Origin of the sequence: Nocardia sp. GCM10030253, assembly GCF_042675075.1 — a bacterium.
Taxonomy (GTDB): Bacteria; Actinomycetota; Actinomycetes; order Mycobacteriales; family Mycobacteriaceae; genus Nocardia.
The window spans coordinates 1-114,953 of record NZ_JBHTDL010000009.1 but is presented as its reverse complement, the minus strand read 5'-3'; the positions used below and the strand labels follow the sequence as shown (position 1 = coordinate 114,953).

General features: G+C 66.8%; 99 protein-coding genes and 3 tRNA genes (1 of these 102 running past the window's edge). 59 read left to right on the top strand and 43 right to left on the bottom strand.

Going from position 1 to position 114,953, the window contains the following annotated elements:
* Positions 1-1,130, top strand: partial view of a helicase HerA-like domain-containing protein gene (locus ACFQZZ_RS21325; protein ID WP_378683455.1) — the 3' portion only. The gene continues 661 nt to the left of window position 1, outside the view; only the last 1,130 of its 1,791 coding nucleotides appear in the window; its start codon lies off the left edge, out of view; the stop codon is at positions 1,128-1,130.
* Positions 1,131-1,241: 111 nt separating this feature from the next.
* Here ACFQZZ_RS21325 and lysA read toward each other — a convergent pair whose 3' ends face one another.
* From lysA to ACFQZZ_RS21305, 4 genes are all read right to left on the bottom strand, one after another.
* Complete coding sequence (gene lysA / locus ACFQZZ_RS21320) at positions 1,242-2,588, bottom strand: diaminopimelate decarboxylase (RefSeq protein ID WP_378683453.1); 1,347 nt, start codon at positions 2,586-2,588, stop codon at positions 1,242-1,244.
* Positions 2,589-2,912: 324 nt separating this feature from the next.
* Positions 2,913-3,716 carry a mycolate reductase gene (gene cmrA / locus ACFQZZ_RS21315; protein ID WP_378683450.1) on the bottom strand — a complete coding sequence of 268 codons (804 nt, stop codon included), beginning with the start codon at positions 3,714-3,716 and terminating at the stop codon, positions 2,913-2,915.
* Between the two features lie 104 nt (positions 3,717-3,820).
* Positions 3,821-5,851, bottom strand: a complete 2,031-nt coding sequence (locus ACFQZZ_RS21310) for an FAD-dependent oxidoreductase (protein ID WP_378683447.1) — start codon at positions 5,849-5,851, stop codon at positions 3,821-3,823.
* 9 nt (positions 5,852-5,860) lie between these two features.
* Positions 5,861-6,430, bottom strand: a complete 570-nt coding sequence (locus ACFQZZ_RS21305; RefSeq protein ID WP_378683444.1) for a PadR family transcriptional regulator — start codon at positions 6,428-6,430, stop codon at positions 5,861-5,863.
* Between the two features lie 113 nt (positions 6,431-6,543).
* Here ACFQZZ_RS21305 and ACFQZZ_RS21300 point away from each other — a divergent pair, with 113 nt between their 5' ends.
* A complete protein-coding gene (locus ACFQZZ_RS21300) occupies positions 6,544-7,896 on the top strand; it encodes an MFS transporter (protein WP_378683441.1) in 1,353 nt (450 codons plus the stop codon).
* A gap of 7 nt (positions 7,897-7,903) precedes the next feature.
* Here ACFQZZ_RS21300 and ACFQZZ_RS21295 read toward each other — a convergent pair whose 3' ends face one another.
* Positions 7,904-8,521, bottom strand: coding sequence for a TetR family transcriptional regulator (locus ACFQZZ_RS21295; protein WP_378683438.1), 618 nt, complete (start codon positions 8,519-8,521; stop codon positions 7,904-7,906).
* A gap of 196 nt (positions 8,522-8,717) precedes the next feature.
* Between ACFQZZ_RS21295 and ACFQZZ_RS21290 the strand changes: the two genes are divergently transcribed.
* The 3 genes from ACFQZZ_RS21290 to ACFQZZ_RS21280 are packed head-to-tail and all read left to right on the top strand — an operon-like array spanning position 8,718 to position 11,287.
* A complete protein-coding gene (locus tag ACFQZZ_RS21290) occupies positions 8,718-9,776 on the top strand; it encodes a ferredoxin reductase (protein ID WP_378683435.1) in 1,059 nt (352 codons plus the stop codon).
* Between the two features lie 35 nt (positions 9,777-9,811).
* Positions 9,812-10,960: a fatty acid desaturase family protein gene (locus ACFQZZ_RS21285; protein ID WP_378683432.1), complete on the top strand. Its 1,149-nt coding sequence runs from the start codon at positions 9,812-9,814 to the stop codon at positions 10,958-10,960.
* Complete coding sequence (locus ACFQZZ_RS21280) at positions 10,961-11,287, top strand: hypothetical protein (protein WP_378683430.1); 327 nt, start codon at positions 10,961-10,963, stop codon at positions 11,285-11,287. It abuts the gene before it with no gap.
* Here ACFQZZ_RS21280 and ACFQZZ_RS21275 read toward each other — a convergent pair whose 3' ends face one another.
* Entirely contained in the window at positions 11,288-11,824 is a 537-nt protein-coding gene (locus ACFQZZ_RS21275) for a DUF4254 domain-containing protein (protein ID WP_378683427.1), read from the bottom strand.
* Positions 11,825-12,151: 327 nt separating this feature from the next.
* Here ACFQZZ_RS21275 and ACFQZZ_RS21270 point away from each other — a divergent pair, with 327 nt between their 5' ends.
* Positions 12,152-12,538 carry a hypothetical protein gene (locus ACFQZZ_RS21270; protein WP_378683424.1) on the top strand — a complete coding sequence of 129 codons (387 nt, stop codon included), beginning with the start codon at positions 12,152-12,154 and terminating at the stop codon, positions 12,536-12,538.
* Between the two features lie 213 nt (positions 12,539-12,751).
* On the opposite strand, the gene ACFQZZ_RS21265 is transcribed toward ACFQZZ_RS21270, so the two are convergent.
* The 4 genes from ACFQZZ_RS21265 to ACFQZZ_RS21250 all read right to left on the bottom strand — a co-directional run bounded on the left by ACFQZZ_RS21265 (position 12,752) and on the right by ACFQZZ_RS21250 (position 16,100).
* Positions 12,752-13,993 carry an MFS transporter gene (locus ACFQZZ_RS21265; RefSeq protein ID WP_378683422.1) on the bottom strand — a complete coding sequence of 414 codons (1,242 nt, stop codon included), beginning with the start codon at positions 13,991-13,993 and terminating at the stop codon, positions 12,752-12,754.
* On the bottom strand, positions 13,990-15,126 hold the full coding sequence (locus ACFQZZ_RS21260; RefSeq protein WP_378684092.1) for a PLP-dependent cysteine synthase family protein: 1,137 nt from the start codon (positions 15,124-15,126) through the stop codon (positions 13,990-13,992). The genes ACFQZZ_RS21265 and ACFQZZ_RS21260 overlap by 4 nt, the downstream gene beginning before the upstream one ends.
* A gap of 231 nt (positions 15,127-15,357) precedes the next feature.
* Positions 15,358-15,774 carry a hypothetical protein gene (locus ACFQZZ_RS21255; RefSeq protein ID WP_378683419.1) on the bottom strand — a complete coding sequence of 139 codons (417 nt, stop codon included), beginning with the start codon at positions 15,772-15,774 and terminating at the stop codon, positions 15,358-15,360.
* A gap of 53 nt (positions 15,775-15,827) precedes the next feature.
* Entirely contained in the window at positions 15,828-16,100 is a 273-nt protein-coding gene (locus ACFQZZ_RS21250) for an excalibur calcium-binding domain-containing protein (RefSeq protein ID WP_378683416.1), read from the bottom strand.
* A 270-nt stretch (positions 16,101-16,370) separates the two neighbouring features.
* Between ACFQZZ_RS21250 and ACFQZZ_RS21245 the strand changes: the two genes are divergently transcribed.
* Positions 16,371-17,054, top strand: a complete 684-nt coding sequence (locus ACFQZZ_RS21245) for a DUF4389 domain-containing protein (RefSeq protein WP_378683413.1) — start codon at positions 16,371-16,373, stop codon at positions 17,052-17,054.
* A 27-nt stretch (positions 17,055-17,081) separates the two neighbouring features.
* Here ACFQZZ_RS21245 and ACFQZZ_RS21240 read toward each other — a convergent pair whose 3' ends face one another.
* From ACFQZZ_RS21240 to ACFQZZ_RS21230, 3 genes are all read right to left on the bottom strand, one after another.
* On the bottom strand, positions 17,082-17,948 hold the full coding sequence (locus ACFQZZ_RS21240) for an ATP-binding cassette domain-containing protein (protein ID WP_378684089.1): 867 nt from the start codon (positions 17,946-17,948) through the stop codon (positions 17,082-17,084).
* Between the two features lie 128 nt (positions 17,949-18,076).
* Positions 18,077-18,910 carry an ABC transporter permease gene (locus tag ACFQZZ_RS21235; RefSeq protein ID WP_378683411.1) on the bottom strand — a complete coding sequence of 278 codons (834 nt, stop codon included), beginning with the start codon at positions 18,908-18,910 and terminating at the stop codon, positions 18,077-18,079.
* The gene (locus ACFQZZ_RS21230) at positions 18,903-19,694 is read right to left on the bottom strand and encodes an ABC transporter permease (RefSeq protein ID WP_378683409.1); all 792 of its coding nucleotides are present in this window, start codon (positions 19,692-19,694) and stop codon (positions 18,903-18,905) included. The genes ACFQZZ_RS21235 and ACFQZZ_RS21230 overlap by 8 nt, the downstream gene beginning before the upstream one ends.
* 228 nt (positions 19,695-19,922) lie before the next feature.
* Between ACFQZZ_RS21230 and ectB the strand changes: the two genes are divergently transcribed.
* On the top strand, positions 19,923-21,197 hold the full coding sequence (ectB, locus tag ACFQZZ_RS21225) for a diaminobutyrate--2-oxoglutarate transaminase (RefSeq protein ID WP_378683406.1): 1,275 nt from the start codon (positions 19,923-19,925) through the stop codon (positions 21,195-21,197).
* Positions 21,198-21,459: 262 nt separating this feature from the next.
* Here the strand turns inward: ectB and ACFQZZ_RS21220 are convergent.
* Positions 21,460-21,533, bottom strand: a tRNA-Arg gene (locus tag ACFQZZ_RS21220).
* Between the two features lie 103 nt (positions 21,534-21,636).
* Positions 21,637-22,011: a DUF4345 family protein gene (locus ACFQZZ_RS21215; protein ID WP_378683403.1), complete on the bottom strand. Its 375-nt coding sequence runs from the start codon at positions 22,009-22,011 to the stop codon at positions 21,637-21,639.
* An 81-nt stretch (positions 22,012-22,092) separates the two neighbouring features.
* On the opposite strand from ACFQZZ_RS21215, the gene ACFQZZ_RS21210 reads away from it, so the two are divergent.
* From ACFQZZ_RS21210 to ACFQZZ_RS21180, 7 genes are all read left to right on the top strand, one after another.
* Positions 22,093-24,135, top strand: a complete 2,043-nt coding sequence (locus ACFQZZ_RS21210) for a cytochrome c oxidase assembly protein (protein ID WP_378683400.1) — start codon at positions 22,093-22,095, stop codon at positions 24,133-24,135.
* The gene (locus tag ACFQZZ_RS21205; RefSeq protein ID WP_378683397.1) at positions 24,132-25,100 is read left to right on the top strand and encodes a threonine/serine dehydratase; all 969 of its coding nucleotides are present in this window, start codon (positions 24,132-24,134) and stop codon (positions 25,098-25,100) included. Before ACFQZZ_RS21210 ends, ACFQZZ_RS21205 begins: the two co-directional genes overlap by 4 nt.
* A 209-nt stretch (positions 25,101-25,309) precedes the next feature.
* Positions 25,310-25,834 carry a single-stranded DNA-binding protein gene (locus ACFQZZ_RS21200; protein ID WP_378683395.1) on the top strand — a complete coding sequence of 175 codons (525 nt, stop codon included), beginning with the start codon at positions 25,310-25,312 and terminating at the stop codon, positions 25,832-25,834.
* Positions 25,835-25,913: 79 nt separating this feature from the next.
* The gene (gene ettA, locus ACFQZZ_RS21195) at positions 25,914-27,590 is read left to right on the top strand and encodes an energy-dependent translational throttle protein EttA (protein ID WP_378683393.1); all 1,677 of its coding nucleotides are present in this window, start codon (positions 25,914-25,916) and stop codon (positions 27,588-27,590) included.
* Between the two features lie 420 nt (positions 27,591-28,010).
* Complete coding sequence (locus tag ACFQZZ_RS21190) at positions 28,011-32,951, top strand: NAD-glutamate dehydrogenase (RefSeq protein ID WP_378683391.1); 4,941 nt, start codon at positions 28,011-28,013, stop codon at positions 32,949-32,951.
* Between the two features lie 50 nt (positions 32,952-33,001).
* Positions 33,002-33,451 carry an acyl-CoA thioesterase gene (locus tag ACFQZZ_RS21185; RefSeq protein ID WP_378684086.1) on the top strand — a complete coding sequence of 150 codons (450 nt, stop codon included), beginning with the start codon at positions 33,002-33,004 and terminating at the stop codon, positions 33,449-33,451.
* A 40-nt stretch (positions 33,452-33,491) separates the two neighbouring features.
* Complete coding sequence (locus tag ACFQZZ_RS21180; RefSeq protein WP_378683388.1) at positions 33,492-34,157, top strand: hypothetical protein; 666 nt, start codon at positions 33,492-33,494, stop codon at positions 34,155-34,157.
* A gap of 32 nt (positions 34,158-34,189) precedes the next feature.
* Here the strand turns inward: ACFQZZ_RS21180 and ACFQZZ_RS21175 are convergent, their stop codons facing one another.
* Positions 34,190-34,510 (bottom strand): AzlD domain-containing protein, encoded by a 321-nt coding sequence (locus tag ACFQZZ_RS21175; protein WP_378683385.1) that lies wholly within the window; start codon positions 34,508-34,510, stop codon positions 34,190-34,192.
* 121 nt (positions 34,511-34,631) lie between these two features.
* On the bottom strand, positions 34,632-35,408 hold the full coding sequence (locus tag ACFQZZ_RS21170) for an AzlC family ABC transporter permease (protein WP_378683382.1): 777 nt from the start codon (positions 35,406-35,408) through the stop codon (positions 34,632-34,634).
* Between the two features lie 80 nt (positions 35,409-35,488).
* On the opposite strand from ACFQZZ_RS21170, the gene ACFQZZ_RS21165 reads away from it, so the two are divergent.
* A complete protein-coding gene (locus tag ACFQZZ_RS21165; protein WP_378683379.1) occupies positions 35,489-36,058 on the top strand; it encodes a helix-turn-helix domain-containing protein in 570 nt (189 codons plus the stop codon).
* Between the two features lie 11 nt (positions 36,059-36,069).
* Here ACFQZZ_RS21165 and ACFQZZ_RS21160 read toward each other — a convergent pair whose 3' ends face one another.
* On the bottom strand, positions 36,070-36,804 hold the full coding sequence (locus ACFQZZ_RS21160) for an HNH endonuclease (protein WP_378684083.1): 735 nt from the start codon (positions 36,802-36,804) through the stop codon (positions 36,070-36,072).
* A 263-nt stretch (positions 36,805-37,067) separates the two neighbouring features.
* On the opposite strand from ACFQZZ_RS21160, the gene ACFQZZ_RS21155 reads away from it, so the two are divergent.
* The 7 genes from ACFQZZ_RS21155 to ACFQZZ_RS21125 all read left to right on the top strand — a co-directional run bounded on the left by ACFQZZ_RS21155 (position 37,068) and on the right by ACFQZZ_RS21125 (position 43,259).
* On the top strand, positions 37,068-37,490 hold the full coding sequence (locus tag ACFQZZ_RS21155) for a globin (protein WP_378683376.1): 423 nt from the start codon (positions 37,068-37,070) through the stop codon (positions 37,488-37,490).
* A gap of 137 nt (positions 37,491-37,627) precedes the next feature.
* Positions 37,628-39,229 (top strand): glycoside hydrolase family 13 protein, encoded by a 1,602-nt coding sequence (locus ACFQZZ_RS21150; RefSeq protein ID WP_378684080.1) that lies wholly within the window; start codon positions 37,628-37,630, stop codon positions 39,227-39,229.
* Positions 39,230-39,297: 68 nt separating this feature from the next.
* Positions 39,298-39,573 carry a hypothetical protein gene (locus tag ACFQZZ_RS21145; RefSeq protein WP_378683374.1) on the top strand — a complete coding sequence of 92 codons (276 nt, stop codon included), beginning with the start codon at positions 39,298-39,300 and terminating at the stop codon, positions 39,571-39,573.
* Positions 39,560-40,024, top strand: coding sequence for a DUF5130 domain-containing protein (locus ACFQZZ_RS21140; RefSeq protein ID WP_378683372.1), 465 nt, complete (start codon positions 39,560-39,562; stop codon positions 40,022-40,024). Before ACFQZZ_RS21145 ends, ACFQZZ_RS21140 begins: the two co-directional genes overlap by 14 nt.
* A 199-nt stretch (positions 40,025-40,223) precedes the next feature.
* The gene (locus ACFQZZ_RS21135; protein WP_378683369.1) at positions 40,224-41,381 is read left to right on the top strand and encodes an MFS transporter; all 1,158 of its coding nucleotides are present in this window, start codon (positions 40,224-40,226) and stop codon (positions 41,379-41,381) included.
* 54 nt (positions 41,382-41,435) lie between these two features.
* The gene (locus tag ACFQZZ_RS21130) at positions 41,436-42,302 is read left to right on the top strand and encodes an alpha/beta fold hydrolase (RefSeq protein ID WP_378683366.1); all 867 of its coding nucleotides are present in this window, start codon (positions 41,436-41,438) and stop codon (positions 42,300-42,302) included.
* 153 nt (positions 42,303-42,455) lie between these two features.
* Positions 42,456-43,259 carry an NAD(P)H-binding protein gene (locus ACFQZZ_RS21125; RefSeq protein ID WP_378683363.1) on the top strand — a complete coding sequence of 268 codons (804 nt, stop codon included), beginning with the start codon at positions 42,456-42,458 and terminating at the stop codon, positions 43,257-43,259.
* On the opposite strand, the gene ACFQZZ_RS21120 is transcribed toward ACFQZZ_RS21125, so the two are convergent.
* Together ACFQZZ_RS21120 and pepN are read right to left on the bottom strand one after the other, a co-directional pair.
* Positions 43,219-44,175, bottom strand: coding sequence for a LysR family transcriptional regulator (locus ACFQZZ_RS21120; RefSeq protein WP_378683360.1), 957 nt, complete (start codon positions 44,173-44,175; stop codon positions 43,219-43,221). The two genes, ACFQZZ_RS21125 and ACFQZZ_RS21120, sit on opposite strands and share 41 nt — an antisense overlap.
* A gap of 80 nt (positions 44,176-44,255) precedes the next feature.
* On the bottom strand, positions 44,256-46,838 hold the full coding sequence (gene pepN / locus ACFQZZ_RS21115; protein WP_378683357.1) for an aminopeptidase N: 2,583 nt from the start codon (positions 46,836-46,838) through the stop codon (positions 44,256-44,258).
* Between the two features lie 126 nt (positions 46,839-46,964).
* Here pepN and ACFQZZ_RS21110 point away from each other — a divergent pair, with 126 nt between their 5' ends.
* Positions 46,965-47,795 (top strand): phosphoribosylaminoimidazolesuccinocarboxamide synthase, encoded by an 831-nt coding sequence (locus tag ACFQZZ_RS21110; protein WP_378683354.1) that lies wholly within the window; start codon positions 46,965-46,967, stop codon positions 47,793-47,795.
* Positions 47,796-47,800: 5 nt separating this feature from the next.
* Here ACFQZZ_RS21110 and ACFQZZ_RS21105 read toward each other — a convergent pair whose 3' ends face one another.
* The 4 genes from ACFQZZ_RS21105 to ACFQZZ_RS21090 form a co-directional block, all read right to left on the bottom strand.
* Positions 47,801-48,349, bottom strand: coding sequence for an NUDIX domain-containing protein (locus ACFQZZ_RS21105; protein WP_378683351.1), 549 nt, complete (start codon positions 48,347-48,349; stop codon positions 47,801-47,803).
* A gap of 55 nt (positions 48,350-48,404) precedes the next feature.
* Positions 48,405-49,625, bottom strand: a complete 1,221-nt coding sequence (locus ACFQZZ_RS21100; protein WP_378684077.1) for an RNA polymerase sigma factor — start codon at positions 49,623-49,625, stop codon at positions 48,405-48,407.
* A gap of 22 nt (positions 49,626-49,647) precedes the next feature.
* Positions 49,648-50,046, bottom strand: a complete 399-nt coding sequence (locus tag ACFQZZ_RS21095; RefSeq protein WP_378683349.1) for a YciI family protein — start codon at positions 50,044-50,046, stop codon at positions 49,648-49,650.
* Positions 50,047-50,165: 119 nt separating this feature from the next.
* The gene (locus ACFQZZ_RS21090) at positions 50,166-51,380 is read right to left on the bottom strand and encodes an NAD(P)/FAD-dependent oxidoreductase (protein WP_378683347.1); all 1,215 of its coding nucleotides are present in this window, start codon (positions 51,378-51,380) and stop codon (positions 50,166-50,168) included.
* Positions 51,381-51,575: 195 nt separating this feature from the next.
* Between ACFQZZ_RS21090 and ACFQZZ_RS21085 the strand changes: the two genes are divergently transcribed.
* Positions 51,576-52,214 (top strand): DsbA family protein, encoded by a 639-nt coding sequence (locus ACFQZZ_RS21085; RefSeq protein WP_378683344.1) that lies wholly within the window; start codon positions 51,576-51,578, stop codon positions 52,212-52,214.
* A gap of 63 nt (positions 52,215-52,277) precedes the next feature.
* Here ACFQZZ_RS21085 and ACFQZZ_RS21080 read toward each other — a convergent pair whose 3' ends face one another.
* The gene (locus ACFQZZ_RS21080) at positions 52,278-53,384 is read right to left on the bottom strand and encodes a M48 family metallopeptidase (protein ID WP_378683341.1); all 1,107 of its coding nucleotides are present in this window, start codon (positions 53,382-53,384) and stop codon (positions 52,278-52,280) included.
* A 144-nt stretch (positions 53,385-53,528) separates the two neighbouring features.
* Here ACFQZZ_RS21080 and ACFQZZ_RS21075 point away from each other — a divergent pair, with 144 nt between their 5' ends.
* Together ACFQZZ_RS21075 and ACFQZZ_RS21070 are read left to right on the top strand one after the other, a co-directional pair.
* Positions 53,529-54,002 (top strand): ribose-5-phosphate isomerase, encoded by a 474-nt coding sequence (locus tag ACFQZZ_RS21075; RefSeq protein ID WP_378683339.1) that lies wholly within the window; start codon positions 53,529-53,531, stop codon positions 54,000-54,002.
* A 23-nt stretch (positions 54,003-54,025) separates the two neighbouring features.
* On the top strand, positions 54,026-54,841 hold the full coding sequence (locus ACFQZZ_RS21070) for an Fpg/Nei family DNA glycosylase (RefSeq protein ID WP_378683336.1): 816 nt from the start codon (positions 54,026-54,028) through the stop codon (positions 54,839-54,841).
* Between the two features lie 56 nt (positions 54,842-54,897).
* Here ACFQZZ_RS21070 and ACFQZZ_RS21065 read toward each other — a convergent pair whose 3' ends face one another.
* Positions 54,898-55,896 (bottom strand): diguanylate cyclase domain-containing protein, encoded by a 999-nt coding sequence (locus tag ACFQZZ_RS21065; RefSeq protein ID WP_378683333.1) that lies wholly within the window; start codon positions 55,894-55,896, stop codon positions 54,898-54,900.
* A 474-nt stretch (positions 55,897-56,370) separates the two neighbouring features.
* Between ACFQZZ_RS21065 and ACFQZZ_RS21060 the strand changes: the two genes are divergently transcribed.
* The 4 genes from ACFQZZ_RS21060 (at position 56,371) to ACFQZZ_RS21045 (ending at position 57,754) form a co-directional block, all read left to right on the top strand.
* Positions 56,371-56,444, top strand: a tRNA-Gly gene (locus ACFQZZ_RS21060).
* A 47-nt stretch (positions 56,445-56,491) separates the two neighbouring features.
* Positions 56,492-56,565, top strand: a tRNA-Pro gene (locus tag ACFQZZ_RS21055).
* Positions 56,566-56,862: 297 nt separating this feature from the next.
* The gene (locus tag ACFQZZ_RS21050) at positions 56,863-57,279 is read left to right on the top strand and encodes a hemophore-related protein (RefSeq protein WP_378683330.1); all 417 of its coding nucleotides are present in this window, start codon (positions 56,863-56,865) and stop codon (positions 57,277-57,279) included.
* Between the two features lie 70 nt (positions 57,280-57,349).
* On the top strand, positions 57,350-57,754 hold the full coding sequence (locus ACFQZZ_RS21045) for a DUF1801 domain-containing protein (protein WP_378683327.1): 405 nt from the start codon (positions 57,350-57,352) through the stop codon (positions 57,752-57,754).
* On the opposite strand, the gene ACFQZZ_RS21040 is transcribed toward ACFQZZ_RS21045, so the two are convergent.
* Positions 57,748-58,449, bottom strand: a complete 702-nt coding sequence (locus tag ACFQZZ_RS21040; protein WP_378683324.1) for an NAD(P)-dependent oxidoreductase — start codon at positions 58,447-58,449, stop codon at positions 57,748-57,750. The genes ACFQZZ_RS21045 and ACFQZZ_RS21040 overlap by 7 nt on opposite strands.
* 97 nt (positions 58,450-58,546) lie before the next feature.
* On the opposite strand from ACFQZZ_RS21040, the gene ACFQZZ_RS21035 reads away from it, so the two are divergent.
* Positions 58,547-59,269 (top strand): TetR/AcrR family transcriptional regulator, encoded by a 723-nt coding sequence (locus ACFQZZ_RS21035; protein WP_378683321.1) that lies wholly within the window; start codon positions 58,547-58,549, stop codon positions 59,267-59,269.
* 73 nt (positions 59,270-59,342) lie between these two features.
* Here ACFQZZ_RS21035 and ACFQZZ_RS21030 read toward each other — a convergent pair whose 3' ends face one another.
* Positions 59,343-60,581 carry a serine hydrolase domain-containing protein gene (locus tag ACFQZZ_RS21030; RefSeq protein WP_378683318.1) on the bottom strand — a complete coding sequence of 413 codons (1,239 nt, stop codon included), beginning with the start codon at positions 60,579-60,581 and terminating at the stop codon, positions 59,343-59,345.
* A gap of 305 nt (positions 60,582-60,886) precedes the next feature.
* Here ACFQZZ_RS21030 and ACFQZZ_RS21025 point away from each other — a divergent pair, with 305 nt between their 5' ends.
* A complete protein-coding gene (locus tag ACFQZZ_RS21025) occupies positions 60,887-61,798 on the top strand; it encodes a cupin-like domain-containing protein (RefSeq protein ID WP_378683314.1) in 912 nt (303 codons plus the stop codon).
* A gap of 88 nt (positions 61,799-61,886) precedes the next feature.
* Here ACFQZZ_RS21025 and ACFQZZ_RS21020 read toward each other — a convergent pair whose 3' ends face one another.
* The 3 genes from ACFQZZ_RS21020 to ACFQZZ_RS21010 are packed head-to-tail and all read right to left on the bottom strand — an operon-like array spanning position 61,887 to position 68,608.
* The gene (locus ACFQZZ_RS21020) at positions 61,887-64,457 is read right to left on the bottom strand and encodes a polynucleotide kinase-phosphatase (protein WP_378683311.1); all 2,571 of its coding nucleotides are present in this window, start codon (positions 64,455-64,457) and stop codon (positions 61,887-61,889) included.
* Positions 64,457-66,079, bottom strand: coding sequence for a 3' terminal RNA ribose 2'-O-methyltransferase Hen1 (locus ACFQZZ_RS21015; RefSeq protein ID WP_378683308.1), 1,623 nt, complete (start codon positions 66,077-66,079; stop codon positions 64,457-64,459). The genes ACFQZZ_RS21020 and ACFQZZ_RS21015 overlap by 1 nt, the downstream gene beginning before the upstream one ends.
* A gap of 60 nt (positions 66,080-66,139) precedes the next feature.
* Positions 66,140-68,608 (bottom strand): phosphoketolase, encoded by a 2,469-nt coding sequence (locus ACFQZZ_RS21010; RefSeq protein WP_378683305.1) that lies wholly within the window; start codon positions 68,606-68,608, stop codon positions 66,140-66,142.
* A 225-nt stretch (positions 68,609-68,833) separates the two neighbouring features.
* On the opposite strand from ACFQZZ_RS21010, the gene ACFQZZ_RS21005 reads away from it, so the two are divergent.
* From ACFQZZ_RS21005 to ACFQZZ_RS20975, 7 genes are all read left to right on the top strand, one after another.
* Complete coding sequence (locus tag ACFQZZ_RS21005; RefSeq protein WP_378683302.1) at positions 68,834-69,409, top strand: FKBP-type peptidyl-prolyl cis-trans isomerase; 576 nt, start codon at positions 68,834-68,836, stop codon at positions 69,407-69,409.
* A gap of 159 nt (positions 69,410-69,568) precedes the next feature.
* A complete protein-coding gene (gene tig, locus ACFQZZ_RS21000) occupies positions 69,569-70,945 on the top strand; it encodes a trigger factor (RefSeq protein WP_378683299.1) in 1,377 nt (458 codons plus the stop codon).
* A 295-nt stretch (positions 70,946-71,240) separates the two neighbouring features.
* Positions 71,241-71,828: an ATP-dependent Clp protease proteolytic subunit gene (locus ACFQZZ_RS20995; RefSeq protein ID WP_378684074.1), complete on the top strand. Its 588-nt coding sequence runs from the start codon at positions 71,241-71,243 to the stop codon at positions 71,826-71,828.
* A 43-nt stretch (positions 71,829-71,871) separates the two neighbouring features.
* A complete protein-coding gene (locus tag ACFQZZ_RS20990; protein ID WP_378683296.1) occupies positions 71,872-72,540 on the top strand; it encodes an ATP-dependent Clp protease proteolytic subunit in 669 nt (222 codons plus the stop codon).
* A gap of 464 nt (positions 72,541-73,004) precedes the next feature.
* Positions 73,005-74,285 (top strand): ATP-dependent Clp protease ATP-binding subunit ClpX, encoded by a 1,281-nt coding sequence (gene clpX / locus ACFQZZ_RS20985; protein WP_378683293.1) that lies wholly within the window; start codon positions 73,005-73,007, stop codon positions 74,283-74,285.
* A 27-nt stretch (positions 74,286-74,312) separates the two neighbouring features.
* Positions 74,313-74,615 (top strand): hypothetical protein, encoded by a 303-nt coding sequence (locus ACFQZZ_RS20980; RefSeq protein WP_378683291.1) that lies wholly within the window; start codon positions 74,313-74,315, stop codon positions 74,613-74,615.
* A gap of 278 nt (positions 74,616-74,893) precedes the next feature.
* Positions 74,894-75,229 (top strand): STAS domain-containing protein, encoded by a 336-nt coding sequence (locus ACFQZZ_RS20975; RefSeq protein WP_378683288.1) that lies wholly within the window; start codon positions 74,894-74,896, stop codon positions 75,227-75,229.
* A 61-nt stretch (positions 75,230-75,290) separates the two neighbouring features.
* On the opposite strand, the gene ACFQZZ_RS20970 is transcribed toward ACFQZZ_RS20975, so the two are convergent.
* The 3 genes from ACFQZZ_RS20970 to ACFQZZ_RS20960 all read right to left on the bottom strand — a co-directional run bounded on the left by ACFQZZ_RS20970 (position 75,291) and on the right by ACFQZZ_RS20960 (position 77,273).
* Positions 75,291-75,866, bottom strand: coding sequence for a carboxymuconolactone decarboxylase family protein (locus ACFQZZ_RS20970; protein WP_378683286.1), 576 nt, complete (start codon positions 75,864-75,866; stop codon positions 75,291-75,293).
* A gap of 109 nt (positions 75,867-75,975) precedes the next feature.
* Positions 75,976-76,353, bottom strand: coding sequence for a nuclear transport factor 2 family protein (locus ACFQZZ_RS20965; protein WP_378683283.1), 378 nt, complete (start codon positions 76,351-76,353; stop codon positions 75,976-75,978).
* Between the two features lie 311 nt (positions 76,354-76,664).
* Complete coding sequence (locus tag ACFQZZ_RS20960) at positions 76,665-77,273, bottom strand: dihydrofolate reductase family protein (protein WP_378683280.1); 609 nt, start codon at positions 77,271-77,273, stop codon at positions 76,665-76,667.
* A gap of 193 nt (positions 77,274-77,466) precedes the next feature.
* On the opposite strand from ACFQZZ_RS20960, the gene mihF reads away from it, so the two are divergent.
* Both mihF and ACFQZZ_RS20950 read left to right on the top strand, forming a co-directional pair.
* Positions 77,467-77,781, top strand: coding sequence for an integration host factor, actinobacterial type (gene mihF, locus ACFQZZ_RS20955; RefSeq protein WP_328410432.1), 315 nt, complete (start codon positions 77,467-77,469; stop codon positions 77,779-77,781).
* A 22-nt stretch (positions 77,782-77,803) separates the two neighbouring features.
* Complete coding sequence (locus ACFQZZ_RS20950; protein WP_378683278.1) at positions 77,804-78,214, top strand: NUDIX domain-containing protein; 411 nt, start codon at positions 77,804-77,806, stop codon at positions 78,212-78,214.
* A gap of 52 nt (positions 78,215-78,266) precedes the next feature.
* On the opposite strand, the gene ACFQZZ_RS20945 is transcribed toward ACFQZZ_RS20950, so the two are convergent.
* From ACFQZZ_RS20945 to ACFQZZ_RS20935, 3 genes are all read right to left on the bottom strand, one after another.
* The gene (locus ACFQZZ_RS20945; RefSeq protein WP_378683276.1) at positions 78,267-78,800 is read right to left on the bottom strand and encodes a hypothetical protein; all 534 of its coding nucleotides are present in this window, start codon (positions 78,798-78,800) and stop codon (positions 78,267-78,269) included.
* A gap of 82 nt (positions 78,801-78,882) precedes the next feature.
* On the bottom strand, positions 78,883-79,746 hold the full coding sequence (fdhD, locus tag ACFQZZ_RS20940; protein WP_378683273.1) for a formate dehydrogenase accessory sulfurtransferase FdhD: 864 nt from the start codon (positions 79,744-79,746) through the stop codon (positions 78,883-78,885).
* 51 nt (positions 79,747-79,797) lie between these two features.
* On the bottom strand, positions 79,798-82,107 hold the full coding sequence (locus ACFQZZ_RS20935) for an FdhF/YdeP family oxidoreductase (protein WP_378684071.1): 2,310 nt from the start codon (positions 82,105-82,107) through the stop codon (positions 79,798-79,800).
* A 1,414-nt stretch (positions 82,108-83,521) separates the two neighbouring features.
* Between ACFQZZ_RS20935 and ACFQZZ_RS20930 the strand changes: the two genes are divergently transcribed.
* From ACFQZZ_RS20930 to ACFQZZ_RS20915, 4 genes are all read left to right on the top strand, one after another.
* Positions 83,522-83,959 carry a hypothetical protein gene (locus tag ACFQZZ_RS20930; protein WP_378683271.1) on the top strand — a complete coding sequence of 146 codons (438 nt, stop codon included), beginning with the start codon at positions 83,522-83,524 and terminating at the stop codon, positions 83,957-83,959.
* A 140-nt stretch (positions 83,960-84,099) separates the two neighbouring features.
* Positions 84,100-84,954 (top strand): hypothetical protein, encoded by an 855-nt coding sequence (locus ACFQZZ_RS20925; protein ID WP_378683269.1) that lies wholly within the window; start codon positions 84,100-84,102, stop codon positions 84,952-84,954.
* A complete protein-coding gene (locus tag ACFQZZ_RS20920) occupies positions 84,951-87,569 on the top strand; it encodes a serine/threonine-protein kinase (protein WP_378683266.1) in 2,619 nt (872 codons plus the stop codon). Before ACFQZZ_RS20925 ends, ACFQZZ_RS20920 begins: the two co-directional genes overlap by 4 nt.
* Positions 87,570-87,579: 10 nt before the next feature.
* Positions 87,580-90,666, top strand: coding sequence for an FAD-dependent oxidoreductase (locus tag ACFQZZ_RS20915; RefSeq protein WP_378683263.1), 3,087 nt, complete (start codon positions 87,580-87,582; stop codon positions 90,664-90,666).
* A 4-nt stretch (positions 90,667-90,670) separates the two neighbouring features.
* Here the strand turns inward: ACFQZZ_RS20915 and ACFQZZ_RS20910 are convergent, their stop codons facing one another.
* A complete protein-coding gene (locus tag ACFQZZ_RS20910; RefSeq protein ID WP_378683260.1) occupies positions 90,671-91,846 on the bottom strand; it encodes an FHA domain-containing protein in 1,176 nt (391 codons plus the stop codon).
* 166 nt (positions 91,847-92,012) lie between these two features.
* Positions 92,013-92,849: an NAD(P)H-binding protein gene (locus tag ACFQZZ_RS20905; protein WP_378683257.1), complete on the bottom strand. Its 837-nt coding sequence runs from the start codon at positions 92,847-92,849 to the stop codon at positions 92,013-92,015.
* Positions 92,850-92,993: 144 nt separating this feature from the next.
* On the opposite strand from ACFQZZ_RS20905, the gene ACFQZZ_RS20900 reads away from it, so the two are divergent.
* Both ACFQZZ_RS20900 and ACFQZZ_RS20895 read left to right on the top strand, forming a co-directional pair.
* Positions 92,994-93,665 (top strand): TetR/AcrR family transcriptional regulator, encoded by a 672-nt coding sequence (locus ACFQZZ_RS20900; protein WP_378683254.1) that lies wholly within the window; start codon positions 92,994-92,996, stop codon positions 93,663-93,665.
* Positions 93,666-93,685: 20 nt separating this feature from the next.
* Entirely contained in the window at positions 93,686-94,213 is a 528-nt protein-coding gene (locus tag ACFQZZ_RS20895) for a GNAT family N-acetyltransferase (protein WP_378683252.1), read from the top strand.
* Here ACFQZZ_RS20895 and ACFQZZ_RS20890 read toward each other — a convergent pair.
* Both ACFQZZ_RS20890 and ACFQZZ_RS20885 read right to left on the bottom strand, forming a co-directional pair.
* Positions 94,210-95,763 (bottom strand): glycerol-3-phosphate dehydrogenase/oxidase, encoded by a 1,554-nt coding sequence (locus ACFQZZ_RS20890; protein WP_378683249.1) that lies wholly within the window; start codon positions 95,761-95,763, stop codon positions 94,210-94,212. The genes ACFQZZ_RS20895 and ACFQZZ_RS20890 overlap by 4 nt on opposite strands.
* Positions 95,764-95,890: 127 nt before the next feature.
* The gene (locus ACFQZZ_RS20885) at positions 95,891-96,547 is read right to left on the bottom strand and encodes a TetR/AcrR family transcriptional regulator (RefSeq protein WP_378683247.1); all 657 of its coding nucleotides are present in this window, start codon (positions 96,545-96,547) and stop codon (positions 95,891-95,893) included.
* A 166-nt stretch (positions 96,548-96,713) separates the two neighbouring features.
* On the opposite strand from ACFQZZ_RS20885, the gene ACFQZZ_RS20880 reads away from it, so the two are divergent.
* A complete protein-coding gene (locus tag ACFQZZ_RS20880) occupies positions 96,714-98,291 on the top strand; it encodes an FAD-binding oxidoreductase (RefSeq protein ID WP_378684068.1) in 1,578 nt (525 codons plus the stop codon).
* Complete coding sequence (locus ACFQZZ_RS20875) at positions 98,288-99,247, top strand: diacylglycerol kinase (protein WP_378683244.1); 960 nt, start codon at positions 98,288-98,290, stop codon at positions 99,245-99,247. Before ACFQZZ_RS20880 ends, ACFQZZ_RS20875 begins: the two co-directional genes overlap by 4 nt.
* A gap of 8 nt (positions 99,248-99,255) precedes the next feature.
* On the opposite strand, the gene ACFQZZ_RS20870 is transcribed toward ACFQZZ_RS20875, so the two are convergent.
* Both ACFQZZ_RS20870 and ACFQZZ_RS20865 read right to left on the bottom strand, forming a co-directional pair.
* Entirely contained in the window at positions 99,256-99,963 is a 708-nt protein-coding gene (locus ACFQZZ_RS20870) for a hypothetical protein (protein WP_378683242.1), read from the bottom strand.
* Between the two features lie 77 nt (positions 99,964-100,040).
* Positions 100,041-100,634, bottom strand: coding sequence for a helix-turn-helix domain-containing protein (locus tag ACFQZZ_RS20865; RefSeq protein ID WP_378683239.1), 594 nt, complete (start codon positions 100,632-100,634; stop codon positions 100,041-100,043).
* Positions 100,635-100,898: 264 nt separating this feature from the next.
* Between ACFQZZ_RS20865 and ACFQZZ_RS20860 the strand changes: the two genes are divergently transcribed.
* The 9 genes from ACFQZZ_RS20860 to proB all read left to right on the top strand — a co-directional run bounded on the left by ACFQZZ_RS20860 (position 100,899) and on the right by proB (position 113,575).
* A complete protein-coding gene (locus tag ACFQZZ_RS20860; protein ID WP_378683236.1) occupies positions 100,899-103,577 on the top strand; it encodes a valine--tRNA ligase in 2,679 nt (892 codons plus the stop codon).
* Positions 103,578-103,669: 92 nt separating this feature from the next.
* Positions 103,670-105,040 (top strand): bifunctional folylpolyglutamate synthase/dihydrofolate synthase, encoded by a 1,371-nt coding sequence (locus tag ACFQZZ_RS20855; RefSeq protein WP_378684066.1) that lies wholly within the window; start codon positions 103,670-103,672, stop codon positions 105,038-105,040.
* Positions 105,041-105,108: 68 nt separating this feature from the next.
* Complete coding sequence (locus tag ACFQZZ_RS20850) at positions 105,109-105,549, top strand: DUF4233 domain-containing protein (RefSeq protein WP_378683233.1); 441 nt, start codon at positions 105,109-105,111, stop codon at positions 105,547-105,549.
* Positions 105,550-105,705: 156 nt separating this feature from the next.
* Positions 105,706-106,122, top strand: coding sequence for a nucleoside-diphosphate kinase (gene ndk / locus ACFQZZ_RS20845; RefSeq protein ID WP_378683230.1), 417 nt, complete (start codon positions 105,706-105,708; stop codon positions 106,120-106,122).
* Between the two features lie 483 nt (positions 106,123-106,605).
* Entirely contained in the window at positions 106,606-109,683 is a 3,078-nt protein-coding gene (locus tag ACFQZZ_RS20840) for a translation initiation factor IF-2 N-terminal domain-containing protein (RefSeq protein WP_378683227.1), read from the top strand.
* A gap of 334 nt (positions 109,684-110,017) precedes the next feature.
* Positions 110,018-110,329: a 50S ribosomal protein L21 gene (rplU, locus tag ACFQZZ_RS20835; protein WP_378683224.1), complete on the top strand. Its 312-nt coding sequence runs from the start codon at positions 110,018-110,020 to the stop codon at positions 110,327-110,329.
* 38 nt (positions 110,330-110,367) lie between these two features.
* On the top strand, positions 110,368-110,634 hold the full coding sequence (gene rpmA, locus ACFQZZ_RS20830; protein WP_378683221.1) for a 50S ribosomal protein L27: 267 nt from the start codon (positions 110,368-110,370) through the stop codon (positions 110,632-110,634).
* Between the two features lie 120 nt (positions 110,635-110,754).
* On the top strand, positions 110,755-112,215 hold the full coding sequence (obgE, locus tag ACFQZZ_RS20825) for a GTPase ObgE (protein WP_378683218.1): 1,461 nt from the start codon (positions 110,755-110,757) through the stop codon (positions 112,213-112,215).
* Between the two features lie 244 nt (positions 112,216-112,459).
* Entirely contained in the window at positions 112,460-113,575 is a 1,116-nt protein-coding gene (gene proB / locus ACFQZZ_RS20820; RefSeq protein ID WP_378684064.1) for a glutamate 5-kinase, read from the top strand.
* The last annotated feature ends 1,378 nt before the right edge of the window (positions 113,576-114,953 follow it).

The following is a 114,953-nucleotide window of genomic DNA, read 5'->3' as shown; positions in this document are numbered from 1 at the left end:
CGACCATCACCGCGTTCGGGCCGGTGTTGCTCAGTAAAGTGCTCGGACTCAACGAGACTCAGGAATCAACGCTCGGGCTCATCTTCCACTGGACGGACAAGCAAGGGCTCGGCCTGCTGGATCTGAAGGATCTGCGTGCGGTCATCACCCATCTGACCAGTCCGGAGGGCAAGGAAGACCTCAAGGGCATCGGCGGAGTTTCGGCGGCGACCGCGGGTGTCATCCTGCGTGCGCTGGTGAACCTCGAGGCCGACGGTGGCGACACGTTCTTCGGTGAGCCGGAACTGGATCCGGCGGATCTGCTGCGCCTCGCGGGCGGGCAGGGTGTGATCACCCTGTTCGAGCTGGGCGCCCAGGCGGCGCGGCCGGTGATGTTCTCCACCTTCCTGATGTGGGTGCTCGCCGATCTGTTCCAGACCCTGCCCGAGGTGGGCGATGTCGAAAAGCCCAAGCTGGTCTTTATTTTCGACGAGGCACACCTGTTGTTCGCGGACGCGTCGAAGGCGTTCCTCGAGCAGGTGGAGCAGACGGTCAAACTGATCCGCTCCAAGGGGGTCGGCGTGTTCTTCTGTACCCAGCTGCCGACCGACATCCCGAATTCCGTGCTCTCCCAACTCGGTGCGCGCATTCAGCACGCGCTGCGCGCCTTCACCCCCGACGATCAGAAGGCGCTGTCCAAGACGGTGCGCACCTATCCCAAGACCGGAACCTACGATCTGGAAAAGGCGCTTACCTCGCTCGGCACCGGCGAGGCGATCGTCACGGTGCTTTCGGAGAAGGGCGCGCCGACGCCGGTGGCGTGGACCAGGATTCAGCCGCCGCGTTCACTGATGGACACCATCGGTGACGAGGCGATCAAGTCGCGTGCCCTGTCCAGTTCGTTGTTCGGGAAGTACGGCCAGACCATCGACCGGGAATCGGCCTACGAGATCCTCGCGGCGAAAGTCGCGGCGGCGCAGGAGACCCCGGAGCCGACCTCGGCGCCGGGACGGTCCCCGAAGGCCGCCGAGCCGGACTCGGCCGCCGAACGCATCATGAAGAACCCGGCCGTGAAGAGCTTCCTGCGTTCGGCTGCCACCGCGGCGGGCCGCGAGATCAGCCGCAGTATCTTCGGCACCCGCAAGCGCTAGCCCGCGTCGCGATTGGACGGGTCGAGCAGCGTCACGGTGTTCTCCTGATTGCGCAACCTCGACCGATCGGCGATCTCGACGAGTCACCGACATACCCCGGCCGACGGAGGCTCAGCGGCCGATATCGCGGCTGAGCAGGTCGGACATGGTCTCTCGGCGCACCAATTCACGAGACACGCCTTTGCGCACCGCGATGATCGGCGGGCGGCCGACGCAGTTGTAGGACGACGCGAGACTGTGGTGGTAGGCGCCGGTGCACGGCATGGCGAGCACCTCGCCCGGCCTCAGGTTCGCGGGCAGTTGCACGTCGGTGGCGAGGATGTCGCCTGCCTCGCAGAACCGGCCCACGACCGTGGCGGTCATGTGCGGGCCGGTCGGGTGCCGGTTGGCCACGACCACGCTGTACTGCGCGCCGTACAGTGCGACACGTGGATTGTCACTCATGCCGCCGTCGACCGTGACATAGGTGTGGCCGCCGTCGATGTGCTTGACCGACCGCACGCGGTACAGGGTCACCCCGGCGTGGGCGACGATGGCGCGGCCCGGTTCGATGGCGATGACGGGGCGCGGGAAACCGCGGCGCGCGCAGGCGGCATCGAGGGCGTCCTCGACGATCGCGGCGAGCTCGATCAGATTCATTTCGGCGTCGCCACAGCGGTAGGCGACGCCGTGTCCGCCGCCGATGTCCAGGTGGGTGAGCAGGTGATCGTGGTCGTCGCGGACCCGCGACATCTCGGCGACCATCCGGCGGATGGCCTCGCCGTAGTGGTCCGGTTCGCAGATCTGCGAACCGAGGTGGCAGTGGAAGCCGACCAGCCGCAACTTCGGCTGGCGCAGGATGCGAGCAACGGCTTCGGCGGCCGAGTCGCTGCCGAGCGGGAAACCGAACTTCTGATCGGTCACCCCGGTGACGACGGCGGGATGGCCGTGTACGTCGATGCCAGGGGAAAGCCGCAGCATGACCTGCTGCGAGCCGGTGGCAAGGGCGGAAAGCAGGTTGATCTCGGCGAGTGAGTCGACGACGATCCTGCCGACGCCGACCTGGACCGCCGCTTCCAGCTCGTCGAAGGATTTCCCGTTGCCGTGCAGGATGATTCGTTTCGGATCGACGCCCGCGGCGAGCGCGACGGCAAGTTCGCCCGCCGAGCAGACATCCACCGAAAGCCCCTCCTCGGTGACCCAGTCGGCGACCGCCTTGATCATCAGTGCCTTGCCGGCGTAGTAGATCTCAGCCTCCGGGAATGCCGCCCGATACGCCCGGCAGCGCTCCCTGACCTCACGCTCGGCGAGCACGTAGGTGGGGGTGCCGTACTGGTCGGCGATATCGGCGAGCGCGACACCTCCGACAGTTATTCGGCCCGCGTCGTCGTAATGCGTGTCCCGTGGCCAGATCGCGGAGTCGAGCCGCGGGGGCATTCCCCCCGACCGCAGCGAGGGGAAGATTTCGAGCAGCGTCACGATGTCTCCTGTGTCGCCCCCGCTTTCTCCACATGCGGGGCCATCGTCAGGACTACGCCGCTTTCAGCTGCTCGAACCAATGCCTTATGCGAACTTGACGCATCGGCCCCCGATCTTGACGCGATCACAACAGACCGTCGACCTGCGAAGACGCTGGTTCAGCTGTGGGAAACGGCCAAGAGCCCGGCGTGGTCATCTGGCTGTGGTCACGTTTCGAGCGGTATTCGCAGGGCGGACACCCCTAGTTGTTAGTGCACACCCCTTGTAGTGGGTGTTTGGCTGGTGCGGGGGGTGTTGGGAACCTGGCGGGTCGCGCGCTGAGACTCAGCCGCCGAGTTTCCGATAGAAGGCGCCCGCGATCGGTGCGGTGAATGAGCGGGGGCCGTATTGGCCCGCCACGCTCATGCCCTTGCTGATCAGGCCGGGGACCACCCGCATTTTGTTGCGGGCCAAGGCATCGATGGACACCTTGGCGGTGTGTTCCGAGGTGACCCACATGAAGTCGGGGACCATGCGGTCCACGATCGATGCGTCGGACGGGTCCGGAGTTTCGGTGCGCACCGGGCCGGGCGCCAATAGCGTGACATGCACCCCGGAGCCCTTCAGCTCGCCGCGCAGAGATTCGGAGAAGGTATTGGCGAAGGCTTTGCTCGCCGCGTAGGTGGCGTTGTTCGGGATCGGCATATTGCCCGCCGCCGAGCCGCTGATCAGGATGCCGCCGCCGCCACGTGCGATCATGCCGGGCAGCACGGCGAGGGTGAGGTCGTGCACCGCAACGGCATTCAGTTCCATCTGCGCGCGCTCGTAGTCCAGATCCAGTTCGGCGACGGCGCCGAATGTGGCGATCCCCGCGTTATTGCACAGGATCGCGATATTGCGCGCGGCCAGCTCCTCGACCAGGGGGGCACGCTGGGTGCGGTCGGCCAGATCGACCGCGCGTACCTCGGCGCTGATGCCGTGCGCCAGCGTCAGTCGTTCGGCGAGTTCGGTGAGCAGCTCACCGCGCCTGGCGACGAGGATCAGGGAATAGCCGCGGGCGGCGAGGTCGGCGGCCAGTGCGGTGCCGATGCCGGAGGAGGCGCCGGTGACAACCGCGCGGTTCTCGGAGGTAGGGGAGGGCAGGCTCACGAGTGGAGCCTATCCCCACCGGGGTGTTCCACTCGCAGGTCGACCGGTCGCGGAACGTGTCGGCCCGGCATCGATGTGATGCCGGGCCGAGTGGGTGGTGGTGGCTAGAGGCGGGCTGCGAGGCGGGTGCCCTGGTCGATGGCGCGCTTGGCGTCCAGTTCGGCAGCCAGATCCGCGCCGCCGATCAGGTGCGGGTTGATGCCCGCGTCGCGCAGCGGCTCTTCCAGTTCGCGTACCGATTCCTGGCCTGCGCAGATGACGACGTTGTCGACCGGGATCAGTTGCGGGCGTTGGCGTTTCTCGCCGAAGCTGATGTGCAGGCCGTTGTCGTCGATGCGCTCGTAGTTCACGCCGCCGACGTGCTCGACGCCCTTGGCTTCGAGCGCGGCGCGGTGCACCCAACCGGAAGTCTTGCCGAGATCCTTGCCGAACGGGGTCGACTTGCGTTGCAGCAGTACGACTTCGCGAGCGGCGGGCGCGGGCTTGGGCGTGCTCAGCTGGCCGCGGACCTGTTCGTCCTCGGAGTCGACACCCCACTCTTCCTTCCACTCGTCGAGCTTCAGTGTGGGATGGCCCTCGACGGTGAGGAATTCGCTCACGTCGTAGCCGATGCCGCCCGCGCCGATGACGGCGACGCGCTTGCCGACCGGCCGTTCTTCGCGAACCAACTCGGCGTAGGACAGCACCATCGGGTGGTCGACACCGGGGATGTTCGGAATGCGCGGGCGCACACCGGTGGCCAGCACCACCTCGTCATAGCGGGCGGTGATGAGCTCGTCCGCGGTGACCCGCTTGTTCAGGTGCACGGTCACACCGGTGACTTCGAGCATCCTGGTGTAGTAGCGGATGGACTCGTCGAACTCTTCCTTGCCTGGGATGCGGCGGGCGATGTCGAACTGACCGCCGATCTTGTCGTCGGCTTCGAAAAGGTCTACCCGATGGCCCCGCTCGGCGAGACTGACCGCGGCCGAGAGCCCGGCCGGGCCTGCGCCGACGACGGCGACGCGCTTGGTGCGCCGGGTCGGCAGCAGCTTCAGCTCGGTCTCGTGGCCTGCGCGCGGGTTCAGCAGGCAGGACACGGTTTTGTGCTGGAAGGCGTGATCCAGGCAGGCCTGGTTGCACGCGATGCAGGTGTTGATCTCGTCGACTCGGTTCCCCTTGGCCTTGTTCACCCACTCGGGATCGGTGAGGAACGGTCTGGCCAGCGAAACCAGTTGGGCGTCACCGCGAGTGAGGATCTCCTCGGCGATCTCGGGCATGTTGATCCGGTTGGACGCGCAGACCGGAATGTTCACCTGCTTGGTGATCTTCGCGGTGAACTCGACGAATGCCGCACGCGGCACCGAAGTCACGATGGTCGGGACGCGCGCCTCGTGCCAGCCGATGTCGGTGTTGAGGATGTCGGCGCCCGCGGCTTCGAGGTCCTTTGCCAGGGCGATGATCTCGTCGAAGGTCTGCCCCTTCTCGACCAGCTCGGCCATCGACAGCCGGAACACGATGATGAAGTTCGGGCCGACCGCGGCGCGGGTGCGGCGCACGATCTCCACCGCGATGCGGCGGCGGTTCTCCGCGGAGCCACCCCATTTGTCGGTGCGCTTGTTGGTGCGCGGCGCGAGGAACTGGTTGATGAAATAGCCTTCGCCACCCATGATTTCGCAGCCGTCATAACCGGCGAACTGGGCCAGCTTCGCGCAGCGGGCATAGTCGTCGATGGTCTGCTCGATGCCCTTTGCCGAGAGCTTGCGCGGCCGGAACGGGTTGATCGGGGCCTTGATCGAGGATGCCGACACGCTTCCTGGCATATAGGAGTAGCGGCCCGCGTGCAGGATCTGGATGGCGATCTTGCCACCCTCTTTGTGCACGGCCTTGGTGATCGCCCGGTGCCGGTAGGCCTCGGACTTGTTGGTCAGTTTCGCGCCGAAGGGCAGCAGCCAGCCGGTGCGGTTCGGGGCGTAGCCGCCGGTGATGATCAGACCGACTCCGCCACGGGCGCGTTCGGCGAAGTAGGCCGCCAGTTTGTTGGTATCCCAGGCACGATCCTCCAGGCCGGTGTGCATCGACCCCATGATCACGCGATTACGCAGCGTGGTGAAGCCGAGGTCGAGCGGCTCGAATAAGTGGGGGAAGGAGCTCATCTGCGAGTCTCACCTTTCTCCGGGCTCCGGGTGCGGGGCTGTCGCACGCGGTTGTAGGGCTTGCAGAACTTCGTCGCACCATTCGACGAACCCCGCCTCCACGCGGATGCCCGCGCGCAGGACGAGGTACTGATGCAGGGGTGTACCGGAGAGCTGGTCCGGTGCGGGAAAGTCACGTTTCTCGATGAGCAGAAACAGCTCGAGGCGCTGGTTGTGCTGCTCACGGTGCCGGGCGACCTCGTCGCAGAGCGCGCCGATGTCGCCGTGCGCGGCGGCGCGGATCTTCACGCCGAGTTCGTTGCGCGGCATGCCGGTATCGCTCGGCTCGGCGATCCATCTGGCCAATTCGGCCCGACCGGCGTCACTGACCGAGTAGACCTTCTTGTCGGGCCTACCCTCCTGCGTCACCGATTCGCCGGTCAACCAGCCGGATTCCTCCATGCGCTTGAGCACCCGGTAGATCTGCTGGTGGGTGGCACTCCAGAAGAACCCGATGGACTTGTCGAACCGGCGTGCCAGCTCATACCCCGAGCCGGCCCGCTCGGTCAGCGATACCAACAGGGCATGTTCGAGGGCCATGACGCAAGAATAATCGTTACACGCGGTACTATGCAACTGAGTGCATAGCGCGGTGGCGGCGGGTGTCGAGTGTTGCCCCGACAGGACGCCGGATCGGCATTAGGCTGCGCGACATGACCGAGGTGGACGCGCGGGCGACTGTCGGGCAGGCTGCCGGGCGCGGGCAAGTGGTGGCGTGGGGGTTGTGGGATTGGGGGTCGTCGGCTTTCAATGCGGTGATCCTCACCTTCGTCTTCTCGGTGTATCTCACCGACAAGGTGGGTGATGATCTGCCGGGCGGGATCTCGGCGAGCGCGTGGCTCGGCTGGGCGCTCGGCATCGCGGGCCTCATCGTGGCGGTGACCGCGCCGATCAGTGGGCAGCGGTTCGACGCGACCGCGAAACGGAAACGCTCCCTTGCGGTTCTGACGGCGCTGACGATCCTGGCGATGGCGTTGATGTTCTTCGTGCACGACGACTATCACGATCTGTGGATCGGGCTGGTGTTGCTCGGGATCGGCTCTGCCTTCTTCGAGTTGGCCAATGTGCCCTACAACGCCATGCTGCGCCAGGTGTCCACTCCGGCGACCGTCGGCCGGGTCTCCGGATTCGGCTGGGCGATGGGCTATTTCGGCGGCATCCTGCTGCTGTTGATCTGCTACTTCGGTTTCATCTCCGGCGACGGTGACAGTCGCGGTCTGCTCGGCGTGCCCACCGATGACGGACTGAACATTCGGCTGGTCGCGATGTTGGCCGCGGTGTGGTTCGCCGCCTTCTCCCTTCCGGTGCTCTTCGCCGTGCCGGAACTGCCGAGCACCGGCGCCGATCCGGGTGCGGCAAAGGCGGGTTTCTTCGGTTCCTACCGGGTGCTGTGGCGTGACTTGCGCGAGCTGTGGTCCGTCGACCGCCGCACGGTCCGCTTCCTGGTGGCCAGCGCGATTTTCCGAGACGGGCTTGCCGGTGTCTTCACCTTCGGTGCGGTGCTCGCCGTCCGCGTCTACGGCATCGCCGATTCCGACGTGCTGCTGTTCGGGATCGCCGCGAATGTCGTTGCGGCCCTCGGCGCGATCGTCGCGGGTCGATTCGACGACCGCGTCGGCCCGAAGATCGTCATCGTCGCCTCCCTGGCCGCCATGCTCGTCTGCGGACTCGCGCTGGTCATTGTCTCCGGCCCGCTCATGTTCTGGATCTTCGGTCTACTGCTCACCGTCTTCGTCGGCCCCGCGCAGGCCTCGGCGCGCTCCTTCCTTACCCGGTTGGCCCCACCCGGCCGCGAGGGCCAGATGTTCGGCCTCTACACCACCACCGGTCGAGCCGTCTCCTTCTTGGCCCCAAGCCTTTTCGGCCTCTTCGTCTGGATCTTCGACGCCGACCGTGCGGGCATAGCCGGTCTGCTTGTCGTGCTCGCCCTCGGCTTGGCAGCGCTGCTGATGGTGCCGGGACCGGACCGGGCGCCCCAGCCCGAGCGAATACCTTCCGGCGAGTGAGCCCTCGCTAGTCCTTGGCCGGCCACCAAGCGCCCATGCCGAGGGCGATGAGGCGGACCTGTTGGACAGTGCGGTCGACAATGAAACGTTGGTCGCGGGGGGATGCGGCGACGTAGGCGGCGATGCCGTCGGTGACAGTGGCGACCAGGAGGTCGGCGGCGATTTCGAGATCGTTGGGGGGCCAGGAGTCCAGGGCGCGTAGGCGCGAGAGGTCGGCGACGAGTTCACGGACGATCAGTTGCAGTTCCATGGCGATGGCCTGGCGCAGCACCGCCGAGCCGCCGTGGCGCTCCCGGGTGAGGAAGCCGAAGATCTCGCGTTTGCCCGCGACCTGTTCGAAGACGAAGCGCACCGTGTCCGACAGGCTGGCGTCGGGAGTGCGGCGCACCTCGCGCAGTGCGAGGCGCAGTGCCTTGACGCCCTCGTCGACCAGCGCCGCGCCGAGATCCTCCATTGAGGAGAAGTGACGGTAGAACGCGGTCGGAACAATGCCTGCCGAGCGGGCGATCTCACGCAGGCTGAGCGCGGCGAAGCCACGTTCGGAGGCCAGGACGAGGGTGCCGTCCAATAGGGCTTGGCGGGTGCGCTCCTTGCGTTCGCCTCGGGTTGTTGCCTGCTCGCTCATCACGGTGAGCATACATCCGTTCACCATTCGCCCCATCCAAAGATGTTGTTCGGGTCACACGTTTCGCCGGTTGACATCGGACCCCGGTCATCAGTCACACTAGTTGAGTGTACAGACGTGCACTGAAATTTGACGCACGTCCCGAGCCCTGACAAGCAGGGCCCCGGCTCCCGACAAGCAAGGCACGGAGAACCGAATGGTGGATCTCATCAACCTGGTGCAGACCCTGACCACGCCGCACCCTCTCGATCGGTACCTGGAACTCATCCGCCCGACGCTGACAACTCGGGTGATGCGGGCCGAGATCATCCACGTGCGCCGCTCGGTGCTGGGGTCGGTCACGCTGACCCTGCGCCCGACCAGGCAGTGGACCGGTCACACCCCCGGGCAGTACGTCCAGATCGGTGTGGTAATCGACGGTGTCAGGCACACCCGCTGCTATTCGCCGGTGAACGCGCCGTCCCGCCGTGACCGGCACATCCAGCTCACCATCAAGGCGCACCCTGGCGGCCTGGTGTCGCAATACCTCTACCGCAGCGCGCTGCCCGGAATGGTGGTCGACCTCGGGCCGGCCGCGGGCGTATTCCGGCTGCCAGAGCCGCGCCCGGACCGGATATTGCTGATCAGCGGCGGCAGCGGCATCACGCCGGTGCTTTCGATGCTTCGCACCCTCGCCGACGAGGGATATCCGGGCGAGGTGACCTTCCTGCACTACGCGAAATCACCTGAGGTACAGCCGCATCGCACGGAGTTGGCGGAGATCGAGCGGGTGCACGAGAACTTCCGCATCGAATCGCGCTATACGAGTTACGGTTCGGGCTACTTCGACTACGACGAGTTGGAGCGGGTCGCGCCGTGGTTCGCCGACGCGCAAACCTATGTGTGCGGCCCACCCGGGCTGATGGACTCGGTGCGCAAGATCTTCGAGGCGGAGCAGCTGGCCGACCGGCTGCACACCGAGGAGTTCACCCTGTCGGTGGCGCCCGTCGAGGTGGGCGAGGCGTTCGGCACCGTGAGCTTCGCGGCCAGCGGGGTAAGCGCGGAGAACGATGGCGCCGTCCTGCTCGAGCAGGCCGAAGCGGCCGGTCTGAGGCCGGAATACGGCTGCCGGATGGGTATCTGCTTCTCCTGCACCGCGGTTCGGCGTACCGGCTGCACCCGCAACGTGCGTACCGGCGAAACCGACAGCGATCCCGATCAGCCCATCCAGCTGTGCATCAACGCGCCTGTCGGCGACGTCGAGATCGACATCTGAGCAATCGATTTTCAACATCGAAGGGGAGTAGCGAAATGACTATTCTGACCGAAACGAAAGACGGCCCGCTCGTTCTGACTCCAGATCAAGTCGAGGAGCTCGGCCGCCGACTCGACGAGCTGCGTGCCAGGATCGTCGCCGACCTCGGCGACCGCGACCGCGAGTACATCTATTCGATCATCAAGGCGCAGCGCGGTTTCGAGGTCGCCGGCCGTGGCCTGATGTATCTCGGCTTCCTACCGCCGTTCTGGCTGGCGGCCGTCGCCGCGCTGAGCGTGTCGAAGATCTTGGACAACATGGAGATCGGCCACAACGTCATGCACGGCCAGTACGACTGGATGCGTGAGCCCGACCTGAACTCCCGCGAGTTCGAGTGGGACAACGTCTGCCCTGGCGATCAGTGGCGGCACTCGCACAACTACATGCACCACACCTACACCAACATCCACAACAAGGACCGGGACATCGGATACGGCATCCTGCGCGTCGACGAGGGGCAGAAGTGGAACCCGCTGCGGCTCGGCAATCCGCTGTACGCCTTCGGCCTGATGATGCTGTTCGAGTGGGGCGTGATGGGTCACGACCTGGAGGTCGAGAACATCGTGCGGGGTCGGCGCAAGTGGGCCGATGTCAAGAAGCTGCTGAGCGGCCAGTGGCGCAAGGCCGGCCGGCAGGTGCTCAAGGATTATGTGGTCTTCCCGGCACTGTCGGGCCCGCTGTTCCTCAGCACGCTGGCCGGGAACGTCACCGCGAACCTGGTACGCAACGTCTGGGCCTTCTCCATCATCTTCTGTGGCCACTTCCCGACCGGCGTACAGACGTTCACCGAAGAGGAGACGGAATTCGAGACGCGCGGTGAGTGGTACGTCCGGCAGATGCTCGGCTCGGCCAACATCACCGGCAGCCAGCTGTTCCACATCATGTCCGGCAATCTGTCGCACCAGATCGAACACCATCTGTTCCCGGACCTGCCCGCGAATCGGTATCCGGAGCTGGCGCCGGAGGTGCGGGCGCTGTGCGAAAAGTACGGTTTGCCGTACAACACCGGCTCGTTCGGCAAGCAGATCGGTTCGGTGTGGGGAAAGCTTTTCAAGCTCGCACTTCCGCCGTTCTTGGTCGGGAAGGAGAGCACGCCCGGTGTTATCGTGATGCGACAACGGCAGCCAACCGAAGTGGGCGTGTGAATGATCGGGAAATTCGAGAGCAACAAGGATTTAATTCAAGAATTAACGACGTCCGGTGCGCGGCATGTCGGTAATATCGCGTCGATCATCACCGGCACCGTGCAGGAAGTCACTCGGGAGATCGGTGAGTGGATCACCGATGCCATCGAGATGAACGAAGCCGCCGCGGCGGCGCGGCGTGATGCCGAGACGCCGCAGGAGAACGGGTTCGCCGACGATCTGCTCGACGACGCCGACATTTCGTATGACGCGGAGGTAGAGCCCTCCGCGGCCGCGGCGTTCGTCGAAGCCGAGGTGGTCGAGCCGGGAGCCGAAGACTCCAGGTGATCACCACACCGGCAGTCGGCGTCGGTGCTCGTTCACGTCGGTGATCAGATCCTTGTACCCGTCGGCCAGTTCGGCCAAGCGGCACCACTGCAGGTGGGCTTCCCCGTCCAGCTGCAGTGGGTGCGGCGGGTCGACTGACGCCTTCATTCCCAAAGCTTGTTGTGCTGCAATCCATTTCGCGGCCATGCGGTCGATAACGGCGCCGAGGGTCTCGGTGTGCAGTGAGGCGCCGGTGCGGTGCTGGATATTGGCCGCCACCCAATTGTCGATGCGACCAACCAGTTCCGCGCGGTGTCCGTCGATGTCCTCGACCAGCTGGTTGCACGCCGCGACCCGCCCGCTGGACGCTCCGGGTGCGTGCGCGGCCTGCTGGGCGCTGCGCCTGCGTTCATGGCATTCGACGAGTTCGCGTGCCGTGTCGAGTACCCGGTGTTGTCGGCGGTTCGGATTGTCGGGCTCGCGGAATGCGCGCAGTAGCGCCGACGGTGGTGGCAGCTCTCCGGTTCCGATACGGCCTTCTGCGTATTCGGTAGGCATGATGCGTACCCCTGCGGTAACGATGCGATTTTGGATACGCCAGGGCCGAGGGGGATTTCGGGGAGGGGCACCCCTCGGCTCCGGCGCAGACCCGCGCCCGGAGCGCCACCCCACAGTCCACCAACACGGCAAAGAAACCGGGAAATCCGCGACGATGCGATGAGGAAGACGGCCCGAGAAATCGGGACTCTTTCAGGAAAGCGCGATAGTCGGATCGGCGCAACAGTATGGTGTAAAAATACAGAAGCTGCCTGGAAATCGTTATGGTCCGTTACGGATCGGTCACATGAATGGCACCATCGATGCCGCGACGAAATCCGTGAGCGTATGGGCAGCAACCTGTTCTGGCGAGGCGGCTGCGGAGTGTCCTTCCATCCGCTAGCCTCGATGTTCGTGCCCGCGTATGTGTCCTCGCCCGAGTTGACATTCGGCTTCATGTTCGCCCTGGAAGACCCCGAGCGAATCGCGGAGGTCGTGCGCAACCTCATCGTCCGCAAAACGGTGTCTGTGTTCCGACTCGCGCGACTGTCCGACGACGACGGCCCGCCCGAACGCTATGTCGTGAACTGGGCTGTCATTCCGCAGATTTCGATTACCACCAGTGCTCCCGAGCCGGACGAGATGGCGGCCAACCGCACCATGCTGGTGAATGCCTTCCTCAGCGAGGAGGGTGAAGTGAGCCTGTACTCGGCGACAGGTCAGGCGCCGAGCTGACCGGGATCGACCTCCATGTTTGAAACACTCACCCTTCAAAGGCTGCTCTCAGCTAATGATCAGTGATCTATCAGAGCGGCTCGGCAGGGTGGCTGTCGTCGGTAACCCCAGAAGGGAGCCTGGCGATTTCGGCGGATAAGGCTTTCCGCGGACATTTCATCCCGCCCCGGGCACGTTGTGCCCGGGGCGGTTTTGCGTTTGCGATGTGAATGCTCAGCCGACGGACAGTGGTGCGTTCAGCCGCCCTCTCCGTGCGAGCGCATACAGACCGGTCGCCGACGCCGCGCCGATCGCGATCAGCGCGGCCCACGCGAGCGAACTCATGCCTGCGGCACGAGCGGTGTCCAGAATCGTGCCGGTGCCGAGATTGCCGAGCAGGATTCCGATTCCGACGATGGTGTTGTAGCAGCCGTAGTGGGTGGCGACCAGCCGATCACCGCACAGCGCGACCACGGTGTCCATCTCGAACGGGAACACCGCCGCCGCACCGACACCCAGCACCGCCGCCGTGACCAGCAGCGCACCGACGGCAGTCCAGACGCCGAGCCCGGTACCCGGCACCAGCGACAGCGGGACGAACGCGACCGCCAGAATCGCCATACCGAAGACCAGGCTGTGCGGGCGGCCCCAGCGTTCGGTGAACCAGCGGGTGATGCGCAGCTGCCCGGCGATCGCGATCACGCCGGACACCACGAACACCGCCGTCATCAACGTGGCGGCCGAATCCGCACCGACGATCCGGGCGGCCTGCATCGGCAGCGCGAGATAGACCTGGAACGACAGCACATAGCAGCCGATCATCGCCACCGCGAAGAGCAGGAACGGACGATTGGCGAGCACCACCCGCCAGTCGTCGAGCACCGACGCGGATTTCGGTTCGGCTCGATGCTGCGGCAGTGCGCCGAGTTGGGCGAGGGTAAGCAATCCGAACACCACCGCCGCGCCCATCGCGGTCGCCCGGAAATCGAAGGTCATCAAGGCCAGACCGACGATCGGGCCGAACAGAATGCCTGCTTGGTAGAAGATATTGAACACCGCGAACGCCTCGACCCTGCGCTCGGCCGAATCCACCGCCAGATAGGCCCGCACCGCGGGATTGAACAGTGCACCCGCGAAACCGGTTGCCGCCGAGGCGATCAGCAGCGCGGGCAGCGAATCGGCGAAGGCGAGCAATGCGAAACCGCCGGTACGCAGCAGACACCCGGCCACGATGAGTGGTTTGTAGCCGAGCCGGTCGGCCAGGGTGCCGCCTACCAGGAACATGCCTTGCTGGGAGAAGTTCCTGATGCCGAGCACCAGTCCGATCGCCCAGGCGGCCAGGCCGAGCGGACCGGCCATATATCCGGCCAGGTATGGCATCAGCATGTAGAAGCCGGTGTTGATGGCGAACTGGTTGACCATCAGCATCCGGCTCGGCCGGTTGAAGGATCGGTAGGTGGCGTACACGCCGGTCACCGGGTGACCTCCGGTGCTGTTTCGGTGTGCGACGGTGCTGCCGGATCGGTCTGCCGGTTCGGCTGCTGTGCGGTCGCATCGCCGCCCCTGTCGCGATTGCGGGGATCGACGACGGTGGTGCAACGGGTCCACGAGTCGACGACGGCGGCTGCCGGATGGGCAATGGTGGCTGGTTCATTCGGCGGATCGATGCCTAGCAGCCCGTGTTCACGGCAGTATTCGTCGCTGTAGACGGTGTCGAAGTAGCGCAGCGGACCATCCGGGAAGACGGCGGCTATTCGCACGTCCGGGTCGCTGGTGCGGGCCAGCCAGCCTGCGACGAGCGCGACCGCGCCGACGCTCCATCCGCCACTCGCGTGATGCGTCGCGGCCAGTGTCCGGCATGTCGACACCGCCTCGGCCGGTGCGACCCAATGGATTTCGTCGAACGCCGGATAGTCGACATTGTCCGGATAGATGCTGGAGCCGAGCCCGCGCATCAACCGCTGTCCCGCGGGCTGCCCGAAGATGGTGGACGCGACGGTGTCGACGCCGATCAGCCGCAGCCGCGGGAAGTATCGGCGCAGCACACGGGCGATGCCCGCGGAATGACCCCCGGTGCCCACCGAGCACACCAGTGCGTCCACCCGGCCGAGTTGCGCGACCAGTTCCATGGCAAGGGGCTCATAGGCATCCCGGTTGTCGGGGTTGCGGTATTGGTCGGGGCACCAGGCGTGCGGATCATCGGCGAGCAGTTCCGCGACACGGTCGCGCCGGGCCTGTTGCCAGCCGCCGGTCGGATGCGGCTCGGCGACCATCTCCACGCTCGCGCCGTAAGCGGCCAGCATGTGCCGCATGAGCGGTTCCAGGCCGGGATCGGTGACAAGAGTGACCGGATGTCGATACACCATGCCCGCCAGCGCCAACCCCAAACCGAGGGTGCCGCTGGTCGATTCGATAATCCGGGCGCCCGGCGTCAGCTCACCGCGCGCGGTGGCGCGCGCCACCATGTGCAGGGCGGTGCGGTCCTTCATGCCGCCAGGGTTGGCGCCCTCCAACTTGGCCCAGAACCCGCGTCCGTCGGACGTATGCGCCGAATCGGGTGCGGGAGTGAGTGGTTCGGTGATCCAGAGGACCGGGGTATTGCCGACCATGGTGGCCGGGCGTTGGCAGCGATTCGCCGTCGTCAACAGGCTCGCCGGACTCGGCAGTGGGGCCGGGTCGGTCGGAATAGCGGGCTCGGGCAGGGCTTGTGTGCGCACAGCCAGGTGCTGCATGGGAATCGTCGATTCTGTTCGGTCGCTGGTGAACAGCGAGCGGGTGTGAGTGCGGGAACGCACGAACACCGGCCGGGCCCCGGCAAGCTCCGGCCTGACGCTGGCCGATCAGATCCTGGCGATACCGATTCGAACGAGAATGTCCCTGCCTCGACAGGCAGACAGCCGAGATGGTGGTGCGCGTAGCCCGCCGCCGAGCGCGGCGGGCAACGGCAGCACGAATACCAGTGCGGTGGCGAGGATCAACAGGCCGAGCATCGACGACGCGCCACGAGGCAGCGTGACCATGATGGCGTCGTTCGGCAGATGTTGGTCCGGCACCGCGGCGTGCTGATGACGATCGATCTCGAACGGGTCCGTCACTGGTGAAGCGACCGACGGACCAGACGATTCGATATGTGCGTGGTCGGCACCGGCCGGCGGGAAGAGGTGACATTCCGGCAGCGCCAGCGTCAGCGCCCAGAGGGTGACCGCGAAGGCGGCCACCACCCGGATTCCCCGGAAACGCACCGCGCTGAACGTCACGTTTCCCGATGGTACAAGCCACGCCGTGGATGTCACGGGCTGATCGGTCGGTCTCAGCGGGTCGGACGCACTGCGCAAGCGACGCCGTCCTCCGCGCCGTCGAGCTTGTCCAGCGTGATCGAGTAGCCCTTGTCGGTCCGCCGCAGCGGCGGTTTCCCGAGTGCCCACGCTTCGTTGCAGTCCTTGAACGGACGCTGCGGGGTACTGGTGACCGTCGACGTCGCGGCCGGTCGGGACGACGTCGAGTTGCGACGCTTTTTGCTCTTGCCGCAGCCGCTCATGGACAAAACCAGCACGGCGACCAGCAGCGCACCGATTATGAGCACGACAGGACGAGACTTACGCATTCGGATTACCCCCGAGGTAATTAGGTTGGACAAACGCCGCCCAGTGTTTCGTGCCAGGGCGTCGAGGCGCAACACGGCGTTGCCACCGGCGGGGAGTACGCGGCTCGACCAGAGAGCATTCTTCGGTGGGGGATTCGTTGGCGTGTCGGTACCTGAACGTGGCTCCGGCGCTTCTTCGGTACGGGACAATCGGGACATTCCGCAACCCGATCCGTTGCGTGTGTCGAAGCACCCGAAGGAGCGTCGATCATGGAACCCGAAAACCCTGTCGATCTGGGAAAGTCCGTCAATCCGGTTCGTATCAGAGGAGATCTCGACCCCGCGTTGTCGCGGTGGATGTGGTTGGTCAAGTGGCTCTTGGCCATACCGCATTACATTGTTCTATTCTTCCTGCACATCGCGTGGTTCGTTGTCACGGTGATCGCGTTCTTCGCAATCCTGTTCACCGGGAAATATCCGCGTGGGCTGTTCGATTTCACCGTGGGCGTTATCCGCTGGGGCTGGCGGGTGGGGTTCTACGCTTGGTCCCCGCTTGGCACCGACAAGTACCCGCCGTTCAGCCTCCAGTCGAACGCGGAATACGCGGCCGATGTCGAGGTGGACTATCCGGAGAATCTGCATCGCGGCCTAGTCCTGGTGAAGTGGTGGTTGCTGGCCATCCCGCACTACCTGGTGGTTTCGGCATTCGTCGGTGGTGGATACATGGCCTTCGGCGACGACTACGGCGTCTCCTGGGTGCCATTGCTGCCGATCCTCACACTGATCGCGGTGGTGGCGCTGCTGTTCACCGCGGTCTATCCGAGCGGCCTGTTCGATTTCGCGATGGGAATCAGCAGGTGGGTGCTGCGGGTGCAGGTGTACACCTCGCTGCTGCGTGACGAATACCCGCCGTTCCGGCTCGACCAAGGCGCGCGGGAGTCCGAGAACAACTGAAAACACCGCGATAGAGCCGGGCATCGATCACCAGGTGGCGGATTCATAGATCCGCCGGACCACATCCTCGATGTCCGGCTCTTCGATGGAAAGGTCACGGACTTCGGCGCGGTCCGACACCGCCGCGAGAAGCTGTGCGGCCGTGGTCCTTTCGGCATCGAAGGCGAGCCGCTGTCGTACCCCGTCGCCCTCGCTTGTCAAGAGCTCGGCGCCGGGCAGATTGTCGAGGTCGCAGGTCGGTTCGGCCAGGTAGACGGTCAGCACGCGACGGGCGCCGACCCGGACCGCGAGTCCGTTCACCGAACCGTCGTAGACCAGGCTGCCGCGGTCGACGACGAGCACCCGATCGCATAGTCGTTCGATATCGCCCATGTCATGGGTGGTGAGCAGCAGTGTGGTGCCGCGGTCGACGCGTTCGGCGCGCAGGAACTCCCGGAGTCGTTGCTTGGACAGCACATCGAGGCCGATGGTCGGCTCGTCGAGGATCACGAGTTCGGGGGAGTGCAGCAGCGCCGCGGCGACCTCGGCCCGCATCCGCTGCCCGAGGGACAACTGACGCACCGGAGTGTCCAGCGTTTCGGCCATCTCCAACTGTTCGACCAGTTCGTGCGTGCGCTTGCGCGCGACGTCGGGCTCCAGCCGGTGGATGGCGGCCAGGATCGAAAACGATTCGCGCAGTGGGAGATCCCACCAGAGTTGGGAACGCTGCCCGAACACCACCCCGATGCGGCCGGCCAGTTCGCGCCGCTGCCGGACCGGTTCCAGGCCGCAGGTGCGCACGGTGCCCGTGGTGGGGACCAGGATGCCGGTCAGCATCTTGATGGTGGTGGATTTGCCCGCCCCGTTTGCCCCGATATAGCCGACTGCGGCGCCACGCTCGATACGGAAGGTCATCTTGTCGACCGCCGTCAGTGTTTCGCGGCGTCTTCGCCAGCGGTGGCCGTTCTTACGATGCAGGATGAATTCCCTTGTCAGGTCCTTGATATCGATGATCGCTTCCGGTAATTCGGTGTCCGCCACGCTTATCCGCCGCCTCCCTGATAGTGCCGAGTACCGATCCGCCACAAGCCGAGCGCGAGCAGCCAAACCCATATCGCCGCCACCGGGGCCAGCCATGCCAGCCAGGAAGGCAGCAGTGGCGGTCCCGGCAGGTCGAGCAGCGCGATGGTGGGTAGATAAGCCGTGAACGAAACCGGGATGGCGAATCCGAACAGCAGCTTCAGCGGCGTCGGGAACACCGAGGCGGGTTGCATGGCGGCGAACGACCCGCCATAGGTGAAGCTGTTGGTCAGTTCGGATCCGTCGATCAGGAAGAACTGTGCGCCCGCGGCGCACACGAACAAGCCGCCGAAGACGGCGATCCCACTTGCCAGCGTAGTCCACAATAGCGCGAATGTGTCAGGGCCCCAGCAGATATCGTTGCGGATCAGGCCGAGGCCGAGCACGATTATGGCGACCGACGCACGAGCGAGGCGGCGCAGCGAAATGTCGCTCGTGATGAGCTGCAGCAGCAGCGGCTGTGGTCGCAGGTAGTAGGCGTCGATCGTGCCCATCCGGATCAGGATCGGCAGCGAATCCAGGTGGCCGAACAAGACCTGGGCCAATGCGAAACTTGTGTTGCTGAGCCCGAACAAGAGCAGCGCCCCGTCGAGGTCGAGGCCGCCGAGCACCCGGACATTGTGGAAGATGACCCATACCTCGGCGAACTCCACGAGCCCGATCAGGAAGGCGCTGAATATCTCGCTGGCAAAGGACAATCGGTATGTTTGCTGCGCTCGGATCCGGGACGCGAGCACGGCCGCATAGGGAGTGCGCCAGGTGCCTGCCGGCGCGGGCACGAACGGCGGCTCAGCCACCTTGCACCTCCAGCCTGCGGCGCCCTGCCGCCAGCAACACCCGGCCGACCGCACCGATCACGAGCACCCAGAACACCTGCGCGGCAACAACCGTCACCGCCTCGGTGCCGATAACCCGGCCCGACAGGATGTCGATCGGGGCCTGCAGGATCGACGGGAACGGGGTGGCATGCGCGATCGTGCGCAGCCAGTCCGGGAACATGTGCACCGGCACGAACAGCCCGGCCAAAAACGTGCCGCTAATCTGGTATAGCACTCGCAGCCCACGTGTTTCCACCACCCAGAATCCGATCAGCCCGACGGCGAACAGGCACAGGAATGACAACGCCACCGCGAGGAGCACACTGAGCAGCCCGAGCAGGTAGGGGGTGGGTGTGTTCGGCATGGTCAGCCCGAAGGTGAGCACTCCGATCAGCACGCTCGGCACGCCGCGTGGCAGGATGGTGGCCGCCGCGCGGCCGAGATCGGCGGCAAGATAACCGAATTGGATATCGACAGGTCGCAAGAAGTCGATCGCGATATCGCCATTCTTGACTCGGTCGACGAGTTCCAGTGGTGGACCCATGAATTGGGTCGCGCCGAGCAGTCCCTGTGACAGCCAGACATAGGCGCCGATCGATCCCTCGTCGTAACCGCCGAAGCCGTCCGAGGCGCGGACCGCGGCCATCATCACCGCGGCACGGACGAAACCGAACACGCAGTTCGTGAACAGCCCGGCGAACATCGCAAGCTTGTACTGCGACTGCCGTCGGAAACCTGCTCCGGCAAGGTGAATGTAAACCATGGTCGCTCGCCTAAAGGGCACTGCCGCGGCGAGCCAACCGTCCCCCTCCGCTCTTGCGCGCACAAACAGTCAACTCTAGAGGGGGCCAGCGGACGCGCGGTAGGCCTCCGCGCGATTTTTGGAAAAGTGCTACGAACTCGGTGCACCAGTGTTAGAAACACAGTCACTTCAGATTTGCCGTGAGGTCAACCCGGCGGAGCTGCTCGCGCACGACAGGAAGGATGGTCGATGACTGTCACTGCGCAGGTCGGTCGAAATAGCACCGTTTTCGAGGAACTCGAATCGAATGTCCGCGGGTACTGCCGGTCCTGGCCGACGGTGTTCGAGACCGCGAGCGGAGCCTGGCTGCGCGACGAGAACGGCAAGGACTACCTGGACTTCTTCGCGGGCGCGGGCGCACTGAACTACGGCCACAACAATCCGGTTCTGAAGAAGGCGCTGATCGACTACCTCGCGGGCGACGGCATCACCCACGGGCTCGACATGTCCACGGTCGCCAAACGTGGACTGCTGGAAACCCTGCGCGACACCGTCTTCGCGCCGCGCGGGCTGGAGTACAAGGTGCAGTTCCCCGGACCCACCGGTGCCAATGCAGTGGAGGCCGCGCTGAAACTGGCCCGCAAGGTCACCGGCCGCCAGGGCATCCTCAACTTCACCAACGCTTTCCACGGTATGTCGCTCGGCGCGCTGTCGGTCACCGGGAATGCCGCGAAGCGCGCCGGGGCCGGGGTGCCGCTGGTGCACGTGACACCGATGCCCTACGACGGGTACCTCGACGACGCCGACAATCTGTGCTGGATGCGTCGCGCCCTCGACGACTCCGGGTCCGGACTGGACAAGCCCGCGGCGGTCATCGTGGAGACAGTCCAGGGTGAGGGCGGGGTCAATGTGGCTCGCGTGGAATGGCTTCAGCAGCTGGCCGACCTGTGCGCGGCGCGCGGAATCATGCTGATCGTCGACGACGTGCAGATGGGCTGCGGCCGAACGGGACCGTTCTTTTCCTTCGAGCTCGCCGGCATCACCCCCGATATCGTGACGCTGTCGAAGTCGATCGGCGGCTACGGGTTGCCGATGGCGCTGGTGCTGTTCAAGCCGGAACTCGACCGATGGGCGCCCGGTGAACACAACGGCACCTTCCGCGGCAACAACCCGGCCTTCGTCACCGCGCGAGTGGCGTTGGAGCACTACTGGTCCGACGGCACCCTGGAAGCGGCGACGCTGACGAAGGGGCGGCGGATCGGCCGAGCGCTGAGCGACTTGTCCACGGGTGTCCCCGGCATCGCGACCCGAGGCCGCGGACTGGTCCAAGGCGTGGTCTTCGAGGACGCGTCGCAGGCAGGCAAGGTCTGTCAGCTCGCCTTCGACCGCGGCCTACTCGTAGAGACATCCGGCGCGGACGGCGAGGTCGTGAAGCTCTTGCCGCCGTTGACGATCACCGACGAGGAGATCGACCACGGCCTCGTCATCCTGTCGGGCGCGGTCGGCGCGATCTGTGCCGGCTGAACGTGCTCGGATGAATCCGTGGGCGGGCCAGGCTGTCTCGGCGGCAAATCGGTGGTTTCCCGACAATCGTTCGGAATCGACCTAGGGGATCGTCTCGATGGGAAGGCTGTCGAGATAGTCCCTGGCTCTTCGATCGGACTGTAGAACGGTGCCGATCGTGGCCGGCCACTACCGCGCATCGTCGCGCGCGGCATGTCCGAAGAAAAAGCCGAGCTCCCAGGGTTTAGGTGGGAGCCCGGCGGGTAAATACTCTGCGAGCTTGCGCCCCCGGCAGGAATCGAACCTGCGACCTAGGGATTAGAAGGCCCTTGCTCTATCCAACTGAGCTACGGAGGCAGTGGCATCCACCATGGCCGACATTGGCCGCGCTGTCCAGCGAGGCAAGTATAGCGACCGTCCAGATTGCTAGATTCTTAGCATTAGCAACATTCCAGTCACCTCAGTCGAGCAGTGCGGCGAGTACCAGCATTCCGGCCATGATCAACTCCAGGATCAGGAAGAACCAGACCGGATAGAAGGCGGAGGGGCTTTCCACGAAGGCCGACCACACCCGGCCGAACGCCATTCCGCCGAGCGCGGCCGCGACGGCGAGGCACGCTCCGTATCTCAGGTCACCGACGTCGGCGGCGGCGAGCCCGAGGACCACGGCTATGGCGATGCCGAAGCCGCCGTAGACGGCCCGCACCTCGGCACGAGCGTCAGGGCGATCGGCGAGCAGGCCGAGCGGATCGACCAGCTGGCTGGGCCGCAACAGCCCATAAATTCCCATGCCGGCGAAGAACAACGCCACCACGGCAATCAACACGATCGACATCGCACCTCCGGGTCCGCGGCCCACAATATCGGCCCAAACCCAACCGGGCCACGCAATACCGGCCGAACTACGCTCGGTTGTATGTCGTCATCGCAGGACCCGTCACCAGAACTCGACGTCGAGACGCTTAAGTCGGGTTCCGGGTCCACCTTCGCGATGTTGAGCGCGCTGGCCGGCGCCACGGCGGCGGTGGTGGCCGCGCTGGTGGTCGGACTATCCGCGGCGCAGGCGCTGAGCCTGCTCGGCATTCCCGATCCCGGTCCGCTGACCACCTATGGTCTGCCCGCGCTCCGCGCGCTCGCCGACCTCGCCGCGGCGTTGACGGTCGGTTCGCTGCTGTTCGCGGCGTTCCTGGTGCCGCCGCAGGCCAACGGGTTGCTGGACGTCGGCGGATATCGAGCCGTGCGGCGCGCGTCGAATTTCGCCGTCGCCTGGGCCTGTTGCGCGGCGCTGCTGATCCCGTTGACCGTCTCGGATACGACCGGCCAGCCGGTCGGCGATGTCTGGCGTCCTGAACAGCTGTGGCGGGCGATCGGTCAGATCGACCTCGCAGAGGCCTGGCGAACCACGGTGGTATTCGCGCTGATCGTCGCGGTCGGCTGCCGGCTCGCGCTGCGCTGGGGCTGGACCCCGGTGCTGTTCGGCGGCGCGATGGTGACCATGATGCCGCTGGCGCTGACCGGACATTCGTCTTCGGGCGGTGCGCACGACCTCGCGACCAACAGCCTGATCCTGCACCTGGTTTCCGCCGCCGTGTGGGTCGGCGGGTTGTTCGCGGTGCTCGCGCACGCCATGCGCGGTGGCGCCCACAGCGATGTCGCCACCCGGCGGTTCTCCGTGACCGCCACGATCGCGTTCATCGTGATCGGGCTCAGCGGCGTGATCAACTCGTGGGTCCGAGTGCCGAGCTGGGACGAACTGTTCAGCACCACCTACGGGCGACTGGTACTCGCCAAGGTCGCCGCGCTGGCCGTGCTCGGTGTGTTCGGTTACCTGCAGCGCCGTGCCACGCTGCCCGCGTTCGCCGCGAACCCGCGTGATCGGGCCGCGCTGATCCGGTTCGGCGGGGTCGAGGCGCTGGTGTTCGCCGCGACCATGGGCCTGGCCGTCGGTCTCGGGCGCACCCCGCCGCCACCGCCCACCTCGGTGCCGACGCCTGCCGAAGTGGAGCTCGGCTACAACCTGGCCGGGCCGCCGACGGCCGCGCGATTGCTGTTCGACTGGCGCTTCGACCTGATGTTCGGCACGCTGGCCATCGTGCTCGCGGTGCTGTACCTGCTCGGGGTGCGACGGCTGCGCGCCCGAGGGGATGCCTGGCCGGTCGGCCGAACCATTGCCTGGATGTCCGGGTGTGCGGTGCTGCTGTTCGCCACGTCGTCCGGGATCGGGCGCTATTCGCCCGCGGTATTCAGTGTGCATATGGGCCAGCACATGGCGTTGTCGATGCTGGCGCCCATCCTGTTCGCACTCGGCGGTGTCGTCACGCTGGCGTTGCGTGCGCTGCCGCCCGCGGGGCGCGCCGGTATCCCGGGACCGCGAGAATGGATCCAGGCCGCGGTGCACAACCCGGTGTCGCGCTTCCTGACCCACCCGATCGTGGCCTCGGTGATCTTCGTCGGTGGTTTCTATGCGCTGTACCTGGGTGGCGTCTACGACTCGTTCGTCGACTCGCATGCCGCGCACCTGTTGATGAATGCGCACTTCCTGCTCAGCGGCTATCTGTTCTATTGGGTGGTCATCGGCATCGATCCCAAGCCGCGCCAGGTCGAACCGCTGACCAAGCTGGGCATGGTGTTCGGCTCGCTGCCCTTCCACGCCTTCTTCGGTATCGCGCTGATGAGCATGACCACGGTCATGGGCGGGTGGTTCTTCCGCAGCCTCGGCCTCGGCTGGAATAGCGATTTGCTCGGAGATCAGCGCACCGGCGGTAGCCTGGCATGGGCCAGCGGTGAGGTGCCGCTGGTTGTGGTAATGCTCGCGCTGCTCATCCAATGGTCGCGCAGCGATGCGAAACTCGCGAAGCGGACCGACCGGGCCGCTGAGCGGGACAATGATGCGGACCTCGGCGCGCACAACGCGATGTTCGCCGAGCTGGCAAAACGTGACCGAGAGGTGCGCAAGTGATTGAGCGGGCTTTAGTTGAGCCGCAGCACCGAACGTCTCGGCGGGTGTACCGATCGGATGTTCGTGTGGCGCGTAAACGGCTGGCCGGGCAGACCCGCAAGACGCCGGTCTTCCACACCACCGTGTCGGGACCGCACGGACCGGTGCCGGTGACATTGAAACTCGAGTACCTCCAGCACGGTGGCACATTCAAGGTGCGAGGCAGCCTCAATGCGCTGCTCGAGTCGGGCGCCGACGCCGAACAGGTGGTCATTGCCTCCGGCGGCAACGCGGGCATCGCCGCCGCGCTCGCTTCGGCGCGCCTCGGCAAAGCGTGCACCGTGGTCGTCCCGGAGTCGGCGCCGCACACCAAGGTGGCCGCGATGTGGTCCTACGGCGCGGAAGTGCTGTGGCACGGAACCACTTACGCCGAGGCATACCTGTACGCGACCGAGTTGGCCGCAGAGCGTGCCGCCTTGCAGTTGCATGCCTACGACCTGCCCGCCGTGGTCGCGGGCGCGGGCGTGGTCGGCCTGGAGCTGGAGGAACAGGTGCGCGGACGGCCGCCGGTGCTGGTCGCGGTCGGCGGCGGCGGGCTCGTCGCCGGGATCGCCACCGCGCTCGGTCGACGCCAGCAGGTGATCGGCATCGAGCCGGAGGGCATCCCCACGCTGCACGCGGCGCTGGTCGCGAACCGGCCGGTGGATATCGACGTGTCGAGTATCGCGGCGGATTCGCTCGGCGCCACCAGGATCGGTGACATCGCCTTCGACATCGCGCGCCGCTACGACGTGCGATCGGTGCTGGTCACCGACGACGCCATCGCGACCGCCCGCGAGTACCTGTGGCGGGAATTCCGGATCGTCGTCGAACTCGCGGGAGCGACCGCCTTGGCCGCGGTGCAGAGCGGGGCATACCTTCCCGCGGAAGGTGAGCGCCCGGTGGTGGTCCTGTGCGGGGCCAACACCGACCTCGCCGTTCTGTAGGGCCCGGTCGCTCCTGACACTCTCGAACCCGGCTGCTTCGCCGTTCATGCGGGAAATAGGCGATGTCCACATTCGAGAAAGTTGTCCACAGCTTCGGAATCAGGGGGTCCGCTCAGGCTGGGGATCGGTCAGGCTGGAGGTGCCCTCCTGGTGGGGGAGGACGCACCCGAGGCCGATCGCCGAGGGGCGAAACATGAAGGGGCGGAACCATGTACGAGGCAATGGCAACGGTGGTCGGCACAGTGGTCACCCACCCGGTCAAGCGGGATCTGACGAACGGGGAGCAGGTGGTCACCTTCCGGATGGCCAGCAATTCCCGCAGGCTCGACCCGGCAACCGGGGAGTGGGTCGACAGCGGGACGCTGTACCTGACGATCAGCTGCTGGCGCAGGCTGGTGGCCGGGGTGGATGCGTCGATCCGCCGCGGTGATCCGGTCATCGTGTACGGCCAGCTGCGGTCGCACGAATACCGAACCAAGGAAGGTGTCGAAAGGCGCGACCTCGAAATGCGGGCAAGTGCGCTCGGTCCCGACCTGTCGCGCTGCGGCGCACAGCTCATCCGTCGGACCGAAGCAGGCCGTTCATTCGGTCCGAGTAATCTAACCCGCAATACCTGTGACCGATCGAGCGCAGAAGACCGTGCACGCGTCGACGGCGAGGGGCTGGGGGAGGGCGCGACGACCATGCCTGCCGTACCAGCCCGGATCAACGAATCCGCGCCGGCAGACGCCTGACCGCACGGCTGGTTTTGCGCTCGCGGCAGTGGTAGCTCTGCTTCGTTCCACCAAACCTCACACCGATAGGCTTTCCTCCATGGCTGAGTTCATTTACCAAATGAAGAAAGTTCGCAAGGCGCACGGCGACAAGGTCGTGCTCGACGATGTCACCTTGAACTTCCTTCCAGGCGCCAAGATCGGCGTCGTCGGCCCCAACGGCGCCGGTAAATCCAGCGTGCTGAAGATCATGGCCGGCCTGGACCAGCCGAACAACGGCGACGCCTTCCTCGCACCAGGCGCCACGGTCGGCATCCTCATGCAGGAGCCGTCGCTGAACGAGGAGAAGACCGTTCGCGGCAATGTCGAGGAGGGTCTCGGCGAGGTCAAGGTGAAGCTGGATCGCTTCAACGAGATCGCCGAGCTCATGGCCACCGATTACTCCGACGAGCTCATGGACGAGATGGGCAAGCTCCAGGAGTACCTGGACCACGCCGACGCGTGGGACGTCGACTCCCAGCTGGAGCAGGCCATGGACGCGCTGCGCTGCCCGCCGCCGGAGGAGCCGGTCACCAACCTCTCCGGTGGTGAGCGCCGCCGCGTCGCGCTGTGCAAGCTGCTGCTGAGCAAGCCGGACCTACTGCTGCTCGACGAGCCGACCAACCACCTCGACGCCGAGAGCGTGCTCTGGCTCGAGCAGCACCTGGCCGCGTACGCGGGCGCCGTGCTCGCCGTCACCCACGACCGGTACTTCCTCGACAACGTCGCCGAGTGGATCCTCGAACTCGACCGCGGTCGCGCCTACCCCTACGAGGGCAACTACTCCACCTACCTGGAGAAGAAGGCCCAGCGGCTCGAGGTTCAGGGTAAGAAGGACCAGAAGCTGCAGAAGCGGCTCAAGGACGAACTGGCCTGGGTGCGCTCGGGCGCCAAGGCCCGCCAGGCCAAGAACAAGGCCCGTCTCGGCCGGTACGAGGAGATGGCGGCCGAGGCCGACAAGCACAGGAAGTTGGATTTCGAGGAGATCCAGATCCCGGCCGGTCCGCGCCTGGGCAGTGTGGTGGTCGAGGTCGGGAACCTGGACAAGGGCTTCGGTGACCGTCAACTCATCAAGGATCTGTCGTTCACGTTGCCGCGCAACGGCATTGTCGGTGTCATCGGCCCGAACGGTGTCGGTAAGACCACGCTGTTCAAGACCATCGTCGGGCTCGAGGATCCGGACAGCGGCATCGTGCGGGTCGGTGAGACGGTCAAGCTGAGCTACGTCGACCAGAACCGCGCGGGCATCGACCCGAAGAAGAACGTCTGGCAGGTCGTCTCCGAAGGCCTCGACTTCATCCAGGTCGGTAACCAGGAAATGCCGTCGCGCGCGTACGTCAGCGCGTTCGGCTTCAAGGGCCCGGATCAGCAGAAGCCCGCCGGTGTGCTCTCCGGCGGTGAGCGCAACCGCTTGAACCTGGCGCTCACCCTCAAGCAGGGCGGCAACCTGATCCTGCTCGACGAGCCGACCAACGACCTCGATGTGGAAACCCTGAGTTCGCTGGAGAACGCGCTCGAGCAGTTCCCCGGCTGCGCCGTGGTCATCTCCCACGACCGCTGGTTCCTCGACCGCACCTGCACCCACATCCTGGCGTGGGAGGGCGACTCCGACAACGACGCCAAGTGGTTCTGGTTCGAGGGCAACTTCGAGGCGTACGAGGCCAACAAGATCGAACGCCTCGGCCTGGAAGCGGCTCGCCCGCACCGGGTCACGCACCGCAAGCTCACCCGCGACTGAGCGCGGAGGCTCGACGGGCCGCACTCGTGGGTGCGGCCTGTCGCAGCGGTCGAGCAGAGTGGTGTGTTGCGGCCACTCTGCCGAAGGAAATGCGGACAACCCCGCCAGAACGGACTCGCTGCCGAAGGAAATACGGTCGGCCCGCGCCGCGGATCGGATCTGGTTAGGGTGGGATCTGTGCATGCGAAGGCGCAGTCCGATCACTGGGTAGGTCTTATCGCCGACGCGGCAACATAACTTCGTCGGTCCGATCGGTTGCCCTGCCAGGATCGTCGACTGCGGCAATCGAGCGGCGAACCTCGCGATAGTGGTGAACACCCTGGGATTGAAAGGGATTCCACCCCTACGTCGACGAGGCGCAGCTACTCTCGGACCGGCGTCACTTTGGTGCGGAACCGAATCCGAGGGAGTTGGCGAAAAATGACGGTCTCGTCCGAATTGTCCAGCGCGGCGTGGGCCGCGAGTTTGCCGCAGGCGTTGCGCGGCGATCTCGCTACCCTCGAGGAGGCGTATTTCCGCCACGTCGACGCGGGCGATGTGGACTGCGCGATCACCGGTATCACCCAGATCTTCCGACGGCACACAGAGTTGGCGATGACCCGCCAGGCCGAGCGGGCGCTGGTTCGGGTGTATCACCCGGACGACGGGTCCGGGCTCGGCGCCGCGGTGCAACTGGTCACCGATGACATGGCGCTGCTGGTGGAGTCGATCACCTCGTCGTTGAGCCGGATGGGCGTCAGCGTGAGCGAGGTGATCCACCCGATCTTCGAGGTCGAGCGTGACGCGGACGGGCGGCTGCTCAGGGCGGCCCCACATGAGGTGGACGGCAACGGCAGCACCGGGCTGCGCGAATCGTGGATGCACGTCCAACTGCACCCCTCGACGAGCCGGGCGCTGCTGGACCGGATCGAGGGAGCGCTGCCGGATGTTCTTGCGGATGTGCGCCAGGTAACCGGCGACACCGAGGCCATCCGCGACGTACAGGGCAAGCTGGCCGACGACCTCGAACTCGCGGCCAAGGCGGGTACGGCGCCCTTCTCCGACACCGACCTGGTGGACTGCGCGAACCTGCTGCGGTGGTTGGCCAGTGGCAATTTCACCGTCCTGGGCTACGCCCGTTACCAGCACACCACCACGGAGGGGCAGACCGAATCGGCCCCACTGCCCGGCACCAGCCTCGGCGTGCTGCGACCCGATGTCGGCACCGACTTCCGGGTGCCGGTCAACGCCGGCGAGCGGCCGCTGCTGATGTTGACCCAGGGCTTGGTGCCCGCCACGGTGCATCGCTCGGTGTACCCGTACTTCGTCGGCGTCGCGGACTTCGACGAGGCCGGAACCATCATCGGTGAGCATCTGTTCATCGGTGTCTTCACCGTCACGGCGGTGCACGAGAACGTACTGGACATCCCGGTCATCGCGCGCCGGGTGCGCTCGGTCATCGAGGCGAGTGGGTTCGATCTGGAGTCGTTCTCCGGGCAGGCGATGCTCGAGGTCATCCAGTCGTTCCCGCGCACCGAGCTGTTCTCCTCGGACGTCGAGACGATGCGTCGGACCGCGGTCGCGGTGCTCAATGTCGGCCTGCGCAGGCAGGTTCGGCTGTTCCTGCGCTCGGACGGCTACGGCCGGTTCGTCGCCTGCCTGGTCTACCTGCCCCGGGACCGCTACACCACGCGGGTGCGGTTGGAGATGCAGGAAATCCTGGTGCGCGAACTGGGTGGCGTCTCCATCGACTATTCGGCACGGGTCAGCGAAAGCGAGCTTGCCAGCGTCTATTTCACGGTGCGGATGCCAGAGGCGGAGTTCGGGGTGCCGCGCACCTCGGAGGCGGTCGCCGACACTTCCGAGGCCAACCGGCTGCGCATCCAGAACCTGCTCGCCGAGGCGAGCCGAACCTGGGGCGATCACCTCAACGACGAGGTGAGCACCTCGACGGTGCTGGATCCGGGTCTGGTCCAGCGCTATGCAGAGGCGTTCCCCGAGGGGTACAAGCAGGACTTCGCACCGGACCGGGCGTTGTACGACATCGTCCGGTTGGAGCGGCTCTCCGAGGGCTCGATCGACCAACACCTGTATCGCCGTGCGGATTCGGACCCGGGCTCCTGGCGATTCACGCTGTTCATCGGCGGTACCGGCGTGTCACTGAGTCAGGTGCTTCCGGTGTTGCAGAGCCTCGGGGTCGAGGTGGTCGACGAGCGGCCGTACCAGGTCCAGCTCGACGCGCCGCCCGGCGGCGATCAGGCTGTCGAGCGGTGGATCTACGACTTCGGCCTGGTCGCACGGCCCGAATTGCTGCGCAGTTCACTGGATCGGGATCTGGACGCGGAACTGTTGGAGTCCTCGGCTCGCATGGCCGTATTGGAGTCGGAGGTGCGTGGACTGCGCGAGCGGTTCACCGAGGCCTTCGAAGCGGTCTGGTACGGCCGCGCCGAAGCGGACGCGCTCAATGAACTCGTGCTGCGTGCCCGGCTGCCATGGCGTGCGGTGTCGATCCTGCGCACGTACTCGAAGTACTTGCAGCAGGCGGACTTTCCATACAGTCAGGCGAATATCGCCAGAGTGCTGCTCACCTATCCGGATATCGCGCGGTTGTTCGTCGACTTGTTCGCGGCGCGGTTCGAACCGGACAACCAGTCGTCCCTGCACGCCGCCGATCTGGAGACCCAGGTGCACGGCCGGATCGACGAGGTGGTGAGCCTCGACGCCGACCGCATCCTGCGCGCCATCCTCTCGCTGATCAAGGCGACGCTACGGACCAACTACTACGTGACCGACGCCGAGGGCATGTCGCGGTCGTTTGTGTCGGTAAAGTTCGAGCCGCGCGAGATCGCCGAATTGCCCAAGCCGAGGCCGCAGTTCGAGATCTTCGTGTACTCGCCTCGGGTCGAGGGCGTGCATCTGCGTTTCGGTCCGGTGGCGCGCGGCGGGTTGCGCTGGTCGGACCGCCTGGAGGATTTCCGCACCGAGATCCTCGGCCTGGTGAAGGCGCAGGCGGTTAAGAACGCTGTCATCGTCCCGGTCGGCGCGAAGGGTGGTTTCGTGGTGAAGCAGTCGCCCGCGGCAACCGGTGATCCCGGTGTGGACCGCCAGGCGATGCTTGCCGAGGGCGTGGCCTGCTATCGCACCTTCATCTCGGGTCTGCTCGACGTCACCGACAACGTCGATCTTGCGACCGGCGCTGTGCTGCCGCCCGCGCGGGTGGTCCGGCGCGACGGCGACGATACCTATCTGGTGGTTGCCGCGGATAAGGGCACCGCGACGTTCTCCGATATCGCCAATGGTGTTGCCCAGCAGTACGGTTTCTGGTTGGGCGATGCCTTCGCGTCCGGTGGTTCGGCGGGTTATGACCACAAGGCGATGGGCATCACCGCGAAGGGCGCATGGGAGAGCGTGAAGCGCCACTTCCAAGAGATGGACCTCGATACACAGACCCAGGACTTCACCGTGGTCGGTGTCGGTGACATGAGCGGCGACGTGTTCGGTAACGGCATGCTGCTCTCCGAGCACATCCGCCTGGTCGCCGCGTTCGACCACCGGCACATCTTCCTCGACCCGAACCCGGACGCCGCCCGCTCCTTCGTCGAGCGGCAGCGGATGTTCGCGCTGCCACGTTCCTCGTGGGCCGATTACGATGTCGCGCTGATCAGCGAGGGCGGCGGCGTGTGGGATCGCACGGTGAAGTCCGTCCCGATCAGCCCGCAGACACGCAAGGCGCTCGGTCTGGCCGACGGGGTGGAGGCACTGTCGCCGCCGGAGCTGGTGCGCGCGATCCTGCTCGCCCCGGTGGGCCTGCTGTGGAACGGGGGCATCGGCACCTACATCAAGGCGAGCACCGAAACCAATGCCGAGGTCGGCGACAAGTCCAATGATCCGGTGCGTGTCAATGGAAACCAGTTGCGGGTCAAGGTGATCGGCGAGGGCGGCAACCTCGGTGCGACCGCGCTCGGCCGAATCGAGTTCTGCCGCAGCGGCGGCAAGATGAACACCGACGCCCTGGACAACTCGGCGGGTGTCGACTGCTCCGACCACGAGGTCAATATCAAGGTGCTGCTCGACGGCGTGGTCAGCGCGGGCCAGCTGACCGAGGACGAACGCAACCCGCTGCTCGCCTCGATGACCGACGAGGTCGCGCAGATGGTGTTGCAGGACAACGTGTCCCAGAACTTCCTGATGGGCATCTCGCGTGCCGAGGCGCCGCGCATGCTGAATGTGCACCAGCGGCTCATCGAGGATCTGCAGCAGCGCCGCGGCCTGGACCGGGAGCTGGAGGCGCTGCCGTCGGATGTCGAGATCAAGCGCAGGATGGAGGAGGGTTCCGGCCTCGAGTCTCCCGAGCTCGCCAATCTCATGGCGCACGTGAAGCTTTCGCTCAAGGCCGATCTGCTCGACACCGATCTGCCTGACAGCACCTACTTCGCGACCCGGCTGCCGGACTACTTCCCGACGCCGCTGCGTGGCCGATTCGGTACCGCGATCAAGAAGCACCGGCTGCGCCGGGAGATCGTCACCACGGTGCTGGTGAACGAGATGGTCGACTACGGCGGGATCAGCTACCCGCACCGGCTGAGCGAGGAGATCGGCGCCACCACCACCGATGCGGTGCGTGCGTTCGCGGCGACCACCGAAATCTTCGACCTGCACGACATGTGGGCCCGCATCCGGGCTGCCGACGCCTCGGTCTCCGTCCGCGACGAACTGGAGCTGGAAACCAAGCGCGCCCTCGACCGTGCCTCACGCTGGCTGCTGAGCAACCGGCCGCAGCCGATCGCGGTCGGTGCGGAGGTCAACAGGTACAGCAGGGGCGTGCGGGAGCTGGCTCCGCAGGTCCCCGGTTGGCTGCGTGGCCACCACGTCGCGACGCTGACCGACCAGTCGGCGGAACTGATCGCCCTCGGCGCGCCGACCGACCTGGCCACCGAGGTGTTCGGACTGCTGAATCTTTTCCCGCTGCTGGATGTGTTGGATATCGCAGACATCACCGATCGCAGCGGCGACGAGGTCGGCTCGCTCTACTACGCGCTGAACGACCATTTGAAGATCGACTGGCTGTTGCAGGCCGTCAGCCACCTGGAACGCGGCGATCGCTGGCACGCCCTCGCCCGGCTCGCGCTGCGCGACGACATGTACGGCTCGCTGCGCTCGCTGACCCTCGACGTGCTCTCCGGCGGTGACCCGGAAGAGACCGCCGATGAAAAGATTGCATACTGGGAGTCGAAGAATCAGTCTCGGCTCGGGCGTGCTCGGGCCGCACTGTCGGAATTGTTCGAGTCCGGAACCCACGATCTCGCCACGTTGTCGGTTGCAGCGCGGCAAGTGCGAAGCATGGTGAGCGGGGTGGGCGCCCAATCGGAGGTACCACGTTGACGAGTTCGTTGAACGGTAACGGGCAGGCGCACAGTGTTGTTTCGAGCGACCTGCAAGCAGTCGCTCGCGGCAGCAGTCTTGTGCTGCCGAAGCGCTTCCACGCCAAGGTGGACGTCAGGTGGTCGGACATGGACGTGTTCCAGCACGTCAACCATGCCCGGATGGTGACACTGCTGGAAGAGGCGCGGATCCCGTGGCTGTTCGAGGACGGCCGCCCGACCGCGCCGCTGCGGGAGGGCTGCGTGCTTGCCGACCTGCGGGTGCGATACCGCGGCCAGCTGCGCCACGAGGACACCCCGCTCGATATCGCCATGTGGATCGAGCAGCTGCGCGCGGTCGACTTCACCATCGGCTACGAGGTGCGGGCGGCCGCTGCCGCGCCGGACTCGCCGGCCGCGGTGATCGCCTCCACGCAGATCGCCGCGTTCGATATCCAGCAGCAGCGGCTGCGCCGGATCACCGAGGCCGAGCGCGACTATCTCGCCGAGTGGATGGAGTGACCCGCTCACACGGTGACAACCGCGCGGTGACAACAGCGTGATGACCGGGCAACGCGTGCTGGAGGTTTCCGATCCAGCCGAGCGAGAGAATCTCGCGACCTTTCTCACCCGGGCCGTGCGTCTGGACCCCGCGGCGGTGGTGCGGTTGCGCCGTCGCGGGGATCGTTTCGTGTCCGGCTGGGTAGCAACAGGTTTCGAAGCGCTGGCCGTGCGGACCGTGGTCGCCGAGATCGGCGTCGACGATGTCACCGTCGGCGCCGACCTGGTGCTGGCGGGCCTCGCGACCGGAAGCCCGATCGACCTCGGTTACTCGATGGACTCCGCCTGGCGCGGCGCGCTGCCGCCCACCGACGGCTTTATCCACGTCGACGACGTCCCCGCCCGCACTCTGGTCGAGCTCGCCGAACAGGGCGCGCAATTGGCCAAGGAGCATGGCAGCAGCCACGGCCCGCCCGCCTCGCTGCTCGATCAAACGGTGTTGACCGTATCTGCCACGAACGCACAGGTGGAAGTACCCATGCGAGTCGTCTTCGCGCTCACCGCAATGGATTTCATCCCGCATTCCGGCGATAAAGCCGACTCCCGCCGCATCCTCCCCACCGAAATAGTCCGAGTCCGCGCCACCAAAACCTGGCTACGCATCGACGCCCGCTACGGCTCCGTCGCCCGCCGGATGGCCGGGCCCATCCCGCTGACCCCCACCTGACCCGCCACCCGAATTCCCGCACCCTTCTGCCGTCAGGACACGCCTAGCAGACGCAGCCCGGCCGTGGTCGCGGCGGCCGCGACGATGACGACAAGCAGCGGTTGGTTGCGCCAAGCCAGCAGACCGCCGACTATCACTCCGGCGGGCAGCGCGAAACCGATATGACCGGATCCGATGGGGAAGGTGGTCACCGCCACCAGCGCAGTCAGCAGCACCACCGCGCCCACGTCCAGCAATTGTGTTGCCCGAGCGGGGAATCGGATCCGTGTCCGCAGTGCGGGCCCGGCCCACCGGAAGGCATACGTGCCCACCGCGAGTACGAGTGCGGCGGCCATCAACAACGGCGAAACCATCAGCGCACCAACCCATCGTCAGCGAGTAGATCGAGTGTTGGCCGGTCGAGCGTCAGCCCGGTGCAGGCTATTGCGTCCGAAACGGACAGAGCCGATTCCGACCCGAACGCCAGGTGTGCGCTCATCCATCGCACCGTTCCGCCGCAGCGTCCCCGCAGCGTTCCGCCGCACCGTCCCCACCCCGTTTCGGTGTAGCGTCAGCGTCCCCGCGCATGGGTGCGGCGTCCTCACCCCGTTCCCGCGCGGCGAACACCACCCCGGTCAGCGCGACGAGCACCGGCATCCCAGCAGGCAGAAACGGCGCACTCGCCACGGCCGCCACAGCACCGAACAGGGCCGCGCGCAGCGTCGTCGCCCGCGCGCGCAGCGCGGGCACCACCAACGCCAACAGCACAGCGGGGAACACCGCATCGAGTCCGAGCACCGAAGTATCGGGCACCACGGTTCCGATCAGCGCGCCGATCGCCGCGCCACCCGGCCACGCGAGCAGCACGCCGAGGCCGCTGATCCAATACGCGGCCTGTCTGCGCGCGACATCGGGCTGGGCCAGGGCCAGCGCGACGGATTCGTCGTTCATCACGTGCACGCCGATGGGTCGCCGCCAGCCGGTGCCGACCACATCGGGAATCGACAGCCCGTACGGCACATGCCTGGCATTGACCAGCAGCCCGGCCAGTGCCGCCGCGATGGGGCTGCCGCCTGCGGCGATGATGCCGATGAATAGAAACTCCGACCCGCCGGCCAGAATCAGCACGCCGAGGACAATGGGCAACCAGAGCGGAAAACCCGAGGTGACGGCGGTGGCGCCGTAGGAAACACCGATCAGCGCGACCGCGAAGCATACCGCCGCGATGCCGGAGTGCGTGCCCCGATCGAGTGTTCGCCATATCGAACGCATGTTTCTTATACTGAACATGGTTGGGCGGTTCGTCAATATGGTTTTCTGTTGGGCGGTCTTCTACTCGACGAGAGCGGGGCATGGTGCAGGAAGAATCGACGGTGACGACGCCGCAGGCGGTGATCGCCGCGTCGTTGCGTCGGGAACGTACGCGGGCCGGCCTGTCGCTCACCGAGGTGGCGAGCCGCGCGGGCATCGCGAAATCCACTCTGTCCCAACTGGAATCGGGCACCGGAAATCCGAGCCTCGAGACGCTCTGGGCGCTGTGCGTAGCGCTGGATATGCCCTTCTCCCGCCTGCTCGGCCCGCCCCGCCCCAATGTGCAGGTGATTCGTGCGGGGGAGGGGCCGGTGGTGGTCGCCGAACAATCCGACTACCGCGCCACCTTGCTGGCGGCAGCACCGAACAGTTCGCGGCGCGATCTCTTCCGGATCACCGCCGAGCCAGGACATGCGCGCAGGTCGGACCCGCATATCCCCGGTGTCGTCGAGCACGTGTTGCTTGCCACCGGGCGGGCGTTCGTCGGTCTCACCGACGCACCCGTCGAACTACATCCCGGCGACTACATCTCGTACCCGGGCGATGTCCCGCACGTTTTCGAGGCACTCGAACCGGGCACCTGGGCGATTCTGGTGATCGAGTACACCTGACCAGGAGCTGCTCAGGCGGCGCCCTCACCGAGATACGGCAACCACACCGGGTCGAGATCGGCGGTGGTCGACAACAGTCGCCAGTGCGGTCCCTTCGGCGAGACCAACGGCGAGCGCAGTGTCCAGCCCAGCTCGCTGAGCATTTTGTCGGCCTTGCGGTGATTGCACGGCGCGCAGCTGGCGACGCAGTTCTCCCACGAGTGTTCGCCGCCGCGGCTGCGCGGGATGACGTGGTCGATGGTGTCTGCCTTGCCGCCGCAGTAACCGCAGCGATAGCGGTCTCGATGCATGAGGGCGGCACGGGTCATCGGGACGCGGGCTCGGTAGGGCACGTGCACGTAGCTGCGCAGCCGGATCACCGACGGAATGCTGACCGCGGCCTCGGCGGAGTGGACCACCGAACCCTCTGGATCGTGGTGGACGGTGTCTGCCTTGTCGCAGATGAGTAGGACGACGGCGCGGCGCGCGGACAGGGCGGTGAGCGGCTCGTAGGTGGCATTCAGAAGCAGCACCCGGCGCTTCAACCAGTTGGTGCCCTCGCTGGGGACGGACGCGAGGTAGTGACCATGTTCACTGTGACGGGAGGGGTCACCGTGATGGGGAATCTCATCGGTGCGATGTGCACCCGGATAGTGATCGGACAAGATGTGCAGCGGAGTAGCCCCCGACCCACGATTGTGGACGTCGGCGGGCTGGAGTTGTCGGTGCGTCCTGGCCTCGTGTGATCGGCCGTGCCGCTGCTTCATGGGGACCCCGATTTCGTCGATTTCAAGATCATGTGGTATCTCGGCAGACACTGCCACCCAGTTGACCATGGAACGCCGGCTATTGCACGGTGATTTCGCACAATGTCGGATGAACTGTGGTTGAAGGGCCGCGCGTTCGTGACACGGGCACAATGGACTGCGGCCACTGGCGATCGCTTGCGGGTCGCTCGCAAAGAACCCGCTGGCGATCTCTTGCGGGTCGCTCGAAACAACCAGTATTCGGCCCCGATCGAGAGGACCTGATGACTTCCGGCGAGCAAGCGGTGGGTCAGAAAACGGCGCAGCAGTCGTTCTACGAGGCGGTCGGTGGTGCGGCGACGTTCCAGCGGATCCTCGCCTCGTTCTACCGCGAAGTGGCGGCCGATGAGGTGCTGCGCCCGCTGTACCCGGAGGAGGACCTCGGTCCCGCCGAGCGGCGACTGCGGATGTTTCTCGAGCAGTACTGGGGCGGTCCACGTACCTACTCCGAGGAGCGCGGGCACCCACGGCTTCGGATGCGGCACATGCCGTTCACCATCGGTCCGGTGGAGCGGGACGCGTGGCTGCGCTGCATGCGCATCGGCGTGGCGGAGATCGAGCCCGCGGTGCTCGACGACGAGCATCGCAAGGCGCTGCTCGACTACCTGGAGATGGCGGCGAATTCGCTGATGAACGCCAACTTCTGAGGTCGTCGCGTTCGAGTATCGAGATGGCGCCAGGGTTTTCGGCACACATCATCGAATGCTGATGATTTGCCCGATGTTGAGAACGTTGGTCAGCCTGAGCGATTTTGCCGCATAGTTTTGGCACTATTACGGGTGTGATTGATACACCAGCCGTTCCGGCGTCGGTGGATCGCACCACGCAACCATGGTGGCGGTCGGCCGTGTTCTACCAGGTTTATCCAAGATCCTTCGCGGACTCCGACGCTGATGGCATCGGCGATCTCGGCGGTGTCCGCGAGCGGCTCGGCTACCTGGAACTACTCGGTGTCGACGCACTATGGATATGTCCGGTGATGCGCTCGCCGATGGCCGACGGCGGTTACGACGTGGCCGATCCACGCGATATCGACCCGCTGTTCGGCGGCGTGGCGGCGATGGACGAACTGATCGCCGAGGCGCACGGCCGCCACATCAAGGTCACGATGGACCTGGTGCCGAACCACACCAGCAGTGAGCATCCCTGGTTCGCCGCGGCACTGTCCGCGGCACCGGGCAGCCGAGAACGCGCCCGCTACATCTTCCGTCCCGGCCGGGGTCCCGATGGCGCACAGCCGCCGAACAATTGGCCGAGCATCTTCGGCGGACCTGCCTGGACTCGCGTCACCGAGGCCGACGGCACGCCGGGCGAGTGGTATCTGCACATCTTCGCGGCCGAACAGCCGGACTTGAACTGGGAAAACCCGGAGGTGGCCGCCGATTTCGAGGAGACCCTGCGGTTCTGGCTCGACCGGGGCGTCGACGGGTTTCGGCTCGACGTGGCGCACGGGATGGCGAAGCCGGACGGACTGCCCGATATGGAGGTCGTCCAGACCAGGCTGCTGGTGAACGACGACAGTGACCCCCGATTCAACAATCCGGCCGTGCACGAAATCCACCGCCGCATCCGCAAGGTGCTCGACGAGTACCCGGACGCGGTCGCTATCGGCGAGGTGTGGGTGGACGACAACATCCGATTCGGCGAGTACCTGCGTGCGGACGAACTGCATCTCGCCTTCAATTTCCGGCTGGCTCAGACCCTCTTCACGGCCGATGCCGTGCGTACGGCGATCGACAACTCCCTGGCCGCGGTCGCGCCGGTCGGCGCATCGCCCACCTGGACCCTGTCCAATCACGACATCGCCCGCGAGGTCACCCGCTACGGCGGCGGTGTCGACGGCGTGGCACGGGCGCGAGCGATGTTCATGGTCGAACTGGCCCTGCCAGGCGCGGTGTTCATCTACAACGGCTCCGAGCTCGGCCTGCCCAACGTGGACGATCTGCCGGAGGAGGTGCTGCAGGACCCGGTCTGGGAACGCTCCGGGCACACCGAACGCGGTCGCGACGGCTGCCGGGTGCCGCTGCCATGGGAGGGGAGCGCGCCGCCGTTCGGTTTCACCGCCGCCGCGACATCCTGGCTGCCGGTTCCACCGGAATGGACGGGGCTGACGGTGGAGGCGCAGCTGGAGGAGCTCGGTTCCACCCTGTCGCTCTACCGGATGGCGATCGAATTGCGCCGCCTACGACCGGAATTCTCAGGTCCACGGATCGAGTGGTACGGCAGCCCCGCGGGTTGCCTCGCCTTCCGGCGACCGGGTGGGCTGGTCTGCGTGCTGAACGCCTCGGCCGTCCCGATCTCGTTGCCGCCGGGTGAGGTAGTGCTGGCGAGCGCGCCACCGGAGAACGGACAGCTGCCCGCGAACGCCGCGGCCTGGCTGGTCTGACTCGACACGAACGGTGGACGGCTCGACCAGAAAACGATCTACTACACGCGATCGTCTACCGTTGGTCCGTGAGCATTCTCGAGACAGTGTTGATCTTCGTCGGCATCCCGCTGGTGATCTACGGCGCGATCGCCGGATTGTCGTATCTCGGTAAGCCACTGGCCGGTGAGAAGCCGGTCCACTACGACCTCGGTCAGAAGTGGACACAGCCGCCGGTGCTGTGGAGTGCTACCGACGAGGTGACCATCCAGGGTCACCACGCTGAGACCCCGCATGGCACCCATGCGGCTATCGAATCCGCCGAGGCGGAGCTGATCGGAGGCCGGGCAAGTGGCAAGTTCTAATTGGCCCGCGGTGGTCGAGGCCGATCTACCGCACGGATACGTCGTCACCACCAGCGGACGGGTGTCCGGCGTGCACGAGGCCGGCGATGTGTTCAAGGAAGCGCCGTTCAGTGATGAAGAGCGGCTGGCGATGGACAACGTGCTCACCGAGGCGACCAGGGCGACCAAGGTTCGCTTCAACATCTACATCGGCGATCTCGGTGGCGACCCGGCCGCAGGCGCGGACGCGATCTTCCCCGGGACCCCCGAGGCGGCGCACTCGGTGCTCATCGCCGTGTCGCCCAACGATCGCGCGATCGAGGTCCGTTCCGGCAGCGAGGTCGCCGACCGTGCCAACGATCGGGTCTGCCAGCTCGGCGTCACCGCCGCGCTCAGCTCCTTCCGTCAGGGCGAGCTCATCGACGGTCTGGTCTCCGCGGTCCGCGTCATGGCCGCAGCCATCGGCCGCTGATTCGCGGCCGCACACCAACGTGCACCGGCGCGTTCACCCCACTCGGGTGAACGCGCCGGTTGCGTTTCGCCCCAACGTGGTATCGCCGACAGCCGGAATTATTCCCGCATTCTAACCATTTAAGTCACATTGACAGGTTAGCGTCTTGGGTTCAAAGTTAACCCTTGAAAGTGATTTAGACGGTTAGAAGGTGGTGAGTATGCGACGCGCACAGGTCGCTTGGGCCGGGCTTGCGGCAATGACCGTGTCGTTCGGCCTGAACTTCTCGATGGGAGTGTTCTTCGCGCCGACCGCCGCCTCCTACGGTGTGAGCGCGACGGCTTTGGCCGTCGCGGCGGCATTGGGGACCACGGTGACCGGGTTCGCCCAGCCCTTCGTCGGCAGGCTGCTCGACAGCATCGGATCCAAGGCGGTATTGATCGGCGGGCTGACGCTCATCTCCGGCAGCTACCTCGCGCTCGCGGTGGCGCGGGAGACCTGGGAATTCGTCGGGGCCTACATGCTGCTCGGCGGGCTCGGCTTCGCGGCCTCGTCCACGCTGACGGTCACCACGTTGATCGGGCGATCCCTCGGGAACCAGGTGGGCCCGGCGCTGACGAGAGCGGCGGTCGGCATCAACCTGGGGCAGCTGATCGGGCCGTGGGCGGCGACCGCGCTGTTCGAACCGGTCGGCGTCCGAGCCACCTACGCCATGCTCGGCGCGGTGGGGCTGGCGGTCACCGGCATTCTGTGGGCCATCCTGCCTACTGACCGTGTGGCCAATGCCGTTGCCGGGCAAGCGGAGTCGCTGTCGGGGCGGGGCAAGGTCCTGATCTCGTTCGGCCTGCACTCGGCGACCTTGTACGCGGTGATCCTGCTGCTGCCCAAGCATGCCGTCGAGGTGGGCTGGTCGGTGGTCGCGGCGGGGCGCCTGGTGGCTCTCGCGGCGTTGGCCGCCGGACTCACCTCTGCCGCCCTGGTTCGGTTGCAGCACCGGTATCGACCAGAGGCCCTGCTTCGCGTCCTGTACCTGGCGCGGATCATCGCGCTGGCACTGGCCGTTTCGGCGACCGGTCCCGTCGCGCTCATCGCGGTTGCGGTGTTGTTCGGAGCGGCTTCCTTCCCGATCGTCCCGCTGACAATGGCGGTCGTCTCACGCGGTCTCGACCCCGCCCGGATGGGTCGGACCTTGGCACCCGCCTGGGTGATCCACCAGCTCGCCGCCGCGGCGGGTCTTGCCGTCGCAGGCCTGATTCATGCCCGAACAGACAGTTACCAAGGCTATTTCGCGCTCGGCCTCGCCTTCAGCATCGCCGCAGCTCTACTGCTCACCCCCGTTCGGCATCCCGAATCCGAACTCGCCACCAGCGCGGCCTGAATGCCGCTCGACCCGAATAACCCCACCCAACAAGGAAACAGGAGAAAAACCGAAATGACCGAGGTACGCCACAACACCGTCGAAATCCAGGGCCTGCCGGTCTTCTACCGCGAGGCGGGCGACCCATCCAAGCCGACACTCGTACTGCTGCACGGCTTTCCGACCAGCTCGGCGATGTTCCGCAACCTGCTGCCCGAGCTGGCCGCGGACTATCACCTGATCGCGCCCGACCACATCGGGTTCGGCCAGTCGGCGATGCCGTCGGTGCTCGCATTCGACTACAGCTTCGAGAAGCTCACCGAGATCACCCTGGAACTGCTGGACACCGTGGGTGTCGAGCAGTTCGCCCTCTACATCCAGGACTACGGCGCACCGATCGGGCTGCGCATCGCCTCGCGAAATCCCGACCGTGTCACCGCGATCATCACCCAGAGCGGCAACGCCTACCTGGAGGGCTTCACGCCGTTCTGGGAGGTGTTGTTCGCACACGCCAACGATCGGGCCGCGCATGAGCCCGCCGTGCGCAAGCTGCTCGACCTCGACGCGACGAAGTGGCAGTACACACATGGCGTTCCGGCCGACCGGCTGGCGCTGGTCAGCCCCGACACCTGGACCCTGGATCAGCATTACCTGGATCGCCCCGGCAACAAGGAGATTCAGCTCCAGCTGTTCGCGGACTACAAGCTCAACCTCGACGGCTACCCAGATTTCCAGAAGTATTTCGCCGAACACCGGCCGCCGGTCCTGATCACCTGGGGTGAGCACGACGAGATCTTCGGCCCGGACGGTGCCCGCGCCTTCCTGCGTGACCTGCCCGACGCCGAACTGCACCTCCTCGACGCGGGCCATTTCGCACTGGAGACCCACGGCACCGAGATCGCCGCGCTGATCCGCGACTTCCTCGGGCGCAAGCTCGGCTGAAGGCAACCGAAATACGAAGGCGTGCGCATCACCATGGATGCGCACGCTTCGTTTCGACGAGGCACCAGCTGTCACGTGAGGTCGGCGAAGCACACTGGGCACTCGTAGAATTGCCCCTTGCGCGATCCCCGAAAGCTTGCAAACAGTAGTGGGATGAAGATTCTTGTCACTGGTGCCACCGGGAACATCGGCCGGATGGTCGTCGACCACCTGCTGGCTGCGGGAGCCGACGATGTGCGCGCGCTGACCAACAACCCGGAGCGGGCCGCACTACCCGCCGGTGTCGAGGTCGCCGAGGGCTACCTGCGCCGAGTCGCCTCGCTACCAGCGGCCTTGGACGGCGTGGACCGGATGTACCTGGCTCCGGTACTGGAAACCGTCGACGAGGTTGTTCAATTGGCGAAAGACGCTGGTATCCGGCAGATTGTCGACCTCTCCGGCGACGCGAACACCGAATGGCAGCCGATCGCGCACGCCGTCGAGAAGTCGGGTGCCGACTGGACCCACCTGTACGCGGGCGAGTTCACCGAGAACACCGCGATGTGGGCGGATCAAGTGCGCTCGACCGGTCAGGTCCGCGAACCCTATCCCGATTCCGCGAACGCCCCGATCACGATGGACGACATCGCGCGAGTCGCCGCGACCGTCCTGCTGTCCGACGGACACGAGGGCCGAACCTACAACCTCACCGGCCCGGAAACACTGACCCGAGCCGCCCGGGTCCAGCAGCTCGCCGAAGTCATCGGCAGCCCGGTCGAGTTCGTGAAAGTCTCACGCGCCGAACTGATCCAGTTGCTGACACCAACCATGGGGGAGTACGCCGAGTGGTACGCAGACGGCCTCGCGATGATGGTCGACCACCCCATACCGGCCAACACGACAGTCGCCGACATCACCGGCGCTCCCGGCACGACCTTCAAACAGTGGGCAGCCGCACACGCCGACCTGTTTCGCTGACGCTGCGCCGGTCGGAGGCGACCGTGCCGGGGAAGTCCTCGGCGACCTCCAGGATGGTCTGGACGAAGGTTCGGATCTTGACGCTCTCGGCCGCGGTCAGCCAGGTGAGTCCGAAGTCCATGGTCGGAGCGTCCCGGAAGGGAACGTAGGCGAGATCGGGGCGGGCGTAGTACTCGGCCGAGCGAATGGACGTGGGGCAGACCGCTTTTCCCGCGCTGACGAGCGAGAGTATTTCCTGCCACGCGGTCGTCGCCGGGCCCCGTGGAATGGGTTGGCCCAACGGCGTGTGGCGCGGAAGGTGGAAGTCGAGAAAGTACTGCGGTGGCCCGATGATCGTGATCAATGGGTAGTCCGCAAGATCCTCGAGCGACACCGACTCGCGACCGGCCAGGGGATGGGCCGCGGGAACGGTGAGCGCACGGGGATGAGAGAAGATGATGGGGCCCGTCGTGATATCGGGCTCTTCGGCGGGAAATTCGGCGAGCTGAAGGTCGAGTTCGCGGGTGCGCAATGGCCCGAAGCGGTTGTTGAGCACCTGCTCTTGGATCTGAATTTCGCATTCGGGGTAGCGCGTTCGGAACAGATCGCCCGCCGCGACGATGAGATTGCCGGACCACGCGCCGGAGAAGCCGACTCGCAGTATCCCGGTGATGCCGCGCCCGTTGGCGGTCGCCCTGGCGATCGCCTGCTTGATCTGCTGGTAGCCGGGAGCCAGATCGTCGCGCAGTTGGCTACCGATGGGGGTGAGCGTCACCTGACGGCTGGTGCGCACGAACAGCGGTGCGCCGATACGGCTTTCCTGCTGTTTGATCACTTGGCTGATGCGTCCCGAGGACACACCCAACCGCTCCGCTGTCCTTCCGAAGTGCAGTTCATCGGCAAGGACCAAGAAAATCTCGATATCTCGAAGTTCCACGCTGCTCCCGCTGAGGCGTGCTCGTCCCACCGTTGTGGTGGACGAGCACGCCTCGTATCAGGTGTCCGGCCCGCCGGTCTCTAGGACTCGGCGTCGAAGGCGCGGGCGCGCAGCGAGCGCTCGATGCCTGCCTTGCCCTCGACGACCAGGCGGCGCAGTGCGGGCGGGTGATCGCCCGCGAGGAACTTATCGGCCGTCGCGACGGCCTCCTCGTTGATCGCCCACGCCGGGTAGAGGCCGATCACCACGGTCTGGGCCACCTCGCTGGAGCGCCGCTCCCAGACACCGGGGACATCGGCGAAGTACCGGTCCACATAGGGCGACAGCAGGTCATCCTGGCCGGCCGGGGCGAAACCGCCGACGATCGAGCGGGCGGTGATGTTGGGGACCGAATCGTCGCCCATCACCGTCGCCCAGGCCTGCTCCTTCACCTCGGCGATCGGACGCGCCGTCGCGGCGGCGGCGGCGTACCGCTTGCCTGCCGCGGTCGGGTCGCCCGCCAGTTCCTGGTCGATCACCGGGGTGTCGGTGCCGTCGGCATCGATCTCGCCCGCCGCCGCGAGCGCGGTGATGATCCGCCAGCGCAGGTCGGCATCGACGGCAAGGCCTGGCAGGCCGACCTTGGCCGGATCACCATCCAGCAGTTCGCGCAGCACCTCGGTGTGCCAGGCGGACAGCCTGGCGCCGGTGAGTGCGTTGACGAAGGCGAGCTGGTGGTCTGAGGCCGGCTCTGCCTCGCGGGCCAGCTCGAGCAGGCGGTTGGCGAACTCGGGCCAGCCGGTGGTCGCGGCCCACGCGGGATCGGCGTAGCTGCCGATGGCGGTGTTGGCCTGCATCAGCAGGCGTTGCACCACACCGATTTCGGTCTCCGCGCCGATGCCGCGCTGGACGAGTGCGACGAAGTCGCGCGCCCGCATTTCGGCCTGCCTGGTCATCTCCCACGCGGCCGACCAGGCCAGGGTGCGTGGCAGCGGTTCGGCGATGTCGCCGATGCGGTTCACCAGGACGTCGAGCGAATCGGGGTCGAGACGCACCGAGCAGTAGGTGAGGTCGTCGTCGTTGACAAGCACCAGCTTGCCGCGCGGAACTCCGACGAGTTCGGGGACCTCGGTGCGTTCGGCCGCCTCCAGATCGAGTTCGATCCGCTTGGTGCGGACCAGCTTTCCGTCCTGGTCGTCGTAGACGCCGATGGCGAGCCGGTGCACGCGCCGTTCGCCCGCACCGGGCGCCGCGCCCTCCTGCACGACGGCGAACGAGGTGAACGTGCCGTCGGCGGCCACCTCGAAGTCCGGGCGCAGGATGTTCAGGCCGGTGGTCTTGAGCCACTGCGCGCCCCAGGTCGACAGGTCGCGGCCGGAGGACTTCTCCAGCGCCGTCAGCAGATCGTCGAAAGTGGCGTTGTCGTAGGCGTGTTCGGCGAAGTAGGCGCGCAGCCCGGCCAGGAACGGCTCCAGCCCGACGTAGGCGACCAGCTGCTTGAGCACGCTGGCGCCCTTGGCGTAGGTGATGCCGTCGAAGTTGACCTCGACCGCGGCAAGGTCGGGGATGTCCGCCGCGATCGGGTGGGTGGAGGGCAACTGGTCCTGGCGGTAGGCCCAGGACTTCTCCGCATTCGCGAAAGTAGTCCAGGCACTGGTGTATTCGGTGGCATCGGACTGGCACAGTACCGAGGCGAAGGTCGCGAACGACTCGTTCAGCCACAGGTCGTCCCACCACTTCATGGTGACCAGGTCGCCGAACCACATGTGCGCCATTTCGTGCAGCACTGTCTCCGCGCGCCGCTCGTAGGAGGCGCGGGTCACTTTGGACCGGAAGACGTAGTCCTCCAGGAATGTCACCGCGCCCGCGTTCTCCATGGCGCCCGCGTTGAACTCGGGCACGAACAGCTGGTCGTACTTGCCGAAGGCATAAGGCACGCCGAAGTTCTTGTGGTAGAAGCCGAATCCCTGCTTGGTCTCGGTGAAGAGCCGGTCGGCGTCCATGTGCTCGGCCAGCGAGGAGCGGCAGTAGATGCCGAGCGGGATGGTGCCGTGGTCGTCGGTGTAGGAGTCGGTCCACACGGAGTACGGGCCCGCGATGAGCGCGACCAGGTAGGTGCTCATCTTCGGGGTGGTACGGAAGATGTGCTTACCAGGGTCGGCCGCAAGGGTTTGCACGACAGCGCTGTTGGAAATGACCTTCCAGTCATCGGGCGCGCTGACCGAGATGTCGAAGGTGGCCTTGAGATCAGGCTGGTCGAAGCAGGCGAACATGCGCTTGGCGTCGGCGGTCTCGAACTGCGAGTACAGGTAGACCGCGTCGTCGGTCGGATCGACGAACCGATGCAGACCCTCGCCGGTGTTCGAGTACTCACAGTCGGCCTCGACAACGAGCTTGTTGCGCTCGGCAAGCCCGGTCAGCGTTAGCCCGGTGGACTCGTCGTAGTCGGCGACGTCGATCGGAGCGCCGTTGAGCTCCGCCGAGCGGACACCGCGCGCCATGATGTCGATGAACGTGCTCGAGCCGGGGGTGGCGGTGAAGGTGACGGTGGTGCGGGAGGAGAACGTCTGCTCGCCCGGTTTACCCGCCCCGTCGGTCAGGTCGAGTTCGATGCGGTAGTTCTCGACCGACACTGTCGAGGCGCGTTCGATCGCCTGGTCACGAGTCAGGTTGGGTGCAGACATGAGTCTCCTTCGTGGTCGAAGAACTGTGCCCGGGCAGGCACGACATTGACCACAATGCCACCTCGGTAAGGTTGCCCGCGCGGAACTTTTCGCTTGAACCCTATCGACCAGGATCGGAGCTGCGACGTGAAGCACATCCACGCGGGAAAGGTGCGCGACCTCTACGAGGACGGCGACACCCTGCTGCTCGTGGCCACCGACCGGGTGTCGGTGTACGACGTGTCGCTGCCCACCTCGATCCCGGACAAGGGCAAGCTGCTGACCCAGCTGTCGAACTGGTGGTTCGAGTTCTTCGCCGACATCCCCAACCATGTGCTGTCCACCACGGATGTGCCCGCCGAATTCGCAGGCCGCGCCATCCGGGTCAAGCCGCTGAAGATGGTGCAGGTCGAATGCATCGCGCGCGGCTACCTGGTCGGCATGGGGCTGCGCGAGTACCAGCGTGACGGCGCGGTGTCCGGTGTCCGGCTGCCCGCGGGCCTGCGCGAGGGGGACAAGCTGCCCGAGCCGATCTTCACCCCGACCACCAAGATCTCCGATACCGGCCACGACGAGTTCATGACCTTCGACGACGTCGTGAATCAGGAGGGCCGCGAGGTCGCCGAGCGGCTGCGCGACCTGACTCTCGACCTGTACTCGCGCGGCGCCGCGCACGCGGCCGAGCGCGGCGTCATCGTCGCCGACACCAAGGTCGAATTCGGCTGGGACGGTGAAACGCTGACTCTCGGCGATGAGGTGCTCACGTCGGACTCGTCGCGCTTCTGGCCCGCCGACGAATGGGAGCCCGGCCGCCCGCAGCGCTCCTTCGACAAGCAGTTCGTCCGGGACTGGTCGACCTCGACCGGCTGGGACAAGGAGCCGCCCGGCCCCGAGATTCCCGCCGACATCGTCGAGGCGACGCGACAGCGCTATGTGCGGGCGTACGAGCTGATCACCGGGCGGACCTGGAGCGCCTAGCTGGTTCAGACTCCGAGGTGATCGGCCAGGCGATCCAAGTACGGTCGCTGGCCGGTGCCCAGCTTGTCGTGTGCGGTGGCGAGGTCGAACCATGCGGCGCGGTCGATTTCCGGGAACGCCGCGCTCCGGCCGGAATGGGGCGGCCACTCCATCTCGAACGTTCCCGGCACGACCCGCACGGGATCCAGGTCCGCCTCGATCGCCCAGACGGTGAGGTTCTTCGTGCTCTTGCCGCTGCCGTAACGCACATCCCCCAGCGGTATCCACTCACCTTCCGGCACGGGCAGGCCGAGTTCCTCGGTGAACTCGCGGCGCGCGGCAACCGTGACGTCCTCGGTCTCCGGGTCGTACTCGCCCTTGGGAATCGACCAGGCGCCGTTGTCTTTACGTGCCCAGAATGGTCCACCCATATGTCCGATCAGCACCTCGGTATCGACGGAGGTCCTGCGGAACAAGAGAACTCCCGCGCTGTATTTGCCTGCCACACCATGCAGTCTGCCGTGCGCCACCAGACAGCTGCCGACCCGACACAGGTCCGCCGTGGTACTGCCCATCGGCCGAGGACAGGACTGCGAGGGCGCTCACGATGCCGATGAACGCGGCTGCCCGTCAGCGGCGCAGAGCCGAGCGGCGGAGTTGGGCGGCGCGGATGGTGAGGTAGTCGCGTTCGGGCGTGCTGGTGGTGCTGCGCGCGGCAGTGGTGTAAGAAGCGATGGCGGCGTCGATATCGCCCGCCATTTCGTGCAGGTGGCCACGCACCGCATCGAGGCGGTGGTTGCCCGCGAGCTGGTCGTCGAGGGTGTCGGCAAGTTCGAGACCGGCTGCGGGGCCGTGCACCATGGCGGTGGCGACGGCGCGGTTGAGGGTCACCATGGGGTTGGGCGCCATGTGCTCGAACATGTTGTAGAGGGCGAGAATTCGGGTCCAGTCGGTGTTCTCGGCACGTAATGCCCCGGCGTGCAGGACGGCTATGGCTGCCTGCAATTGATAGGGGCCGGTCAATCCGTGTGTGAGGGTGCCGGTCGTCAGCGTGACGCCTTCGGTGATCGCCGCGCGGTCCCACAGGGCGCGATTCTGTTCGGCGAGGGGGATAAGTTCGCCGTGCGCGCCGGTGCGTGCGGCCCGGCGCGCGTCGGTGAGCAGCATCAGCGCGAGCAGGCCGGTGACCTCGGTGTCCTCGGGTAGCAGCCGGTGGATCGACCTGGTCAGCCGGATCGCCTCGGTGGACAGGTCGGCGCGGTGCAGAACCGAGCCCGAGGTGGTGGTGTGGCCTTCGCTGAAGATCAGATAGAGCACGTGCAGTACCGAGCCGAGCCGCTCGCGCCATTCGGCGTCACCCGGTCGCGCGAAGGGGCGGTCGAGGGTGGACAACCGTTTCTTGGCGCGCGAGATGCGTTGCGCCATGGTGGCTTCCGGTAACAGGAAGGCGTGCGCGATCTCGCTGGTGGTGAGGCCGCCGACGGCCCGCAGTGTCACTGCTATCGCACTCGCCGAGGAGAGCGCCGGATGGCAGCACAGGAAGAACATGGCGAGCGTGTCATCGTGGTCGACCGCTTCCGAGTCGGGCACGTCCCGCTCGTAAACCGTTGTTTCCCTGCGCCGCCTGGCCACCTCGGCGCGCACCAAATCGGCCATCCGGCGCTGCGCGACCTGGATCAGCCAGCCGCGCGGATTGTCCGGCAGCCCCTCGCTCGGCCATTGGATTGCCGCCGCGAGCATGGCTTCCTGCAGTGCGTCCTCCGCGGTATCGAAGTCACCGAACCGGCGCACCAGTGTGCCGAGGACCTGTGGCGCGAGTTCGCGCAACAGGTCCTCGGTGCCCACGGGCAGCGTCCCGGTCAATATCCGGTCGCTACTCGGTGGCTGGAGCGCCCATGACAGCACGCACCTCGATGTACTCGCCGATCGGCTTGCCGCCGGGGCCGGGGCCTTCCGATGCCTTCGCGGCGATCTCCAGTGCGCGCTGCGGGCTGTCCACGTCGACGAGCCAATACCCGGCGAGGAACTCCTTGGTCTCCGGGAACGGGCCATCGGTGACTACGGGCGCGGACCGGCCGTCGGAGCTGACCAGCAGCGCCTGCTCCGGTCCGGCCAGGCCCTGCGCGTCGACGAGCTCGCCCGACTTGGCCAGCTCCTCGCCGAGTATCCGCTGGAAGTCGATGTGGGCCTGGATCTCCTCGGGCGACCACTCGGTGATCGGGGTGTCGCAGTTGGAGGCGGGGTTGTAGGTCTTCAGCAGCATGTATTTCATGGCTCGGCTCCTTGCCGTTCGGTGCGTCGCTGTGACGCTCTCGCGGTGAGGTCGGAGCCCGCTGCGCCGTTTCGACACATTCTGGATGCTCGCGCGATGATCCGCACCACAACTGTCGATCAGAGGGGTGCCGAGGTATCGGCGAGACGTACCGGATCGACCTGTTCGCCGATCAGCTCCTTGATCCGGTCGGTCACGTCCCAGATATTGACGTTCATCCCGGCTAGCACCCGGTTGTCGGCATCGACCCAGAACGCGACGAACTCGCGCTTCGCCAGATCGCCGCGCACCACCACCTGCGCGTAGTCGCCCGGTGCGGCGTACCCGGTGTATTCCATGCCCAGGTCGTACTGGTCGGTGAAGAAGTAGGGCATCCGGTCGTAGGACGCGGACTTGCCGAGCATGGTCGCGGCCGCGACGGCGGGCTGGTTGAGCGCATTCGCCCAGTGCTCCACCCGAATTCGGCGCCCGAGCACAGGGTGTAGCTGCTCGGCGATATCGCCGACGGCGACGATATCCGGATTGCTCGTACCCAGGCTCGCGTCGACGAGCACCCCGCCATCGACGGCGAGCCCGCTATCGGCTGCCAGTTCGATGTTCGGCCGGGCGCCGATTGCGACCAGCACCGCGTCGGCATCGATGACGGTGCCGTCGCCGAGCCGGACCCCGGTCGCCACCTCGTCGTGGGTGAGGATCTCGGTGACCTGAGCGCCGAAGTGGAACTCGACGCCGTGCGCGCGGTGCAGGTCTGCGAAGACCGTCCCCATTTCCGGGCCGAGCGCCGCGAGCAACGGCAGCTCGGCCGTCTCGACAATGCTCACCTCGACCTGGTGAGCGCGGGCCGCCGCGGCGACCTCCATGCCGATCCAGCCCGCCCCGATGATCACGAGCCGCCTGGCCGTGCCGAACAGGCCGATGAGGGTGTCGGAGTCCTCGATGGTGCGCAGCGTGTAGACGTTGGGGGCATCGGCCCCCGGAATCGGCACGCGACGTGGCGTCGAGCCGGTCGCCAAGGCCAGCTTGGTATAGGACAGTGTCGAATCGTCGGGCAGTGTGACAGTCTTCGCGACCGGATCGATCGCGGTGACGGTGGTGCCGAGCCGCAGATCGATATGGTGGTCGCGGTACCACGGGGCCGGATCCGTCGTGAAATCGGCGAGCGACTTCTTGCCCGCCAGATGTTCCTTGGACAGCGGTGGCCGTTCGTAGGGCAGATGTTCCTCGGCGCCGATCACTGTGACGGCCCCGTCGAAATCGTTGTCTCGCAGCGCTTCCGCGAGCTTGGCCGCGGCCAGCCCGCCGCCGACGATGACGAAACGCCGATCAGAGGTCATTGCGGACTCCTTGTCGAGAGGGAACCGGACTCCTGCGCTCCAACCCTACTGGGACACCGACGTCGCCGTTCTCGAAAACGACCTACCGAAAATCGGATCCGAGGACGGGAACGAATCGCGCGATCGCGTGGTTGGCTCGAATAGCGGCCAGCCGAATCGCCGCTGTTCGAGCATGTGATCGAGAGGAAGCCACCTGTGAGCTCCGAGAAGGATGTTGCCGATTTCTGGTTCGACCCGCTGTGCCCGTGGTGCTGGATCACCTCGCGCTGGATTCTCGAGGTCGAGCAGGTGCGCGACATCGAGGTTCGATTCCACGTCATGAGCCTGTCCGTGCTGAACGAGGGCCGTGACGGCGTGCCGGAGCAGTACAAGGAACTGCTGGCCACCGGCTGGGGCCCGGTCCGGGTTGCGATCGCCGCGGCGAAGGAGCACGGCGACAAGGTGCTCGCCCCGCTCTATGCCGCCATGGGTTCGCGCATCCATAACCGGAAGGCGGAATACGAACGGGAGTCGCGGGCGGAGTCCCTCGCAGCGGTGATCGCCGATTCGCTCGCCGAGGTCGGCCTGTCCGCTGATCTCGCCGAGGCCGCCGAGAGCACCGACTATGACGAGGCGCTGCGCACGAGCCACCACGAGGGCATGGACAAGGTCGGCCCCGACGTCGGCACCCCGACGATTCACATCAACGGCGTCGCCTTCTTCGGCCCGGTGCTTTCCCGGATCCCGCGCGGCGAGGAAGCGGGCAAGCTCTGGGACGGCGCGGTCGCGCTCGCGTCCTACCCGCACTTCTTCGAGCTCAAGCGCACCCGTACCGAAGATCCGGCGTTCGACTAGGCGAGTCGTTTGCCCGCGATCCGTGGCACCGAGTGCGGTGCCACGGATCGCGGACCACCGGGGTTACGGCACCGGTTTCGGCGGTAGCGCGGGGGCTTGGCCGTAGCTGCTCGGGTAGCCGCCCACGGGTGGAGCGCCTGCCGGCCGGCTCGGACGCAGGAACATATTGCCGTGCCTGCTGCGATCCCGTAGCGCCCACATTCGCCAGGTCAGCACGGGGTGCGACGACATGGCGTTGACCATCCAGACGAAGAAGCCCTTCTCCACCGGCGCCCGATCGGCCATCTCGTCGAAGCCGACCAGGGTGTTCATGTACTTGCCCGCGGCGAGGGTGCCCATGGCCGCCGGTGCGCCGAGGTGCCTGTTGCAGAAGCCGTGATTGTCGGCGGTGTACTCCTGCGAGCGGATCAGCGAGCTGCCGATGATCGGCAGGAACGGCACCAGATACATGCCGAGCTGCCGCCAGTAGGACACGTGCCCCGCGGCGATGTGCCCGACCTCGTGGCCGATGATGAAGGCCAGCGCGTCGGGTTCCCGTGCCGCTCCACCGATTTCGAAGAGGTCGCTGTAGACCGCGACGAAGCGGCGGAATCCATGTCCGGAGGCGAAGGCGTTGATCTGGCCGTTGCCGAGCAGCACGTAGGCGTCGGGCACCTTCTTCATGCCGAATCGGGCGGCCGCCTCGACCACCATCTGATAGCCCTCGGGAAACTGGGTCGGCGACATCTTGACGCCGTTGACCCGCAGGCTCGCGAACGTCTGACCGCGAACCAACCACACGATCAACGGTGCAGCGAGGACCAACAGGATGTACTGGTTGATGGTGCCGAGCGCCGCGAACAGGATCGCGAACATGAACCCGACGACGGTCAGCATCACGACGACGACCAGCAACGGAATCTCCCAGCTGTGCCGGGCGGGCATCCCGAAGGGGGATAGCCCACGCGGCTGTTGCTGTGGCGGCACCGCGGGCGGTACCGGCGCTGCGCCGTATGGCGCGGGGCTGTACTGCGGAGTGGGATACGGCCCGGCGGGATAGGGATTGGGTGCCGACGGATACTGCGCCGAGCCATAGGGTGCTGCGGGCGCGTCCTGAGCCTGTGCCCACCCGGCCTGCGGGGCGTATGGGTCGACCGGCTGGCCTGCCTGCTGGGGTTCGTGCGGCTGCATGGGAAGGACTCTATTCAGTGTTCGGATCGAGCACGTCTTGTGCACAATTGATTTCGTGGGAAGGCCGTCCGGATGTTAATCCGGGCCGTGTTGTCTCCCGATCCCCTCGCGGACCCGCCGAAGCGGCCTGACACAATCGCTGCCATGCGCGTATACCTGGGTGCCGACCATGCCGGTTTCGAACTGAAGAATCTCGTCAAGGCCCATCTGGAGCAGGCGGGCCACGAGGCCGTCGATTGCGGCGCCCTCGAATACGACGCCCTCGACGACTACCCCGCGTTCTGCATCGAGGCGGCCCGCCGCACCGTCGCCGACCCTGGCAGCCTCGGGCTCGTCTTCGGCGGCAGCGGCAACGGCGAGCAGATCGCCGCGAACAAGGTGCCCGGCGCCCGCTGTGCCCTGGCCTGGAGCGTGGAGACCGCGAAGCTGGCCCGCGAGCACAACAACGCTCAGCTGATCGGCATCGGCGGCCGCATGCATTCCACCGAGGAAGCCCTCGCCATCGTCGACGCCTTCCTCGCGACCGAGTGGTCCGGCGAAGAGCGCCACCAGCGCCGCATCGACATCCTCGCCGAGTACGAAAAGACCGGTGTCGCACCGGCCGTTCCCGCGTCCTGATCCGAGCGCGGTCGTAATCAGCTGTGCCTGAGGGACATACGCTGCACCGTCTCGCGAAGCTGCATCAGCGGCGCCTCGCGGGCGGTGTGGTGCGGGTGTCGAGCCCGCAGGGGAAGTTCGCCGCCGGTGCGGCGCGGGTCGACGGGCAACTGCTGGTGCGGGCCGAGGCGTGGGGGAAACACCTCCTGCACCACTACGAGTCGGGGCTCGTCGTGCACGTGCATCTCGGGCTGTACGGGAAGTTCACCGAGGCGCTTGTACCGATGGGGGAGCCGGTCGGGCAGGTGCGGATGCGGATGTTCGGGAGCGGGCCGGGCGACGAGCCAGGCTTCGGCACCGACCTGCGCGGCCCCACTGCCTGCGAGGTGTACACCGACGCCGAGGTGGCGGCGCTGACCGAACGGCTCGGCCCCGATCCGCTGCGCCGCGGCGCCGACCCGGATCGGGCCTGGCAGCGAATTCGCCGCTCGCGCAGGCCGATCGGCGCGCTGCTGATGGACCAGCAGGTGCTCGCCGGTGTCGGCAATGTCTACCGCGCGGAACTGCTGTTCCGGCACGGTATTTCGCCACAGCGACCGGGAACCGGGCTGAGCGCGGGCGAGTGGGACGCGATGTGGACCGATCTGGTCGCGCTGATGCGAGTCGGTGTGCGGGTCGGCAAAATGGTCGTCGTCCGGCCCGAGCACGACCACGGTGAACCGTCCTATGCGATCGACCGGCCGCGCACTTACGTGTACCGCCGTCCCGGCTCCGCATGCCGCGTCTGCGGCACGCCGGTCGCGCACACGGTGTTGGAGGCGCGAAACCTGTTCTGGTGCCCCAGCTGCCAAGCAGGCTGACCCACAGACCCGCTGTGCGTCCGTCGGACGGACAGACGGTCTGTGGGTTGTCCTCCTCAGCCTGCGACGGCCGTCTTGATCTCCGGTTCATCGGATTCGGCAAGGGCGAAACGCTTGCCGCCCGCGGTCTTCGCCGAGTACATCGCGCGATCGGCTCTGCGAAGCAGGTCGGTGAAATCGCAAGGGCTGCCCGGGGCACAGTAGGCGGTGCCGACGCTCGCCGACACCGGCACCGGACCGGCCGTCGACCACACCGGGTCGCGCAGTGCGCCGACGATCTGGTGCGCGAGATCGCCGAGGGTGTTGCGATGCGGGTTGACAGCGAGCACGAATTCGTCACCGCCGTAACGGCAGATCACCGTGTCCGGCGGACAGATCTCACGCAGCCTGCGGGCGAGCTCGACGAGCACCTCGTCGCCGACCGCGTGCCCGAAGCCATCGTTGATCTGCTTGAAGCGGTCCAGGTCGATCAGCAGCAGACCGACGCCGCGGGTGGGGTCGGCCGCCATCAGCCGCACCCGGTCCTGTAGCAGCGTCCGGTTGGCCAGATCGGTGAGCGCGTCGTGTGTCGCTTCGTGGCGCAGCCGATGCTGCAATGCCGCGATTTCCTGCACCCGCAGGGACACGGCGGCCGAAATATGTTGTTCCTGCTGGGCCAGCGCGCGCTCCTGCAGGGCTTGGGCATAGCTGTCGATGGCCTGGCTGGCGACCAACGGCCAGCGCGTCGCGACCAGCGATCCCGGCGCGCCCGCCGGAAAGCCGAGCAGCCACCGGGTGGCCTGCGCCAGCATCCTGGTCCGTTCGAACGGCGCCTCGACCAGTCGGGCGCCGAGCCTGCGCGCCTCGGGCACGGGGAACGGCTCGGACCTGGCCAGTTGCAGCAGTTGTTCGATGATCTCGATCAGTACCGGTTCCAGCTGTTTGGGTGCCGCGTGCGAACCGGGCTCGGCGCAGACAGCACGCGCCCAAGCCCGGGCCATGGCGGCTACCGGGGGCTCGATGTCGGTCGGCATCGCACTCACCCGGCGCAGTTCAAGTCGGTAGCGCGGTGCCATGTACGCACACCTACGCCGGCCTCACCCCGATCGTTCCCACTGCCATGCGGCTGTGTCCACCTTGCCTGGTGCACGCTCACCGCCCCCTTTCCAGATACCCCCGTCCGGCAAAAAGGATCCTAGCAAGCCACCCGGCTTCGAAAAACGCTGTTTTACAACGTGTTCTCGAAGCCTCGCGAATGGCGATCGGTAGTTCATCGCTCGCACGGCCCAGGCGTTACACATGAATTTCGTTCGCTGGGAAGTCGCGAACCGACACGCCGACGGCACGCCGGAACGGCGCCGAACAAGATAGGGCCCCGCCCCGCCTCCGGCGATAGCCGCCGCGTACAACTCGAGGTCAAGCCGGGGACATACCGACGAGAATGATTGTGGCCCACCAGTCCGCGTGGGGCGATTAGCGTTTCCGAAGCGACGTTCGGTACAGTCGGTACGCACACGGCATCGTGGCGATCCCATCGATGTCGTATGCCTGCGGGTGTAGTTCAATGGTAGAACCTCAGCCTTCCAAGCTGATGGTGCGGGTTCGATTCCCGTCACCCGCTCCACACAGGATTATCCATCCTCTGCGGCGGCCGAACCGCCGCGAGGGCAACGGGGTGTAGCGCAGCTTGGTAGCGCATCCGCTTTGGGAGCGGAGGGTCGCAGGTTCAAATCCTGTCACCCCGACAGCAGTTCGAATGGCGGCGATCACCCGGCCTGGGGATCGCTCGGCCGCCCACTTCGCCGAACACGCCGGCGATCATGTCCGGAAGTATCGACGGCCGTGCCGTAGCTACAGGACGCGCTGGGACGATGCGGTGTGATAGCGGTCGATGCGTGCGCCGCCCCAGCGATCGGTTCGAGACCCCGGATCCGATGCGGATGTGGTTCGCAGCTGGTTCCCAGGCTGGTCTTAGAATTCCCGGGTTCGATCCCAGGTGTCGTTGATCGACATCAGATTCACCCAATGGGAGAGGTTCGAACATGAGGTCCACATCGAGTCGTATCCGGATCGCCGTCGCGGGCGGCGTGCTCGCCGTAGGCGCGTCGGCGGCGCTGTTGGTTCCCGGTATCGCGGCCGCGGCACCGGGCGGACCCGGCCACCTGCTCGCGGAAACGACGTGCTCCTTCGCTCAGGTGGACGCGGCACTACGTGCGACCGCCCCCGAGTTCGCCGCCCGCCTCGATGCCAACCCCGAGCGCAAGGCGAAACTGGAGCAGTTGCTGAACCTGCCGCCCGAGCAGCGCAAGGCCGCCATCCAGCGGCGTCTCGACGATCCCGAGGTCAAGGAGCGGATCGAGGAGCATCGCGGGAAGGACGAGGAACGCCGCAACGACCCGCGCTTCGCCGAAATGCGCGACAAGATGCAAACCGTGGCCGACACCTGCCACAACTACTGATCGCGAGCACCCGCCGTCGCCTGCCGTAACACGGCACGCGACGGCGGGTGTCTGTGTTTGGATCGATGGCATGTCCTATAAGGCCGACCCACGCGTCGACGCCTATATCGACGCGCTACCCGAGTGGCAGCAGCTGATCTGTCACCAGGTTCGTGAGCTGGTGCACGAGGCGGACCCGGAGGTCGTCGAGACCATCAAGCGGACAGTCCAGCCGTATTTCGTGCTGGACGGCAATATCTGCGCGCTGCTCGCGGCGAGGCTCCACGTCAACGTGTTCCTCTACGACGGCGCCATCGTGCCGGACCCCGAAGGCATCATCACCGCGGGCCATGACAACGAGACCGCCCGGACGGTGGCGATCCGCGAAGGGGAAGCCCTCAACGCCCCTGCCCTGCTGGCGATGTTCCGCCAGATCATCGCCGACAACCGGGCCGGTGGCTGGCGAAAGCTGAAGGCGCAGCGGTCCGGTCAGTAGCCGATCGTGAAGCGCCGTTGCACGAATTGCGGCAGCTCGGCCTCGTCGAGCAGCGCGACGGCGGCGTCCTCGATCGAAATGCTGCTGCGGCCATCGGCGTCGAGCACCGGCTGGTCGCCGCCGACTCGGTAGCGCCCGGTGCGTTCGCCCGGTGCGATCAGTTCGGCGGGGCTGAAGTAGGTCCACAGCCGGTTCGAGCTGCGCAGCACGGTCAGTGCGTCGCGGTGGCCGCGTACCGCCGCCGCGTATTCGCGGGGCAGCCCGACGCTGTCGAGGGTGTCGGTGAGGCGCTGATCGTCGTCGGCGGTAACCCGGCCCGGTGCGAATTCCAGGCTGCCCGCGCCGCCGACGACGATCAGGCGGGTGCGCGGGTGGCTGCCGAGCGCCCGCACCAGTGACCGCGCCGCGGTCGCGTAGACCGTCGGGTCGGCGATCGACGTCGCGACCGTGCTCGTGAAATCCGTTGCGGCATTCCCGGGCTGATAGCAGCTGATCAGGACATCCATCCCGGGCAGGGCGGCCGCGACGGCATCGCTGTCGAAGACGTCGAGGCTGCGCCAGGTGACGTTCGGCTGATCCGTTGCCACTCGAGTGGCATCCCTGCTGAACGCGGTCACGTGATGACCGCGAGCCACGGCTTCGGCGCGCACTCGCTGACCGATATTGCCGGTCGCGCCGACGATTCCGATGAACATGGTTCTCCTAGAGCTATTTGGTACGGCGTGTGAAAATTATACGCCGTGAAGTGTTCGCGCAACGTCTAGTTTCTGCACGCCGCTGTACAGTGGCTTCGTGGCCACAGCGGCGCCGAGCAGGCGGGAACGACGACGTTCCGAGACGACGACCGAGATCAAGCAGGTTGCGCTGCGCCTGATGGCCGACGGTGGTCCGGGTGCGATCACGCTGCGTGCCATCGCCCGTGAGATGGGGATGACCGCCAACGCGGTCTACAGCTACTTCGCCACCCGCGACGACCTGGTCACCGCACTCATCAACGACGTGTACGGCGAACTCGCCGACACTGTCGAAGCCGCACGCGACGCCTGCCCCCCGACCGACCCAGCGGGCCGAATCCTGGCCTGGGCCTGTGCCTTCCGCGATTGGGCCTTGGCCAATCCCGAAGGCTTCCGGCTCATCTACGGCGACCCGGTGCCCGGCTACCGAGCACCTGCCGGTGGCGCGGCACCCGAGGCCGAGCATCGTGTCTGTGCGGGACTGACGGGGCTGGCGGCCGGTGCCTGGCCGGAGGCCGAGAAGCACTATGCGGACAACGGTTTCGAATGGTCGGACTTCGACCCGAAGCTGGTCGGTGAGGTCGAGCAAGAGTTCCCCGGGCTACCGCCGGCGGCCATCGCGATCGCCCTGCGAATCTGGGGACATCTGCACGGTCTGGTCTCGTTGGAGATCCTCGGTCACCTACGTGCGCAGACCACCGCGCCGGGCAAGCTGTACCGCAACGAGATCGGACATCTCGTACGCTCGCTCGGTCTGACACCGCCGAAGCAGCCGGTCTGACCGGCCGCCGACACGACGTCCACAGAGCATGGAGTGAGTCCTGCGGCCGCCGGAAGTCGAGGGCTGCGACCGGTCAGCTCGCTGCCGCTGTGGTGTCGAGGATGTCGGAGGCGCCCTCGGCGACGGCCGAGCGGGCGGCCCGCTCGGCCATGGCGGCGAGGAGGGGCAGGCGGGCGTCGCCGAGGGACATGGCGTGATTGCCGAGGTGGTTGGTGACGAAACCGATGGACAGGCCGAGGCGCGGTACGGCGATGCCGCCCGAGCCGCCGATGCCGAAGTGGCCCAACGCATGCCGGGTGAGTTTGGTGCCGACGACGGCGCGGTGGTAGCCGAGGGCGAAGTGGGGTGCAGCGCCGAGCACGTAGTCGTAGCGGCCGTTCGATGGCATTTGGGCGATGAGACGGGTGGTTTCGGAGCGCAGCAGGCGGCGGTGGCCCACCATGCCGTCGTTGGCGATCGCGCCGTACATCTTGGCCAGCGAGCGGGCGGTGAAAACGCCGTTCCAGCCGGGCATCATGGCGTCGTAGGGGCGCCTGCCCAGTGTCATGTCGGCCCAGCCGTCATAGACGGCGCTGCGCGCGGAGCGGACGATCCGAAACGCCGCGAACGGGGCGATCAGCGTGTCGAACGGCACTCCGGCGACGCCGAGGCGTGGCGAGAGCTGGGCAAGGCGGTGGCGCTGGTGTTCGGGCACGCCGAACCAGAAGTCGTTGTCCCCGAGCGGTTCCGCGAGTTCGCTGCGCACCACCTCGAGGAAGCTTCGGCCGGTGGCCCGTTGGGCGATCTCCGCGATGAGTGTGCCGAAGGTCAGGCCGTGATAGCCCGACGCGCGTAGTCGCATCGGGTCGGGCGCGGAGGCGGCCATGGCGGTCGCGACGGCGTCGTGGTCGAGCAGGTCGTCCGGGTTCTCGACCAGGTCGCGGGTGCGCTGCAACCCGGCACGATGGTTGAGTACGTCGCGAATCGTGATGTCCGCCTTGCCGTTCGCCGCGAACTCCGGCCAGTAGTTCGCTACCGGCTCGTTCAGGTCGATAGCGCCGCGCTCGACGAGGCGGTGCGCGATGGTCGCGGCGACGCCCTTGCCGGTCGAGTACGACAGCGCCATGGAATCCGCACGCCAGCGCCGGTCGGAATCGGCCCAACCCGCCCAGATGTCGAGGACAGGCTCGCCGTGCAGATACACCGCCAGCCCGCCGCCGCCCTGGCTCTTGCGGTGAAACATCGAGAAGAACTTGGCGGCGACCGCGGTGAATCGGTCGTCGATCAGCATGTGGCCGGGCGCGGAAATGCCGTCGATGCTCGCAGCGGGCATGGTCAGACTCCTTTGTCTGTCTAGAACGCCTGCAAGCTGGCACGTAACAGTTGCAAGCAGCGTGCTAACACCGACTGTAACGGGAGTCACTTGTGGGCGGCAATGGTCGCCCAGCCCTGCGAGTCAGCAGGATTCGCCGACTGTGCCGCTCCACCATCGACGACCTGCGGCTGCGCGCTGTCCTGACGAATGCGCCGCTCCCGCCTTCTTCGGCGGATGTAGCATCGGCCGGGGGCGCGCCGATAGTCTCGTCGAGCAGCCGGCCGACAGGCGGTGTGCACCTCATTCCGTTGGAAGATTGGGACATGACCAAGGGTTACGACGAGAGGCCGGCGACGCTGGCTCCGATTTTTTTCGCCAGTTTCGCGCTGTGGCTCGGTCGGAGCGTTCGAGATGCTGTGAAGCCGTCGACGGGCGGGCAACAAGGGCTGGCCGTGCCTGCTCAGGACTTCCAGCTTGAGGCCGTCTTCGACAAGCAGACCCCGGTCGTCTTCCGTGGTGTCGCCTCGACGTGGCCGGTGTTCGAGGACTACCAGCCGCAAGAGCTGCGCAGCAAATACGGCAGCGAGAAAGTGGCCGCGCTGACCAGCACGACCAACGTGTTCACCCAGGAAACCTCGCCGGTAGAGGTGCTCGAGTACCGCGACGTCATGGACGCCGTTTTCGATCAGCCGAAGCCGGGCAAGAACTACTACTCGCGTTCTGCCGCGGACCCGGGCCCCCTGGCCGATCAGCTGCCCTCGCGAGTCGGCACCCGGCCGCAGAGCTCGGCGGCCAGCAGTGTGTGGATCGGGCAGCAGGGCAATCTGACGCCACTGCACAACGACCCATGGCACGGCCTGCTGATTCAGCTGCACGGCCGCAAGCGGGTCCGGCTGTTCCCGCCGGACGAGTACCACAATGTGTACGGCAAGGTGCCGATGAAGGCTTCGGCCCCCTACACAGCACTCCCCGACGAGTTCGACCCCGATGTGAACAGCTTCGAGAAGCTGCGGAACGCGTCGTACTACGACGTGGTCCTCGAGACCGGTGACATTCTCTACATTCCGATGTTCTGGTGGCACCAGGTCGAATCGGTCGACCCGGCGATCTCGTACGTCGCCCGCTACAACCCGAACTACTTCGAATTCATGAGGGCGGCCTTCTTCCCGATGGCCATGCGCGGCCTGCTGCGCATTGTCGATGGCATCAAGGGCGCGTTCCGCAAGCAGAAGTGAACAGGCGCCTCGCGGAGGTAACCACCGACTGAGCAGATGCGGTCGCTACCCGGTTTACACCGGGTAGCGACCGGTCGTCTTTCGGCGGTCAGAGCCGGGGGTCGACGGGCTCGGATTCGAGGGCAAGGACCGCGAAGACGGCTTCGTGGACGCGCCAGAGGGGTTCGGCCGCGACCAAACGATCCAGCGCCTCCAGGCCGAGGGCGTATTCGCGCAGCGCCATCGAGCGCTTGCGGCCGAGTCCGCGGGCGCGCAGGCGCCGAAGGTTGTCCTCGCGCGAGTACTCAGGGCCGTAGATGATCCGAAGGTACTCGGGTCCACGGCATTTCACGCCCGGCTGGACCAGGCGATCCGACGCATTGCGCGCCAGCGCGCCGAGCGGCTTGACGACCATGCCCTCGCCACCCGCGGCGGTCAGCTCGGACCACCACGCGGTCGCGGTCGCTTCGCTGCCGGGCTCCGTCAGGTCGACGATCATCCGTGCTGTCGCGGTGAACACATCGGCATCCGCCGCGACCAGTCTGTCGATGCGCTCGAGGTGCCAATCATGGTCGCGCACGGCGTAGTTGACGCCGTCGGCGGCCAAGATCTGGAAAGGGGCGAGCCGGAGGCCTGCCAGCCCGTCGACCGGCCAGCAGTACCGGCCGTAGGCGGTGACGAAGGCGTCCGCGTCCGTCCTGCGGGCCGCAGTGCGGTCCGCGAGGTCGCCGACGTCCAGACCTCGCCCTGCCACCGCGGCCAGCAGTTCGGTGGTGGCGCCGAGCGATGCCCGCGCCGCCGCACCCACCGCCGCGTACTGGTTGCGCAGCAGCCCGACGGCTTTCGCCGACCACGGCATCAACTCGGTGTCCAGCAGTAGCCATTCGCTGTTCAGTTCCTCGAACAGCCCGGCCGTTTCGGCGGCGGCGCGCACCCGGGCCAGCAATGCCTCGGTCTGTGCGACGTCGTCGAAGAACGGACGGCCCGTGCGCGTGTAGATCACGCCGGTGCCACCGTCCTCGACCCCGAACCGGTCCCGCGCCGCCGATGCCGAGCGCGCCACCAGGACAACGGCGCGCGAACCCATGTGCTTCTCCTCGCACACGACCCGCTCGACGCCCTCGGACCGGTAGTAGGCGAAGGCCTCCGCGGGGTGCTCCAGAAGACCGTCCAACTCCGAGGTCGCGCAGGGCGCCATGGTCGGCGGCAGATACACCAGCCAGCGCGGGTCGATCGCGAAGCGGCTCATCACCTCCAGTGCGGCGCTCGCGTTTTCCTCCTGCACGCCGACGCGGCCATGGTGGCGGGTTTCGACAACGCGGCGGCCGATCACATCGTCGAGGTCGAGCACGCCGGGATCGCGGTACACCACACCCTCGGCTGTCGCAATGGTGGTGGCCTGCATCGGCCGCACCGGCTCGTACCAAACCTGTTCGGCGGGAACGGAAACCGACTCCCGCTCCGGGTAGCGAAGTGCAGAGAGCCGGCCGCCGAACACCACGCCGGTGTCCAGGCACAGCGTGTTGTTCACCCACCGCAGGTCGGTCACCGGCGTGTGTCCGTACAGCACCGTGGCGCGACCGCGATAGTCCTCGGCCCAGGGATAGCGCACCGGCAGGCCGTATTCGTCGGTCTCCCCGGTGGATTCGCCGTACATGGCGAAGGACCGGACCCGGCCGGACATGCGGCCGTGGTACTCCTCCTTCAGCCCGGCGTGTGCGACGACCAGATTGCCGCCGTCGAGCACATAGTGGCTGATCAAGCCGCGGCAGAAGTCGTGCGCCGCCTTGCGGAAGTCCTCGTCCTGCGCCTCCAGCTGGGCCAGCGACTCGGCCAGGCCGTGTGCGACGCGCACATTCCTGCCGTCCAGTGCGCGCACCAGCTTGTTTTCGTGATTGCCTGTGACGCACAACGCGGTACCGGCGGCCACCATGCCCATAACCAGCCGCAGCACGCCGGGGGTGTCCGGGCCGCGGTCGACAAGGTCGCCGACGAACACCGCGGTGCGCCCGTCCGGGTGGGTCGCGCCGACGGCACGTCCCGAGGCGTCGCGGTGCGCCTCGTAGCCGAGCCGGCCGAGCAGCGTCTCCAGTTCGCCTCGGCAGCCGTGCACATCGCCGATCACGTCGAATGGGCCGGTGAGGTCGCGCTTGTCGTTCCACGACCGCTCGTCGACGATCGTCGCTGATTCGATCTCCTCGACCCCGCGCAGCACATACACCCTGCGGAAGCCCTCGCGTTCCAGGCCGCGCAGCCCGCGGCGCAGTTCGCGCTGCTGCCGGGTGACGACGTGCCGCCCGAGGTGCGCTCGGTCGGTGCGCAGCGTATTGCGTTCGAAGCACAACGAATCCGGCACGTCGAGCACGATCGCCACCGGGAACACATCGTGCTCCCTGGCCACCGCGACCAGCTCCTGGCGCGCCTTCGGCTGCACGTTGGTGGCGTCGACGATAGTGCGCAGTCCACGCCGCAGCCGGACACCTGCGATGTGGTGCAGCAGCGCGAAGGCGTCCGGCGTGGCCGACTGATCGTTCTCGTCGTCGCTGACGACCCCGCGGCAGGCATCCGAGGACACGATGGCGGTGGAACGGAAGTGCTTGTGCGCGAAAGTCGATTTCCCGGAACCGGTGCTGCCGATCAGCACGACGAGCGAGAGGTCAGGGATGGCCAGCTCGGTCATCACGCGGCTCCTTTCGTTGCGCCGTTGGTGATTTCGGCGGTTGCTTTGGTGAACACCGCCAGCTGGGAGGACGAACCGGCGTCGGGATGTTCGGGCCCGATAGGGACGAATCGGGTGCGGTATCCGTACCGATCCGCGACGCCGCGCGCCCATGCCGCGAATTCGGCTCGGGTCCATTCGAAGCGGTGATCGGAGTGCCGGAACTTGCCTGCCGCCAGTCCCTCGTACAGTGCGTTGTATTCGGCGTTGGGTGTCGTCACCACCACCGAACCCGGTGCTGCGGAACCGAATACGGCGTGCTCGAGTGCGCCGAGTCGAGGCGCGTCCACGTGCTCGATGACCTCCATCAGCACCGCGGCGTCGTAGCCGCGCAGCCGTGCGTCGGTGTAGGTCAGCGCACCCTGCCGCAGTGTCAGTCGTTGAGACACTCGCTCCGGCAGCCGATCCAGCCGCAGTCGCCGCTTCGCGATATTCAGCGACCGCATCGAAACATCGATTCCGACGATTTCGCTGAATGTCTTGTCCGCCAAAAGCTCCCGCAGCAGTGCGCCTTCACCGCAACCGAGGTCGAGTACCCGCCGCGCCCCGACCTCGCGCAATGTGGCGAGAACTGCCGCGCGCCGCTGCACTGCCAGCGACGGTATGCGTGCGCCCGCGTCGACGGTGCCCTGTTCGGCTACCGCGGCTTCCGCGCTGCTGCCGACGGAGATCGCCTCGGCGACTGTGATTTTCGTGTCGGTGTCGGTCGTCGCCACGACAGCGAAGTCGTCGGTGGCGGCATGTTCGGCGGTGAGGTTGTCCCGGCCTGCCCGTTCGGTGTCGAATTCGTCGCGGGTGTCTTCGATGGCGTCCAGCTGTTCCGGTTCGGTGTCGTCGATCTCGGCGAGGCGCGCCAGTGCGCTGCGGACCAGGGAATGCCGCCGGGCCAGGTAGCGCCGGGTGATCCAGGCGCGCTCCGGGTGCTCGGCGAGCCAGCCCGAACCCGCGCGGATCAGCTTGTCGACTTCGTCCGCGGCCACCCAATAGTGCTTGGCGCCATCGAGGACCGGCAGCAGGACGTACAGATGGGAGAGTGCGTCGGCCAGTCGGACGGTGCCGATGAGTTCGATTCGCACGTAATGGGAATCGCCCCATTCCGGGAACGCCGGGTCCAGCGGTAGGGGAGTGGTCGCCACCGTCCAACCGAGCGGCGCGAAGACGCGCTCGGCCGCCTCGGGCCCGCCCTTGCACGGCACAGCGGGCAATTCGATGCGCAGCGGCAGAGCGGTGCGCACCAGTTCGGGACGCTGATCGCAGCGGCCGTGCAATGCGGTGCGAAACACCGCACCGAGCGCGACCGACAGCAGCGACGATGCCGCGTACGGGCGATCGTTGACGTACTGCCCGAGGCTGAAATCCGGGGTGCTGCGGGAACGTCCGCGCACCAATCGGATCGGGTCGACCTCCAGTACCAGCGCCGCCGTGCACCGGGCCGCGTCGGCCTCCGGGTACAGCACGTGCGCGATGCCGTAGGACTGCTCGAACGCCTGCACCCGGTCTGGGTTCTTGTGCAATAAGAAGCCAAGGTCCGTCGCCGGCCATGCGGCGCTCTCCGGTGGGGTGCAGGTGATCGTCAAGAGCATCCTGCGATCGTCGTCCAGCCGGGCAGTCGCCGCAAGGAAGTTTCGCCACGCGCGGCCCGGTCAGAGACTGAGGTTCGGCCAGGTCCAGTCGGCGACGGCAGGGATGTCTTCGCCGTGTTCGCGGGTCCAGGCGCGGGCGTTCCAGCGTGCGTCCACCATCTCCTGCCGCAGGCCCGCCGCCTTTTCCCGCAGCGCAGGCACCCGATCGACGACATCCATCACCAGGTGGTACCGATCGAGGTCATTGAGCATCACCATATCGAAAGGCGTTGTCGTGGTGCCCTTTTCCCGGTAGCCGCGGACATGCATTTCGCCATGGTTCGCGCGCTTATAGGTGAGACGGTGGATCAACCACGGATAGCCGTGGAAGGCGAAGATCACCGGACGGTCGCGGGTGAACAGAGTGTCGAATTCGCTGTCGGACAGGCCGTGTGGGTGTTCGTCGGGCGGTTGCAGCCGCATCAGGTCGACCACGTTCACCACCCGGATCCGCAGCTCGGGCAGTCGTTCGCGCAGGATGGCCGCGGCGGCAAGGGTTTCCAGTGTCGGCACATCGCCGGCACAGGCGAGCACGACGTCGGGTGTGGTGCCCGCATCGTCGTTGTTTCCGGCCCAGTCCCAGATACCCGCGCCGCGGGCACAGTGCACTGCGGCGTCGGGCACCGAAAGCCAGTCCGCCTGTGGCTGTTTGCCCGCCACCACCACATTCACGTAGTGCCGCGAGCGCAGACAGTGGTCGTAGGTGGACAGCAGGGTGTTCGCGTCCGGCGGTAGGTACACGCGAACGATCGAGGGTTTCTTATTCAGCACCACATCGAGGAAGCCGGGGTCCTGATGGGTGAACCCGTTGTGGTCCTGACGCCAAACATGTGATGACAGTAGATAATTGAGGCTGGCGATAGGTTGCCGCCACGGCACCTCGGCACTGGCGTCGAGCCATTTGGCGTGCTGGTTGAACATCGCGTCGACGATGTGGATGAACGCCTCGTAACAGGTGAACACCCCGTGCCTGCCGGTCAGCAGATATCCCTCGAGCAGCCCCTGGCACATGTGCTCGGACAGCACCTCGATCACCCGGCCGGTCCGGTCGAGGTCGACGTCGAATTCGCCGATCTCGGCCTGCCAATCGCGGCCGGTGACTTCCAGGATGTCCTGCAGCCGATTGCTGGCCAGCTCGTCAGGCGCGAAGGTGAGGAAATTGTCGGCATTGCGCGCGGTGACATCGCGCAGCCAGCCGCCGAGCACCCTGGTCGCCTCGTGCTGGGTCGCGCCAGGGGCCTCGACCGGCACGCCATAGGCACGCCAGTCGGGCAGCCGCAGATCCCGCACGAGCGTGCCGCCGTTGCTGACCGGGTTGGCGCTCATCCGCCGATCGCCGACGGGCACCAGCTCGCTCAGCCCGGCGACCGGACTGCCCGACTCGTCGAACAATTCCTCCGGGCGATAGGACCGCAGCCACTGTTCGAGTACGGCGCGGTGCCCGTCATCGGTGCGGGCGGCGGGCAACGGCACCTGATGGGCGCGGAAGGTGCCCTCGACCTGATCGCCGTCGACCACGGGCGGGCAGGTCCAGCCCTTCGGGGTGCGCAGCACGATCATCGGCCAGATCGGTTGCACGCAATCGGTGCCCGCACGTGCGGCGCGCTGAATCTGCCCGATCCGGTCGAGGCAGTCGTCGACCGCGGTGGCCATCGCCTGGTGCACGGCCGCCGGGTCGTTGCCCGCGACGACGACCGGCTCGTAGCCGTACCCCCGCAGCAGCATCAACAGCTCGGATTCCGGAATACGCGCCAGGATGGCCGGATTGGCGATTTTGTACTGGTTGAGCGCGAGAATCGGCAGTACCGCGCCGTCGCGTCCCGGGTTGAGGAATTTGTTCGCGTGCCAGCTGGCGGCCAACGGACCGGTCTCGGCCTCGCCGTCTCCGACCACACAGAAGACAGTGAGATCCGGATTATCGAGCGCCGCTCCGAACGCGTGCAGTAGTGAGTAACCGAGCTCGCCGCCTTCGTGGAACGAGCCGGGCGTTTCGGGCGCGCAGTGACTCGGCACCCCACCGGGGAAGGAGAACTGTGCGAACAGCGCACCCATCCCGCCGCCGCCTTGCGGAACATGGCTGTAGAGCTCGGAATACGTCCCCTCCAGCCAGGCGCACGCATTCGGCCCCGGCCCACCGTGCCCTGGCCCCGCGACGAACACCGCGTTCAGATCGCGCTGCCGGATGGCCCTGTTGGCGTGCACCCAGACCAGATTCAGGCCGGGCACGGTACCGAAATGGCCGAGTAGCCGCGGTTTGACGTGCTCGGCCCGCAGCGGTTCCCGCAGCAGCGGATTGTCCATCAGATAGATCTGTCCGACCGCGAGGTAGTTCGCGGCCCGCCACCAGGCGTCGATCGATGCCAGTTCGTCGCGCTCGAGCGGCCCCGGCTCGTCCCCGAGCAGATACGGCCGCGGCGCGATCGTCGCACCGCCACTGCTATCGACATTGTCGGCCGAGGTATCGCCCCCGACACCGGCCATCTGCGTCATGTGCCGACTCTCCTCACGCTCGGGCATCGGGAGCGGTACCGAGGAGGGACCGCTGTCGCCGGGTCCTGCACGGTTGCCGAACTGATCGGCAACATCGGGTGGAGAATTCATCGCCAGGCTACCGACTCACCGAGGCGGGGGCGACGGTTACCGCCGATCGGTCCGACCGCCGCGACATCAGGGCGGGACGACACTCGTCGCCGCGTGTGGATTAGGGTGCGCCGCATGCAAATACTCGGCAGGATCATCGGCCTCGGCACCATCGCCGCGGCCGCGTTCGCGCTGACCGCGTGTGGGTCGGGGGACGACAACAAATCGGCGTCCGCGACGACCACCGCCTCGGCGAAGACCGCGTCGTCCGCCGCGGCCGCGCCGCAGAGCAAGGGCCGCGAGTGCACCGTCGACGATATCGAGGTGGACGGTGGGTTCGGAGCCAATCCGAAGATCACCATTCCGGACGATTGCGACCCGCCCAAGCAGCTCATCGTCAAGGACCTGGTCGAGGGCAGCGGGCCGGGCGCTGCCGCGGGCCAGCAGCTCACCATGAACTACTCGCTGGTCACCTGGTCGGACAAGAAGAAGCTCGACAGCTCCTTCGACCGGGGCAAGCCGTTCCAGCTGACTCTCGGCGCCGGACAGGTCATTCCGGGCTGGGACCAGGGCTTGGTCGGTGTGCAGCAGGGCGCGCGGCGACTGTTGATCATCCCGCCGGACCTCGGTTACGGCGCGGGCGGCAACGGCATCAAGCCGAACGAGACCCTGGTTTTCGTCACCGACGCCGTCACCGTTCCCAAGAGCTGACCCCTTGGGTGGTGCTGCCCGCAGCCCACCGCGACCGGTCAACTAACCTTGTCGGGATGCGTGCGCGTGGGCGCGCTGCGTCCATGTCCATGAGAGCAAGGCGCCCATGTCGATGAGAAGCAAGTCGACCAGAACCACCAACGAACAAGGAGCATGTCCGTGAAGAGCACCGTCGAGCAGCTGAGCCCGACCCGGGTCCGGATCAACGTCGAGGTGCCCTTCGAGGAACTGAAGCCCGACTTCGACAAGGCGTACAAGGCACTGGCCAACCAGGTTCGTATCCCCGGTTTCCGCCCGGGCAAGGCGCCGGCCAAGCTGATCGAGGCTCGTGTCGGCCGTGGCGCGATCCTGGAGCAGGTCGTCAACGATGTGCTGCCTTCGCGCTACAGCGAGGCCGTCACCACCGCCGAGGTGAAGGTCATCGGCCAGCCCGAGATCGAGATCACCAAGATCGAGGACGGCCAGGAGCTTGCGTTCACCGCGGAGGTCGACGTTCGTCCCGAGATCACCCTGCCCGCCTACGACGGCATCGAGGTGTCGGTCGACGCGTTCAGCATCGGTGACGAGGACATCGAGGAGCAGCTGCAGTCGTTGCGCCAGCGTTTCGGCACCCTGACCGGTGTCGAGCGTCCGGTTCAGGACGGCGACTTCGTCTCCATCGATCTGTCGGCCACCGTGGACGGCGAGGACGTGCCGGAGGCCGCCACCACCGGCCTGTCCCACGAGGTCGGTTCCGGCCAGCTGATCGAGGGCCTCGACGAGGCACTCACCGGCCTGTCGGCCGGTGAATCGGCCGACTTCACCTCCACACTGGTCGCCGGCGAGCACGCGGGCAAGGAAGCGGTCATCACCGTCACCGTCGGTTCGGTCAAGGAGCGCGAGCTGCCCGAGGCCGACGACGACTTCGCCCAGCTGGCCAGTGAATTCGACACCCTCGAGGAGCTGAAGGCCGACCTGCGCACCCGTGTCGAGCGGGTCAAGAAGGTCGAGCAGGCAGGCGAGATCCGGGACAAGGTGCTCGAGGCGCTGCTGGAGCAGGTCGAGGTGCCGCTGCCGGATGCCGTCGTCAAGGCCGAGATCGACGCCGTGCAGCACGACGCCGTGCACGGCTTCGACCACGACGAGGACGCGTTCGCCGCCGCGCTCGAGGCACAGGGCAGCAGCCGCGAGGAGTTCGACAAGGACACCAAGGAGTCCGCCGAGAAGTCGGTGAAGACCCAGCTGCTGCTGGACGCCATCGCCGAGGCGGAGAACACCCAGGTCGGCCAGGAGGAGCTCACCGAGCGGATCCTGTTCCAGTCGCAGCGCTACGGCCTGTCGCCGGAGCAGTTCATCCAGCAGGTGCAGCAGGCCGGCCAGCTCGGCGCGGTGTTCGCCGATGTGCGCCGCGGCAAGGCGCTCGCCGGTGTCGTCGGCCAGGTGAAGGTGACCGACTCCGAGGGCAACTCCGTGGACACCACCGAAATGTTCGGTGCCCCTGAGGATTCCGCGGACGAGGCCAAGACCGAAGAAACCGCCGCCGCGAGCGCCGAATAATTCCATGGAATGCCAGCGTGATCGACGGCCGCGTGGTTGTGTGATTGTGCTGTGAGCGAGCGTAGCGAGTGAACCAAGGACACAGGGCGCGCTCGCGCGCAGCGCGGCCGAGCGCCAGCGAGGTTGCGCTGTGAGCGAATAAGGGCGGTGCCGGGAGTTCGGTGCCGCCCTGTTTCGTTAATGTTTGTGACAACGAACGGTGATGGCTGTGTAGCAATCAGCGCTGTGTAGTTTTCAGTGACAAGCCGGTGAGAAGAGAAGGCAGGTATCCGTGACAATCAACCAGGCAGGGGTCATGACAGCCGCTACTGCTGGTCTCAACCTCAGTGATTCGGTGTACGAGCGCCTGCTGCGTGAGCGCATCATCTTCCTCGGCACTCAGGTCGACGACGACATCGCGAACAAGCTGTGCGCCCAGATCCTGCTGCTCTCGGCGGAGGATCCGGTCAAGGACATTTCGCTCTACATCAACTCACCCGGCGGTTCGGTGACCGCGGGTATGGCCATCTACGACACGATGCAGTTCGCCGAGTGCGACATCGCCACCTATGGCATGGGTCTGGCGGCCTCGATGGGGCAGTTCCTGCTCACCGCGGGCACCAAGGGCAAGCGCTACGCGCTGCCGCACGCGCGCATCATGATGCACCAGCCCTCGGCGGGTATCGGTGGATCCGCGGCCGACATCGCGATCATGGCCGAGCAGTTCGCACACACCAAGCGCGAGCTGAATGAGCTGCAGGCGCAGCACACCGGCAAGTCGGTCGAGCAGGTCACCGTCGACGCCGACCGCGACCGGTGGTTCACCGCGACGCAGGCGCTCGAGTACGGCTTCATCGACCACGTGATCAGCCACGCGAATCAGGCGAACGGCTCGAAGAAGTAAGCCGGCTGAGAACCGCTCACCCACTCAGACTTTGGAGACAAAGATGGCCAACCTGATCGACCCACGCGCCGGCCTCGGCGGCATCGCGCCGCAGAGCCCGCAGGCGCGCTACATCCTGCCGTCCTTCATCGAGCACTCGAGCTTCGGCGTCAAGGAGTCCAACCCGTACAACAAGCTGTTCGAGGAGCGCATCATCTTCCTCGGCGTGCAGGTGGACGACGCCTCGGCCAACGACATCATGGCGCAGCTGCTGGTGCTGGAATCGCTCGATCCCGACCGCGACATCACCATGTACATCAACTCGCCCGGTGGCTCGTTCACCTCGCTGATGGCCATCTACGACACCATGCAGTACGTGCGTGCCGACGTCGCGACGGTCTGCCTCGGCCAGGCGGCCTCCGCCGCGGCCGTGCTGCTCGCCGCGGGCGCCCCCGGCAAGCGCGCCTGCCTGCCCAACGCCCGCGTGCTGATCCACCAGCCGTCGCTGGAGGGTGGTATCCAGGGCCAGGTCTCGGATCTGGAGATCCAGGCCGCGGAGATCGAGCGCATGCGTCGCCTGATGGAGACCACGCTGGCGTTCCACACCGGCAAGGACGCGGACACCATCCGCAAGGACACCGATCGCGACAAGATCCTGACGGCCGCCGACGCCAAGGAATACGGGATCATCGACACGGTGTTCGACTACCGCAAGCTCAGCGCACAGAAGTAAAGCTCGCGCGCGATCAGGTGTCACGCAGGGATCTCGGGGTAAGCCCGGGATATGGATGGCACCGGTCGCTCGTAAGTTGCTGTCAGTCAGGAAAATCCGGCCGGGACGGGTGCCACTCGGCATTCGTTCCGGCCGGATTGCTTCGATGGAACCGACCGACCGGAAGGGTGTCCGGCGGGATAGGCCACGGGGCGGGTGGTCGAACCTGGTTTCGGCCGCGGATCGGGGAGAACGTGTTCTATTGCCGTGAGAACTCGCACAACCCCGGCGAGAAACATGCTCGAGTTGTCGACCTCCGTCGCGCACACCGGGTACGGTCAACCTAGGGGCCTTTGCTCCCGGTTGACGGTAGTGCTCGACCCGCCGGACACGCTCGAGGTGTTCGTGATTACACCCGAGGGTGGCGGATAGCTGGCAACCTGGACAGACGGTTGCACGCGGACAAGGAAGTAGGGACCCACGAGATGGCGCGCATCGGAGACGGCGGCGATCTGCTCAAGTGCTCGTTCTGCGGAAAGAGCCAGAAGCAGGTCAAGAAGCTCATTGCGGGACCAGGGGTGTACATCTGCGACGAGTGCATCGATCTATGCAACGAGATCATCGAGGAAGAGCTGGCCGAGTCCAGCGAGGTCAAACTCGATGAGCTGCCCAAACCGGCCGAGATCCGGGACTTCCTGGAGAACTACGTGATCGGGCAGGATACCGCCAAGCGCACGCTTGCCGTGGCCGTCTACAACCACTACAAGCGCATCCAGGCGGGCGACAAAGGCCGCGACAGCCGCGGCGAGGCGGTCGAGCTGGCCAAGTCGAACATCCTGATGCTCGGGCCGACCGGCTGCGGCAAGACCTACCTGGCGCAGACCCTGGCCAAGATGCTCAATGTTCCGTTCGCCATCGCCGACGCCACCGCGCTGACCGAAGCCGGGTATGTCGGCGAGGACGTCGAGAACATTCTGCTGAAGCTGATCCAGGCCGCCGACTACGACGTGAAGCGCGCCGAGACCGGCATCATCTACATCGACGAGGTGGACAAGATCGCTCGCAAGAGCGAGAACCCTTCGATCACCCGCGACGTCTCCGGCGAGGGTGTGCAGCAGGCGCTGCTGAAGATCCTGGAAGGCACCCAGGCCAGCGTGCCGCCGCAGGGTGGACGCAAGCACCCGCACCAGGAATTCATCCAGATCGACACCACCAATGTGCTGTTCATCGTGGCAGGCGCGTTCGCCGGGCTGGAGAAGATCGTCTCCGACCGCACCGGCCACCGTGGCATCGGTTTCGGCGCCGAGGTGCGCTCCAAGGCGGAGGTCGACACCTCGGATCACTTCGCCGAGGTGATGCCGGAAGACCTGATCAAGTTCGGTTTGATCCCCGAGTTCATCGGCCGACTTCCAGTCGTCGCCTCGGTGACGAACCTGGACAAGGAATCCCTGGTCAAGATCCTCTCCGAGCCGAAGAACGCGCTGGTCAAGCAGTACGTCCGGCTGTTCGAGATGGACGGGGTCGACCTCGAGTTCACTACGGACGCGCTGGAGGCGATCGCCGACCAGGCCATCTTGCGTGGCACCGGTGCTCGCGGTCTGCGCGCCATCATGGAAGAGGTCCTGCTGCCGGTGATGTACGACATCCCGAGCCGCGATGACGTCGCCAAGGTGGTTGTCGACGCCGATACGGTCAATGACAACGTGCTGCCCACCATCGTGCCGCGCAAGGCGCAGCGCACGGAGCGACGCGAGAAGTCGGCGTAGCCGCCCACCGGCGGCAGGGATCTCGGGGTGCAACCGCAGCCACCGCTGCATCCGGCGGGGCCGGGTCAGCTGCTGGATGTCCGGGGCGTGCTCAACGGTGCTGTCGACATGCGGACCTATCAGCACAAGCATCTCGTCGTCTTCGCTCGTAACGAGGTCAGCCTGGGCTGGAACGCGGGTCCAGACCCAAATGGCCTGCTCGCGAGTTTGACGACGTGTGTCGAATGGCTGGACGAACACTTCGGGTTCGAAGCGGTGAGCGTCTTCGCCAACCCAATCCAGGGTACGTACATCTACTACGCCATGTTGCGGCGTCACCGCGAGGTCTAGCGACCGGGCAGCTGCGCGTCCACTGTGACAGGCGAAATCAGAGGTGTACAGACCTGTCTGTTGGGTACCCTTTATTCAAGGTTGAGCAGCCAGCCCAGTCCCGGAGTTCAGTCGTCCGGGGCGAAAAGCTCCGCCGGCACTGTTCTCAGTGTGCCGCGCGCGACCGGACCGAGGTCCTTATGTCGACAGTTGTTGCTACTCCCATTCAAACCACCGCTGACAGGGTCGAACCGTGGCAGCGCGGCCGCGGCCCGGCAGACCGCCTACGCGTCACCCTCATGACACCCACGGAATCGGTCACGCTGTGCGCCCTCGTCGGCGAGGTGGACTACTACAGCGCCGATGTCTTCCGGAGCCGTTTGATCGGATCCCTGCGCACCACCACCGCCGCCGCCGCCCCGGTGGTGGTGGTCGATCTGTCCAGGGTGACATTTTTCGGCGTCGCCGGTCTGCGGGTGTTGATCGAGGCGCAGGTCTGGGCCGGACACGCCGGACGCCAGCTCACGCTGATCACCGGTCAACGCTGTGTCGACCGACTGCTCGACGCCGCCGGTGATGTCGCGGCATTCCGGGTGGTGACCAGCCTGGCCGCGGTGGTTCCCGACGCCGCGTAACCGTTGAAACCCGTGCCGCTCGTCGACATCGTTCGACGGGCGGCACGGTCGTTTCGCTCGATCAGTCCTGTGCCCACGGAACGCGGCAGGAGTCGGTGCTGAAGCCCTGCGCCGTTATGCCGAGCGCAGAGTAGAAGCGCGAGCGCGAGTTCTCCAGTCCGATCTGGTAGGTCAGCTCGACGACTCCCGCACGGCCGAAACGCTTTTCGAGGTCGGCAACCTGGTCGTCGGTGACGGTGGTCGGTGTCGCGGTCATGGCGTCGGCGTAGGCGATCGCGGCGCGTTCGTCCGCGCTGTAGAGCGGGGAGGTCTCGTACTCCGCGATGTGCTCGAGGCGGTCGATATCGAGGTCGCCGTGCCGCATGAGCATGGCGCCGAAGTCGACGCACCAGGAGCAACCGACGATCCAGGCGGCGCGGTAGACGGCGATCTCACGAATATTGGCAGGCAATTGGGTGCACGCCCGCTCCACAAGCACCTCGTGAATGCCGCTGGCGGCGAGCAGTTTTCCGTGGTTGGCCGTCACCGCGAACGGCTCGGGCACCTCGCCGAAGCGCCGCTTGCCGATGCGGTACAGCAGCTTGGTCAGCGGCCCAGCCTGCGCGGGGTTGACGGCGGGGATGCGGGTCGTGCTCATCGCGGTTCTCCTTCGATCCGAGGATGTTGTTCTACTTCTCGGACGAGGAGGGATCGTGAAATGTGACGGGGAGCCGAGTGTGATCCACCGCACCGGCTGCCCGTCGGGTCTACACCGCTTCGCTGACCATATCTTCGGGGCTCCAGTACGCGCGCATGCTGATGATCTTGCCGTCGTCGTCGAACTCCATCACGTCGATGGGTGTCAGCGTGAAGCGCTGGTCGCCGAACTTGGTCACGATGGTGAACATGAAGGCGGCGTGATTGCCCGCGATCCGGATGGTCTCCGGCTTCAGTTCGGTTTCCCGATCGAGGTTGGCGATGACGTCGTAGAACTCGCGGATGGCATCGTGGCCCTGTTTGATCGGGGTGCCGATGGGATCCTCGACGGTCGCGTCGGCGGCGTAGAGGTTGACGATCTCCTCGGTCGGACCAGAGCCGACCAGCTTGACGTACTGCTCGACCACATCGCGGACCTGCTGTGCCATGGAAACTCCTGCCGAATTGAAACGTGTTCTAATTCGGAGCGTAGCAGTGTCTATGGACCATGGATCGGCGATTGCGTTCTCGCTACCACCCCGGACCGGCTGTCGAGCGGACGCATAAGCGCCGATGGCCCGGAAATCAGTTGTTTGGCGCTTTCAGGGACGCGGTGACGATCGGTCGGCTACTGCCTCTCGATCGCGCCCGGGGTTGGGAATCGCCATTGATCCCCCTGGTTCACCATTGAACCTTCGTCCCATTCGAGTGCTTTCCTAGATGTTGTCGCGCACGAAGCCTGCGGTGTTACGTCGGTCACTTATTCGTAAGATCCGTACTTCGGAGCGCCCGCATTGCGGTATGTGGTGATGACGACGCCCGAGCCGGTGGTGCGCGAACCGGTGACGTCGAATCCGGTCGGTTGCACGTCCTCGGTGAACAGTCGCTTGCCGGTACCGAGCAGCACCGGGAAGGTGAGCAGGTGCATGGTGTCGATCAGGCCGGCGGCCAGCAGACTGTGCGCGAGATTGCCGCTGCCGTGCACCTGCAGTTCGCGGCCTCGGCGTTCCTTCAGCGCGGTGACCTCCTCGACCAGATCGCCGCGCAGCACTTCGACCGGGGACCATGCCGCATTGCCGAGATGGGTGCTCACCACATACTTGGGCAGCGAATTCAGTTTGGTCGCAATGGGATCCGTCGGATCGGTGATCTTCGGCCAGTAGCCCGCGAAGATTTCGTAGGTGCGCCGACCGAGCAGGAAGGCGTCGACCTGCTCGAACACCTCGACCATGAAGGCGCCGAAATCATCGTCGCCGAAGGGCGCCGACCAGCCGCCATGGGTGAACCCGCCGCTGGGGTCCTCCCGCGGTCCGCCGGGCGCCTGATAGACACCGTCGAGGGTGACGAACTGGGTGAGAGACAGCTCCATGGCGTGGCTTCCTTTCGTCCTTGTCGCCCGCCGCGCGCGGGCCGTTCACCTGTTTGGACGGCGCCGGCTCAGAAAACTCATCGCTATTTCCGCCGGTCCAGCCCCGGTGTGTCGGACTTGCGCTGTCGGCGGCGTGCTGTTGAATCGGTCCGGTCAACCAGATGTTCGAGTGACGAGTGAAAGCGGAGGAGACATGGCACTGCCTACCATGACCGCGGAGCAGCGCACTGAGGCGCTGGCCAAGGCGGCTGCGGTCCGCAAGGCGCGCTCCGAACTGATCGGCAAAGTGAAGGCTGGCAAGGTTTCGGTTGCCGATCTGCTGAAAAAGGCCGATAGCGACGAGCTGGTCAAGAAGACCAAGGTCGCGGCCGTGATCAAGGCCCTGCCCGGAGTCGGCCCGGTGAAGGCCGCCAAGCTGCTCGACCAGGCCGAGATTCCCGAGGACCGCCGCATCGGTGGACTCGGCGCTCGCCAGCGTGCCGCACTGCTCGAGGCACTGGACGCCTGAGCGCGTCGTATCGTCAGGAACCATGATCGAGGAACGAACGCTCACGTCGGTGGCGTGGCTGTGCGTCGAGAACGGCCGTTTGCTTGCGGTCCGCACCAAGGGACGCGACGCCTTCTACCTGCCGGGCGGCAAGCCCGAGCCGGGTGAAACCCTGGCGGGAGCGCTCGTTCGTGAAGTTCGAGAAGAAGTCGGCGTCGAGTTGGAGGCGCACCGGATCACGCCCGTGGTGACCATCACCGCTCCTGCCCACGGGCGTCCCGGCACTCTCGTCGAAATGCACTGCTTCGCCGCGCCGGGCCACGGCAACCCAGCACCAGCCGCCGAGATCGCGGAAATGGCGTGGCTCGGCCCCGCGGATCACCACCTGTGCGCCCCTGCCGTCGGCCAGGCGCTGGACCATCTGACCTCGATCGAGGCATGGGGTTCGCCGTAGACGGATCCGGCCCGTGTGCCGTACCCGGCTTACTCTTCCGCAGCCCGATCGATCAGCGGGGGCGGCGGCGCGGGAACCGGATGTCCATCGGTGCCGGGTCGGACATGGGGATGTCGCCGCGCGGTGGGACTATCAGGCAGCCGAGGCCGAGGATGATCAGTGCGGCCGCGGCGAGCAGGCTGATGGTGAAGCTGGCCGCGCCCATCTCGGCCGGTTTGTGGAAGGCGTGATAGACGAAGTGCGGTAGTGCGAAGGTCAGCCAGCCGAGTCCCGCCACGCGGGCGACGGCGGTTCCGTTGATGACGAGCGCGGCGATGGTTACCGCGGTCAAGGCGAGGAAGAAGGCGCCGACGTCACCCGCGAGGTGATGGTTGTAGGGTCCGTCCGCCGAGATCCAGTGCATCCCGAAACCCGGGAAGCTGGTGTACCAGGAGTGCGGTGCGAAGACCGCCCACAGGCCGACAATGGCGCCCTGAACCGCCAGGATCGCCAACATGATCCGGACGATCAGCAGCCGACGACGGAACTGTTCGAATCGCATGCGCACGCGGACGCCGCCGGACTTGCCTTCCACCGAGATCCGCATCGGACGCTCCGTTCAAGCCGAACTACTGGATCGGGTGAGGCAACCGTAATTCGGACATCTGGAACGGGCAATAGGCGCACGGTCAGGAGTGGGTTCTCGCGCTCGCGGGCGCACTCGGCGATTCGACGGTCGGCGGGCGGTCGAGCCGGTGCGAGCCGGTGTAGATGTTCATGGTTTCGCCGCGTAGGAAGCCGACGAGGGTGAGGCCGGATTCGGCGGCCAGGTCGACGGCGAGCGAGCTGGGCGCGGAGACGGCGCCGAGCATCGGGATGCCCGCCATCACCGCCTTCTGCACCAGTTCGAAGGACGCGCGGCCACTGACGATCAGCACCAGATCGTGTGCCGGGATCCGGTTTTCGCGCAGCGCCCAGCCGAGCACCTTGTCGACGGCATTGTGTCTGCCGATGTCCTCGCGGACGGCGAGCCCGGTGCCGTCCGCGGTGAAAAGGCCAGCCGCGTGCAGGCCGCCGGTGGCATCGAAAACATTTTGGCGGGTGCGCAATTCGCCGGGCAGGGTGGCGAGGGTCTCGATGTCTACGAGCAGACCGTCGGCCGGTATCGGGAATCGGGTGCGGGTGTGCACGTCCTCGAGCGCGGTCTTGCCACAGAGTCCGCAGGCGCCGGTGGTGAGGACATTTCGGCCGCGTACCGGGACCGGCGTGCGCAATTGGACGTCGAGGACGTTGTAGGTGTTGTGCCCGTTCTCATCGGTTCCCGCACAGTAGCGGGCGCTGACCACATCGTCGGTGGTGCCGATGATGCCCTCGCCCAACAGGAATCCGTGCACCAGGTCGATATCGCTGCCGGGGGTGCGCATGGTGACGGTGAGTTGCTCTCCGCCGAGACGGATTTCGAGCGGCTCCTCCACCGCCAGGGTGTCCGGCCGGGTGATCTCACCATGCGAGGTGATGCGGATCGTGCGGCGGCGCGCGGTCACTCTACTCACGACCGCGCCTCACGGCTCTCGATCGGTGATCCGCGGCAACGGTCTGCGCATTCATGACGGCTGTCCGACGTGCAGGTGCCGCTCGAGCCGTATTGTCACCGCTTTGGATACGGGTGTATTCGACCGCGCCGCAACATGATCCAGCGGCACCAGCGGATTGGTTTCCGGATAGTAAGCGGCGGCGTTGCCGCGCGGGGTCGGGTAGCCGATGACGCGGAAGCCGGTCACCTTGCGTTCGGAGCCGTCGGTCCATTCGGAGATCAGATCCACCAATTCACCGTCCGTGAAACCCAATTCGGCGATGTCGTCGGCGTTCATCAGGATTACCTTGCGGCCGCCGTGCACCCCGCGGTAGCGGTCGTCCAAGCCGTAGATGGTGGTGTTGTACTGGTCGTGGCTGCGCAGCGTCTGCAGGATCAGCCTGCCCTCCGGGACCGGAGTCCAGCTGAGTTCGTTCACCGCGAAGTTGGCTTTGCCGGTGGTGGTGCGGAATTCGCGGGAGTCGCGCGGCGGATGGGGCAGGACGAAGCCATTGCGCTGCCGCACCCGGGTGTTGTAGTCGGCGCAGCCGGGAACCACCCGCGCGATCGCGTCGCGAATCTTGTCGTAGTTGCGCTGGTATTGGGCCCATGGCACCGGGTGATCGGCGCCGAACAGGGTCTGCGCGAGCTCGCAGACGATGGCGACCTCGCTGCGCAGCTGATCGCTCACTGGCTTCAGCCGTCCGGTGGACAGATGCACCATCGACATCGAATCCTCCACCGACACCTGCTGCTTCACGCCGCCGTGCAGATCTTCGTCGGTGCGGCCGAGCGTCGGCAGGATCAGCGCCGTCTGCCCGTGCACGACGTGGCTGCGGTTGAGTTTGGTGGAGACGTGCACGGTGAGCGCGCAGCCGCGCAGCGCCGCCTCGGTGACCTCGGTATCGGGCGTTGCGGAGACGAAGTTGCCACCCATCCCGAAGAACACCTTCGCCCTGCCCTCGCGCATGGCACGGATGGCATTGACGGTGTCGAATCCGTGCTCGCGCGGGCTGGTGATGCCGAATTCGCGATCGAGCGCGTCGAGGAAGGAGTCGGGCATCTTCTCCCAGATGCCCATCGTGCGATCGCCCTGCACGTTCGAGTGGCCGCGCACCGGGCACACGCCCGCGCCCGGCTTGCCGATCATGCCGCGCAACAGCAACAGGTTGGTCGCCTCCTCGATGGTGGCGACGCCGTGTGCCTGCTGGGTCAGGCCCATGGCCCAGCAGATGATGATGTTCTTCGATGCGGCCAACAGCCGTGCGGTGCGGCCGAGTTCGTCGTCGGTCAGCCCGGTCGCTTCGCGGACGGTGCCGAAATCGACGGCACGCACATTCTTTTCGTACTCGGCGAAGCCCGCGCAGTGCGCGTCGACGAATTCGCGGTCCACCACCGTTCCCGGCGCGGCATCCTCGGCCTCGAACAGCAGGCGGCCCAGCCCCTGGAACAGTGCCATGTCGCCGCCGAGCCGGATCTGCAGGAAGTCGTCGGCGATGGACACGCCACTGGTGAAACCCTTGACGGTCTGCGGATCGCGGAAGCCGAGCAGCCCGGTCTCCGGCAGCGGATTGACCGCGATGATCTTGGCGCCCTTTGCCTTCGCGCCCGCAAGTGCGCTGAGCATGCGCGGATGGTTGGTGCCGGGATTCTGGCCCGCGACGATGATCAGATCGGCGGCCTCGAAGTCGTCGATCGACACCGAGCCCTTGCCGATGCCGATGGAGCTGGTCAGCGCAGTGCCGGAAGACTCGTGGCACATGTTCGAGCAGTCCGGCAGATTGTTGGTGCCGTAGCTGCGGACCAGTAGCTGATAGAGGAAAGCCGTTTCGTTGGCGGTGCGCCCCGAGGTGTAGAACAGCGCCTCGTTCGGAGTTGCCAGGGTGCGTAAATGCTCCGCGATCAGCCGATAGGCGTCCTCCCACTCGATGGGGGAGTAGTGGGTGTCACCGGGGCGCAGCACCATCGGATGGGTGAGCCTGCCCTGCTGGCCGAGCCAATAGCCCGACTTGTCTGCCAGGTCCTCGATGGAGTGCGCGGCGAAGAACTCGGGGGTGACAGTGCGCAGCGTCGCCTCCTCGGCCACTGCCTTGGCCCCGTTCTCGCAGAACTCGGCCGGGCGACGATGGCCCGACGGCTCGGGCCAGGCACAGCCGGGGCAGTCGAAACCGTGCACCTGGTTGACTCGGGCCAGCGTGCGGGCGGTGCGGACCACGCCCATCTCCTCGACCGCGCGTTTGAGCGCAACGGCGACGGCCGTGACCCCGGCCGCCTGCTCCTTCGGCTCGGTCACACTCAGCTCGGACTCGTCGATGTCGCGCGTCGGCCTATTACGGTGCATGGTCGTCATTGTCCTCTCCGCAGGGAGACTGTCTCGGCGGGGCCGCAGATCAGCCTGTCCGATCGTGCGTACCCGCCGCGGGTCCGGTCCGCAACCGCGGCGGGCGAGAGGGTCGATCCGCGCGGGGCGAGAAGAACGCTCCGCGCGCGGCGAACCGGCTGACCCCGTGCCGGGCGAGTAGAACGATCCGCGCGGTGAGCGGGCTGATCCGCGTTGCGTGAGCGGGCTGATCCGCGTTGCGTGAGCGGGCTGATCCGCGTTGCGTGAGCGGGCTGATCCGCGTTGCGTGAGCGGGCTGATCCGCGCCGCGTGAGCGGGCTGATCCGCGTTGCGTGAAGCGGCTGATCCGCGCCGCGTGAGCGGGCTGATCCGCGCCGCGTGAGCGGGCTGATCCGCGTTGCGTGAAGCGGCTGATCCGCGCCGCGTGAGCGGGCTGATCCGCGTTGCGTGAGCGGGCTGACCCGCGCCGCGTGAGCGGGCTGATCCGCGTTGCGTGAAGCGGCTGACCCGCGCCGCGTGAACGGGCTGATCCGCGTTGCGTGAAGCGGCTGACCCGCGCCGCGTGAAGCGGCTGACCCGCGCCGCGTGAACGGGCCGACCCGCGCCGCGCGAACCGGCCGACCCGCGCCGCGCCAGAAGAGCCACTGGCACAGGAGAAGGTCGACTGGGCAACGCGAAAAGGCAACTGCGCCACGCGAGAAGGCCAACTGCGCTGGGCCAGAAGGGCTCCGCGGTGGCGCACAGCGCATTACGATGACACTGATCAAATCGCTGATCTAAGGCATGGCCGATGGGGACGCTGGCTCGAACTGCCTCGCGTGCCGGCGGGAACCGTCGGCAGGTGAAGTTCGGGCGTGCGGATCAGCTGTCGCGAGCTATTGCCCGGTTGGGAATCCTGGGCGCGGCGGTGCTGCTGGTCGGATTTTCCGCCTTCCCTGCCTCCGGTGTTCCTGTTTCGGAGGAACCGGAACCTACGCCGCCGCCCGCTGTGGTTCATCCGGTGCCGGAAGACAGGCCGCGCATCGTGCAACAGCCGCCGGATGGTGGCGGCACCCAGGACGGATCGGGAACCTCGGATGGCGGTGGCCAAGACAGCTCCGGTACCCCGGACGACGGCTCTCCATCGAGTGGTCGACGGCCGCCGCCAGATCCCTGTGCCGGTGAGCCGTCAGCGGGGTGTCCAGGCCCGCGGCCGGGTGGCGAGCGGCCGCGGCCGCCGGATGTGGTGCTGCCGCCGATCACCATCACCCTTCTCCCCCCGCCCCCTCTGCCGACGACTCAGCCGCCATCTCCGCCGCCGCAGACGCCAGAACGACCCAGTGACGATCCGCCGACAACGGTTGTGCCGCCGCCCCCGGACCAGCCGCCGGCTGTCGTAGTCCCGCCGCCGCGGCAAAGGCCGCCGGATGTAGTGGTGCCAACGGAGACTTCGCGGCCGCCCGCACCGCCGCCATTGCCTGTCCCGCCGCCCGCGGCCGCGCCGCAACCGGCAGCGCTCGAACTCACACCGTCGGCCATCGGCCCGAGCGGCGACGTGACGGCCGCGGGCCTCGGGTGCGATCCGCAGGCGCCGGTCAGCTTGTCGATCGGCGACAAGCCTGTTGGCAGTACCGTCGCGGGACCCGACGGTGCTTTCCATGCGCCGCTGGCGCTGGCGTCGATGGACGTCGGCCGCTACGAGGTGACGGCGAAATGCGGGCGCACGCTGGCGGCCTCATTGGACGTCGTGCTCGTCAGCCGCGTCAGCTCCGCCACATCGACGCTGACGGTGATCCTGTTCTTTCTGCTGCTCGGCGGGTGGTTCTACGGCCACCGTCTTGTCTCACACATTCCGGCTCGGAGGCAGCCATGACAGGAGCCCGCCACAGCGCCGAACGGCGAGCGGCCGCACGACCACCACAAAACCGCGGGCGGCGAGAGGGTCACCCGGACCGGTGGCGGCTTCGGCGAATTGGCAACGACCGCTCCCCGGTACTGGAACTCAGTGGTGCGATGCGAATCATCCGGCTGCCCTTGGTATTCGCGGTCTCGATCGGCCTGCTGGCCGGACTGTTCGGCGCGGCGTCGGCAGCGGCGAAGCCCAGTGGGATCGACATGTCGGCGACCATCGATGACAGAGACGTTGTGGGAACCACGGCCCAAGAACCGATTCGGCTCGACCCGCACAGCACCATCCGGATCGTCATCGCGCTGACCAACAACACCAGCACGCCCCTGGATATCCGACACGTCGACCTAGCGGGACACGTACTCGGTCTGACCTTCTTCGCCTATTCGACCGCATTCGAATTGACCGTAGCGCCAGGGAAATCCGAGACACTGCGATATCAGCTCGATCTGACAGGACTCCAGGGCCAAGCGACCGGGCTGATCGGCGCCGACCTCGCCGTGATCGGTACCGACGGTGCGGTACTCGCGAGCCTGGCGACTGTCACCGATGTCCGCGGGTCGCTGCGTTCGGTGTATGGGCTGTTCGGCATCGCACTCGCCGTCCTCACCGCGCTCGCCATCGCCGACGCCGCGTTGGCGATTGCCGGGCACCGGCTTTCGTCGAACCGCTGGCAGCGCGGGCTGCGCCTGCTCGCGCCCGGTATCGGCATCGGACTGATCTTCGGGTTCACCGCATCGGTGGCTCGGTGGTGGATTCCGGACACCGGACTGTGGCTTGCCGTGGCCGGGGTGGCGGCGGCCGTCGGATTCCTGCTCGGATACTGCTCGCCCACACCCGAAGTCGGCTCCGATGAGGACACCGACTTCGACGACGACGGCGACTACGACGGCGCCGATCTCGATGGGCTTGCCGCCGCCGACACCCAGCGGCTGCCCGCCGAAGGATCGGCATCGTGAGCTCCGACACCGACCGGCTGCGTATCGCGCTGCCCGGCTACGACATCGGCGCTCAGGTCGGCCGTGGCGGGTGCGGTGTGGTGCTGGCAGGGACCCACCGCAGGCTGGGCAGGCCGGTTGCCATCAAGCAGATCCCGCCGCACTTCGCGCACGACGAACACGTGCGCAGGCGGTTCGTCGCCGAGGCGCGGCTGCTTGCCGCGATCGATCATCCCCATGTGGTGCGGGTTTTCGATTATGTCGAGGACGATGAGCTGTGTCTGCTGGTGATGGAGTATCTCCCCGGCGGCACGGTCGGTAGCAAGTTCGCGACCGAGGGCTTCGATGCGGCGACGGCGGTCGCGGTCGGATTGGCCTGTGCCGCAGGGCTCGAGGCGGCGCACCGGCACCGCATCCTGCATCGTGACGTCAAACCGTCGAACCTGATGTTCGGCACGGGTGGCGCGATCAAACTGACCGACTTCGGCATCGCCAAGATTGTCGGCGGCGACGAGACCCTGGTGACCAGAACCGGCGAGATCGTCGGCACCCCGTCCTACATCGCGCCGGAACAGGCTCGCGGACAGCCACTTACCCCGGCCACCGACGTCTACGCCCTGGCCACCATGCTCTACCAACTGCTGTCCGGAGTGTTGCCGTTCCCGCCGAACGAGGACCACCTGGCGACACTGTTCGCACACGCCTTCGGCGACCCGGTGCCGCTCACCGACGTCGCCCCCGCGGTACCGGACCTGATCGCCGAGGTGGTGATGCGCGGCCTGGCCACCGACCCCGCCGAAAGATTCGACACCGCCGAGTCTTTCGGTATCGCCCTCGCCGAACCCGCCGCCGACTGCTGGGGCGGCGACTGGCTGACCCCGATAGGCATTCCGGTAATCGGCGCCGCCACCATCGTCGCCGCGGCGACAGGCAGCAGCCGAACCACCGCGCGCCGCCTCGGTGAAATGACCCCGAGCAGCGCAGATCCGGCATCGCGCTGGAGGACGGCCGCGGTCGACTCGCCAACCTTTGCGCCCGCTCCGCGAACCGGTCCGGGGATGCCTGTGGCGCCGCCCACCGGGACAACGCTGCCGCCTGCAGGGACAACGCTGCCGCCTGCAGGGACAACGCTGCCGCCCGTAGGGACAATGCCCCTGTCCGCAGGAGCTGCCCTGCCCCCTACGGGAACAACCCTGCCGCCTGGGCCGACGACGACTGCGGGGACAACTCCATCTGCGGGGACAACGTTGCCCGGAGGAGCAACGGTGCCGTCCACGACAGGAGCGCCGCCGTCCGCGGGAGGAGCGCCGCCGTCCGCGGGAGGAGCGCCGCCGTCCGCGGGAGGAGCGCCGCCGTCCGCGGGAGGAGCGCCGCCGTCCGCGGGAGGAGCGCCGCCGTCTGCGGGAGGAGCGCCGCCACCACGCTTGGGAACAACCCTGCCGCCCAACGGAATGCCACCGTCGCCCTCGCCGGGATTCCCGGAATCCCCGAATGGACCGGATGCAACTCCGACTGAGGATGGTTTCAATCCGCTCGGAATATCAGCGCGGCCGTATGGAGCCCCGGGCGGGCCGATCCCGCCGCCCGGGGCTACACCGAGTCGAGTGCCCCCTGCTCCTCACGGAACAGGTGAGTCGTTCGGCGAGGGTGCTGGTCCGCAGTGGGACGAGCCGGTAACTCCGGGTGGGAGGACATGGGAGCCGGATGAGGCGAATCCGGCACCGCCCGGGGCGATGCCGCCGGGGCGGGTATGGCGGTCTGCTGCTCCATCACCGTTCACCTCGCCGCCTCGGCATCCCATGCCCCGGGTGCGTCCGGTGAATGGGTTGCAGGACAAGGGTGTTCGACTTGTCGATGTCGACCGGCGAGAGTTGGTCCCGATTCGGGAGGTTGTCGTTCTCCGGTCTCCGCGAGTGCCGTTCGCGTTCGCGGCTGTGTTGGCCGTGGCCGCGTGTGGGGTGGCGCTGGTAGGGCTCGGCGCGCAGTCCGGCGGCGATCTGCCGCCCGGCGCGGTGACAGTGGCGGGGGCTGATCCGGCCGTGGTGAATTCGATCGAGGTAGATCTCGGTGCGCCGATTGCGATGCAGGTCAATGGGATCGATGCGGATGCGGTGGCGCTCACGGTGGAGGTGCTCGGCAATCGGCTCGGCGCGGATCCGGTGCCGCTGGTGCGGGGTGAGCAGGGCGGCACAGCAACGGTGTCGGCTCCGGTCAATCCGCATATGCTGGCGGGCACTCTCGACGGGAAGGTCGCACTGCTGCGCGATGGCACCGAAATCGCGACGCACCGCGTGGAATTGCGCACGACACAACCGGCGGCCATGACGGCTCTTGCGGTGGCAATCGTTGTGGTCGCCTTGTTCGCCGGTGCCTATCTGGAATCCAACATGCGGGCATTGCGGCGTGGACGTGGGGGATTCGCGAACAGTGCCGGGTTGGTGGTGAGCTCGGCGATCGGTGCGGTGGCCGTCGTCGGAGCGGTGTGGATCCTGCTCGATAGGCCGCCGACCGTCACCACCCTTATTGTCGGTGCGGTCCTCGCGGGCGCGGCGGGGCTCGCTACGTCGGTCGGTGCGCGGCGAATGGGTAAGCGGTACCGATATCTTCGGCGCGCCCGCCGTCGGGCGGTGCGGTGAGCAGGTCGAGATGACGATCGAACCGCCGCTGATCGAGGTCCGTGAATGGGGACGGCCCGCGCGGCGGTTGATGTTGACCCGTCCACTGCTGTTCGGCCGGGACTGTGTCGGAGAAGTACTGGCCGACGACGGGATATCGCGGCAGCATCTGCGGCTGGTGCCGAGCCCGACGGCGTTGTCGGTGGTCGATCTCGGCAGCCGCAACGGGACGACGGTCAATGGGGTGGCGCTCACCGGGCGCGCGGCGTTGGTCCCCGGCGATGTGGTGCGGTTCGGGCGCTCGGAGATCATCGTTCTGCACACGCCGACCGTCGAGCCGGTCGCGATCGAACACGACGCGACGCGGCTGTCACTGCGCCCGGTCGGCCCCGTCGTGCCGCCGCCACCGGCCCCGGCGGCTGCCGCGAAACCAGCTGTCGCGCTGGCGAACCGGCTACTCGGCATCGATTCGACCGGTACCCGCGACCTGTTCCCCGCCTTCACCGAGCTGCCGACCAGGATCACCCGGCCGGTGTGGCAGGCCACCAGGATCGGCAGTCTCGCCTGCTTCGCCGCACTGGTCGTTGCGCTCTTCCTGCGGCCCGCGGGTGGACTGTTCGTGCTATTCGGGGTGATCGTGCCGCTGTTGCCACTGGTGTTCCTGGTGGCACCGGGGTGGTGGCGCAACGTTTGTCCGCTGGCGGCAGCCAACCAGATCCCGCGCGTACTCGGCTTCAGTCGCGCCCTCGAACCGCCCGAATGGTTGCGTAGCCGTGGGTATCTCGTTGCCGTCGCGCTCTTCTTCGGTATCGCGGGATCCAGACTCGCCGGGCTCGACCGCAATGGCGCCGGGACGGGCGTGGTACTCGGCGCCGCCGCCATCGCCGCCTTTGCCGGTGGTGTGGTATTCAAGGGTAAAAGCGGCTGGTGCAGCAGCATCTGCCCGCTGTTTCCGCTGCAACGCGCCTATGGGCAGACACCGTTCGTCACGGTGCCCAACAGTCATTGCGCGCCCTGCGTCGGCTGTGCCAAGAACTGCTACGACTTCACGCCGCGCGCCGCCTATCAGGCGGATCTGGCCGATGCGGATCCGGGATGGAGTGCCCCGCGAAAGCTGTTCGCCGGGGCGCTGCCCGGTTTCGTCCTCGGGTTCTTCACCCTCGCCGAGCACTCGGAAACCTCGGCGCCGCAACGGTTCGGCCTGCTCGCGCTGTTCCTGCTCGTCGGTATCGGATCGTTTTTCGCCCTCGACGCGATCACCCCACTGAGTCCAGGGGCGCTCGCGGTCGGCTACGCCGCGGTGGCGCTGAATGCCTTCTACTGGTTCGTCGGACCGGTTCTCGCCGAGTCTTTCGCGGAGCTCACCGCAGCGGCGGCGCCGTGGCTGCGCTGGCCGATCAGCGTGGCCGTGCTGGTGCTGACGCTGGTGTGGATCGCCCGAACCCGCATCGCCGAACTGCAATTCGCGCTGACCACAGGTGCCAGGACGCAGCCGGTGCTGTTGCCGTTTCCGCGGATCCGACCGCCGGATTCGGCCCCACCCGGCACCGGTACCGCGCAGGTGCGGTTCGAGCCGGACGGCGCCCAGGTCGTCGCCGACGCCGGGATGAGCCTGCTCGATATCGCCGAGCGCGGCGGCAGACCGATCGAGGCCGGGTGCCGAATGGGGGTGTGCGGCGCCGATCCCATTGCCGTGCTGGACGGTATGTCCTGCCTCTCGGGGCCCGAGCGCGACGAGTTGAACACCGTGCGGCGCCTCGGCCTCGGCAAGAACACCAGGATGGCGTGCTGCGCGCGGATCAGTGCGGGCGCGGTCACCGTCTCGCTGACACCGGAACCCGCGGACAGCGGTGGCAGCACCCGTGGGCCCTACGACCGTTCCATCGTGAGCGTCGTGGTGATCGGCAATGGCATCGCCGGGGTGACCGCGGCCGACTTCATCCGGCGCGGCCACCCCGACTGCGAGATCCATCTGGTCGGACGCGAATCGCATGCGTTCTACAACCGGATGGGGATATCCCGGCTCGTCTACGGTCGTTCGGCGATGCGTGGACTGTTCCTGCTTCCGGAACAGTGGTACGACGAGCACGAGGTCACGGCGTGGCTGAACACCTTGGCCATCCGCGTCGATGTGCGCGAACGGCGAGTGTTCCTCGGCACCGGCGAAGTGCTGCCGTATGACCGGCTCATTCTGGCCATGGGGGCGAGTAGCGCGTTGCCTTCCATCGAGGGGCTGGATCGTCCGGGATGTTTCGTGCTGCGCGAGGCGAGCGACGCGCTGCGGATCCGCGCGTATGCCCAGGAGCGCCGGTGCCGGCATGCGGTGGTGGCGGGCGGTGGGCTGCTGGGCTTGGAGGCCGCCTATGCGCTGCATCAGCTCGGGTTGCGGGTGACCGTGCTCGAACGCGGAGATCGGTTGCTGAGCAGGCAGATCGACGCCCGCTGTGCCGAACTGGTGCATCAGCATTTCGACCGGCTGGGTATCGAGGTGCGTCGGCGTGCCGAAACCGCCCGCATTGTCGGGGGTGCCGCGGTATCCGGGGTCGCGCTGACCGACGGCAGTGGGCTGTCCTGCGATCTCTTCCTCACCGCGACGGGGATCCGTCCGAACGTCGAATTGGCACGTGCCGCTGGCATTCCGGTCGGCCGCGGGGTGCTGGTGGACGACTGGATGCGGACCCGCGTCCCTGGGGTGTACGCGGCAGGCGACGTCGCCGAGCATCGCGGGCAGGTGTTCGGGCTGTGGCCGATCGCCACCGAACAAGCGCAGGCCGCGGCACTCAATGCACTCGGCGGCGCCACAACGGTGGTCGCCGAGACACCGGCGACCATACTCAAAGGCGTTGGGCTGGAGCTGTTTTCCATCGGACGAGTGACGGCAGACGGTACCGATCACGTCATTGTCGTCGATCGCCCCGCGCTGTCGTCCTACCGCAGGCTGGTGCTCTCCGAGGGCCGCGCCGTCGGCGCCACCGTGCTCGGCCATCATCCGGCCGACCTGGCCGCGGCCCAGCACGCGGTCCGTCATCGGGTCAAGATCTCCAGCGCCGCACTGAACGACCTACGCGCGGGGGACTGGTCGTCGCTGGCATCCGATGGGGGCTACGAAATACCTTGAGCGGTCAGGAGCGGCGGCGCTCACCGGAGATCTCGGTGGGGTCCTTGCGTCGATCTTCGGTGCGGTGGATAGCGATTCGCTCGCCGATGCGGACACTCCAGCCGGGCGGGAGTTCGATGGGCGCGCTGCCGACGCGGGTCCATTGCTCGGCGCCGGGCGCCGCGATGAAAGTGCCTGCGGGGGTGGACGCGTCGCGAACATAGACCTTGCCGCGGTCGAGCGAGACATAGGCATGCACGCGCGAAACGTGCCGATCGCGCGGGACGGCGATGGGTGAGGCGGCGGCGGTGCGCACCGAATCGTCGGTCATGGGGCTGCGGCCGATGACGTACGGGCGATCGAGCGGGTAGGCGGCGCCGTCCTCGAAGACGAGCGCTCCGGTGGTGGGGCCGAGCGTCGAAGTGTCCGGCGTGGGGGCACCGCCGGTCGGCCGCACGCGTCGCGGCCGTGCGCCTTCCCGCGCTGGAATCTTGTCCAATGCAACAGGTTGTGGTCGCGACGGTGTCGTCGGCCTGGTCGCGTCGGGTGTCTGGGACCAGGCCAGCGGCCTGGCTTGGGTGCCGATGTCCGCTGCCGGTGTGCCGGAGCTCGCCTGCGTATCTGCTTCGGACAGCGCAGCCATTCCCGCCGGAGCCGTCGGCGGCGGTTCGGACCCGGTGTCTGCCCGCGGCGCGGCGGGCGCCGACCCAGCGGATTTTCCGGCTTTCCGGACCGCGACACGAAACACGAACCCGCCACCGGGAACGACGCCGTCGCGCAAGTTGCTGCGTGGGTGGGTGGTCAGCGGCAGCGCGGCATCGGCACCGATCGAAATCTGCCGCACCGGCTCGCGCACGATCTCGTCCACCCAGGTGAACGCCCGCGCCCCGGCCAGCCGCCGTGTCCCTTCCGCGCCCTGGATCTCGGCGCTCACCGGTCCGCGCAACAGGATGACCGTGCCATCGGCTGTCGGCGCGACCACTCCGAAGGGTGGCGGCTCCGACCCGCCGCCGAACACCACCGCGGCCAGTCGCTGCACAATCGCCGCGCCGGGATGCTCGGCATCGGCGACGGCTTCGATCGCGCCGAGTATGCGATCGGTAGAAGACGTTTCGTCGGCGAGGTACACGACGACCGCACCGAAGCGTGCGATCAAACCATCGCCCGGCGCGATACCAACGGTGGCAGGGTCCTTCTGCACCCGTGCCCTCCTTCCCGGCGCACTACGGCGTCCAGCATAGAGCGTGCACGGCACTCGGAACGGGCGCCCGAACAACCGAAGGGCGGGCACGGAATTGTCCGTGCCCGCCCTGTTGTCGGGGGTGCGAGGTGTGGCGCTATCGGGTCGTCTTGCGTGCGTTCATAGTTCAGGCGGCGAATACCGAGGCGTTGTCGCGGATCCAGTCGGCGAAGGTGCGCGGCGGGTGGCCGGTGAGGGTGGCGACAGTGTCGGTGATCACGGTGGGCACCCCGTCGCAGCGCTGCCAGTAGTCGAGCAGTCCGTCGGCGTAGCGGGCGGGGATGTACTCGGCCATCTCCTGCCGCCAGGCGTCCGGGGTGACGTGATCGACGGTGACCGCACGACCTATGAGCTCGGCGATCAGGTCGAGTTGCGCGGTGAAGGTGAGCGTCTGCGGGCCGGTGAGATTGTGGACGGCGCCGCGGTGATCCGGCGTGGTGAGCAGGGCGTGTGCGGCCTCGGCGATGTCGAGTTCGTGGATCGGATCGGTGTAGGCATCGGGGTAGGGCAGGCTGACCGGGCGGTCGGCCTTGATCGAGAACGACCAGCCACGGGCATTGCCCGCGAACGCGCCGGGGCGCAGCACGCTGACGGTCATCGGTGCGTCGGCGAGTCCGAGTTCGGCCTCGAGGTGCGACTTGGCGACCGGGTTGGTGACGGCGTCGGGATCGAGGACCGAGGACGAGGACAGCAGCACGATGTGGTCGACCCCGGCTTCGGCTGCGGCGGTGACGAATTCGGTGATGTACGCGGGCTCGGCGTACAGGAAGACCGAGGTGATGCCCGCCAGCGCGGCAGGGAAGGTGGCCGGGTCTTGCAGGTCGCAGGCGACGGCGGGCACCCCGTCGGGGAGTTCGAGCTGGTCGGGGCGGCCGGAGCCGACGCGCACGATGTGGCCGTCGGCGCGCAGCAGTGACAGGAGGTTGGTGGCGACCGCGCCGCGGCCTCCGGTAATGAGGATCATGAGAACTCCTTGGGGATCGGTGCTGGTGAGTTCCAGGAAGTTGAACGAACATTGATCGTGACGAACGTTGTTCGATAGCTCGAACCTAGAAGGCGAACGATGTTCGTGTCAAACATTGTTCGTTCTGGGCGTATGCTCGGCGTCATGAGCGCCGCACCCGTCAGCCGCCGGGCCCGTCCCGCAAAGGCCCCACTCAGCCGTGATGTCATCGTCGAAACCGGTCTGCGCATCCTCGACAACGACGGCCTATCCGCCCTCACCATGCGCCGCGTCGCCCAAGACCTGGATACGGGTGCGGCGTCGCTGTATGTCTACGTCGCCAACCGGGACGACCTGATGGCCGCGATGCTCGACCATGTGCTCGGCACAGTTCCCGAGCCGACCGGCGGCACCTGGCGCGAACGGCTCAGCGCCATGGTCGAATCGACCGTAGCGGCGATGAGCAGGCATGAAGGACTCGCGCTCGTGGCGCTCGGTTCGATTCCCACCAGCCCGAACGCGCTGCTGCTCATCGAGCGGTTGCTGACGCTGCTCGACGAGGGCGGGCTGGACAAGCGAACGAATTCCTGGGCCGTCGACCTGCTCTACCTGCACATCACGGCGCAGGCCGCCGAGCAGAGCGCGTACAACACCGGGGGGCGCGCGGAAGAAGATTACGTCGCCGAGGTCCAGCGGCATTTCGCCGAACTACCCGCCGACCGGTATCCGATGCTTGTCGGCATGCGCGAAGAAATGATGAGCGGCAAGGGCGACGAGCGTGAAGTATGGGCGCTGCGGGTGCTGATCAACGGCATCTTGGCCACCCCGGCCGAGTGAGTCCCGCGCGAGGAGCGGCAATGCGAGCAATTCGACCGGCGACCGAGAACGACCTGCCGGTCTTGCAGGACATCGAGCGCGCGGCGGGAAAGCCGTTCGCGGACATCGGCATGACCGCGGTCGCCGACGACGATCCGCCGCCCTTGGAAACTCTGCGCGAGTTCCAGCAGGCGGGCCGCGCATGGGTGTACGCCGACGACGCGGACCGCCCGATCGGTTACCTGATCCTCGGCATCGTCGATGGTGAAGCACACGTCGACCAGGTGTCGGTGGATCCCGACCACGCGGGCAACCGGATCGGCAAGCGGCTCATCGACCACGCGGTGCGGTGGGCGAAAGCGCAAGGGCTGCCTGCGATCACCCTGACCACCTTCACCGACGTCGCCTGGAACGGTCCGTACTACGAGCGCCTCGGCTTTCGCTACCTGACTGCCGCGGAAGAGACGCCCGGACTACGTGAGATCCGCGCCGCCGAGGCAGCCAACGGCCTGGATCAGTGGCCCCGTGCCTGCATGCGCGCCGAGTTGGCGCACTGGTCGCTGGACTAGCTCCGCGCCTGGGAGAAAGCGGCTTCCGCCGCGGGAAGGGCAGCGGCGCGGTCGGTGGCGACGAGGCCGATGCGGGTGCGTCGGTCCAGGAGGTCGTCGGTATCCAGAGCACCCTCGTGCGTGATGCCGAAAGCGAATTCTGCGGCTGTGACATCGATTCCAGGGGCTACCTGGTCCAGCAGGGCCGAATTGCCTTGTGCTGCGGCGAGAACGGTAATTGCTTCGCTGCCGTAGCGCTCGACCAGCACCGGCGGGGCGGCGATATGGTCGCGTGCGGCGCCGGATACCGCTCCCACCAGCGGGAGTCGCTTGGTGCGGCAGGGGCCTGCGGCGAGGCCGCCATGGGCGACGGCGGCATCGACGGCGTCCTCGGCCATTTGGCGATAGGTGGTGAGTTTGCCGCCGACGATGGTGATGACGCCGGTGGGGGAGTGCAGGACCGCGTGCTGACGGGAGATATCGGCGGTGCTGTTGTCCGCGGTTTTCAGTAGCGGGCGCAGTCCGGCATAAGTGCCACGGATGTCGGCGCGGGTCAACGGCTCTCGTAGGGCGGTGTTGATGGTGTCGAGGAGGAAGTCGATCTCGGTATCGGTGGGCTGCGGTTCGTCGGGGACCGGGCCAGGGGCGTCCTCGTCGGTGAGGCCGAGGTACACCCGGCCGTGCGCGGCGGGGAATGCGAACACGAAACGGCTGGTGGTGCCAGGGATCGGCACCGTGAGCGAGGCGGTGAGGCCGCCGAAGGATTCGGCGTCGAACACCAGGTGGGTGCCGCGGCTCGGGCGTAATTCGATGCTCGGATCGACCTGGTCGGCCCAGACGCCGGTGGCATTGATGACGGTGCGGGGTCGGATGGTCATCGACTCGCCGGTAAGCGTGTCGCGCAGCGTCGCCGAATTGCCCTCGACAGCAATGGCTTCCACCCTGGTGAGCACGGTCGCGCCGGTGGCGGCCGCGGTCCGGGCGAGTGCGACCACCAGGCGGGCGTCGTCGACAAGCTGTCCGTCCCAGGCCTGCAGGCCGCCACGCAGCCCGTCTCGCCGGACGGTCGGCGCCAGCCGCAGTGCCTCGGCGGTGGCGATGCGACGCGAGCGGGGCAGTATCGCGGCCGGGGTACCCGCGGTCCGTCGCAGTACATCGCCCGCGACGAAACCGGCCCGAATCAACGTGCTTTGCGCAATACCGATTTCCCGCAGCAGCGGCACGAGCTGAGGCAGCGGCCGCACGAGATGCGGTGCGGTGGTGCTGATGAGAATGCCACGCTCGACGGCACTCTCGTGCGCGATCCCCACCTGACCGCTTGCCAGGTAGCGCAGTCCGCCGTGTACCAGTTTCGAGCTCCAGCGCGAGGTCCCGAACGCCAGGTCCTGCCGTTCGACCAGCACAGTGCGCAGGCCGCGCGCGGCGGCATCGAGTGCGGCGCCCGCGCCGGTGACACCGCCGCCGATTACCAGCACGTCGATCCCGGCGTCGTCGCCGAGCTGGACCAGCTCGTGTGCTCGCCGGGCGGCATTCAGCGCGGAGTTGCCGACAGTGGCCGAATTCGTGGTCATCACAGTTTCTTTCCGTGGTCGGACCTGCTGCCTGCACGGCGGCCATCGGTCGGGGTCGAGGTGGATCGGGGGGCGTAGCTCGGTTTCGCTACCGAGCGATGCTCGGCTGCGCCTGTAGTTCGCTCGCTCATGACGGCTCCTCGTCCGCGGCGTTCGACGTATCGTCTGCGGCTGTTCGAGGAGCCTGGCCGTCCGGTGGAATCAGGTAGCCGTCGATGGCCAGAGCCAGTTCCGCATCGAGCGCCGCGCCGTCGAGGATGGGGGCGACGGTGCCTGCCGACTGCACCGCGGATTGCGCGATCAGCAGCAGCATGGTCGCCAGCTGTTCGGGGTTGCCGTCGCGGATCGATGAATCCTGTTGGCCCTCGCGGATTCCGGCGGTGAACAGTGCGATCAGGTGGCGTTGGTTGCGGCCGAGGCGGCCGAACACGTAGGTGAGCATCAGGTCGGTATCGGTGCGGAAGATCTTCCCGAACAACGGGTTTTCCCTGATCGCCGCCGCGCCGGTGACGATGCCCCTGACCAGGCGAGTGCGCGCGGGACCCGCGGTCGGCATGGTCGCGGTGACGATCGCGCGCAGCTCGCGCACAAGTAGTTCGGCCACCAGGGCGCCGGTGTCGGGCCAGCGGCGGTAGACGGTGGGCCTGCTCACCCCGGCCCGGCGTGCCACCTCGGTGAGGGTGGTGCGGCGCACGCCGAATTCCTCGACGCAGTCCCGTGCGGCGTCGAGGATTGCGAGGTCGATGGCCGACAGTGTGGTGTCGGGCTCGTCGGGGGCAGGCATTCGGGTGTCACCGCCGGGTGTCGGAATGGGCGAGTTTCGTTACTTCTTGACAGTCTATGTCAAACTGTAACGCATGGTCGAGATGCAACAGCACGCCGACGAGGATTCGGCTCCTCGCTCGGACAACCGCCAGGCTAAGCCAGCCGCGCAGACGCGAGCAGTGAGTATGGTCTGGGACGCCTGGGGCATTCCGGCCGGACACAAGCCACTTTCGGCGCAGATCCGGGCCCTGCTGGCACAGGTTTTCGGAGTGTCCGGCGACCCGGTGGCGCGCCGCGATGAGGGCGACGTTCCGCTGCGCGAGTCGGTGCTGACCCCTGCCCGACGAGACGGATTGGCCGAGGTGGTCGGTGCGGACAATGTTTCTGTCGACCACCATGATCGGTTGCTGCACGCGGGCGGAAAGAGCACCCCCGACCTCCTGCGCCGCCGCGCCGACGGGCCGCAGGAAGCACCGGATGCGGTCGTCTTCCCCGCCGACCACGAGCAGGTTCTCGCGGTACTGACCTATTGCGTCGAACACGCCATCGCGGTGGTCCCCTTCGGCGGCGGCACCAGCGTGGTCGGTGGCGTCGACCCGGTTCGCGGCCGCTTCGAGGCGGTCATCACGCTGGACCTGCGCCGCCTCGAGACCGTGGCGGACATCGATCCGGTCAGCGGCACGGCCACGCTCGGTGCCGGTCTCACCGGCCCGCGCGCCGAGGAATTGCTTGCCGCCCACGGGCTTTCGCTCGGTCACTTCCCGCAGAGCTTCGAATTCGCGAGCATCGGTGGGTTCGCCGCCACCCGGTCCTCCGGGCAGGCGTCCGCGGGCTACGGCCGCTTCGACGATATGGTCCAGCACCTGAAGATCGCCACGCCGAGCGGCACGCTGGAACTCGGCCGCGCCCCTGCCTCGGCCGCGGGTCCGGACCTGCGCGAACTGTTCGTCGGTTCGGAGGGCACCCTCGGCGTGATCACCGAGGTCACCCTGCGGGTGCATCAGGTACCGGAAACCATTGCCTATCGGGCTTGGTCGTTCCCCGACTTCGCAACCGGCGCCACCGCACTGCGTTCGGTGGTGCAGGCGGGTGCGGCGCCGACAGTACTTCGCCTCTCCGACGAGGTAGAGACCGGTGTCAACCTGGCCCGCTCCGCTGACGTAGGCGGCAATCCGGTGTCCGGCTGCCTGGCCATCACCACGTTCGAAGGCACCGAAGCCCATGTCGCAGCGCGCGGCGCCGAGGCGAGTGCGCTCTTGGCGGCAGCGGGTGGCACGGATTTGGGTGCGACCCCGGCTCAGGAGTGGGAGCACGGCCGCTTCGCCGCGCCCTACATGCGCGACGCGCTGCTCGATGTCGGAGTGCTGTGCGAAACCCTGGAGACCGCGACCATCTGGTCGAATCTCGACAATCTCAAGGCGAAGGTGACCGCGGCACTGACGGATTCGCTGGCCGGACAGGGCACGCCGCCACTGGTGATGTGCCACATCTCGCACACCTACCCGACCGGCGCCTCGCTGTACTTCACGATCATCGCCAAGCAACTCGACGATCCGATCGCGCAGTGGCACATCGCGAAGCAAGCCGTCGGCGACGCCATCGTGGCCGCGGGCGGCACCATCACCCACCATCACGCGGTCGGCACCGACCACCGCCCCTGGATGTCCGCCGAGGTGGGCGACCTGGGCGTCCGGGTATTGCGCGCGGTGAAACAGGAATTGGACCCCGCGGGGATCCTCAACCCCGGAAAGCTGGTCCCGTGATACAGGACTCGACACGCATCATCGGTGCGGTCACCGTGGTGACCAACCCCCAGTCCGGGGTCGGCAAGGGGCAGGACGTCGCGGCTGGCGCGCTCGCCCGGTTCGCCGAGCGTGGGGTCGAGGTCACCGAGGTGCGCGCGCCGTCGGCCGGCGAATCGGTTCGTCTGGTGCGGGAGTCGATCGCCGGCTCGGACCGCCGGCCGGACGCGGTGGTGTGCATCGGCGGGGACGGGCTGGTCAACGTCATTCTCGAGGCGCTGGCACAGACCGGCGTCCCGCTCGGGCTGGTGCCCGCGGGCACCGGCAACGACCTCGCCAGGGAACTCGGCGTCCCCACCGATGATCCGGTGGCCGCCGCGGATCTCGTGCTCGAAGGCCACACCCGGACCATCGATCTCGGCCGGATCGAATCGCCAGGGTCGGAGCCGATGTGGTTCGCCACGGTGGCGGGCACGGGATTCGACGCGCGAGTCACCTTGCGCGCCAACGATATGCGCTGGCCGAAGGGTCCGCTGCGGTACACGTTCGCGGCGCTGGCCGAGATCTCGGGCCGTTTCACCGTGCCCTACCGCATCGAGCTGGCGGGTGTGGCGCCCGGCGCACTGGACAATCCGGCGACGGACACGGTCGTGGAGACCGCGGCGGTCATGGTGGCGGTCGGCAATACCCGCACCTACGGCGGCGGCATGCTGATCTGTCCGGACGCGATCATGGACGACGGCTTGCTCGATCTGACCGTGGTCGGCGCCGTATCGCGACTGGACATGCTCCGCCTGCTCCCCGCGCTGTCGGCGGGCAAGCGGATCGACCACCCGGCCACCAAGCTGTATCGGGCCGCTCAGGTGACCCTGACCGCTCCGGGTGCCCCGGCTACCGCCGACGGCGAACCGGCGGGCACGCTGCCGGTCACTATCAGCGCCGTACCCGGCGCGCTCACTGTGCTGGTACCGCGCTAAAAGTCCGATCACTCGGCGGCGAACCCGACTCGGCGTATGCGGTCGACGTTGGTCCGGTCGATGATCACGATCGAACTCGGTGCCGGCCGCGGGACGTGGCCGGCACCGAGTTCGCGGATCAGTCGTCGCCAGCGATAGCAGTGCATGGTGAACGCGGGTCCGTTGATGCGGCGCCCGCGCGCCAACTGGCCGGCGCGGGCCGCGGTAGCCGGCACGTCGAGCAGGATCACATGCACTTCCCTGCGATACGCGGCGGCCCACCGTGCCAGCAGTCGCCGCGTCCACCCGAACGTGGCGCAGTCGTGGATCACCACCGGACCGGCGTTGTCGCGCAGCGCGTTTCGAATTCTGACGAAATGTGCGATATGCACGACAGGGCGCCACAGCAGGTAGGGCAACCAGCCGACCCGGTGTCGCCACCAGTTGCGAGTCTGGTTCGAATCGAGCACCACGGAACCCTCTGGTCCCTTCGTCGCCTGGTCGGCATCCGCTGCCGCACCGAAGAACATCCGCAGCGCGGTGCTCTTGCCCGCGCCGGGCACCCCGGCGACGATCAGCGCGGCCGACGCCGGATACCGCAGCTCATCGACGGTCCGTCCACGCAGATCGTGGACGGAATCCGGTGCGATGAAGGGCAATTCGGGTCCGGGTAGTTCGGGGACCTGCGGCGGCGATTCCGAGGAGACGATAGGCGGCCCGTCGAGCGGAGGGTTCACCCTTTCCAGCGTCCTCAGCCGAATTCGATTCGGCAACAGGGAAAACCCTGATTCTCGCTGAGAATTTCCTGATGACGCTAGGTCGTCGCGCGGCCGCTGGATCGCGCACGCAGGTGCATGCGTTCACCCTGACTGCCGAACAGGCTCAGAATCTCCACCGGTCCACGTCCCGCACTGCCGAACCAGTGCGGCTGTCTGGTGTCGAATTCGGCAGCTTCGCCAGGACCGAGGACGACATCGTGCTCGGCCAGGACCAGGCGCAATCGACCGGACAGCACGTAGAGCCACTCGAAGCCCTCATGGACACGAGGATCGGGTTCGGTGCGCTCGGCCGGGATGACCATCTTGAAGGCCTGCAGTGGTCCTGGTTGCCGGGTGAGCGGAATGATCGTGGCGCCGTCGACCTTTCGTGGTGTGGTGTGTACCCGCGGGTCCGCGATCTTCGGGGCGGCGACGAGTTCGTCCAGCGGCACCTGATGGGCGAGCGCGATCGGCAGCAGCAGCTCCAGGCTGGCTTTGCGCTGGCCGGATTCCAGGCGGGACAGGGTGCTCTTGGAGATCCCGGTGGCCTCCGACAGCGCGGTGAGCGTGACGTTGCGGTGCGTGCGCACCGCCTTGAGTCGTGGGCCGATGTCGGCCAGGGTCTGGGTGATGCCCGGCTGGATATTCATCCCACCAGTGCACTCTTGTTTCCCGGAATCGGCAATATTCGTTGCCGAAATCGCGCAGGCGACGGCAGGCTGACCTCGGATATGCATTGAGTGCGTCGAGAAGGCTGAGAATTACTTATGGATTCCATGGACCGGCCAGGATCGACGGTAAGCTCTCGGTTGTAGGCGGAGTGTTCGGTGTCCCTCATCCACCGAAGACTCCGCCTTTTTTCTGTGCCTGGTGGCCTGTGTGAGCTCGCCGAGCCTGGCCACTAGAATCGTCGGGTGACCAGCGCAGCCTCTGACAACTCGCGTAATCGTGCCGATGCCCTCCCCAAGAGCTGGACCCCCAGCGAAGTGGAGGCCGAGATGTACGAGCGCTGGGTAGCCGCCGGTTATTTCACCGCCGACACCTCGAGCGACAAGCCCGGTTACTCGATCGTGCTGCCGCCGCCGAATGTCACCGGCAGTCTGCACATGGGTCACGCGCTGGACCACACCCTGATGGACACCCTCTCGCGCCGCAAGCGCATGCAGGGCTACGAGGTGCTGTGGCTGCCCGGCATGGATCACGCGGGCATTGCCACGCAGACCATCGTGGAAAAGCAGCTCGCGGTCGACGGCAAGACCAAAGAGGACTTCGGCCGCGAACTGTTCATCGACAAGGTCTGGGACTGGAAGCGCGAGTCCGGTGGCGCCATCCAGTGGCAGATGCGCGCGCTCGGCGACGGTGTCGACTGGAGCCGCGACCGGTTCACCATGGACGACGGCCTGTCCAGAGCCGTGCAGACCATTTTCAAGCGTCTTTTCGACGCAGGCCTGATCTACCGTGCCGAGCGGCTGGTCAACTGGTCGCCGGAACTGCGCACCGCCATCTCCGACATCGAGGTCAAGCACGAGGACGTCGCGGGTGAGCTGATCTCACTGCGCTACGGCTCGTTCGATGACAACGAGCCGCACGTGATCGTGGCAACGACCCGTGTGGAGACCATGCTCGGCGACACCGCCGTCGCCGTGCACCCGGACGACCCGCGGTACCAGGCCCTGATCGGCACCACCCTCTACCACCCGATCACCGGACGTCAGATCCCGATTGTCGCCGACGACTACGTCGACCCCGAATTCGGTTCCGGCGCAGTGAAGATCACCCCCGCGCACGATCCGAACGACTTCGAGATGGGGCTGCGGCACAATCTGCCGATGCCGACGATCATGGACGAGCGCGGCAGAATTTCTGGTACCGGTACCGAATTCGACGGCATGGACCGGTTCGAGGCCAGGGTCAAGGTGCGCGAGCGCCTGGCCACCGAGGGCCGCATCGCGGCCGAGAAGCGGCCCTATATGCACAGCGTCGGGCACTCCGAGCGCAGCGGCGAGGCGATCGAGCCGCGGCTTTCGATGCAGTGGTGGGTCAAGGTCGAGGCGCTGGCCAAGGCGGCCGGTGACGCGGTTCGCAACGGCGACACCGTGATTCACCCGGCCAGCCAGGAGCCGCGCTGGTTCGACTGGGTCGACAACATGCACGACTGGACCATCTCGCGGCAGCTGTGGTGGGGCCACCGCATCCCGATCTGGTACGGCCCCGAGGGCGAAGTGGTGTGCGTCGGCCCGGACGAGACCGCGCCCGAGGGCTGGGTGCAGGACCCCGATGTGCTCGACACCTGGTTCTCCTCAGGTCTGTGGCCGTTCTCCACCATGGGCTGGCCGGACTCCACCGAGGAACTTCAGAAGTTCTATCCGACAAGCGTGCTCGTCACCGGTTACGACATCCTGTTCTTCTGGGTGGCCAGGATGATGATGTTCGGCACCTTCGTCTCCGACGACCCGGTGCTCACCTCGGGCAAGGACGGTGCGAAGCAGGTGCCGTTCAAGGACGTGTTCCTGCACGGCCTCATTCGCGACCAGTTCGGCAAGAAGATGTCGAAGTCGCGCGGCAACGGCATCGACCCGCTGGACTGGATCAGGTCCTATGGCGCGGACGCGCTGCGCTTCACCCTGGCCCGCGGCGCCCAGCCCGGTGGCGATCTTTCGGTCGGCGAACCGCACGCGCTCGCTTCGCGCAGCTTCGTGACAAAGCTCTTCAACGCCACCAAGTTCGCGTTGATGAACGGCGCGCACACTGGCGAGCTGCCCGCGCGTGCCGAACTCACCGATGCCGATCGCTGGATCATCGACCGGCTCGAACAGGTACGCGCCGAAGTGGATTCGGCGTTCGACGCCTACGAGTTCGGCAAGGCGTGCGAGGCGCTCTACCACTTTGCCTGGGACGAATTGTGCGACTGGTACCTGGAATTGGCCAAGGTGCAGTTCGCCGCGGAGGGCGCGCGCGCCGAGTCGACCGCCGTGGTGCTCGGCAACGTCCTCGACGCGGTGCTGCGACTGCTGCATCCGGTGATCCCGTTCGTCACCGAATCGTTGTGGCAGGCACTGACCGACGGTGAGTCTGTCGTCATCGCCGCATGGCCGCAGGCCACCGGCGTGCCGACCGATGAGACCTCGGCGCAGCGTATTTCGGACGCGCAGCGGTTGATCACCGAGATCCGCCGGTTCCGCAGCGACCAGGGTCTCGCCGACAAGCAGAAGGTCGCGGCCAAACTGATCGGCCTCGACTCGGCGGGCCTCACCGAGCAACAGGCCTCGGTGGCCAACCTGGCCAGGCTCACCGAGCCCGGCGACGATTTCGCGGCGACTGCGTCCCTGGAGATCCGGCTGAGCGCGGCAAATGTCACCGTGGAGCTGGACACCTCCGGTTCTGTGGACCTGGACGCCGAACGTCGCCGCCTGGAGAAAGACCTGGCCGCCGCCGAGAAGGACCTGGCGGCCACCACGGCCAAACTCGGCAACGAGGCTTTCCTCGCCAAGGCGCCGGAACCGGTGGTCGACAAGATCAAGGGCCGACGCGATGTCGCCGAGTCCGAAGTCACCCGCATCAGCGCCCGACTCGCGGAATTGAGCGCCAAATGAACGCCGAACCGGAACCGCAGTACGACGACGACGGGTCGCCGATCCCCGCCACCCGGCTGGGTTCGGGGCCCTCGCCTGTCGACCTGGCCGAAATGGCCTTGGTGGAGGCAGAGCTCGATCGGCGCTGGCCGGAAACGAAAATCGAGCCCTCGCTCACCCGCATCTCCACCCTGATGGATCTGCTCGCATCGCCGCAGCAGCACTATCCGGCGATCCACGTCGCGGGCACCAACGGCAAGACCTCGGTGACCAGGATGATCGACGCACTGCTCACCGCACTGCATCGGCGCACCGGTCGGCTCACCAGCCCACACCTGCAGTTGGCGACCGAGCGGATCAGCATCGACAACAAGCCGATCACGCCCGCGCAGTACGTGGCGACCTACCGTGAGCTGCTGCCCTACATCGAGATGATCGACAAGCAGTCCGCCGCCGCGGGCGGCCCCGCGATGAGCAAGTTCGAACTGCTCACCGGTATGGCCTTCGCGGCCTTCGCCGAGGCGCCGGTCGATGTCGCGATCGTCGAGACCGGCATGGGCGGCACCTGGGATGCGACCAATGTGATCGACGGGCAGGTCGCGGTGATCACCCCGATCGGCCTCGACCACACCGATTACCTCGGCCCCGACCTCACCTCCATCGCGGGGGAGAAGGCCGGGATCATCAAACGTGCGCCGGAGAGCCTGATTCCGCGCGACACCGTCGCGGTGATCGCCGAACAGGAACCCGAGGCCATGGAGGTGCTGCTGCGCCGCGCCGTCGAGGTCGACGCAGCGGTGGCCCGCGAGGGCTCGGAGTTCCGGGTACTGGCCCGGCAGATCGCGGTCGGCGGCCAGCAGCTCGAACTGCAAGGCCTCGGTGGGGTGTACGACGAGATCTTCCTGCCGCTGCACGGCGAACACCAGGCGCGCAATGCCGTGCTCGCGCTCGCGGCGGTCGAGGCGTTCTTCGGCGCGGGCGCGGACCGCCAGCTCGACATCGACGCGATCCGAGCCGGTTTCGCGAGCGTCACGAGCCCGGGCAGGCTCGAACGCATGCGCAGCGCGCCGACAATCTTCATCGACGCCGCGCACAACCCCGCTGGCGCCAAGGCGCTTGCCGCGACGCTCACCACCGAGTTCGACTTCCGCAAATTGGTCGGCGTGGTCGGGGTATTCAGCGATAAGGACGCCGCGGGCATCCTCGAGGCGCTGGAGCCCGTCCTCGACGAGATCGTCGTCACCAGCAACGGATCACCCCGCGCCATGGATGTAGACACTCTCGCCAACCTTGCCGTGCAGCGCTTCGGCGACGAGCGAGTCGTCACCGCCGAGACGCTGCCCGACGCCCTCGAAACGGCCATCGCACTGGCCGAGGAGGTCGGCGAGCCCGGCGAGATGGTGTCCGGCGCCGGTGTCGTGGTGACCGGTTCGGTGGTCACCGCGGGCGCGGCCCGCGCGCTGTTCGGAAAGGACCCGGCGTGAGTATCCGGCCGGGAGGCGGCAGCCTGCGTAACCACGCATGGCCCGCGAATGCCGAATAAGGAGACAGCATGACTGAGGCAACCGGCGGTGGTGTCGAGCCCGAGCGGCCCGACGGCGATCAGGCGGCGCCGACCGCCCCCGACCCGTGGAAGGGTCTGCGCGGCGTCATGGCCGGCACGCTGATCCTCGAGGCCATCACGGTGCTGCTCGCCCTCCCCGTGGTCGGGGCCGTCGGCGGCGGGGTCGACTGGTTCTCCGGTAGCTACCTCGTGATCCTGGCCTTGGTGATGATCCTCGGCGCCGGACTCCAGCGCCGCCCGTGGGCTGTCCCGTTCAACCTCGCCCTTCAGGCGCTGCTGATCCTCGGCGTCTTCATCCACCTCTCCATCGGCATCATGGGAATTCTGTTCGCCGTGCTGTGGGGCTTCATCCTGGTCCTGCGCCACGACGTCAAGCGCCGCATGGACCTCGGTCTGCTTCCGAGCCAGCGTATTCAGCGCTCCTCCTGATCGGCACCGCCTGCGTCGAAGGGCGACTTACGGCACTGCCGGTACGGCCTGTGTCCCTGAACCTTGTCTGTTCGCGAACGCGTCGGCGCACTCGTAGCGATCGTCTGGCAGACCACCGATTATCGGGCGCGGATGCCGGCCTATAGGCTGTGCGCCGTGACTGAGCAGACGTTGGTACTCATCAAGCCGGACGCCGTGGCCCGTGGCCTGGTCGGCGAGGTGCTGGCCCGGATCGAGCGCAAGGGGCTGAAGATTGTCGCCCTGGAGCTGAAGCAGGTGTCCGAAGAGGTGGCTCGCGGCCACTACGCCGAGCATGCCGAGAAGCCGTTCTTCGGTTCGTTGATCGAGTTCATCACCTCGGGCCCGGTCGTCGCGGCCATCCTGGAGGGCCCGCGCGCCATCGCGGCATTCCGGCAGATCGCCGGCGGCACCGATCCGGTCGAGAAGGCCGTGCCCGGCAGCATTCGCGGCGACTTCGCGCTGGAGACCCAGGAGAACCTGGTGCACGGCTCCGACTCGCAGGAATCGGCCAAGCGCGAGATTGCCCTCTGGTTCCCCGAGTTCCCGGCCTGATACCCATAGACGCAGTGCCCTCGGCGTACGGCGGAACCGAGCGTCAGCGAGGTGAAGTACCGAGCGTCAGCGAGGTGAAGTCGTGCGCCGATGGCGAACTGTCGGCGCACGATGTGGGATACTGGCACTGGATGCAACCGATATCGACTGTTCGCGCTGGTACGCGAGTGATCGGTGACGGAAGCAACCGGATGACACCGCGGTTCGATGCCGATCATCGCTGCCACGGACAAACAGCCTGGTTATTGGGGGTTGATTGTTCGCGTCGGCACGCTGGATGAGCGCTCGGCTCCGTGGAGTTCAGCCAATTAGCCAGGCGCCGCGTGACCAGTTAGCCCGACGAATATCCATGGTGATAACCGGGCATGCGGGGCGAGACCACATGACCTTGCGTCAACCGCGTGAGGCGAACGATTAGTGCCCCCGCGTCGGCCGCGTCACTTCTGCCAGGAGGGACGCGCCCGGGGGTCCCGAGGAGACTTCGTGGCCGATCAAGAGCCGCTGGAAACAACATCACAGGATGCCGAACAATTGCCGGAGCGAATCCGAGTCCACGCGCTTGCCAAGCTGCTGGGAGTGACGAGTAAGCGCATCCTGGCCAAGCTCACCGAGTTGGGGTCCGACGCGCGCAGTGCGCAGTCGAACGTCGATAGAGCGGTTGCGGAGACTGTCCGCGACTCGCTCGCCGAGCCCGACGCTGCCGTCACGGCGCCCGAGGCCACCGCCTCCGTGCCCGAGGCGACCGCCTCCACGCCGGAGCCTGCTCCGGCCAGAGAGCCAGGGCTGCTCTTCTCCGCACCGGACCCGGTGATCGATCAGTCCGGGTCGGCGACTTCCGGCGCGGTCCAGCCCGCGCACCAGCCGTCGGTGCAGCTGTTCACGCACCTGGACCGGGAGGAGCCGCACGTCGTGGCTCCTGCCGTGTTCGAGGCCGCCGCCACGGTGCAGGCACCACTGTTCCTGCCGCCGGACGCGGCCGCCGCCGAACAGACGCGGCGCAAGCGTCGTGTCGAGCGGGATACCCGGCGCACCGAAGAGCCTCCGGTCGAGGTGCCCGAGGTGATCGAGGACGAGGTCGACACCTCCGAAGACGACCAGGAGTCGCCCGACCAGCAGGGTGATGCCGACGGTCAGCCACGCCGCAGGCGTCGTGGTCGTCGTGGCCGTGGTCGCGGTCGCGGTGAACAGCCGAGCGATGCCGACGGTGACGAGCACGACACCGCGGACTCCGATACCGACACCGACGACGAGCAGGCCGCCGAGCCGCGCGACGACGCCGAGCCTGCCGATACCACCGACGAAGCGTCCGAGTCCGATGAAGACGAGGCCGACCTGCCGGAGGGCTCCACCCGCCGTCGCCGTCGCCGCCGTCGCCGCAAGGTGGCAGGCGAGGGCGCCGAGTCCGAAGCCACCTCCGAAGACGATCCGCCGAACACCGTCGTGCATGAGCGCGAACCGCGGAACAAGAGCCGCAGCCGCGCCTCCGCGCCCGACGAGGTGCAGGGCATCACCGGTTCCACCCGGCTGGAGGCCAAGCGTCAGCGCCGGCGCGACGGCCGCGAGGCCGGTCGCCGTCGTCCGCCGATCCTGACCGAGTCGGAGTTCCTGGCTCGCCGTGAGGCGGTGGACCGGGTGATGGTGGTGCGCGAGAAGGCGTTCCCCGACCACCCGACCGCCACCCAGGTCGCGGTGCTCGAGGACAGCATCCTGGTCGAGCACTTCGTCACCAGCACCGGTTCCGCGTCGATGGTCGGCAACGTCTACCTCGGCAAGGTGCAGAACGTGCTGCCTAGCATGGAGGCGGCGTTCGTCGACATCGGCCGCGGCCGCAACGGTGTGCTGTACGCCGGTGAAGTGAACTGGGAGGCCGCCGGGCTCGGCGGCAAGGAACGCAAGATCGAGCAGGCGCTCAAGCCCGGCGATCAGGTGCTCGTTCAGGTGAGCAAGGACCCGGTCGGGCACAAGGGCGCCCGACTGACCACGCAGATCAGCCTGGCTGGTCGCTTCCTGGTGTACGTGCCTGGCGGCTCGTCCACCGGTATCAGCCGCAAGCTGCCCGACACCGAGCGCAAGCGGCTCAAGGAGATCCTGCGCGACATCGTGCCCGCCGACGCAGGCGTGATCATTCGCACCGCGTCCGAGGGGGTCGCCGAGGACGAGTTGGCTCGCGACGTCGAGCGGCTGCAGGCGACGTGGCGCACCATCGAGAAGGCCGCCGAAGGCAAGGACTCCGGCGCGCCGAAGACCCTGTACGAAGAGCCCGACCTGTTGGTGAAGGTCATCCGCGACCTGTTCAACGAGGACTTCTCCAAGCTCGTCATCGAAGGTGACCGGGCATGGAGCACCGTCGAGAAGTACATCGGCACCGTCGCGCCGGACCTGCTCGCCAGGGTCTCCCGGCACGACAACAACGGCGTCGACGTATTCGAGACCCACCGGATCGACGAGCAGCTCGCGAAGGCGCTCGATCGCAAGGTGTGGCTGCCTTCGGGCGGCACCCTGGTGATCGACCGCACCGAAGCGATGACGGTGGTCGACGTCAACACCGGCAAGTTCACCGGTGCCGGCGGCAGCAATCTCGAAGAGACGGTCACCCGCAACAACCTGGAGGCAGCCGAGGAGATCGTGCGCCAGATGCGGCTGCGCGATATCGGCGGCATGATCGTCGTCGACTTCATCGACATGGTGCTCGAGTCCAACCGCGATCTGGTCCTGCGTCGACTGACCGAGGCGCTCGGCCGCGACCGGACTCGCCATCAGGTCTCCGAGGTGACCTCGCTCGGCCTGGTGCAGATGACTCGCAAGAAGCTGGGCACCGGTCTGGTGGAGGCCTTCTCCACCACCTGTGAGCATTGCCACGGCCGCGGCATCCTGGTGCACGCCTATCCGGTGGAGTCGTCCGCCGGCGAGGACAGTGCTGCCAAGAGCCGGGAGACCGGCTCGCGCAGGCGCCGGGGCCGGGACAAGGGTGCGGCGCCCGCACCCGCCGCGACCAACGGCACCGCGCCGGTGACCGAGGCCGTCGAGGAGGATGCCGCCGTCAAGCGGGCGCATCCGGTCGCGTTGGCGATGGCCGCGCACCACGGTGATGCGCCCGACGCCGAGGGCGAAGCGTTCGAGGTGGCCGAAGCCGAGACCGCTGTCACGGAAGCCGTGGCGGCCGAGGTCATGGCCGCGGAGCCGGCCGGAACCGTTGCCGCGGTGACCGAGGAGTCCGTGGCCACCGAGGTCGAGGTGAGCGAGCCGGTCGCGGTCGTCGGGGAGCCGGAAGCCCCGGCACCTGTCGCTGCGCCGGTGCCTGCTGCTGCCGGACCGGTGGGCAACGGAGTCCCCGAGTCGGTCGCACCGCGTACGACCGGTCGTAGGCGCAGGGTGGCCCGTTCGGCCGCCGCGCCCGCAGCCGACAGCAGTGGTGCCGTGTTCGTACTGTCAGCGGACCAGCCGCCCGCGGCGCCGGTTGTGGACTTCACGGCCGAGGCTCCGGTGGAAGTGCCCGTGCGCAAGACGCGCCGTCGGGCCGCGGGACGTCCCGCGGGACCGCCGGTGGACGAGGCGAACTGACCGGTCCGAGCTGATCGGACCGCGCCGAACGACCGAGACCCCCGTCACGATGGTGACGGGGGTCTCGTATTTCGGGCCTGCCGGACCTGTTCGATGGACGCCGGTTTGGACCGGGTGGTAGGCGTCCTGTAATCTCGAACAGTCGCTGCCCGGCGACAGCGTTCTACTGCGCTGTGTTTGTGACTCGGCCCCGAAGCCGAGGGCCTTCAGGTTTGCTGAGGCGGCGGTGACTACCAGACCAGAGTGCTGTGGTTTCCAAGCGGATTATCCGGGTGGGAGCATGCAGCCGCGTGAGCACTAGCCGCGCGCATTACAGGAAGAGGGCAGCCGACCGATGGCAACGTACGCGATCGTCAAGACCGGCGGAAAGCAGTACAAGGTCGCGGTCGGTGACCTGGTGAAGGTCGAGAAGATCGAGGGTGCGCCGGGTACTTCCGTGGCGCTGGCCCCGGTTCTCGTCGTCGATGGCGCCGAGCTGACCACCGATGGGGCCAAGCTGGCCAAGGTCTCCGTGGCCGCCGAGGTCGTCGAGCAGACCAAGGGCCCGAAGATCCGCATCCACAAGTTCAAGAACAAGACCGGCTACCACAAGCGGCAGGGCCACCGTCAGCCGCTGACGGTCATCAAGGTCACCGGCATCAAGTAAGCCTCCTCGATTTCGAGTTACTTCACAGGAGTTCAGAAATGGCACATAAGAAGGGTGCGTCCAGCTCCCGCAACGGTCGCGATTCGAACGCCCAGCGACTCGGCGTCAAGCGCTTCGGCGGCCAGGCCGTCAAGGCAGGCGAGATCCTGGTTCGTCAGCGTGGCACCCACTTCCACCCCGGCGTGAACGTCGGCCGTGGCGGTGACGACACCCTGTTCGCTCTCGCGGCAGGCGCGGTCGAGTTCGGCAGCAAGCGTGGCCGCAAGACCATCAACATCGTCGTCCCGGAGCCGGTTCAGGCCTGACCGCCTAGCCAATCCAGACAACAGCCGAGCGGGTCAGGGTGACAACCCTGGCCCGTTTTCGCGTTCTCGAACGATCGCGTCGGCACCGACAACCAACCACCGAGGAGGATGATTCGGCATATGTCCAAATTCATCGACCGTGTCGTATTGCACGTGCATGCGGGCAAGGGTGGTCACGGTTGTGCCTCCGTGCGCCGCGAAAAGTTCATGCCGCTAGGGGGGCCCGACGGCGGTAACGGCGGTCGCGGTGGGGACGTCGTCCTCGAGGTCGACCCCAACGTGCACACCCTGCTGGACTTCCACTTCCACCCGCACGCCAAGGCCGGCAACGGCAAGCCGGGCGAGGGCAGCAACCGCGACGGCAAGCAAGGCGGGGATCTGCTGCTCAAGGTGCCCGACGGCACCGTGGTGCTCGACAACGACGGCAAGGTCCTCATCGACCTCGTCGGTGCGGGCAACAAGTTCATCGTGGCCCGCGGTGGTCGTGGCGGCCTCGGCAATGCGGCACTCGCGTCCAAGGCGCGCAAGGCTCCCGGTTTCGCCCTGCTCGGCGAGGACGGTGAGGAAGGCGATCTGGTTCTCGAGCTCAAATCGCTCGCCGATGTCGGCCTGGTCGGGTTTCCGTCGGCGGGCAAGTCCTCGCTGGTGTCGGTGCTCTCGGCGGCCAAGCCGAAGATCGCGGACTACCCCTTCACCACGCTGGTGCCCAACCTCGGCGTGGTCGCCAGTGGGGACACCACGTTCGTCATCGCCGATGTGCCCGGGCTGATCCCTGGAGCCAGTGAGGGCCGCGGGCTCGGACTGGAATTCCTGCGCCATCTGGAGCGGTGCGCGGTGCTCGCGCATGTCGTCGACTGCGCCACGTTGGAGCCCGGTCGTGATCCGGTGTCCGATGTCGACGCGCTGGAGGCAGAGCTCGCGGCCTACAAGTCCATGCTCAACGCCGATACCGGGCTCGGTGACCTGGCCGATCGGCCGCGTGTGGTCATCCTGAACAAGATCGATGTGCCCGATGCCGCCGAGCTGGCGGAGATGGTGACCGCCGAGTTCACCGCCCGCGGCTGGCCCGTGTTCGAGATCTCGGCGGTGAGCCGAGCGGGCTTGCGGCCCTTGACCTTCGCTCTCGCCGATATGGTGCTGAAGTACCGTGAGGCGCATCCGAAGGCCGCGCCAGCACGCCCGGTGATCAGGCCGATCGCGGCGAACGAGACCGGTTTCAGCGTGATCGCCGATCCCGACGAGCCGGGCGGCTTCATCGTGCGTGGCAGCCAGCCCGAGCGGTGGGTGCGCCAGACCCAGTTCGACAACGACGAAGCGGTGGGCTACCTCGCCGACCGGCTCGCCCGCCTCGGTGTCGAGGACGCGCTCGTGAAGCAGGGTGCCGAGCCCGGAGCGCCGGTCACCATCGGCGACGTGACCTTCGAGTGGGAGCCGCAGATCTCGGCGGGCGTCGATATGGTGCCGACCGGCCGCGGCACCGACCTGCGACTGGAGCAGAACGATCGGATCGGCGCTGCCGAGCGCAAGCACGCGTCGCGAGTGCGCCGTGGTCTGGTGAAAGAGGACGAGGAACAGGAATGATGCCCGGGGGCGCAGGGACGGCCGCCATGTCATTCCGGCAGGTGTCGGGATTCAGTGGTGAGCGTTGGGGTTCCGGCGTTTCCGGTCAAGACGAGGTGAAACGGCGAGGTTCCTCGTCGTTGCAGCGGACGCCGGGATCCGTGGGTGTCGTCCGCGGCTCGGTGTCGTGCAGGTCTACGGTGTGTTCTGTTGCGGTACAGGGAGTTCGGTTGCCATGCAGGTGAGTTCTGGCATCGCCGCGGCGATGTCACAAGACGGTCTGAGTGAGGCCCGGCTTGCGATCGCCTCGGCGCGCAGTGTGGTGGTGAAGATCGGTTCGTCCGCGCTCACCAGCCTGAAGGGCGGGCTGGATACCATGCGCCTCGATCGGCTCGCCGATGCTGTAGAGGCGCGGATGCGCGCCGGATCCGAAGTGGTCGTGGTGTCCTCGGGTGCGATCGGCGCGGGCATCGCTCCGCTCGGCCTGACCAGCCGCCCGCGTGATCTGGCCACCAAGCAGGCCGCCGCCAGTGTCGGCCAGCTGGCGCTCGCGCACGCGTGGGGCACCTCGTTCTCCAGGTACGGCCGTACCGTCGGGCAGGTGCTGCTCAGTGCCGACGACTTCTCCCGCCGCGAGCATCACCGCAACGCACAACGCACTCTGGACCGGTTGCGTTCGCTCGGCGCCGTCGCCGTGGTGAACGAAAACGATACTGTCGCAACGGAAGAGATCCGATTCGGCGACAACGACCGGCTCGCCGCACTGGTCGCCCACCTGGTCGGCGCCGACGCGCTGATCCTGCTCTCCGACGTGGAGGGTCTCTACGACGGCGACCCGCGCAAGGGCGCGGCGAACTTCATCCCCGAGGTCCGCAGCAGCGCCGACCTCGACGGCGTGATCGCAGGCAGCGGTGGCGCTCTCGGCACCGGCGGGATGGCCTCGAAGCTGTCCGCGGCACGCCTGGCCGCCGACGCGGGCGTACCCGTGCTGCTCGCGGCCGCGACCGAGGCCGCCACCGCACTGACCACCGGCACCGTCGGTACGGCCTTCGCCGCCCGCCCGGTCCGCCTGTCCGCCCGCAAATTCTGGGTTCGCCACGCCGCCGACAGCCGCGGCGCCGTCCTCATCGACGAGGGCGCGGTCCAAGCAGTAGCCCACCGCCGCCGCTCCTTACTAGCCGCAGGCATCACCGGCGTCCGCGGCCGCTTCCACGGCGGCGACGTAGTAGACCTCGTAGCCCCCGACAACCGCGTAATAGCCCGCGGCGTAATCGAATACGACAGCACCGAACTCTCCAGCATGCTGGGCCGCTCCACCACCGAACTCCCAGACACCATGCAACGCCCCGTAATCCACGCCGACGACCTGGTCAACACCTAACCCACTCCCACGCCGGTGCAATCCGCCGTCGCCCGGTCGTCCCAGCACCCCTTGCCGCAACTGGACACCCTGTCCAGCTATCACAAGAGGTGTTCGGTTTGTCGAAAGTGGGGATCTTGGGGTTCACGTCGATTTGTGTGCGCTCGTTTTTGCCCAGTGGTTGCTACGCAACCACAGCCAGTCCTCACGCCGGAAGCCATGTGCCTGCCTACCCAGGTTGCGGAAGACCAAGCCGGGTACGGCACACGACGTGCCCAGCACTGCCCGCAACACCGCCGGGACGTGAGCTCGGTCTACTAAACCGGGGCACGCTCCCCACAGCTCTGGCTTACTCCGGTGAGTTCTACCGGGGCAACCTCAAGCAAGCGAGCTCGACCGACCCAACCCAGGACAAACTCCCCAACACCGGCTGCCCTCACCACCTAAAACGCCTGAAACGCAACCACAGCCAGTCCTCACGCTGGAAGCCGTGCACCTGCCTACCCAGGTTGCGGAAGACCAAGTCGGGTACGGCACACGACGTGCCCAGCACTGCCCGCAACACCGCCGGGACGTGAGCTCGGTCTACCAAACCGGGGCACGCTACCCACTGCTCTGGCTTCCTCTTGTGGGTTCCAGCGGGGCACGTCAGGGGTGGTCAGCTCGGTTTACGGAACCCAGCGCGCGCACCCCAGTTTTGGCTGCAGCCTGGGGTTTACCGGGGGCAGTGCTGGGCACGTCGGGTGCCGTACCCGACTTGCTCTTCCGCAGCCTTTCGAGGCAGGCACACGGCTTCCAGCGTGAGGACTGGCTGTGGTTGCGTTCTCGAGCGGTAAAAGAAATCCGTCCTCACACCCCGTGTCGTGACCGCGCACCCGGTGTACGGGGTGTGCGGTTGTGGCGCGGGGTGTTCGGACACCAGTTTGGCCTTCGGCAGCCTTGGATGCAGGCGCACGGCTTCCGGTGTTGGTTGTGTTTCCGAGCCCGCACAACCTCCCGCTAACCGGCACAACCCAATTGCCACGGCAGCCGCACCCCGTGTCATAACTGGACACCCCGTGTAGCGGGTGTCTGGTTGCGACAAGGGGTGCGGGGTACGGGGGGTGGGGCGAGAAGTGTTGGCTACGAACGATCTTGGGGTCATGTGGTGGATGGGTGGAGGAGGGGAGTGGTTACTTGTGCGGCGTGGGGATGACGCCGGGCTGGTTGGTGGTCGAAGGTGGTCGCTGGTCTTGGTCTTCTGTGACGGGGCCGGTGACGCCGGGCTGGCCGCCCGGGTCGATGAGCGGAGGAGTGGGTTCTCCCGGCTGGGGAGCCGGATGCTCCGGGGCGGGGGGTGGCTCGGGTGGCGGTGCCTGTTGTGTCGGTGGGGCGGGTGGAGGGGATGGCTCCGGCTGTG

Coding starts and splice junctions, on each gene's coding strand:
- ACFQZZ_RS21310 (WP_378683447.1), bottom strand. CDS start 5,851: ATGAGCTCCTTCCCCCACTTATTCGAGCCGCTCGACCTCGGCTTCACC.
- ACFQZZ_RS21305 (WP_378683444.1), bottom strand. CDS start 6,430: ATGGCCCTCGAACATGCCCTGTTGGTATCGCTGACCGAGCGGGCCGGC.
- ACFQZZ_RS21300 (WP_378683441.1), top strand. CDS start 6,544: ATGACCGAGGTGGACGCGCGGGCGACTGTCGGGCAGGCTGCCGGGCGC.
- ACFQZZ_RS21295 (WP_378683438.1), bottom strand. CDS start 8,521: ATGAGCGAGCAGGCAACAACCCGAGGCGAACGCAAGGAGCGCACCCGC.
- ACFQZZ_RS21290 (WP_378683435.1), top strand. CDS start 8,718: ATGGTGGATCTCATCAACCTGGTGCAGACCCTGACCACGCCGCACCCT.
- ACFQZZ_RS21285 (WP_378683432.1), top strand. CDS start 9,812: ATGACTATTCTGACCGAAACGAAAGACGGCCCGCTCGTTCTGACTCCA.
- ACFQZZ_RS21280 (WP_378683430.1), top strand. CDS start 10,961: ATGATCGGGAAATTCGAGAGCAACAAGGATTTAATTCAAGAATTAACG.
- ACFQZZ_RS21275 (WP_378683427.1), bottom strand. CDS start 11,824: ATGCCTACCGAATACGCAGAAGGCCGTATCGGAACCGGAGAGCTGCCA.
- ACFQZZ_RS21270 (WP_378683424.1), top strand. CDS start 12,152: ATGGGCAGCAACCTGTTCTGGCGAGGCGGCTGCGGAGTGTCCTTCCAT.
- ACFQZZ_RS21260 (WP_378684092.1), bottom strand. CDS start 15,126: ATGGTCGGCAATACCCCGGTCCTCTGGATCACCGAACCACTCACTCCC.
- ACFQZZ_RS21245 (WP_378683413.1), top strand. CDS start 16,371: ATGGAACCCGAAAACCCTGTCGATCTGGGAAAGTCCGTCAATCCGGTT.
- ACFQZZ_RS21240 (WP_378684089.1), bottom strand. CDS start 17,948: ATGACCTTCCGTATCGAGCGTGGCGCCGCAGTCGGCTATATCGGGGCA.
- ACFQZZ_RS21230 (WP_378683409.1), bottom strand. CDS start 19,694: ATGGTTTACATTCACCTTGCCGGAGCAGGTTTCCGACGGCAGTCGCAG.
- ectB (WP_378683406.1), top strand. CDS start 19,923: ATGACTGTCACTGCGCAGGTCGGTCGAAATAGCACCGTTTTCGAGGAA.
- ACFQZZ_RS21215 (WP_378683403.1), bottom strand. CDS start 22,011: ATGTCGATCGTGTTGATTGCCGTGGTGGCGTTGTTCTTCGCCGGCATG.
- ACFQZZ_RS21210 (WP_378683400.1), top strand. CDS start 22,093: ATGTCGTCATCGCAGGACCCGTCACCAGAACTCGACGTCGAGACGCTT.
- ACFQZZ_RS21200 (WP_378683395.1), top strand. CDS start 25,310: ATGTACGAGGCAATGGCAACGGTGGTCGGCACAGTGGTCACCCACCCG.
- ettA (WP_378683393.1), top strand. CDS start 25,914: ATGGCTGAGTTCATTTACCAAATGAAGAAAGTTCGCAAGGCGCACGGC.
- ACFQZZ_RS21190 (WP_378683391.1), top strand. CDS start 28,011: ATGACGGTCTCGTCCGAATTGTCCAGCGCGGCGTGGGCCGCGAGTTTG.
- ACFQZZ_RS21180 (WP_378683388.1), top strand. CDS start 33,492: ATGACCGGGCAACGCGTGCTGGAGGTTTCCGATCCAGCCGAGCGAGAG.
- ACFQZZ_RS21175 (WP_378683385.1), bottom strand. CDS start 34,510: ATGGTTTCGCCGTTGTTGATGGCCGCCGCACTCGTACTCGCGGTGGGC.
- ACFQZZ_RS21170 (WP_378683382.1), bottom strand. CDS start 35,408: ATGCGTTCGATATGGCGAACACTCGATCGGGGCACGCACTCCGGCATC.
- ACFQZZ_RS21165 (WP_378683379.1), top strand. CDS start 35,489: ATGGTGCAGGAAGAATCGACGGTGACGACGCCGCAGGCGGTGATCGCC.
- ACFQZZ_RS21160 (WP_378684083.1), bottom strand. CDS start 36,804: ATGAAGCAGCGGCACGGCCGATCACACGAGGCCAGGACGCACCGACAA.
- ACFQZZ_RS21155 (WP_378683376.1), top strand. CDS start 37,068: ATGACTTCCGGCGAGCAAGCGGTGGGTCAGAAAACGGCGCAGCAGTCG.
- ACFQZZ_RS21135 (WP_378683369.1), top strand. CDS start 40,224: ATGCGACGCGCACAGGTCGCTTGGGCCGGGCTTGCGGCAATGACCGTG.
- ACFQZZ_RS21130 (WP_378683366.1), top strand. CDS start 41,436: ATGACCGAGGTACGCCACAACACCGTCGAAATCCAGGGCCTGCCGGTC.
- ACFQZZ_RS21125 (WP_378683363.1), top strand. CDS start 42,456: ATGAAGATTCTTGTCACTGGTGCCACCGGGAACATCGGCCGGATGGTC.
- pepN (WP_378683357.1), bottom strand. CDS start 46,838: ATGTCTGCACCCAACCTGACTCGTGACCAGGCGATCGAACGCGCCTCG.
- ACFQZZ_RS21105 (WP_378683351.1), bottom strand. CDS start 48,349: ATGGGCAGTACCACGGCGGACCTGTGTCGGGTCGGCAGCTGTCTGGTG.
- ACFQZZ_RS21095 (WP_378683349.1), bottom strand. CDS start 50,046: ATGAAATACATGCTGCTGAAGACCTACAACCCCGCCTCCAACTGCGAC.
- ACFQZZ_RS21090 (WP_378683347.1), bottom strand. CDS start 51,380: ATGACCTCTGATCGGCGTTTCGTCATCGTCGGCGGCGGGCTGGCCGCG.
- ACFQZZ_RS21080 (WP_378683341.1), bottom strand. CDS start 53,384: ATGCAGCCGCACGAACCCCAGCAGGCAGGCCAGCCGGTCGACCCATAC.
- ACFQZZ_RS21075 (WP_378683339.1), top strand. CDS start 53,529: ATGCGCGTATACCTGGGTGCCGACCATGCCGGTTTCGAACTGAAGAAT.
- ACFQZZ_RS21065 (WP_378683333.1), bottom strand. CDS start 55,896: ATGGCACCGCGCTACCGACTTGAACTGCGCCGGGTGAGTGCGATGCCG.
- ACFQZZ_RS21050 (WP_378683330.1), top strand. CDS start 56,863: ATGAGGTCCACATCGAGTCGTATCCGGATCGCCGTCGCGGGCGGCGTG.
- ACFQZZ_RS21045 (WP_378683327.1), top strand. CDS start 57,350: ATGTCCTATAAGGCCGACCCACGCGTCGACGCCTATATCGACGCGCTA.
- ACFQZZ_RS21040 (WP_378683324.1), bottom strand. CDS start 58,449: ATGTTCATCGGAATCGTCGGCGCGACCGGCAATATCGGTCAGCGAGTG.
- ACFQZZ_RS21030 (WP_378683318.1), bottom strand. CDS start 60,581: ATGCCCGCTGCGAGCATCGACGGCATTTCCGCGCCCGGCCACATGCTG.
- ACFQZZ_RS21025 (WP_378683314.1), top strand. CDS start 60,887: ATGACCAAGGGTTACGACGAGAGGCCGGCGACGCTGGCTCCGATTTTT.
- ACFQZZ_RS21020 (WP_378683311.1), bottom strand. CDS start 64,457: ATGACCGAGCTGGCCATCCCTGACCTCTCGCTCGTCGTGCTGATCGGC.
- ACFQZZ_RS21015 (WP_378683308.1), bottom strand. CDS start 66,079: ATGCTCTTGACGATCACCTGCACCCCACCGGAGAGCGCCGCATGGCCG.
- ACFQZZ_RS21010 (WP_378683305.1), bottom strand. CDS start 68,608: ATGACGCAGATGGCCGGTGTCGGGGGCGATACCTCGGCCGACAATGTC.
- ACFQZZ_RS21005 (WP_378683302.1), top strand. CDS start 68,834: ATGCAAATACTCGGCAGGATCATCGGCCTCGGCACCATCGCCGCGGCC.
- ACFQZZ_RS20995 (WP_378684074.1), top strand. CDS start 71,241: ATGACAGCCGCTACTGCTGGTCTCAACCTCAGTGATTCGGTGTACGAG.
- ACFQZZ_RS20990 (WP_378683296.1), top strand. CDS start 71,872: ATGGCCAACCTGATCGACCCACGCGCCGGCCTCGGCGGCATCGCGCCG.
- clpX (WP_378683293.1), top strand. CDS start 73,005: ATGGCGCGCATCGGAGACGGCGGCGATCTGCTCAAGTGCTCGTTCTGC.
- ACFQZZ_RS20975 (WP_378683288.1), top strand. CDS start 74,894: ATGACACCCACGGAATCGGTCACGCTGTGCGCCCTCGTCGGCGAGGTG.
- ACFQZZ_RS20970 (WP_378683286.1), bottom strand. CDS start 75,866: ATGAGCACGACCCGCATCCCCGCCGTCAACCCCGCGCAGGCTGGGCCG.
- ACFQZZ_RS20965 (WP_378683283.1), bottom strand. CDS start 76,353: ATGGCACAGCAGGTCCGCGATGTGGTCGAGCAGTACGTCAAGCTGGTC.
- ACFQZZ_RS20960 (WP_378683280.1), bottom strand. CDS start 77,273: ATGGAGCTGTCTCTCACCCAGTTCGTCACCCTCGACGGTGTCTATCAG.
- mihF (WP_328410432.1), top strand. CDS start 77,467: ATGGCACTGCCTACCATGACCGCGGAGCAGCGCACTGAGGCGCTGGCC.
- ACFQZZ_RS20950 (WP_378683278.1), top strand. CDS start 77,804: ATGATCGAGGAACGAACGCTCACGTCGGTGGCGTGGCTGTGCGTCGAG.
- ACFQZZ_RS20945 (WP_378683276.1), bottom strand. CDS start 78,800: ATGCGGATCTCGGTGGAAGGCAAGTCCGGCGGCGTCCGCGTGCGCATG.
- ACFQZZ_RS20935 (WP_378684071.1), bottom strand. CDS start 82,107: ATGCACCGTAATAGGCCGACGCGCGACATCGACGAGTCCGAGCTGAGT.
- ACFQZZ_RS20925 (WP_378683269.1), top strand. CDS start 84,100: ATGCGAATCATCCGGCTGCCCTTGGTATTCGCGGTCTCGATCGGCCTG.
- ACFQZZ_RS20915 (WP_378683263.1), top strand. CDS start 87,580: ATGACGATCGAACCGCCGCTGATCGAGGTCCGTGAATGGGGACGGCCC.
- ACFQZZ_RS20905 (WP_378683257.1), bottom strand. CDS start 92,849: ATGATCCTCATTACCGGAGGCCGCGGCGCGGTCGCCACCAACCTCCTG.
- ACFQZZ_RS20900 (WP_378683254.1), top strand. CDS start 92,994: ATGAGCGCCGCACCCGTCAGCCGCCGGGCCCGTCCCGCAAAGGCCCCA.
- ACFQZZ_RS20895 (WP_378683252.1), top strand. CDS start 93,686: ATGCGAGCAATTCGACCGGCGACCGAGAACGACCTGCCGGTCTTGCAG.
- ACFQZZ_RS20890 (WP_378683249.1), bottom strand. CDS start 95,763: ATGACCACGAATTCGGCCACTGTCGGCAACTCCGCGCTGAATGCCGCC.
- ACFQZZ_RS20885 (WP_378683247.1), bottom strand. CDS start 96,547: ATGCCTGCCCCCGACGAGCCCGACACCACACTGTCGGCCATCGACCTC.
- ACFQZZ_RS20880 (WP_378684068.1), top strand. CDS start 96,714: ATGGTCTGGGACGCCTGGGGCATTCCGGCCGGACACAAGCCACTTTCG.
- ACFQZZ_RS20865 (WP_378683239.1), bottom strand. CDS start 100,634: ATGAATATCCAGCCGGGCATCACCCAGACCCTGGCCGACATCGGCCCA.
- ACFQZZ_RS20855 (WP_378684066.1), top strand. CDS start 103,670: ATGGCCTTGGTGGAGGCAGAGCTCGATCGGCGCTGGCCGGAAACGAAA.
- ACFQZZ_RS20850 (WP_378683233.1), top strand. CDS start 105,109: ATGACTGAGGCAACCGGCGGTGGTGTCGAGCCCGAGCGGCCCGACGGC.
- rplU (WP_378683224.1), top strand. CDS start 110,018: ATGGCAACGTACGCGATCGTCAAGACCGGCGGAAAGCAGTACAAGGTC.
- rpmA (WP_378683221.1), top strand. CDS start 110,368: ATGGCACATAAGAAGGGTGCGTCCAGCTCCCGCAACGGTCGCGATTCG.
- obgE (WP_378683218.1), top strand. CDS start 110,755: ATGTCCAAATTCATCGACCGTGTCGTATTGCACGTGCATGCGGGCAAG.
- proB (WP_378684064.1), top strand. CDS start 112,460: ATGTCACAAGACGGTCTGAGTGAGGCCCGGCTTGCGATCGCCTCGGCG.